The 110,494-nt window shown below is 69.6% G+C and carries 109 protein-coding genes and 3 tRNA genes (2 of these 112 only partly in view); 57 read left to right on the forward strand and 55 right to left on the reverse strand.

All coding sequences use genetic code 11. The features are described 5' to 3' along the window. Together recR and ASG71_RS00770 are read left to right on the forward strand one after the other, a co-directional pair. On the forward strand, positions 1–480 hold the 3' portion of the coding sequence (gene recR / locus ASG71_RS00765; RefSeq protein ID WP_056736130.1) for a recombination mediator RecR. It extends 120 nt beyond the left edge of the window; 480 of the gene's 600 nt are visible here — the last part of the coding sequence; its start codon lies off the left edge, out of view; it ends in the stop codon at positions 478–480. Between the two features lie 172 nt (positions 481–652). After that, positions 653–2,011, forward strand: coding sequence for an aspartate kinase (locus ASG71_RS00770; protein ID WP_056736131.1), 1,359 nt, complete (start codon positions 653–655; stop codon positions 2,009–2,011). A 94-nt stretch (positions 2,012–2,105) separates the two neighbouring features. Here the strand turns inward: ASG71_RS00770 and ASG71_RS00775 are convergent, their stop codons facing one another. Both ASG71_RS00775 and ASG71_RS00780 read right to left on the reverse strand, forming a co-directional pair. Next, positions 2,106–2,339 (reverse strand): hypothetical protein, encoded by a 234-nt coding sequence (locus ASG71_RS00775; RefSeq protein ID WP_056737151.1) that lies wholly within the window; start codon positions 2,337–2,339, stop codon positions 2,106–2,108. Between the two features lie 117 nt (positions 2,340–2,456). Then, positions 2,457–2,681: a hypothetical protein gene (locus tag ASG71_RS00780; RefSeq protein WP_056736132.1), complete on the reverse strand. Its 225-nt coding sequence runs from the start codon at positions 2,679–2,681 to the stop codon at positions 2,457–2,459. Between the two features lie 76 nt (positions 2,682–2,757). Here ASG71_RS00780 and ASG71_RS00785 point away from each other — a divergent pair, with 76 nt between their 5' ends. Genes ASG71_RS00785 through ASG71_RS00800 form a run of 4 tightly spaced genes read left to right on the forward strand, consistent with a single transcriptional unit; the run spans position 2,758 to position 5,157 of the window. Further along, positions 2,758–3,294 (forward strand): MarR family winged helix-turn-helix transcriptional regulator, encoded by a 537-nt coding sequence (locus ASG71_RS00785; protein ID WP_056736134.1) that lies wholly within the window; start codon positions 2,758–2,760, stop codon positions 3,292–3,294. A 27-nt stretch (positions 3,295–3,321) separates the two neighbouring features. Further along, the gene (locus ASG71_RS00790) at positions 3,322–3,834 is read left to right on the forward strand and encodes an SSI family serine proteinase inhibitor (protein ID WP_056736136.1); all 513 of its coding nucleotides are present in this window, start codon (positions 3,322–3,324) and stop codon (positions 3,832–3,834) included. Further along, on the forward strand, positions 3,806–4,786 hold the full coding sequence (locus tag ASG71_RS00795; protein WP_056736139.1) for a hypothetical protein: 981 nt from the start codon (positions 3,806–3,808) through the stop codon (positions 4,784–4,786). The genes ASG71_RS00790 and ASG71_RS00795 overlap by 29 nt, the downstream gene beginning before the upstream one ends. Next, on the forward strand, positions 4,783–5,157 hold the full coding sequence (locus ASG71_RS00800; RefSeq protein WP_056736146.1) for a hypothetical protein: 375 nt from the start codon (positions 4,783–4,785) through the stop codon (positions 5,155–5,157). Before ASG71_RS00795 ends, ASG71_RS00800 begins: the two co-directional genes overlap by 4 nt. A gap of 125 nt (positions 5,158–5,282) precedes the next feature. Here ASG71_RS00800 and ASG71_RS00805 read toward each other — a convergent pair whose 3' ends face one another. Further along, on the reverse strand, positions 5,283–8,423 hold the full coding sequence (locus ASG71_RS00805) for a S8 family serine peptidase (protein WP_414826636.1): 3,141 nt from the start codon (positions 8,421–8,423) through the stop codon (positions 5,283–5,285). A gap of 322 nt (positions 8,424–8,745) precedes the next feature. Next, positions 8,746–8,931, reverse strand: coding sequence for a hypothetical protein (locus tag ASG71_RS00810; protein WP_056736152.1), 186 nt, complete (start codon positions 8,929–8,931; stop codon positions 8,746–8,748). 220 nt (positions 8,932–9,151) lie between these two features. Between ASG71_RS00810 and purS the strand changes: the two genes are divergently transcribed. From purS to purL, 3 genes are read left to right on the forward strand one after another with little or no spacing between them, the layout of a single operon-like run. Continuing rightward, entirely contained in the window at positions 9,152–9,403 is a 252-nt protein-coding gene (gene purS, locus ASG71_RS00815) for a phosphoribosylformylglycinamidine synthase subunit PurS (RefSeq protein WP_056736153.1), read from the forward strand. A gap of 1 nt (position 9,404) precedes the next feature. After that, positions 9,405–10,163, forward strand: coding sequence for a phosphoribosylformylglycinamidine synthase subunit PurQ (gene purQ, locus ASG71_RS00820; protein WP_056736154.1), 759 nt, complete (start codon positions 9,405–9,407; stop codon positions 10,161–10,163). Then, on the forward strand, positions 10,160–12,493 hold the full coding sequence (purL, locus tag ASG71_RS00825) for a phosphoribosylformylglycinamidine synthase subunit PurL (RefSeq protein ID WP_056736155.1): 2,334 nt from the start codon (positions 10,160–10,162) through the stop codon (positions 12,491–12,493). Before purQ ends, purL begins: the two co-directional genes overlap by 4 nt. An 83-nt stretch (positions 12,494–12,576) precedes the next feature. Here the strand turns inward: purL and ASG71_RS00830 are convergent, their stop codons facing one another. The 6 genes from ASG71_RS00830 to ASG71_RS00855 are packed head-to-tail and all read right to left on the reverse strand — an operon-like array spanning position 12,577 to position 15,318. After that, positions 12,577–12,870: a DUF503 domain-containing protein gene (locus ASG71_RS00830; protein WP_056736156.1), complete on the reverse strand. Its 294-nt coding sequence runs from the start codon at positions 12,868–12,870 to the stop codon at positions 12,577–12,579. A gap of 36 nt (positions 12,871–12,906) precedes the next feature. Beyond that, positions 12,907–13,224 carry a putative quinol monooxygenase gene (locus ASG71_RS00835; protein ID WP_056736157.1) on the reverse strand — a complete coding sequence of 106 codons (318 nt, stop codon included), beginning with the start codon at positions 13,222–13,224 and terminating at the stop codon, positions 12,907–12,909. A 55-nt stretch (positions 13,225–13,279) separates the two neighbouring features. After that, positions 13,280–13,882 (reverse strand): hypothetical protein, encoded by a 603-nt coding sequence (locus tag ASG71_RS00840; protein WP_056736158.1) that lies wholly within the window; start codon positions 13,880–13,882, stop codon positions 13,280–13,282. Between the two features lie 18 nt (positions 13,883–13,900). Beyond that, entirely contained in the window at positions 13,901–14,440 is a 540-nt protein-coding gene (locus tag ASG71_RS00845) for a DUF1990 family protein (RefSeq protein WP_056736159.1), read from the reverse strand. After that, on the reverse strand, positions 14,437–14,850 hold the full coding sequence (locus ASG71_RS00850) for an MmcQ/YjbR family DNA-binding protein (protein ID WP_056736160.1): 414 nt from the start codon (positions 14,848–14,850) through the stop codon (positions 14,437–14,439). The genes ASG71_RS00845 and ASG71_RS00850 overlap by 4 nt, the downstream gene beginning before the upstream one ends. Before the next feature lie 42 nt (positions 14,851–14,892). Next, complete coding sequence (locus tag ASG71_RS00855; protein ID WP_056736161.1) at positions 14,893–15,318, reverse strand: CoA-binding protein; 426 nt, start codon at positions 15,316–15,318, stop codon at positions 14,893–14,895. A gap of 339 nt (positions 15,319–15,657) precedes the next feature. Between ASG71_RS00855 and ASG71_RS00860 the strand changes: the two genes are divergently transcribed. The 7 genes from ASG71_RS00860 (at position 15,658) to ASG71_RS00890 (ending at position 23,825) form a co-directional block, all read left to right on the forward strand. Further along, complete coding sequence (locus tag ASG71_RS00860; RefSeq protein ID WP_056736162.1) at positions 15,658–16,521, forward strand: ABC transporter ATP-binding protein; 864 nt, start codon at positions 15,658–15,660, stop codon at positions 16,519–16,521. A 147-nt stretch (positions 16,522–16,668) separates the two neighbouring features. Next, the gene (locus ASG71_RS00865) at positions 16,669–17,730 is read left to right on the forward strand and encodes an aliphatic sulfonate ABC transporter substrate-binding protein (RefSeq protein ID WP_056736164.1); all 1,062 of its coding nucleotides are present in this window, start codon (positions 16,669–16,671) and stop codon (positions 17,728–17,730) included. Then, positions 17,730–18,641, forward strand: coding sequence for an ABC transporter permease (locus ASG71_RS00870; RefSeq protein ID WP_082574725.1), 912 nt, complete (start codon positions 17,730–17,732; stop codon positions 18,639–18,641). The genes ASG71_RS00865 and ASG71_RS00870 overlap by 1 nt, the downstream gene beginning before the upstream one ends. Beyond that, on the forward strand, positions 18,632–20,671 hold the full coding sequence (gene acs, locus ASG71_RS00875) for an acetate--CoA ligase (RefSeq protein WP_056736165.1): 2,040 nt from the start codon (positions 18,632–18,634) through the stop codon (positions 20,669–20,671). Before ASG71_RS00870 ends, acs begins: the two co-directional genes overlap by 10 nt. Before the next feature lie 9 nt (positions 20,672–20,680). Next, a complete protein-coding gene (gene sfnG / locus ASG71_RS00880) occupies positions 20,681–21,874 on the forward strand; it encodes a dimethylsulfone monooxygenase SfnG (RefSeq protein ID WP_056736166.1) in 1,194 nt (397 codons plus the stop codon). Next, positions 21,874–23,331, forward strand: coding sequence for an O-acetylhomoserine aminocarboxypropyltransferase/cysteine synthase family protein (locus tag ASG71_RS00885; protein WP_082574727.1), 1,458 nt, complete (start codon positions 21,874–21,876; stop codon positions 23,329–23,331). The genes sfnG and ASG71_RS00885 overlap by 1 nt, the downstream gene beginning before the upstream one ends. After that, positions 23,331–23,825, forward strand: a complete 495-nt coding sequence (locus ASG71_RS00890; RefSeq protein ID WP_056736167.1) for a CoA-binding protein — start codon at positions 23,331–23,333, stop codon at positions 23,823–23,825. The genes ASG71_RS00885 and ASG71_RS00890 overlap by 1 nt, the downstream gene beginning before the upstream one ends. Positions 23,826–23,917: 92 nt before the next feature. Here ASG71_RS00890 and ASG71_RS17065 read toward each other — a convergent pair whose 3' ends face one another. The 4 genes from ASG71_RS17065 to ASG71_RS00910 all read right to left on the reverse strand — a co-directional run bounded on the left by ASG71_RS17065 (position 23,918) and on the right by ASG71_RS00910 (position 27,419). Then, complete coding sequence (locus ASG71_RS17065; protein ID WP_056736168.1) at positions 23,918–24,622, reverse strand: hypothetical protein; 705 nt, start codon at positions 24,620–24,622, stop codon at positions 23,918–23,920. Next, positions 24,619–25,167 (reverse strand): RNA polymerase sigma factor, encoded by a 549-nt coding sequence (locus ASG71_RS00900; protein WP_056736175.1) that lies wholly within the window; start codon positions 25,165–25,167, stop codon positions 24,619–24,621. The genes ASG71_RS17065 and ASG71_RS00900 overlap by 4 nt, the downstream gene beginning before the upstream one ends. Before the next feature lie 88 nt (positions 25,168–25,255). Continuing rightward, complete coding sequence (locus ASG71_RS00905; protein ID WP_056736177.1) at positions 25,256–25,756, reverse strand: hypothetical protein; 501 nt, start codon at positions 25,754–25,756, stop codon at positions 25,256–25,258. Between the two features lie 373 nt (positions 25,757–26,129). Then, positions 26,130–27,419, reverse strand: coding sequence for an adenylosuccinate synthase (locus ASG71_RS00910; protein ID WP_056736179.1), 1,290 nt, complete (start codon positions 27,417–27,419; stop codon positions 26,130–26,132). Positions 27,420–27,814: 395 nt separating this feature from the next. Between ASG71_RS00910 and ASG71_RS00915 the strand changes: the two genes are divergently transcribed. Next, the gene (locus ASG71_RS00915; protein WP_056736182.1) at positions 27,815–29,023 is read left to right on the forward strand and encodes a cobalamin-independent methionine synthase II family protein; all 1,209 of its coding nucleotides are present in this window, start codon (positions 27,815–27,817) and stop codon (positions 29,021–29,023) included. Between the two features lie 169 nt (positions 29,024–29,192). Then, the gene (locus ASG71_RS00920; RefSeq protein WP_056736184.1) at positions 29,193–29,825 is read left to right on the forward strand and encodes a uracil-DNA glycosylase; all 633 of its coding nucleotides are present in this window, start codon (positions 29,193–29,195) and stop codon (positions 29,823–29,825) included. Positions 29,826–29,918: 93 nt separating this feature from the next. Here the strand turns inward: ASG71_RS00920 and ASG71_RS00925 are convergent, their stop codons facing one another. The 3 genes from ASG71_RS00925 to ASG71_RS00935 form a co-directional block, all read right to left on the reverse strand. Beyond that, a complete protein-coding gene (locus ASG71_RS00925) occupies positions 29,919–30,338 on the reverse strand; it encodes a DUF3151 domain-containing protein (protein WP_056736186.1) in 420 nt (139 codons plus the stop codon). A gap of 1 nt (position 30,339) precedes the next feature. After that, on the reverse strand, positions 30,340–31,359 hold the full coding sequence (gene fbaA, locus ASG71_RS00930; protein WP_056736188.1) for a class II fructose-bisphosphate aldolase: 1,020 nt from the start codon (positions 31,357–31,359) through the stop codon (positions 30,340–30,342). Between the two features lie 197 nt (positions 31,360–31,556). Then, positions 31,557–32,243: a TrmH family RNA methyltransferase gene (locus ASG71_RS00935; protein WP_056736190.1), complete on the reverse strand. Its 687-nt coding sequence runs from the start codon at positions 32,241–32,243 to the stop codon at positions 31,557–31,559. Positions 32,244–32,295: 52 nt separating this feature from the next. Between ASG71_RS00935 and ASG71_RS00940 the strand changes: the two genes are divergently transcribed. Continuing rightward, the gene (locus tag ASG71_RS00940) at positions 32,296–33,162 is read left to right on the forward strand and encodes an HAD-IIA family hydrolase (protein ID WP_056736192.1); all 867 of its coding nucleotides are present in this window, start codon (positions 32,296–32,298) and stop codon (positions 33,160–33,162) included. Here the strand turns inward: ASG71_RS00940 and ASG71_RS00945 are convergent, their stop codons facing one another. The 4 genes from ASG71_RS00945 to pyrE all read right to left on the reverse strand — a co-directional run bounded on the left by ASG71_RS00945 (position 33,163) and on the right by pyrE (position 36,361). Further along, positions 33,163–34,203, reverse strand: a complete 1,041-nt coding sequence (locus tag ASG71_RS00945; protein ID WP_056736194.1) for a thioesterase domain-containing protein — start codon at positions 34,201–34,203, stop codon at positions 33,163–33,165. It lies immediately after the preceding gene. A gap of 52 nt (positions 34,204–34,255) precedes the next feature. After that, positions 34,256–34,819 carry a hypothetical protein gene (locus ASG71_RS00950; protein ID WP_056736198.1) on the reverse strand — a complete coding sequence of 188 codons (564 nt, stop codon included), beginning with the start codon at positions 34,817–34,819 and terminating at the stop codon, positions 34,256–34,258. A 95-nt stretch (positions 34,820–34,914) separates the two neighbouring features. After that, on the reverse strand, positions 34,915–35,682 hold the full coding sequence (locus tag ASG71_RS00955) for a GAF and ANTAR domain-containing protein (protein WP_056736200.1): 768 nt from the start codon (positions 35,680–35,682) through the stop codon (positions 34,915–34,917). Between the two features lie 103 nt (positions 35,683–35,785). After that, positions 35,786–36,361: an orotate phosphoribosyltransferase gene (gene pyrE / locus ASG71_RS00960; protein ID WP_056736202.1), complete on the reverse strand. Its 576-nt coding sequence runs from the start codon at positions 36,359–36,361 to the stop codon at positions 35,786–35,788. Between the two features lie 130 nt (positions 36,362–36,491). On the opposite strand from pyrE, the gene acsA reads away from it, so the two are divergent. The 5 genes from acsA to ASG71_RS00985 are packed head-to-tail and all read left to right on the forward strand — an operon-like array spanning position 36,492 to position 42,105. Next, positions 36,492–38,327 carry an acetate--CoA ligase gene (gene acsA, locus ASG71_RS00965; RefSeq protein WP_056736204.1) on the forward strand — a complete coding sequence of 612 codons (1,836 nt, stop codon included), beginning with the start codon at positions 36,492–36,494 and terminating at the stop codon, positions 38,325–38,327. Beyond that, positions 38,324–39,343: a pyruvate dehydrogenase (acetyl-transferring) E1 component subunit alpha gene (gene pdhA / locus ASG71_RS00970; RefSeq protein ID WP_056736206.1), complete on the forward strand. Its 1,020-nt coding sequence runs from the start codon at positions 38,324–38,326 to the stop codon at positions 39,341–39,343. Before acsA ends, pdhA begins: the two co-directional genes overlap by 4 nt. Beyond that, entirely contained in the window at positions 39,340–40,320 is a 981-nt protein-coding gene (locus tag ASG71_RS00975; RefSeq protein ID WP_056736210.1) for an alpha-ketoacid dehydrogenase subunit beta, read from the forward strand. The genes pdhA and ASG71_RS00975 overlap by 4 nt, the downstream gene beginning before the upstream one ends. Beyond that, positions 40,313–41,815: a 2-oxo acid dehydrogenase subunit E2 gene (locus tag ASG71_RS00980; RefSeq protein WP_056736212.1), complete on the forward strand. Its 1,503-nt coding sequence runs from the start codon at positions 40,313–40,315 to the stop codon at positions 41,813–41,815. The genes ASG71_RS00975 and ASG71_RS00980 overlap by 8 nt, the downstream gene beginning before the upstream one ends. Before the next feature lie 47 nt (positions 41,816–41,862). Further along, positions 41,863–42,105, forward strand: coding sequence for an acyl carrier protein (locus tag ASG71_RS00985; RefSeq protein WP_056737157.1), 243 nt, complete (start codon positions 41,863–41,865; stop codon positions 42,103–42,105). A gap of 78 nt (positions 42,106–42,183) precedes the next feature. Here the strand turns inward: ASG71_RS00985 and ASG71_RS00990 are convergent, their stop codons facing one another. After that, the gene (locus tag ASG71_RS00990; RefSeq protein WP_056736214.1) at positions 42,184–43,437 is read right to left on the reverse strand and encodes an FAD-dependent oxidoreductase; all 1,254 of its coding nucleotides are present in this window, start codon (positions 43,435–43,437) and stop codon (positions 42,184–42,186) included. Positions 43,438–43,755: 318 nt separating this feature from the next. Here ASG71_RS00990 and nadE point away from each other — a divergent pair, with 318 nt between their 5' ends. Continuing rightward, positions 43,756–44,580 (forward strand): ammonia-dependent NAD(+) synthetase, encoded by an 825-nt coding sequence (nadE, locus tag ASG71_RS00995; RefSeq protein WP_056736216.1) that lies wholly within the window; start codon positions 43,756–43,758, stop codon positions 44,578–44,580. An 85-nt stretch (positions 44,581–44,665) separates the two neighbouring features. Here the strand turns inward: nadE and ASG71_RS01000 are convergent, their stop codons facing one another. Beyond that, positions 44,666–45,439, reverse strand: coding sequence for an IclR family transcriptional regulator (locus tag ASG71_RS01000; protein WP_056736218.1), 774 nt, complete (start codon positions 45,437–45,439; stop codon positions 44,666–44,668). Between the two features lie 230 nt (positions 45,440–45,669). Between ASG71_RS01000 and ASG71_RS01005 the strand changes: the two genes are divergently transcribed. From ASG71_RS01005 to ASG71_RS01065, 13 genes are all read left to right on the forward strand, one after another. Continuing rightward, positions 45,670–46,413: a CoA transferase subunit A gene (locus tag ASG71_RS01005; protein WP_056736220.1), complete on the forward strand. Its 744-nt coding sequence runs from the start codon at positions 45,670–45,672 to the stop codon at positions 46,411–46,413. Between the two features lie 43 nt (positions 46,414–46,456). Beyond that, entirely contained in the window at positions 46,457–47,173 is a 717-nt protein-coding gene (locus tag ASG71_RS01010) for a CoA transferase subunit B (RefSeq protein WP_056736222.1), read from the forward strand. Then, positions 47,170–48,354 (forward strand): acetyl-CoA acetyltransferase, encoded by a 1,185-nt coding sequence (locus tag ASG71_RS01015; RefSeq protein ID WP_056736224.1) that lies wholly within the window; start codon positions 47,170–47,172, stop codon positions 48,352–48,354. The genes ASG71_RS01010 and ASG71_RS01015 overlap by 4 nt, the downstream gene beginning before the upstream one ends. Next, positions 48,341–48,577: a hypothetical protein gene (locus ASG71_RS01020; protein ID WP_056736225.1), complete on the forward strand. Its 237-nt coding sequence runs from the start codon at positions 48,341–48,343 to the stop codon at positions 48,575–48,577. The genes ASG71_RS01015 and ASG71_RS01020 overlap by 14 nt, the downstream gene beginning before the upstream one ends. A 16-nt stretch (positions 48,578–48,593) precedes the next feature. Continuing rightward, complete coding sequence (locus ASG71_RS01025) at positions 48,594–49,727, forward strand: PucR family transcriptional regulator (RefSeq protein WP_157366139.1); 1,134 nt, start codon at positions 48,594–48,596, stop codon at positions 49,725–49,727. A 171-nt stretch (positions 49,728–49,898) separates the two neighbouring features. Beyond that, positions 49,899–51,200 carry an MFS transporter gene (locus tag ASG71_RS01030; RefSeq protein WP_056736230.1) on the forward strand — a complete coding sequence of 434 codons (1,302 nt, stop codon included), beginning with the start codon at positions 49,899–49,901 and terminating at the stop codon, positions 51,198–51,200. Further along, a complete protein-coding gene (locus ASG71_RS01035; RefSeq protein ID WP_056736232.1) occupies positions 51,197–52,780 on the forward strand; it encodes a class I adenylate-forming enzyme family protein in 1,584 nt (527 codons plus the stop codon). Before ASG71_RS01030 ends, ASG71_RS01035 begins: the two co-directional genes overlap by 4 nt. Before the next feature lie 10 nt (positions 52,781–52,790). Next, entirely contained in the window at positions 52,791–53,594 is an 804-nt protein-coding gene (locus tag ASG71_RS01040; protein ID WP_056736234.1) for an SDR family NAD(P)-dependent oxidoreductase, read from the forward strand. 69 nt (positions 53,595–53,663) lie between these two features. Next, on the forward strand, positions 53,664–54,719 hold the full coding sequence (locus ASG71_RS01045; protein WP_056736236.1) for a zinc-dependent alcohol dehydrogenase family protein: 1,056 nt from the start codon (positions 53,664–53,666) through the stop codon (positions 54,717–54,719). An 87-nt stretch (positions 54,720–54,806) separates the two neighbouring features. Beyond that, positions 54,807–55,121 (forward strand): hypothetical protein, encoded by a 315-nt coding sequence (locus tag ASG71_RS01050; RefSeq protein ID WP_056736238.1) that lies wholly within the window; start codon positions 54,807–54,809, stop codon positions 55,119–55,121. A 10-nt stretch (positions 55,122–55,131) separates the two neighbouring features. Further along, a complete protein-coding gene (locus ASG71_RS01055; RefSeq protein WP_235563895.1) occupies positions 55,132–57,876 on the forward strand; it encodes a PEP/pyruvate-binding domain-containing protein in 2,745 nt (914 codons plus the stop codon). Positions 57,877–57,903: 27 nt separating this feature from the next. Continuing rightward, positions 57,904–58,908, forward strand: coding sequence for an alpha/beta hydrolase (locus tag ASG71_RS01060; protein ID WP_235563896.1), 1,005 nt, complete (start codon positions 57,904–57,906; stop codon positions 58,906–58,908). Between the two features lie 36 nt (positions 58,909–58,944). Continuing rightward, a complete protein-coding gene (locus tag ASG71_RS01065; RefSeq protein WP_056736240.1) occupies positions 58,945–59,886 on the forward strand; it encodes an alpha/beta fold hydrolase in 942 nt (313 codons plus the stop codon). Here the strand turns inward: ASG71_RS01065 and ASG71_RS01070 are convergent. Further along, positions 59,883–60,638: a glycosyltransferase family 2 protein gene (locus tag ASG71_RS01070; RefSeq protein WP_056736242.1), complete on the reverse strand. Its 756-nt coding sequence runs from the start codon at positions 60,636–60,638 to the stop codon at positions 59,883–59,885. The two genes, ASG71_RS01065 and ASG71_RS01070, sit on opposite strands and share 4 nt — an antisense overlap. Positions 60,639–60,795: 157 nt before the next feature. On the opposite strand from ASG71_RS01070, the gene ASG71_RS01075 reads away from it, so the two are divergent. Beyond that, complete coding sequence (locus tag ASG71_RS01075) at positions 60,796–60,999, forward strand: cold-shock protein (RefSeq protein WP_009357211.1); 204 nt, start codon at positions 60,796–60,798, stop codon at positions 60,997–60,999. A gap of 90 nt (positions 61,000–61,089) precedes the next feature. Here the strand turns inward: ASG71_RS01075 and ASG71_RS01080 are convergent, their stop codons facing one another. Next, positions 61,090–63,066, reverse strand: a complete 1,977-nt coding sequence (locus tag ASG71_RS01080) for a hypothetical protein (RefSeq protein WP_056736244.1) — start codon at positions 63,064–63,066, stop codon at positions 61,090–61,092. Positions 63,067–63,234: 168 nt separating this feature from the next. Here ASG71_RS01080 and ASG71_RS01085 point away from each other — a divergent pair, with 168 nt between their 5' ends. From ASG71_RS01085 to ASG71_RS01095, 3 genes are read left to right on the forward strand one after another with little or no spacing between them, the layout of a single operon-like run. Beyond that, entirely contained in the window at positions 63,235–65,913 is a 2,679-nt protein-coding gene (locus ASG71_RS01085; protein ID WP_056736247.1) for an ATP-binding protein, read from the forward strand. Next, on the forward strand, positions 65,910–66,584 hold the full coding sequence (locus tag ASG71_RS01090; RefSeq protein WP_056736249.1) for a response regulator: 675 nt from the start codon (positions 65,910–65,912) through the stop codon (positions 66,582–66,584). The genes ASG71_RS01085 and ASG71_RS01090 overlap by 4 nt, the downstream gene beginning before the upstream one ends. A 51-nt stretch (positions 66,585–66,635) precedes the next feature. Next, on the forward strand, positions 66,636–68,423 hold the full coding sequence (locus tag ASG71_RS01095) for a diguanylate cyclase (RefSeq protein ID WP_056736251.1): 1,788 nt from the start codon (positions 66,636–66,638) through the stop codon (positions 68,421–68,423). Between the two features lie 15 nt (positions 68,424–68,438). Here the strand turns inward: ASG71_RS01095 and ASG71_RS01100 are convergent, their stop codons facing one another. After that, on the reverse strand, positions 68,439–69,572 hold the full coding sequence (locus ASG71_RS01100) for an acyl-CoA dehydrogenase family protein (protein WP_235563911.1): 1,134 nt from the start codon (positions 69,570–69,572) through the stop codon (positions 68,439–68,441). A gap of 292 nt (positions 69,573–69,864) precedes the next feature. On the opposite strand from ASG71_RS01100, the gene ASG71_RS01105 reads away from it, so the two are divergent. From ASG71_RS01105 to ASG71_RS01115, 3 genes are all read left to right on the forward strand, one after another. Next, positions 69,865–71,592 (forward strand): AMP-binding protein, encoded by a 1,728-nt coding sequence (locus tag ASG71_RS01105; protein ID WP_056736255.1) that lies wholly within the window; start codon positions 69,865–69,867, stop codon positions 71,590–71,592. A gap of 1 nt (position 71,593) precedes the next feature. Next, positions 71,594–72,100 carry a MarR family winged helix-turn-helix transcriptional regulator gene (locus ASG71_RS01110; protein WP_056736258.1) on the forward strand — a complete coding sequence of 169 codons (507 nt, stop codon included), beginning with the start codon at positions 71,594–71,596 and terminating at the stop codon, positions 72,098–72,100. 133 nt (positions 72,101–72,233) lie between these two features. Beyond that, complete coding sequence (locus tag ASG71_RS01115) at positions 72,234–72,866, forward strand: class I SAM-dependent methyltransferase (RefSeq protein WP_056736259.1); 633 nt, start codon at positions 72,234–72,236, stop codon at positions 72,864–72,866. Between the two features lie 187 nt (positions 72,867–73,053). On the opposite strand, the gene ASG71_RS01120 is transcribed toward ASG71_RS01115, so the two are convergent. From ASG71_RS01120 to ASG71_RS01135, 4 genes are read right to left on the reverse strand one after another with little or no spacing between them, the layout of a single operon-like run. Continuing rightward, positions 73,054–73,830: an enoyl-CoA hydratase gene (locus tag ASG71_RS01120; RefSeq protein WP_056736260.1), complete on the reverse strand. Its 777-nt coding sequence runs from the start codon at positions 73,828–73,830 to the stop codon at positions 73,054–73,056. Then, complete coding sequence (mmsB, locus tag ASG71_RS01125) at positions 73,827–74,822, reverse strand: 3-hydroxyisobutyrate dehydrogenase (RefSeq protein ID WP_056736261.1); 996 nt, start codon at positions 74,820–74,822, stop codon at positions 73,827–73,829. Before mmsB ends, ASG71_RS01120 begins: the two co-directional genes overlap by 4 nt. Further along, the gene (locus ASG71_RS01130; protein WP_056736262.1) at positions 74,815–75,885 is read right to left on the reverse strand and encodes an enoyl-CoA hydratase/isomerase family protein; all 1,071 of its coding nucleotides are present in this window, start codon (positions 75,883–75,885) and stop codon (positions 74,815–74,817) included. Before ASG71_RS01130 ends, mmsB begins: the two co-directional genes overlap by 8 nt. After that, on the reverse strand, positions 75,885–77,384 hold the full coding sequence (locus tag ASG71_RS01135) for a CoA-acylating methylmalonate-semialdehyde dehydrogenase (protein WP_056736263.1): 1,500 nt from the start codon (positions 77,382–77,384) through the stop codon (positions 75,885–75,887). The genes ASG71_RS01130 and ASG71_RS01135 overlap by 1 nt, the downstream gene beginning before the upstream one ends. A gap of 166 nt (positions 77,385–77,550) precedes the next feature. Between ASG71_RS01135 and ASG71_RS01140 the strand changes: the two genes are divergently transcribed. Both ASG71_RS01140 and ASG71_RS01145 read left to right on the forward strand, forming a co-directional pair. Continuing rightward, positions 77,551–78,357, forward strand: a complete 807-nt coding sequence (locus ASG71_RS01140) for an exodeoxyribonuclease III (RefSeq protein ID WP_056736264.1) — start codon at positions 77,551–77,553, stop codon at positions 78,355–78,357. A 31-nt stretch (positions 78,358–78,388) separates the two neighbouring features. Next, on the forward strand, positions 78,389–79,294 hold the full coding sequence (locus ASG71_RS01145) for a hypothetical protein (protein ID WP_056736265.1): 906 nt from the start codon (positions 78,389–78,391) through the stop codon (positions 79,292–79,294). A 4-nt stretch (positions 79,295–79,298) separates the two neighbouring features. On the opposite strand, the gene ASG71_RS01150 is transcribed toward ASG71_RS01145, so the two are convergent. The 15 genes from ASG71_RS01150 to ASG71_RS01220 form a co-directional block, all read right to left on the reverse strand. Further along, a complete protein-coding gene (locus ASG71_RS01150) occupies positions 79,299–80,357 on the reverse strand; it encodes a LacI family DNA-binding transcriptional regulator (RefSeq protein ID WP_056736267.1) in 1,059 nt (352 codons plus the stop codon). Positions 80,358–80,441: 84 nt separating this feature from the next. Beyond that, on the reverse strand, positions 80,442–80,690 hold the full coding sequence (locus ASG71_RS01155) for a hypothetical protein (protein ID WP_056736269.1): 249 nt from the start codon (positions 80,688–80,690) through the stop codon (positions 80,442–80,444). Positions 80,691–80,729: 39 nt separating this feature from the next. Further along, positions 80,730–81,617, reverse strand: coding sequence for a carbohydrate ABC transporter permease (locus ASG71_RS01160; protein ID WP_056736271.1), 888 nt, complete (start codon positions 81,615–81,617; stop codon positions 80,730–80,732). Next, on the reverse strand, positions 81,614–82,651 hold the full coding sequence (locus ASG71_RS01165; RefSeq protein ID WP_056736272.1) for a carbohydrate ABC transporter permease: 1,038 nt from the start codon (positions 82,649–82,651) through the stop codon (positions 81,614–81,616). Before ASG71_RS01165 ends, ASG71_RS01160 begins: the two co-directional genes overlap by 4 nt. 7 nt (positions 82,652–82,658) lie before the next feature. Next, positions 82,659–83,948: an ABC transporter substrate-binding protein gene (locus ASG71_RS01170; protein WP_056736274.1), complete on the reverse strand. Its 1,290-nt coding sequence runs from the start codon at positions 83,946–83,948 to the stop codon at positions 82,659–82,661. Between the two features lie 240 nt (positions 83,949–84,188). Then, positions 84,189–84,800 carry a hypothetical protein gene (locus ASG71_RS01175; protein ID WP_056736276.1) on the reverse strand — a complete coding sequence of 204 codons (612 nt, stop codon included), beginning with the start codon at positions 84,798–84,800 and terminating at the stop codon, positions 84,189–84,191. Further along, positions 84,797–85,447 carry a DUF6286 domain-containing protein gene (locus ASG71_RS01180; RefSeq protein ID WP_056736277.1) on the reverse strand — a complete coding sequence of 217 codons (651 nt, stop codon included), beginning with the start codon at positions 85,445–85,447 and terminating at the stop codon, positions 84,797–84,799. The genes ASG71_RS01175 and ASG71_RS01180 overlap by 4 nt, the downstream gene beginning before the upstream one ends. After that, on the reverse strand, positions 85,444–85,812 hold the full coding sequence (locus tag ASG71_RS01185; protein ID WP_056736279.1) for a hypothetical protein: 369 nt from the start codon (positions 85,810–85,812) through the stop codon (positions 85,444–85,446). The genes ASG71_RS01180 and ASG71_RS01185 overlap by 4 nt, the downstream gene beginning before the upstream one ends. Beyond that, positions 85,809–86,000 carry a hypothetical protein gene (locus tag ASG71_RS01190; RefSeq protein WP_056736281.1) on the reverse strand — a complete coding sequence of 64 codons (192 nt, stop codon included), beginning with the start codon at positions 85,998–86,000 and terminating at the stop codon, positions 85,809–85,811. Before ASG71_RS01190 ends, ASG71_RS01185 begins: the two co-directional genes overlap by 4 nt. Further along, complete coding sequence (locus ASG71_RS01195) at positions 85,997–86,473, reverse strand: Asp23/Gls24 family envelope stress response protein (protein WP_056736283.1); 477 nt, start codon at positions 86,471–86,473, stop codon at positions 85,997–85,999. The genes ASG71_RS01190 and ASG71_RS01195 overlap by 4 nt, the downstream gene beginning before the upstream one ends. Before the next feature lie 98 nt (positions 86,474–86,571). Continuing rightward, positions 86,572–87,021, reverse strand: a complete 450-nt coding sequence (locus ASG71_RS01200; RefSeq protein WP_157366141.1) for a hypothetical protein — start codon at positions 87,019–87,021, stop codon at positions 86,572–86,574. A 147-nt stretch (positions 87,022–87,168) separates the two neighbouring features. Further along, positions 87,169–89,919, reverse strand: coding sequence for an ABC transporter transmembrane domain-containing protein (locus tag ASG71_RS01205; RefSeq protein WP_056736286.1), 2,751 nt, complete (start codon positions 89,917–89,919; stop codon positions 87,169–87,171). 325 nt (positions 89,920–90,244) lie between these two features. Further along, a tRNA-Phe gene (locus ASG71_RS01210) sits at positions 90,245–90,320 on the reverse strand. 48 nt (positions 90,321–90,368) lie between these two features. Further along, a tRNA-Asp gene (locus ASG71_RS01215) sits at positions 90,369–90,442 on the reverse strand. Between the two features lie 101 nt (positions 90,443–90,543). Further along, positions 90,544–90,616: transfer RNA gene (locus ASG71_RS01220), tRNA-Glu, on the reverse strand. A 196-nt stretch (positions 90,617–90,812) separates the two neighbouring features. Between ASG71_RS01220 and ASG71_RS01225 the strand changes: the two genes are divergently transcribed. From ASG71_RS01225 to ASG71_RS01240, 4 genes are all read left to right on the forward strand, one after another. Beyond that, positions 90,813–91,859, forward strand: coding sequence for a PHP domain-containing protein (locus ASG71_RS01225; RefSeq protein WP_056736288.1), 1,047 nt, complete (start codon positions 90,813–90,815; stop codon positions 91,857–91,859). Between the two features lie 85 nt (positions 91,860–91,944). Continuing rightward, a complete protein-coding gene (locus ASG71_RS01230; protein WP_235563897.1) occupies positions 91,945–92,958 on the forward strand; it encodes a DMT family transporter in 1,014 nt (337 codons plus the stop codon). 9 nt (positions 92,959–92,967) lie between these two features. Then, complete coding sequence (locus ASG71_RS01235) at positions 92,968–93,423, forward strand: metallopeptidase family protein (protein WP_056736290.1); 456 nt, start codon at positions 92,968–92,970, stop codon at positions 93,421–93,423. Between the two features lie 101 nt (positions 93,424–93,524). Then, entirely contained in the window at positions 93,525–94,445 is a 921-nt protein-coding gene (locus ASG71_RS01240; RefSeq protein ID WP_056736292.1) for a cation diffusion facilitator family transporter, read from the forward strand. A gap of 12 nt (positions 94,446–94,457) precedes the next feature. Here ASG71_RS01240 and ASG71_RS01245 read toward each other — a convergent pair whose 3' ends face one another. From ASG71_RS01245 to ASG71_RS01260, 4 genes are all read right to left on the reverse strand, one after another. Further along, a complete protein-coding gene (locus ASG71_RS01245) occupies positions 94,458–95,315 on the reverse strand; it encodes an ABC transporter permease (protein ID WP_056736294.1) in 858 nt (285 codons plus the stop codon). Continuing rightward, positions 95,305–96,285, reverse strand: a complete 981-nt coding sequence (locus tag ASG71_RS01250) for an ATP-binding cassette domain-containing protein (protein ID WP_056737167.1) — start codon at positions 96,283–96,285, stop codon at positions 95,305–95,307. The genes ASG71_RS01245 and ASG71_RS01250 overlap by 11 nt, the downstream gene beginning before the upstream one ends. Before the next feature lie 71 nt (positions 96,286–96,356). Then, a complete protein-coding gene (locus ASG71_RS01255; protein ID WP_056736296.1) occupies positions 96,357–97,448 on the reverse strand; it encodes a LolA family protein in 1,092 nt (363 codons plus the stop codon). Positions 97,449–97,559: 111 nt separating this feature from the next. Beyond that, positions 97,560–98,594 (reverse strand): universal stress protein, encoded by a 1,035-nt coding sequence (locus ASG71_RS01260; RefSeq protein WP_056736298.1) that lies wholly within the window; start codon positions 98,592–98,594, stop codon positions 97,560–97,562. A 285-nt stretch (positions 98,595–98,879) separates the two neighbouring features. On the opposite strand from ASG71_RS01260, the gene ASG71_RS01265 reads away from it, so the two are divergent. Further along, the gene (locus tag ASG71_RS01265) at positions 98,880–99,533 is read left to right on the forward strand and encodes a hypothetical protein (protein ID WP_056736301.1); all 654 of its coding nucleotides are present in this window, start codon (positions 98,880–98,882) and stop codon (positions 99,531–99,533) included. Between the two features lie 46 nt (positions 99,534–99,579). Here the strand turns inward: ASG71_RS01265 and ASG71_RS01270 are convergent, their stop codons facing one another. After that, positions 99,580–100,254, reverse strand: a complete 675-nt coding sequence (locus ASG71_RS01270) for a copper resistance protein CopC (RefSeq protein ID WP_056736302.1) — start codon at positions 100,252–100,254, stop codon at positions 99,580–99,582. A gap of 113 nt (positions 100,255–100,367) precedes the next feature. Here ASG71_RS01270 and ASG71_RS01275 point away from each other — a divergent pair, with 113 nt between their 5' ends. Both ASG71_RS01275 and hutG read left to right on the forward strand, forming a co-directional pair. Further along, the gene (locus ASG71_RS01275) at positions 100,368–101,810 is read left to right on the forward strand and encodes an NCS2 family permease (RefSeq protein ID WP_056736303.1); all 1,443 of its coding nucleotides are present in this window, start codon (positions 100,368–100,370) and stop codon (positions 101,808–101,810) included. 180 nt (positions 101,811–101,990) lie between these two features. After that, complete coding sequence (hutG, locus tag ASG71_RS01280) at positions 101,991–102,950, forward strand: formimidoylglutamase (RefSeq protein WP_056736304.1); 960 nt, start codon at positions 101,991–101,993, stop codon at positions 102,948–102,950. Positions 102,951–102,987: 37 nt separating this feature from the next. Here the strand turns inward: hutG and ASG71_RS01285 are convergent, their stop codons facing one another. Continuing rightward, positions 102,988–104,292, reverse strand: a complete 1,305-nt coding sequence (locus ASG71_RS01285; RefSeq protein ID WP_056736305.1) for a cation:proton antiporter — start codon at positions 104,290–104,292, stop codon at positions 102,988–102,990. A 190-nt stretch (positions 104,293–104,482) separates the two neighbouring features. Here ASG71_RS01285 and ASG71_RS01290 point away from each other — a divergent pair, with 190 nt between their 5' ends. After that, positions 104,483–104,719: a hypothetical protein gene (locus tag ASG71_RS01290; RefSeq protein WP_200947914.1), complete on the forward strand. Its 237-nt coding sequence runs from the start codon at positions 104,483–104,485 to the stop codon at positions 104,717–104,719. 83 nt (positions 104,720–104,802) lie between these two features. Here the strand turns inward: ASG71_RS01290 and ASG71_RS01295 are convergent, their stop codons facing one another. The 4 genes from ASG71_RS01295 to ASG71_RS01310 form a co-directional block, all read right to left on the reverse strand. Further along, a complete protein-coding gene (locus ASG71_RS01295; RefSeq protein WP_056736307.1) occupies positions 104,803–105,039 on the reverse strand; it encodes a hypothetical protein in 237 nt (78 codons plus the stop codon). A 165-nt stretch (positions 105,040–105,204) separates the two neighbouring features. After that, positions 105,205–106,797, reverse strand: a complete 1,593-nt coding sequence (gene hutH / locus ASG71_RS01300) for a histidine ammonia-lyase (protein WP_056736309.1) — start codon at positions 106,795–106,797, stop codon at positions 105,205–105,207. Between the two features lie 8 nt (positions 106,798–106,805). Then, positions 106,806–108,533 (reverse strand): urocanate hydratase, encoded by a 1,728-nt coding sequence (locus ASG71_RS01305; RefSeq protein ID WP_056736311.1) that lies wholly within the window; start codon positions 108,531–108,533, stop codon positions 106,806–106,808. A gap of 156 nt (positions 108,534–108,689) precedes the next feature. Further along, a complete protein-coding gene (locus tag ASG71_RS01310) occupies positions 108,690–109,568 on the reverse strand; it encodes an IclR family transcriptional regulator (RefSeq protein ID WP_235563898.1) in 879 nt (292 codons plus the stop codon). Between the two features lie 331 nt (positions 109,569–109,899). On the opposite strand from ASG71_RS01310, the gene ASG71_RS16510 reads away from it, so the two are divergent. Both ASG71_RS16510 and ASG71_RS01320 read left to right on the forward strand, forming a co-directional pair. Beyond that, positions 109,900–110,109, forward strand: coding sequence for a hypothetical protein (locus tag ASG71_RS16510; protein ID WP_157366152.1), 210 nt, complete (start codon positions 109,900–109,902; stop codon positions 110,107–110,109). Between the two features lie 5 nt (positions 110,110–110,114). Then, positions 110,115–110,494 carry the 5' portion of a hypothetical protein gene (locus tag ASG71_RS01320; protein WP_235563899.1) on the forward strand. It continues 40 nt past the right edge of the window, so only the first 380 of its 420 coding nucleotides appear in the window; its start codon is at positions 110,115–110,117; its stop codon lies beyond the right edge, outside the window.

Genomic DNA, 110,494 nt, shown 5'->3' on the forward strand with positions numbered 1-110,494 from the left:
CGGCTCGTCGAGGCCATCACCACCGTGAAGGAGCGGGTGAAGTTCTGCACCGTGTGCGGGAACGTGACCGAGCAGGAGCTGTGCAACATCTGCCGGGACCCGCGCCGGGACCCTGCCGTGATCTGCGTCGTGGAGGAGTCCAAGGACGTCCTCGCCGTCGAGCGCACCCGTTCCTTCCGCGGCAGGTACCACGTGCTGGGCGGGGCGATTAATCCGATCGCCGGAATCGGGCCGGAACAGCTCCGGATCCGGGAGCTGCTCACCCGGCTCAACGACGGCGCCATCCAGGAAATCATCATCGCCACCGACCCCAACCTCGAGGGCGAAGCGACGGCGACCTACCTGGCCCGGATGCTGAAGTCGATCGGCATTGCCGTCACCCGGCTGGCGTCCGGGCTGCCCGTCGGCGGCGACCTCGAATACGCCGACGAAGTCACCCTGGGCCGCGCCTTCGAAGGCCGCCGCAACGCGCTGAGCTGACCGGCCGCCGGCGAGGTGCGACTGTTTCCTCCCCGCCGTCTGCTATTCGGTCACAATTCCACGCCGGGCCACCCGCGGCGATAAACTTGGACCAGAAGCCGCCGTCGCGCCGATTGGCCGCGCCGTTTGAATGCTTCGCCCAGAACCCCGATGATCCAGTGAGGGTGCCCGCATGAGTTTGCCCACCACCGAAGTCCACCCCGGACCGCAGCCGCAGGTGCTGCCCGCGGAGCCTGCCGTCACGAAGCACCTGGTTGTGAAGAAGTTCGGCGGATCCTCTGTGGCCGACGCGGAGGGGATTAAGCGGGTCGCCCGGCGGGTCGTGGACGCCCACAACGCCGGCGACGAGGTCGTCGTCGCGGTCTCCGCCATGGGCGACACCACGGACGAGCTGCTCGACCTGGCCGCCCAGGTGACCGACTCCGCACCGGCCCGGGAGATGGACATGCTCCTCTCCGCCGGTGAGCGCATCTCCATGGCGCTACTCGCGATGGCGATCAACAAGTACGGCGCCTCCGCCCAGTCCTTCACCGGGTCGCAGGCCGGGATGATCACCGACGGCATCCACGGCAAGGCCCGGATCATCGACGTCGACCCCCACCGGATCCGCACGGCCCTGGACAAGGGACACATCGCGATTGTGGCCGGTTTCCAGGGCATGAGCCGGACCACCAACGAAATCACCACCTTGGGCCGGGGAGGCTCGGACACGACGGCGGTGGCGTTGGCCGCGGCCCTCAACGCCGACGTCTGCGAGATCTTCACCGACGTCGACGGCATCTACACCGCCGACCCCCGCGTGGTGCCGTCCGCCCGCAAGATCGACAGCATCTCCAGCGAGGAGATGCTCGAACTCGCGGCTTCCGGGGCCAAGATCCTGCACCTGCGCTGCGTGGAGTACGCCCGCCGCTTCGGCGTGCCGCTGCACGTCCGGTCCTCATTCAGCCAGCACGAAGGCACCTGGGTCCTGCCCAGCGCCGACGACAAGATCACGATTCAAGAGGGAGTTGCCTTGGAGCAGCCAATCATCTCCGGCGTTGCACACGACCGTTCCGAAGCCAAGGTCACCGTCGTCGGCGTCCCGGACATTCCCGGCAAGGCCGCGGCGATCTTCCAGGTCATCGCCGATGCCCACTCCAACATCGACATGATCGTCCAGAACGTCTCCACCCACGGCACCGGCCGGACGGACATCTCCTTCACCCTGCCGATCGTCGAGGGCGCCGACGCGCTGGCCGCCCTCCGCGCCGCCCAGGCCGAGATCGGCTTCGAGAGCATCGAGTACAACGAGCAGATCGGTAAGCTCTCGCTGATTGGTGCGGGTATGCGCTCCCACCCGGGTGTTTCGGCGCGCTTCTTCGCGGCGCTGTCCGAGGCCGGGATCAATATCAACATGATCTCCACTTCCGAGATCCGCATCTCCGTGGTGACCCACGCCGACCTGCTGGACGACGCCGTACGCGCCATCCACAAGGCGTTCGATCTCGACAGCGAGGACGAGGCGACGGTTTACGGCGGCACCGGCCGCTAGCGGCGGGCCCGCGGGCGACCCGCGGGCATGCGAAAAGGAAGCGGCAGTTTGCCGCTCCCTTTTCGCGTATCAGAGGGCCTGACTCGCCGGAGCCTCAGACCTGTTCCTTGGGGAGGTCCTCCCGGCGGACGGCGTAGTGGTGCCCTTCCGAATCGGTCTCCACTTCGAACCCGGCGAGATCGGTCTCCGAGGCCTGCTCGAAGTCGTCATGCCGGTGCACGACCGGCGCGGAGTAGTCACCGCGCGAGGCAGGGCCGAAAAGGAACCGCACCCAGGCCGACGGGTGCAGGTGCCGGCGCAGTGCAGCCTTCCTCAGTGCATATGCCATGTTTCCCACCCCCTCTCCTGCTGGCAGGAAAAGCGGAACAGCAGTGGCGCGGGGCGCCAGTCCCCTTATTTTACGCCCGACGCCGGCAAAAGGCGCCGTACGCGGGCGGCCGGCAGCTTAGCGCAGCGACTTGTCCGAGGGGTCCCGTGGAACGACGTAGGTGCTGCCGTCGGGGCGGTGCAGGGTTTCCCACTGCTGGGTTTCGGCCTGCCGCTGGGCCAGCAGTTCACGGTTCTGCGCCGTCATCTCGTGGCCGATCGAGGTGCGGCTGGCGGGGCCGAAAATGGCTCGAAGCTTACCGGTCCTCCGCATGAACCTTTCGGTGGCGCTTTCCCTGGCCATGGCTACCCTCTCCTCGTATCGGATGCACCATCAGTGTACGCTAATAATTAGTGCACTAACTATTTGAAGGAAGCCTGTGACCGAGACTGTTGCACCACCCGTATCCGCGGACGAGGACCTCCTGCTCGAACGGCAGCTCTGCTTCGCGCTGACGGTGGCCTCCCGCAGCGTGGTCGGCGCCTATAAACCGGTCCTCGACACGATGGGCCTTACCCATCCGCAGTACCTCGTCATGTTGTGCCTGTGGGAGTCCAGCCCGCGTTCCGTGCGCGATATCAGTGAGGCCCTGGCCCAGGAACCGGCCACCATCTCGCCCCTGCTGCGCCGGCTCGAGGCGGCGGGCTACATCACCAGGGAGCGGGCCGCTGGCAATGAGCGCAGCCTCGCGGTCGGGCTGACGCCCGAAGGGGCCGCCCTGCGGCAGCAGGCGACGGCGGTCCCGGGCACCATGATGGCCCTGCTCGGCCTTGACCGCGAACAGGTCGCGGAACTTCACGGAACCATGATGCGGCTGATCGCCGCCACCCGGTCCCCCGGCGCGGCACCCGGCGCGGCACCCGAGGCCGGTCACCAGGCCGGCAGCCCCGGGTCCCCGGAGGCCGTCCAGCGCTAGAATGGGGCTGATACCGAGGAGGCGTCCATGCGCAAAAACCTGATCCCCGCCGCGCTCGTCCTGATGCTGGCTGCCGGGCTCGCTGCCTGCGCGCCGGGCGGTGGTTCCGGCCCCGGATCCCCGACCGCGGCCACTTCCTCCGCCACCGCTTCCAGCGGCCCCGCGTCTCCCGGGGGTTCCCCGACGGCCGTCCCGGGGCAGGGTGATGCCGAGCTCGCGGTACTGTTCAAGGCCTCAGCGGAGGCGAAGGCGGTCAGCTATACCCTTCGGTGCCGCGGCGGCGAGGCCGCGGCCGGGAGCAAGCACCCAACGGCCGCCGCGGCGTGCGCCGCGCTGAAACAGGATCCGGCGATCCTGACTCCCGGACCCCGCCCCACGGACCGGGCCTGCACGCAGCAGTACGGCGGCCCGCAGACGGCCACGGTCACGGGAACGGTGGACGGCAAGACCGTGAAATCGGAGTTCAGCCGGACCGACGGCTGCGAGATTGAGTTCTGGAACGCGGCCAAGGATGTCCTGGGATCCAGCGGTGGAGCCTAAGCTGCAGCATCTTCCCCAGGACAGCTGGCAGGCCCGTGAAGCCGCGCACCAGCAACGCGTCCGGACCTACGCCGACCCCTACCTTGCCCGCAGGTCGGCCGGCCAGAAGCACCCGGTGGAAGACTTCCTCTTCACCTACTACACCCAGAAGCCCGGCCAGCTGCTCCGGTGGCATCCCGGCGTCGGCACCGTCCTGTCGGGGCCGGCGGCCGCGGAGCGGGCCGGCTGGAAGTACTACCGGACCGCCGACGCCGGCGAACGGGACGCGGCGGGGCTGGCGCCGGACACCGCGGCGGTGACAGTCGACGTCGAACGCTTCGTCACCGAGCGGCGCGACGCCGTGCAGTTTGCCGGCATCATCCTGGCCGGAACCGCCGCCCGGCCGGCGCAGTTCGGCTGTTTCGGCCTGCACGAGTGGGCCATGGTCTACCGGCAGGACAAGTTCGAGCTGCGGCACGAATACCTCACCCTGCGGCTCGGCGCCGAGCAGACGGACCGGGTGGTCGAGGACAACCGGATCCGCTGCTCGCACTTCGACGCCTTCCGGTTCTACACCCCGGACGCGGCACCGCTGAACGCCCTGCAGCCCAGCCGGGAAAACCAGCGGGCAATGGAACAGCCCGGGTGCCTGCACGCCAACATGGACCTGTACAAATGGGCGTACAAGCTCGCGCCGGCACTGCCCAGCGAGCTGGTGATGGACTGCTTCGAGCTCTCCTGGCGGATCCGTGCCATGGACATGCAGGCGTCCCCCTACGAGCTGAACGAGTGGGGCTATCCGCCGATCCGGATCGAGACGCCGGACGGCAAGGCCGAATATGTCGAACAGCAGCGGACCTTCGCGGCCGCTGCCCAGGAACTCCGCCACCGGCTGTTGAAGCAGCTTTCGCCGCTGCTGGACGCCGCCGCCGGCGTCCTCCCGCTGACCGCCGCCCAGGAAGGAAGCCCATGACCGACGCCACCGGGACCGCGCACGACGTTGACCTCACCATCCGCCTGACGGAAGCCCCCGGGGCCCCCGAATACAGCTTCCGGCTGGTCGCCGACGGCGGGATGCCCGCGGAGGCGTCCACGCTGCCGGATCCCGCCGCCGCGCTGGCGGCGCTCCGGGAGCACGGCGAGGAGGTGTTCTTTCCGCAGCCGGGGCCGCCCCGCTTGTGCACGCAGCAGTACGGCGGCCCGCAGGTGGCGGTGGTCACCGGACGTTATCTGGGCCGTTCCGTGCACTGCGAGTTCAGCCGCACCGACGGCTGCGAAATCGCCCGCTGGCGCGCCATGGCCCCGCTGCTGGGCGGCACGGCCGGAGGGACCGGGGCCAGCTGAGCCCTGCCGGGGACGGCGGACGCACGCCGCACGCCGCAGCAGGCGGAAAACGTAGCAGGCGCACGAAACGGCAATGGCCGGCGGGATGAACCGCCGGCCATTGCCGTTTTCGAATGCGCTACCGCCTAGCTGGCGTTGCTGCGCGCCTGGCCCGTGTCCCGGCTCACCGCCGGAGCGCCCGCTGCGGGGGCCACCGTGGCGGTGCCGGCCGGCGTCACGGAGACGCTGACGAAGGTCGGTTCGCTGGCACCGGCGAAGGTCACCCGGCCGATGTAGGAACCGGCCTCAAGTCCGGTCCACGACAGCGTGACCTTGCCGGCCTTGCCGTTGGTCAGCTTGAGCGGGTTCGGCGAGAGCGTCGCGTTGCCCACGTTCGCGCCGAGGATCGCCGCGTCAACCGAGGCCTTGCGGGCCTTGCCGTCCGGGCTGGAGTACAGGTTCGCGTAGATCGTGTACTTGCCCGCGGCCGGGTTGGGGATCGAGAGCGACTCGCTCGAGGAGGAGGTCGCAACCTGCTCGACGCCGCGCGGGGTCACAACCCACATGTCGAAGTCCGAATCCGGATCCGAGGACAGGACGGAGAACTTCGCCAGCGGCACGCCGGCCGGGACCTGGACGGACTTGACGAACGTCGAGGCGTCGGCGCGGCCCGTGAACGGACCGGGTACCAGTTCGACGGCGGAGGAGTCCGCCTTCGAGAGGCCGTCGAGGGTCATGTCGACGGGGCTGTTGGTGCCGGAGACGACGTCGATGTCACCGGAGCCGGTGCCCGACGTGGTGCTGAAGAAAACATCCTTCGAGGCAACCACGGACTGCGGACGGACCGAGATCGGCGAACTAACAGTCTTGCCGGCACCGGTCCAGCTCAGCTGGCCCATGGCGAACTTGCCGAGCGCGGCACCCTGGTTCTCAAAGGTGACCTTGAAGGTGCGCTTCTCGCCTGCGGCCTTGAAGTTCAGCGCTGCCGGGGCGACGCTGACCTTGATGCCCGGGACATTGACGCTGGCCTTGTAAACACCGGGGGTCAGTGCGGTCACCGTGCGGGTGACCTCGATCCGGCCGGTCAGGTTGCCCAGGGCGAAGGACGCGACGTTCATGTCCCGCGGCTTGGTGCTGGACGGCAGGCCCAGGTCCACGCCGGTGCCCTGGATGAACTTCAGGTAGTCCTCGACGTCGGCGTCGTAGACCAGTCCCGGGTCCACCATGCGGGCCGGGTCCACCTCGCCCGCGCCGGTGGCGTGGACGTCGGTGTCCTTGGACCCGTCGGCGAGCTTGACCTCGGAGGCGGTGGTCATCATGGCGGACTTCACCGTGGCAGGCGACCAGCCGGGGTTCTTGCCCAGGAGCAGGGCGCCGAAACCGGCGACGTGTGGGGAGGCCATGGAGGTGCCGGACATGAAGCCGAACTTGGCTCCGCCTTCACCGATCGGGGAAACGCCGGCCAGCACTGCCACGCCCGGTGCTGCGACGTCGGGCTTGAGCAGGTCCGAATCCGTGGCCAGCAGCGGTCCGCGGGAGGAGAATCCGGCGATCTGCGGCTGGGCCTCGAGCGGAAGCCCGGTGGTGTCCTTGTTGACCAGCGAGACCTTGATCGCCGGGTTGGCGGTGACCTTGGCCTTGATCGCCTCGGTGGCCGGCGGGTTCACGTGCACGGTCGGGACCGAGTGCTGGTCAGCGTCCAGCGAGGAGGCGCTCAGGTTCACGAGGATCATGCCGACGCCGCCGCCGCGCTTGACCTCGGCGCTCTTGGCGACGCGGTCGAAGACGCCGCGGTCACAGACGACGACCTTGCCGGCGACCTTCGCCGGGTCGAGGGTGTCCGGGCCACACAGGGCCGCGTTGGCGTCCCCGGCCTTGGCCGCCGCGTTGGCGGACAGCACGACGCCGGCGTCCTTGACTTCGCCGTTCATGATGCTGGCGCCGCGGAACTTGGTGCCGTCGGCGAACTCCACCGTGCCCTGGAGCTCCTGGGAGAAGGTGCTGGCAGCGACCGTGGTGACCCACGGTGCACCGTGGTTGACGGTGCTGGCGGTCGGGCCGGAGTTGCCGGCGGAGGCCGCGACGAAGATGCCGGTGGCGGCGGCGTTCAGGAACGCCACCGAGACCGGGTCGATCACGGAGGTCGCGGAACCGGAGATGGAGTAGTTCAGGACGTCGACGCCGTCCTCGATGGCCTGCTCCACGGCCGCGACCGAGGAGGAGCTGTAGCAGCCGCCGGTGTTGGGGTCGGTGTCTTCCCAGCAGACCTTGTAGACGGACAGCTTGGCGGCCGGGGCGATGCCGCTGGTCAGGCCGAAGCTGCGGCCGTCAACAAAGGTTTCCACGTTGGCGTTGCCGGCTGCGGTGCTGGCGGTGTGGGTGCCGTGGCTGGCCACGTCGACCGGGGAGAGCTGCTCGAGCGGGGAGCGGTCGCCGGCCGGGACGTAGCGCAGGAAGTCGTCGGCGAAGTAGTGCGCGCTCAGGACTTTGGAGTTGCAGGCGGAGCCGTCGAAGGACGCGCCGGTGCCGGTGCCCTTCTGGCACTCGCCGATGAACGTCTCGCCGTCGGCCTTGAGCATGGCGATCTTGCCGTCCGCCGTGCGGTAGGGCACGCCGACGACGGGAGCGCCGACCAGCGGCTTGACCTCGGAGCCGGCGAAGAAGGCGCTGTCGGGGGTGTAGCCGGTGTCGATGACACCGACGACGACGCCCTTGCCGGCGCCGTCCTGGCCGCCGAACTTGGTGTTCCAGGTGCCGTTGGGGCCGCTGAGCTTCAGGAAGTCAGTGCTGGAGTAGTCGGGCGCGTTCTCCGTGTCCGGGGCGACGGTCAGGACGTTGGGGTCCTTGGCGAGCTTGATGGCCTGGGCGGTGGTCAGTTCGGCGCTGAAGCCGTTGACAGCTGCCGTGAACTGGCGCTGGATCTTGACGTCCTGCTTGCCCGCCACCGCTGACTGCTTCTGCTCCAGGTGCGCGCGGTACTTCTTGACTTCGGCCTTGTTGGCGTCGAGCTTCTTGCCCTTGGCGGGCTTGGTGGCCGGCAGCCCGGCCGTCGTGCCCTCGTAGGTCGCCGCGGGCTTCTCGGCGAGGAGGACGATGTAGCGGCCGTCCGGGTAGCTGGCCGGGTCAAGGCTCTTCTGTGCGGCTTCCGCGACGGCGGAGCCCTGGGCCGGCGCCGCGGTGGCGGGCGCGATGGCGACTGTTGAAAGGAGAACCGGCAAGCCCAGGGTCAGTGCCGCGGCCCTCCGGAGTCCCCCGCTTCGAAGGAAGCTCTTTCCTGGTGATTTCACGAGTGTTTTGAACCTTTCAGAAGGAACGGTCCCGGCGCCTTTGCCGGGGACGGCGGTCTGGATCAGGTACGGGATCAGGAGTCGTCTCTCGCGCCCGGCGGATACCAGCCGATTCATACAGTACAGACTGAGAGACGAATATGACATAGACCACTGTGCCCAAATCAAAAGTGGTCATATTCCGCGACAAATCCCGTCACTGCGGGCATGGCAAAGCCGGGGCGGCTGGTCCCGCCCCGGCTTGGCTGCCGTCTGTACGGTCCGCGCGGGCGCGGCCCGTTACCGGTCGTGTTGTCGCCCGCCGGCCGGCCGGGCGTCCCGCCTATTGGCGGGGAGTCCGGACCACCTCGCTGATCCAGGCTTTCGTCTTTTCATCCAGGGGTCCGGCCACCTTCGTGGACCTGGCTGCCCGGTCCGCCCGGATCTTCTGGAACACCATCCGGCCCAGCCCGGCGAACACCGCGGCGGCCATGACGGGAAGCAGTACTGATTTCGGTTTCTCAGCCATGCGCACATCCTACTGAGCGCACCGGGCCGAGGCCATAGCCGGCTTTGGCCCGGTGCGGAAGGCCCCGGGGTCACGAAGACGGCAGGAACCACCGCGCCCGGTAGAATGGGCTTGCAAGCTCGCGGAGCGCCCGCATCACGCTGTCCACCACAGCGGATCGGCGTGAGACGGCACCACTCCGCTGCGCCCTTACCCAATGCTCACGCACAGGAGTTGCCGGATGCCCCGGATCGTTGTCGACGTCATGCCCAAGCCCGAGATTCTCGACCCGCAGGGGAAGGCCATCGTGGGTGCGCTGCCCCGCCTGGGCTTCACCGCTTTCAGCTCTGTCCGCCAGGGCAAGCGCTTCGAACTGACCGTCGACGGCGAGGTGACCGAGGAGATCCTGGCCCAGGCCCGTGATGCCGCGGCGACCCTGCTGTCGAACCCGGTGATCGAGGATGTCGTCAACGTCGAGGTCGTCGAGGCCTGAGATGACTGAACTCCCCCTGATCGGCGAGGCGGTCGCCGTCGCCGCCCACCCGCAACTCGCGGGCGCCAAAATCGGTGTCGTGACCTTCCCCGGCACCCTCGATGACCGCGACGCCGCCCGCGCCGTGCGCCTGGCCGGGGCCACCCCGGTGGCGCTCTGGCACGCGGACACCACCCTGGGCGACGTTGACGCCGTCATCATCCCCGGCGGGTTCTCCTACGGCGACTACCTCCGCGCCGGCGCCATCTCCCGCTTCGCACCGCTGATGGCCAAGGTCATTGATGCCGCCAACTCGGAGGCCAAACTGCCGGTCCTCGGCATTTGCAACGGCTTCCAGATCCTCACCGAGTCGCACCTCCTGCCCGGCTCGATGATCAAGAACGACCACCTGAAGTTCCTCTGCCGTGACCAGGTCCTGCGGGTCGAGAACAACACGACCGACTGGACCGGCGACTACGCCGTCGGGCAGGAAATCACCGTGCCGCTGAAGAACCAGGACGGCCAGTACATCGCGGACGAGAAGACCTTGGACGCCCTGGAGGCGGAGGGCCGGGTCGTGTTCCGCTACGTCGGCTGGAACCCGAACGGATCCCGCCGCGACATCGCCGGCATCTCCAACGCCGCCGGGAACGTCGTCGGCCTCATGCCGCACCCCGAGCACGCCGTCGAGGCCGGGTTCGGCCCCCAGGCAGGCTCCGGCACCGAGGGCCTCGGCTTCTTCACCTCTGTCCTGAACAAGATCGTGGGAGACAACAAATGACGGAGACACCGGCAGTGGCGAGGCCCGCGGAGACCGCCAAGAAGTTCAACATCGACACCGTGGAGCATGCGGCCAAGACCCCCGACACCGAACTGCCCTGGGCCGAGCTGGGCCTGAAGCAGAACGAGTTCGACGAGGTCGTCAGGGTCCTGGGCCGGCGCCCGACCGGCGCCGAGCTGGCCATGTACTCGGTGATGTGGAGCGAGCACTGCTCCTACAAGTCCTCGAAGAACCACCTGCGCCAGTTCGGCGAAAAGGTGACCGAGGAAATGAAGAAGGACATGCTCGTGGGCATCGGCGAGAACGCCGGCGTCACCAACCTGGGCGACGGCTGGGCCGTGACGTTCAAGATCGAGTCCCACAACTCGCCGTCGTTCGTGGAGCCCTACCAGGGTGCCGCGACCGGCATCGGCGGGATCGTCCGCGACATCATTTCGATGGGCGCCCGGCCGGTAGCGGTCATGGATCCGCTCCGTTTCGGCGAGATCGACCACCCCGACACTGCCCGCGTCATGCACGGCGCGGTGGCGGGCATCGGCGGCTACGGCAACTCGCTGGGCCTGCCGAACATCGGCGGCGAGATGGTCTTCGACTCCGTCTACCAGGGCAACCCGCTGGTCAACGCCCTCGCCGTCGGCGTCATGCGCCACGAGGACATCCGCCTCGCCAACGCGTCAGGCAAGGGCAACAAGGTCGTGCTGTTCGGTGCCCGGACCGGCGGCGACGGCATCGGCGGCGCCTCCGTGCTGGCCTCCGAGTCCTTCGACAGCACCAAGCCTTCCAAGCGCCCCGCCGTCCAGGTGGGCGACCCCTTCGCCGAGAAGGTCTTGATCGAGTGCTGCCTGGAGCTCTTCAAGGGCTCCCTGGTCGAGGGCATCCAGGACCTCGGCGCCGCGGGCATCTCCTGCGCCACCTCCGAACTGGCCTCCAACGGCGACGGCGGGATGCAGGTGGAGCTGACCTCCGTGCTGCTGCGCGACCCGACCCTGACCCCGGGCGAGATCCTGATGTCCGAGTCGCAGGAACGCATGATGGCCGTGGTCACCCCGGAGAACATCGCCGCGTTCGAGGCGGTCATGGACAAGTGGGCCGTGGAGTACTCCTGGCTGGGTGAGGTCACCGACACGGGCCGCCTCATCATCACCTGGGACGGCGAAGTGATTGTCGACGTCGACCCGCGCACCGTCGCCCACGACGGCCCCGTGTACGACCGCCCGTACGCCCGGCCGGAGTGGCAGGACGCCGTCCAGGCTGACGCCTTCACCGGCTCCGTCCAGGACGCCGGCCGTCCCGCGGCCCCGGCGGAACTGGCCGCCGCGGTCACCGAGCTCGTCGCCTCGCCGAACATGTGCTCCAAGTCCTGGATCACCGACCAGTACGACAGGTACGTCGGCGGCAACACCGCCATGGCGTTCCCGGACGACGCCGGCGTGGTCCGCGTGGATGAGGAAACCGGCCTGGGCGTGGCCCTGGCTACCGACGCCAACGGCCGCTACACCTACCTGGACCCGTACCACGGCGCGCAGCTGGCCCTGGCCGAGGCGTACCGCAACGTCGCCACCGCCGGCGCCGTGCCGATGGCCGTCAGCGACTGCCTGAACTTCGGCTCGCCGGAGGACCCGGACGTCATGTGGCAGCTCGCCGAGGCCATCCGCGGCCTGTCCGACGCCTGCATGGAACTCGGCATCCCGGTCACCGGCGGCAACGTCTCGCTTTACAACCAGACCGGCAGCACGCCGATCCACCCCTCTCCCGTGGTGGCGGTGCTGGGCAAGCTGGACGACGTCGCACGCCGCACGCCCTCGGGCTGGCGCGAGGACGGCCAGGCGATCTACCTGCTGGGCACGACGGCGGCGGAACTGGACGGCTCCGAGTGGTCCAAGCTGCGCGGACACCTCGGCGGCCTGCCGCCCACGGTTGACCTCGCCGCCGAACGCGAGCTCGGCGAAATCCTGATCAACGCCTCCCGCGACGGCATGGTGGACTCCGCGCACGACCTGTCCGAGGGCGGCCTCGCGGCGGCCCTGGTGGAGTCGGCCCTGCGCTACGGCGTGGGCGCCCGGATCTCGCTGCAGGACGTCCTGGACCGCGACGGCGTGGACCTGTTCACCGCGCTCTTCTCCGAGTCCCAGGCCCGCGCCATCGTGGCCGTGCCCCGCTCCGAGGAGATCCGGTTCAAGGACATGTGCACCGCCCGCGGCTTCGCGCACGTCCGGATCGGCGTCGTCGACGCCGAGAGCGGGGTGCTGGAGATCAACGGCGTCGAGACCCTGAGCCTGGACGCACTCCGCGAAGCCCACGAGGGGACGCTGCCGAAGTACTTCGGCTAGCCCACCCCGGCGGTTTAAGCGCGAACGGACACTTGAGGCCCTTTGAGAAGGGCTCCAAGTGTCCGTTCGCGCTTTAAGGCGGGTCAGTCGTCACTGCGGAGTTCGCGCTGGCGGGCGCTGAGCAGTTCGAGTTCTGGGCGCGCGGCCACGAAACGTTCGACGGCGGACAGCACCTCCACCAGGTGCGCCCGGTCCGCCGCGACCATCCCGGCGCCGATCACTGTGCGGCGGTACTGGTCGTGGTATTCCGCCTCGGTGACGGACACCTCGAAGCGCCGTTTGAGCTCGGCCAGCACCGGGCGGACCACGGAGCGCTTCTCCTTCAGGCTGTGCACGTCGCCGAGGAGGACATCGAATTCAATCCAGCCGATCCACATGACTGAATCTTCCCACCGATCGGTGCGGCGGGCGGCCTAGATCGTGAGCTCGCCCATCCGGTCCCAGCCTTCGCCGTCGAGCTGGCGGCTGATGATCCGCGGGGTTTCCGCCAGCGCCTGCGGCATGTCGGCCATGGCCTGCTTGAAGTGGGCGCTGTTGACGTGGTCCCCGGCGGCGTCGTCCTTGAAGGCCTCGACCAGCACGAACTCATTGGGGTCCTCGACGCTGCGGGACCAGTCGAACCACAGGTTGCCCGGCTCCTGCCGGGTGGCCTGCGTGAAGTTCTCGACCAGGCCGAGCCAGCGCTCGGACCAGTCGGGCTTGACCTTGAATTTAACGACGATGAAGATCACGGCTGTGCCTTTCGGTTCGGGTGAGGTCTTCCATTCTTGCAGTCGGCGGCGGCGCTCAGCAGGCCGCGATGGCCGCCCGGGCCCGCTCCTGCTGCTGCGGGGTGCCCACCCGCTCGGCCCACTGCTCGGCGAGCTGGAACTCCACCATGGCTTCGGCGCAGCGGCCCGCCTCGTGGAGGGTCCAGCCCAGGTTGTTGTGCAGGGCGACCATCCACCGCCGGGTCCGGGCGTCGTGGACCGTGGAGGCGTATTCCAGGGCGCTGCGCGTCCAGGGCTCCGTGTGGGCGGTGTCGGCGATCGCGAGCATGTGCAGGGCGTCCACGGCCAGGAACTCCTCGCCCAGATGGTCGGCGAGTTCGGCGGCCTGCTCAAAGAGCGGGACCGCCATCTCGGCGTGGCCGCCGGAATTCAGCACCCGGCCGCGTTCCAGCAGGACCCGGACGGCCACCGTGGGCTCGTCGGCGTCAATACCGTCCAGCAGCGCATCGGCTTCCTCGTGGCGGCCCTGGAGCCCGATGGCCCGGCCCAGCTGGGTGGCCAGCTCGGCCCGTTCGTCGTCGTCGTAGCCCGGGTCCGCGAGCGCCGCGCGGAAGCGGGACTCCGAAAGGGCGGGATCATCGAAGTTCCACAAACGGTCAAGGGTCTCTTGGTTCAGCATTCACCTGCTCCTGCTCAGTTAACCTGCGGTCAGTTCCCGTGCACTCCTAAGGTATCGGGAAGTGATGTACCTTTGGGCCGCCCTGGCCACGGCTCCGCCGGCCGCGTAAAACCAGTTGGCGTGGCGGCTGAAGGCGGTAATGGTAAAGCTCACGGCACCGGCGGCGTCGATCGAAACTTCAAAGGCTTCCTCGCCGCGCTCCGGGTGCCCCGGCAGCGTCCCGTAGCCGAACCCGGCCGACTGCGGGGCGTTCCCGGGCAGCGGCCGGCGGACCCACACGACTTCGCAGGGCGCATTGATGCGGAAGGGCCCGACGCCGAACCCGCTGATGATCCGCGTCCCGGGCAGCACAGAATCGGTCTCGGTCCGGACCCGGAGCCCGGACCTGCGCTGGATCTGCCAGCTGAGGACACCCTCGGCGACGCGGCGGTAGGTTTCGATGCCGTCGCCCAGGTGGGCGCGGACCTGGATCCGTTGGAAGCCTGACGGCCACAGGCCGTGCTCCGTGGCGCCAATTCCGGGATAGTTCAGTTCGCCGCCGGCGATCCGGGACGTCACGGCCGCGGCTCCGGGCGGGCCAGCCGCGCCCAGCCCAGCTGCACCTGCTGGCGGCGGGTCAGGGTGGCGACAACGAGGTCGTAGGAGTCCTCCACGAGGTCGCGGATCATCGCGTCCGGGAGCTCACCGTCCAGCCGCACGCCGTTCCAGTGCTTCTTGTTCAGGTGCCAGGCGCCCGTGATCTCGGGATGGGCCGCACGCAGTTGCTCGGCGAGGGCCGGTTCGCATTTCAGGCTGACCGAAAAGTCCTGGGCGTCCATGGCCGACAGCGCGAACATCTTCGCGTCGTGCCGGGAGCCGCCGGGCACCGCGGCACGCACTTTGAAGACCGCGGTTTCGGGACCGAACGGGTAGTCCTCGTAGGCCCCCGGAAAGGCCAGGCATAGCCCGCGGAGCGCTGCTGGATCCATGCTCCCAGCCTAGCCGGACGGCCGGCGACGCACTGCGGCGGTTCAGAGCCCGAGCCGCGGCGCTTCCTGGGCGGGGCAGGCGTTCATGACCACGTCCAGTCCGGCAGCCTTGGCCCGCGCGGCGGCGGCCTCGTCGATCACGCCCAGCTGAAGCCAGACGGCTTTCGCGCCGGCGGCGATGGCCTGGTCCACCACCGGGCCGACCTTGTGGGAATTCACGAAGCAGTCGACGACGTCGAGCGGTTGCTTGGACGCCGGAATGTCCGCCAGTTTCGTGTACCCGGCCTCGCCGTGGACGGTGTCCCCGGGCAGGTTGACCGGGATGATGTCCATGCCGAGCCGGTCGCGGATGTAGAGGGACGTGTCGTAGGCGGCGCGCCATTCATTGGTAGTCAGGCCGACGACGGCCCACCGTCCCTTGGTGCGCAGGAGCCGCTCAATGACTTCGGGATCGTTGACGTGCGTCATGTGCACAGCCTACGTGCCGCCGTCGCGCGCCCGGACCCCGGCGGGAGGCGGAACCCTGCCCCGTCGAACATTCGGATGGCCGACCGCGCGACGGGGCGACGTGTCCGAATATTACGCGTCAGATTTGGGCGAATCCGGCCTTTCGGTTTTAGTGGTTAATGACCATCCCGAGCGGCTGAGAGACCTGGATCGATGAAGCCGCAGCAACCCTGGTCGTCGGATCTCCTCCCGGGAGACCGACGATAGCAAGGTAGCGAGCCACGGGAACGGCCGGATTGACCACCCGGACCGGAGGCTCGTTCCGTAGGGTGCTACTGCCAGGACCGATGGAGTAACCCTATGACTGCTGTCCTGTCCAAAGCCCCCCGGGCCACGACGGATTCATCCGCCGCCCACACCTCCGCCCTGCCGGTGTCCTTCCGCGGCCTGCGCCGCACGTTCGGCGCCGGAGCCGAAGCCCACACCGTGCTGCGCGACGTGAGCTTCGACGTCCGCGCCGGCGAAGTCCTGGCCATCCTCGGCGCCTCCGGCTGCGGCAAATCCACCCTGCTCCGGGCCGCCGCGGGCCTGGACGCGCCCAGCGCCGGAAACGTCCAGATCGACGGAACCGACGTCCGGGGCGTGGACCCGCGCTGCGCCTTCGCCTTTCAGGAACCGCGTCTGCTGCCGTGGCACACCCTGCAGGCCAACATCGCCATCGGGCTGCCGCCGGGGCTCAGCGCCCGCGACGGCAAAGCCAAGGTAGCCCGGCTCCTGGACCTCGTCGGCCTGCAGGACTTCGCCAAGCACCGGCCGCGCGAGGTCTCCGGCGGCATGGCCCAGCGCGCTTCCCTGGCCCGCGCCTTGGCCCGCAACCCCGGCGTGCTGCTGCTCGACGAGCCGTTCGGGGCACTCGATGCCCTGACCCGGGTCAAGATGCAGGACCTGCTGCTGGAGGTCCACCGGGCGGAGCCGACCACAGTGCTGCTCGTGACCCACGACGTCGACGAGGCGCTCCAGCTGGCCGACCGCATCATCGTCCTCGGCAAAGAATCCGCCCCGGAGGTCGGCGGCCCGGGCGCTGCAACCGAAGCAGAAGCCGCGGGTGCCACGATTGTGCGCAGTGTCGTCGTCCCCGGCGAACGTCCCCGCGACCGGGCCTCGGCCGAGCTGGCCCGAATGCGGGCCTCGCTGCTGGCCAGCCTCGGCGTCGACGGCCACTAGCCCCTCCCCGGCTCACCTCCGGACCCGCCGGGCTCTGCACACGCCGCTGCCCGGTCGGCACCCGCCGCCCGGCCCGGCCGCTGCATCCCGGACACCCCGTTCTTCCTGATCATCCGCACCGTTCGCACGTTTCCCTAAGGACCCACCATGCCTTTCGCCCGCACCGCTACCCGCACCACCACCCGCCGCTCCCTGCTCACGGCCGCCGCCGTTTCCGCCGCCCTGGTCCTCACGGGCTGCGTCGCCGGTGAGGGATCGGGCAAGCCCGCCGCAGCCGGCACCGCCGGCGCCGCGGGCGGTGCCACGCTGAACATCGACTTCGCCACGTACAACCCGCTGAGCCTCGTGATCAAGAAGAAGGGCTGGCTGGAGACGGCGCTGAAGGACCAGGGCGTCACCGTCAACTGGGTCCAGTCCGCCGGGTCCAACAAGGCCAACGAAGCGCTCCGTTCCGGCGCCGTCGACGTCGGATCCACCGCCGGTTCCGCCGCGCTGCTGGCCAAGGCCAACGGCTCGCCGATCAAGACCATCGATATCTTCTCCCAGCCCGAGTGGGCCGCCCTGGTCACCAAGCCGGACTCCGGCATCACCAAAGTGGCGGACCTGAAGGGCAAGTCCGTGGCCGCCACCAAGGGCACCGACCCGTACTTCTTCCTGCTGCAGTCCCTGTCCGAGGCCGGCCTCTCCGCAAAGGACGTCACGGTCCAGAATCTGCAGCACGCCGACGGCCGCACCGCGCTGGAAAACGGTTCCGTGGACGCGTGGTCCGGTCTGGACCCGATCATGGCCGGGGCGGAGCAGAAGGGCGCCAAGCTGTTCTACCGCAACCTCTCCTTCAACACCTACGGCTTCCTCAACGCGACCGAGTCGTTCCTGAAGGACAAGCCGGCGCAGGCCCAGGCCGTCGTCAATGCCTACGAGAAGGCCCGCGCCTGGGCCGCCGCGAACCCGGACGAGACCGCCCGGATCCTGGCCGATGCCGCCGGGCTGGACCTGGCCGTCGCCAAGACCGTGGTGCTGCAGCGCAGCAACCTCGACGTCGACCCGGCACCGGGCGAAGCCCAGCGCAAGGTCCTCGCCAAGATCGGTCCGAGCTTTGTGGAGACCGGGGATGTGGCGAGCCAGAAGCAGATCGACGACGCCGTCGCTTCCCTTCTCGATGACTCGCTGGTGAAGAAGGCGGACGCCTCCGCCATCAAGGATTCCTGATGCCCCGCCTCGGAAATACCTTGCCCACCGGCACCAGTGTTGCGGACGGACGCGCTGCAGCCGTCCCCGCAACTCCAGCAGGCGCCGCCCGGCCGGACTCGCCCGTTACGGGCGGGCCCGGAACCCCGGCGAACGGATGGTCCCCCGCCGGGATCCTGTCCCACGGCTGGGCGCGCCTGCTCCTTGGACTGATCCTGCCCGCTGCCGTGCTGGCAGCCTGGCAGCTGTCCACCGCTGCCGGACTGTTCAGCGTGGTCCAGCTCCCGCCCCCGGCGATGGTGCTGGACGCCGGACTCGATCTGATCCAGCGCGGCCAGCTTGGCCAGCACATCGCCATCTCCACCCAGCGCGTGCTGATCGGCTTCGCGGCCGGTGCCGCCCTGGGCCTGGTGCTCGGGTCACTGGTAGGGCTGTCCCGGGTGGCCGACGCGCTGCTGGCGCCGACGATCGGTGCCCTGCGCGCCGTCCCGTCCCTGGCCTGGGTGCCGCTGCTGATCCTCTGGATGAAGATCGGCGAGGACTCCAAGGTCACCCTGATCCTGATCGGTGCGTTCTTCCCGGTCTTCACCACGGTCTCCCTGGCCCTGCGCCATGTGGACCGGAACCTGGTCGAGGCCGCCCGCGCCTTCGGCCTCAAGGGCGTGAAACTGCTGACCACGGTCCAGCTCCCGGCCGTCGTGCCTGCGGTCTTCTCCGGGCTCCGGCTGGCCCTGGCCCAGGCGTGGCTGTTCCTGGTGGCCGCGGAACTGATCGCCTCCTCGATGGGCCTGGGCTTCCTGCTCACGGACTCGCAGAACAACGGCCGCACGGACCGGCTCCTGCTCGCCATCGTGCTGCTCGCCGTGATCGGCAAAATCACCGATGCCCTGCTGGGCCTGGCGGAAAAGTGGGCGGTGAAACGATGGGCGTGACACTGCCTGAGACCGTGACGCCGGCCCCGCTGAAGAATGCCCCGGATACAGACGCCGAACGCATCGCGTTCTGGGAAGAGGCCGCCCTGCGGCTGGACTGGCAGGACCCGCCGGGCGGATCGTCCGGCGCCCGCAAACCCTGGCGCACCGCACACCGCCTCGTTCCGGCGGATCCGCAGGCCGGCACGGGACCGGAGATCAGCTGGTTCGACGGCGGAAAGCTCAACGTCGCCTACAACTGCGTCGACCGCCATGTAGCGGCGGGACGCGGGGACAAGGTGGCGCTGCACTTCGAGGGCGAACCGGGCGACCGCCGCACCATCACCTACGCGCAGCTGCAGCGAGAGGTCGCAAAGGCCGCCAATGCCCTGCTGGACCTCGGCATCGGCAAGGGCGACCGGGTGGTCATCTACCTGCCCGTGATCCCCGAAACCGTGGTCATCACCCTCGCCGTGGCGCGGATCGGCGCGGTCCACTCGCTTGTGTTCGGCGGGTTCTCCGCCGAGGCGCTGAAGTTCCGGGTCGAGGACACCGGCGCCAAGCTGCTGGTGACCACCGACGGGCAGTTCCGCCGCGGCACCGCGGTCCCGGTGAAGGCCAACGCCGACGCCGCCGTCGCCGGGGACAACGCGGTCGAGCACGTGCTTGTGGTCAACCGCACCACCGCGCCCGAAGACCTGGACAGCGTCCCGATGGCGCCGGGCCGCGACGTGTGGTGGCACGACGCCGTCGGGCGGGCCTCCGACGTCCACGACGCCGAGGCGTTCGACGCCGAGACGCCGCTGTTCATCATGTACACCTCCGGAACCACCGGGAAGCCCAAGGGCCTGGTCCACACCTCCGGCGGCTACCTGACGCAGGCGTCCTGGAGCTTCGAGCATCTCTTCAGCCACCCGGACCCGGACCTGCGCGAGCACGACGTCCACTGGTGCACCGCGGACCTGGCCTGGGTCACCGCCCACACCTACGAGCTCTACGGACCGCTCTCCAACGGCGCCACCCAGGTGATCTTCGAGGGCACGCCGAACACCCCGCATCCGGGCCGGCACTTCGAAATCATCGAACGCTACCGGGTCACGCAGTACTACACCGCGCCCACCTTGGTCCGGTCGCTGATGGGCTGGTTCCCGGACGGCGTCCCCGCCGACTACGACCTGTCGTCCATCCGCCTGCTCGGCACCGTCGGCGAGGCCGTCAATCCCGAGGCCTGGCGCTGGCTCCGGGACAACGTGGGCGGCGGCACCGCCCCGGTGGTGGACACCTGGTGGCAGTCCGAGACCGGCGCCACGATCCTCTCCCCCGCCCCGACCGACACCGCGTTCAAGCCCGGCTGCGCCGCCCGGCCGCTGCCCGGCGTCGGCGCCCGGATCGTGGACGAGGCCGGCGCCCCGGTTCCGCCCGGCGTGCAGGGTTTCATCGTGGTGGACGCTCCGGGCCCGGCGATCGCCCGGACGGTTTGGGGCAACCCGCAGCGCTACTACGACTCGTACTGGCGCCAGTACGCGGAGCAGGGCTGGTTCCTTGCCGGCGACGGCGCCAAGTACGACGACGACGGCGACATCTGGATCCTGGGGCGGGTCGACGACACCCTCAACGTCTCCGGGCACCTGCTCTCGACGATCGAGATCGAATCCGCCCTCGTCTCGCACCCGGACGTGGTGGAGGCCGGCGTCTGCCCGGTCGCCGACCCGAAGACCGGCCACGCGATCGTCGCGTTCGTGGTTCCCACCCGCCCCCTACCCTCGCAAGCTCGGGCAGGGAACCCTGCGGGCGTGGGCCCAAACTCATTTGCTGAGGAACTGCGGAACCACGTCGCGAAGGCGATAGGGCCGATCGCGAAGCCGCGCGACGTCGTCGTCGTTCCTGATGTGCCGAAGACCCGCAGCGGCAAGATCATGCGACGGCTGCTGACGCAGCTGTTCGAGGGCAGCGACCTCGGCGACACCACCTCCCTGCAGAACGAGCCCTCCATCGCCGGCATCCAAACCGTCCTGCGTGAACGCAACACCACCGAAACACCCCAGAAGTAAGGAACCCCCATGACTGACATCAGCAGCGTCGCCCGTCTTTCCGAACCGCTCAAGTTCGCCTACTGGGTCCCCAACGTCTCCGGCGGCCTCGTGGTCTCCACCATCGAACAGCGCACCGGCTGGGACTTCGACTACAACAAGAAGCTGGCCCGGATCGCGGAGGACTCCGGCTTCGAGTACGCCCTGACCCAGACCCGCTACGCGGCCTCCTACGGCGCGGACAAGCAGCACGAGGCCACCTCGTTCAGCCTCGGCCTGCTGGCCGCGACCGAGCGGCTGAAGGTCATCGCCGCCGTCCACCCCGGCATGTGGCACCCCGGCGTGCTGGCGAAGTACCTGATCACCGCGGACCACATCTCCAACGGCCGCGCCGCCGTAAACATCGTCTCCGGCTGGCTCAAGGCAGAGTTCGAAAACTTCGGCCTCGAATGGCTCGAACACGACGAGCGGTACGTCCGCACCGAGGAGTTCATCCGGGTGCTCCGCGGCCTGCTGACCGAGAAGAACTTCAGCCAGTCCGGCAAGTACTACAACATCAACGACTTCACCCTGCAGCCGGCCCCCGTGGACGTTCCGGGCCGGGCGCACCCGGAGATCTTCTTTGGCGGGAACTCCACCGCCGCGCAGGCCACGGCCGGCCGGGTCGCGGACTGGTACTTCTCCAACGGCAAGGACCTTGACGGCTTCAAGGAGAACATCGCCGGCGTCGTGGCCTCCGCATCCGAGGCCGGACGCGGCACCGGTGGCGCGCTGGCGTCGCCCCGATTCGGCCTGAACGGCTTCGTCATCGCCCGGGACTCCGAGAAGGAGGCCCGCGAGACCCTCCGCGAGATCGTCGCGAAGGCCCACAAACCCGCCGTCGAAGGCTTCCGCGACGCCGTCCAGGAGGCCGGCGCGTCCACCAAGGACGGCAAGGGCATGTGGGCCGACTCCAGTTTCGAGGACCTGATCCAGTACAACGACGGCTTCAAGACCCAGCTCATCGGCACCCCGGAGCAGATCGCGGAACGGATCGTCGAATACAAGAAGATCGGCGTGAACCTGCTCCTGACCTGCTACCTGCACTTCCAGGAGGAGGTGGCAGCGTTCGGCAAGGACGTCCTGCCGATCGTGCGCGAACTCGAGGCCGACCTCGCCCGCAAGCACGGCACCGAACTGGACCTGTCCGCCACCCCTGCCACCAAGATTGAGGTAAACGCATAATGGCCGACCGTACCTTCGGGTTCCGCACCCGCGCCCTGCATGCCGGGGGCACCCCCGACGCCGAGCACGGCGCCCGTGCGGTGCCGATCTACCAAACCACCTCGTTCGTGTTCAAGGACACCCAGGACGCGGCCAATCTCTTCGCCCTGCAGAAGTACGGCAACATCTACTCCCGGATCGGCAACCCCACGGTCGCCGCGTTCGAGGAGCGCGTCGCGTCCCTCGACGGCGGCATCGGCGCGGTCGCCGCCTCCTCCGGCATGGCCGCGGAGTTCGTCACCTTCGCCGCGCTCACCCAGGCCGGCGACCACCTCGTGGCCTCCTCCCAGCTGTACGGCGGCACCGTGACCCAGCTGGACGTCACGCTGCGCCGCTTCGGGGTGGACACAACCTTCGTGCCCGGCACCGACCCGGCGGACTACGCCGCCGCCATCCGCGAGAACACCAAGGCGATCTTCGTCGAGGTGGTGGCCAACCCCTCCTCCGAGGTCCAGGACCTCGCCGGGCTGGCGAAGGTGGCGCACGAAGCCGGCATCCCGCTCGTCGTCGACGCCACCCTGAGCACCCCGTACCTGGTGCGGCCGATCGAGCACGGCGCGGACATCGTGATCCACTCCGCCACCAAGTTCCTGGGCGGGCACGGCACCACCCTCGGCGGCGTCGTCGTCGAAAGCGGGCGCTTCAACTGGGGCAACGGCAAGTTCCCCACCATGACCGAACCGGTGGCCTCCTACGGCAACGTCTCCTGGTGGGGGAACTTCGGCGAGTACGGTTTCCTCACCAAGCTGCGCTGCGAGCAGCTGCGCGACATCGGGCCGGCGCTCTCGCCGCAGTCCGCGTTCCAGCTGCTGCAGGGCGTCGAGACGCTCCCGCAGCGGCTCGACGAGCACCTAAAGAACGCCCAGGCCGTGGCCGAGTGGCTCGAAGCCGACGAGCGGGTGGCGTACGTGAACTACTCGGGCCTGCCCTCGCACCCGCATTTCGAGCGGGCCCGCAGGTACCTGCCGCTGGGACCGGGCTCGGTGTTCTCCTTCGGCGTGAAGGGCGGCCGGGCCGCGGGCCAGAAGTTCATTGAGTCCCTGCAGCTGGCCTCACACCTGGCCAACGTCGGCGACTCCCGGACCCTGGTGATCCACCCCGGCTCAACCACGCACCAGCAGCTGAGCCCCGAACAGCTCGAATCCGCGGGAGTGCCCGAAGACCTGGTCCGGATCTCGGTGGGCCTCGAGGACATCGAGGACATCCTCTGGGACCTGGACCAGGCCCTGGACGCGGCATCGGACATGACGGCCGACGGTGTATCCGCGGAAGCGGCGCATCGCGCCGCCGAGGAACGAGGCGGTGCAGTGACCGGCTCGGGGTCCCCGGAGGAGCTTGCGAGTCCGGGGGAAGCCGGGAACGCTAAGCCGCGTGCGGATGCATTGTCGGCCGCAGCGTGCACGATTGGAGCGAACTGATGACTGTAGATACCCGCACCTGGACCGGACCGTCCGCGCCGGAACGCCTGAACCTGTTGCGCCAGGCCAGGTCGATCGCCATCGTGGGTGCCTCGGACAAGCCGTCCCGGGCCAGCTACTTCGTGGCCACCTACCTGCAGTCCTCCACCCGCTACAAGGTGTACTTCGTGAACCCGGTGGTGAAGGAAATCCTGGGCGAACCCACGTACGCCTCGCTTGCCGACCTGCCGGAGAGCCCGGACATCGTCGATGTCTTCCGCAAACATGACGACCTGCCCGGGGTACTCGACGAGGCCATCGCCGCCGGCGCCAAGACCCTCTGGCTGCAGCTGGGTTCGTGGCACGAGGACGTCGCGAAGGAAGCCGAGGCGGCCGGGCTCGACGTCGTGATGGACCGCTGCGTCAAGATTGAGCATGCCCGTTTCCACGGCGGACTGCACCTGGCCGGCTTCGACACCGGAGTCATCTCCTCGAAACGGCAGGTCCTCGCCTAGGCGCCTTGGCGGAAGCCAGCCAGCCCGCACTTCGTTGCCGTTCGAAGTTTCACAACGGCAATGAACTGCGGGCTGGCTGGGTTAAACCGGCCTTAGGAGCCTGACGACGTCTTCGGAAGTTCCGGGATCGCGGGAACCGTAGGGAGCGGGCTGGTCGGGATGGCGCGGCCGTTCTGGCCCGGCAGGCCGGGGACCACGGGGCGCTTGTCCGGCGTCGGGAGCACCCCTCCGCGCCCGCCGGCCGGAGGCGTGACGGCCGGGGCGTGCTGCCGCGGCGCCGGGACGGTGGCCAGGGGCGACGGCGACGCCGGGACGGCCGCGGCGGGGGCAGTCGTCGAGGTTCCGGCCGGCACGGGCACCGGGGCGGCGGGAATGTCGGCGGGCGCGGTCCCGGCGGGTGCCGCGGGCGCCGGGGCAGGCTTTGCCGGCGTGAAGAGCACGGTGAAGGTGTGGCCCACGTTCTCGCGGAAGTCCGGGCTGGAGGCGGCCACGGCGCCGGCACCCAGGCTCATGGCACCGACGACGGCGCCGCCGATCAGGGCCATCCGGCGTTTGTGGCCGCGGCGGCGGTCGGCAAGGCTGGTGACATTGGCGGCAGCGGCCGGCGTTCCGGAGGCGGCCGGTGCGCCGGAGGCCAGCAGCGCGGCGAGGTCGGCCCGGGGCGCGGGCGCCTCGTCCGGGACGAGCGCCTGGAGGCCTTCCAGGGTGCTGCGCAGCTCGGTGGCTGCTTCGAGGCCGGAGTCACGGAGCATCGCCTGGATGCTGCCATCCTGCTGGGTGTTGCGCGTGCCGGTCATGATGCTGCGTGGTCCTTTTCGGTTACCAGTTCGCGCAGGGCAGTGAGCCCGCGCCGCTGAAGCTGTTTGATGGCACCCGGGGTCTTACCCATGATGCCGGCCACCTGTTCGATGGAGAGGTCCGCGACGATCCGCAGAACCAGGACTTCCCGTTGCTCCTCGTTGAGCAGGGACAGTGTGTGGGAGAGGCCGCCGAGCGAGCCGAGCGCCTCATCCTCGGCCGAGGCCGAATGCCGGGCGTCGTTCAGCGGGTCGTACTCAGCCAGGTGCGGCGTCCGTTCGGAGCGCCGGTGGTGGTCGACCAGCCTGGCGTGGGCGACTGAAAAAATGAAGGTCCGTAACCCCTTGTGGCCACCGGTGACGCCTGCCAGTTTCGGCAGTACATCGACGAAGACGTCCTGCGTCAGCGCCTCGGCGTCGTCAACGCCCTTGGCCCGGAAGTAGCCAAGTACCGCAGGGGAAATCACCGTGTAGACAGCGCTGAAACCGGAGGGGTCGCCAGCCAGGGCGGCTGACAACTCGTCATCGCTCAGCTGGTCTGCCAAGAGGCGTTCCTTCCGTTACTGCTAGGGGTGCGGCCCCCGATAGTCTAGCGGCCGCACCCCGTCACCTCCGAAGGGAGGCGTTTAGTGCTTACTTGTCGAGCTTCGGCAGCTCAACCGACGGGTCGGCCGGAACGGCGGGGACCGCCGGGGTGGCCGGAACGCCCTTGGCGGCCGGGACGGCCGGGGTCGCGACGGTTACGCCGGCGTGGGCCTTGGCTTCGGCAGCGCCCTTGGCGTTGGCGGCACCTTCGACGGAGGCGTCAACAGCGGCACCGTCCTTGTCGGCGGAGACGGAGCCCTCGGCGGTGCCTTCGGCGTCCTCGGTGGCTTCGACGTCGGCGTCGGCGTCGCCCTTGGCAGCGCCGTCAACGCTCGGGGCGGCCGGAACGGCCGGGGTGGCGGGAACAGCGGGCAGCTCCGTGGCCGGAACGGCGGGAACGGCCGGGGTGGCGGGCGTAGCCTGGTTCACTTCAGCCTGCTGGGTGCTGGAAACCTGGGCCGCGTTGGCCAGGCCGATGCCGGAGAAGCCTCCGACCGCCAGAATAGCGGCGCCGACAGCAATCTTGGTGGTCTTGCTAACACTCTTCATGAAAAACGTACATCCTTTGGTTGGTTGAAGGCTGGCCGGCGCCTGATGGGGGCAGGCGCCAGCCTGCACTTACATTCGGGTTCCAGTCGGCACCTGATGGGGGCAGGTGCCCGTCGGATCCTTCTTTCGAAGCGCGGGGCCTGATGGGGCAGGCACCCGACGGATCTTTCCCTGTAAGGCCGTCCGTCCGTGGTGGGGGGACCAGGCTCCGGGCGGCGCTTACAAAGGAGTAATCGCCGGGACGTCCCGAAAGGTTACGCGTCCGCTGAAAATTCTTTTTTCTTTTTTCGGCGGCGTTAAATGCGACAGCGGCGGCCCCTTTCCGGGGGCCGCCGCTGTCGTGAGTCCGGGACCGCGCGCTAGCGCGATACCGCTAGTCGTTGATCAGGTCGTTGACCACAATCGTCTGGTCCCGGTCCGGGCCGACGCCGATCGCGGAGAAGCGGGTGCCGGAAAGCTTCTCCAGGGCCAGCACGTAGTTCCGGGCATTCTCCGGGAGGTCGTCCAGGGTGCGGGCGCCGGTGATGTCCTCGGTCCAGCCCTCGAAGTACTCGAAGATCGGCTTCGCGTGGTGGAACTCGGTCTGGGTCATCGGCATTTCGTCGTGCCGGACGCCGTCGACGTCGTAGGCCACGCAGACCGGGATCTGTTCGATGCCGGTGAGCACGTCCAGCTTGGTGACGAAGTAGTCGGTGAAGCCGTTCACGCGGGAGGCGTGGCGCGCCAGCACCGCGTCGTACCAGCCGCAACGGCGCGGCCGGCCGGTGTTGACGCCGAACTCCCCGCCGGTCTTCTGCAGGTAGACGCCCATGTCATCGAACAGTTCCGTCGGGAACGGCCCGGCACCGACGCGGGTGGTGTAGGCCTTGATAATGCCGATCGACCGGGAAATCCGGGTGGGGCCGATGCCCGAGCCGACGGAGGCGCCGCCGGCCGTCGGGTTGGACGAGGTGACGAACGGGTAGGTGCCGTGGTCGACGTCGAGGAACGTGGCCTGGCCGCCCTCCATGAGCACCACCTTGCCATCGTCCAGCGCCTTGTTCAGCACGAAGGTGCTGTCGATGACCAGCGGGCGGAGGCGTTCTGCGAAGGACAGGAAGTAGTCGACGATCTCGTCCACCTCGATGTCGCGGCGGTTGTATACCTTGACCAGCAGCTCGTTCTTCTGCCGCAGCGAGCCCTCGACCTTCTGGCGAAGGATGGAAGCGTCGAAGACGTCCTGCACGCGGATGCCGAGGCGGGCCACCTTGTCCATGTAGGCCGGACCGATGCCGCGGCCGGTGGTGCCGATGGCGCGGCTGCCGAGGAACCGTTCGGTGACCTTGTCCAGCACCTGGTGGTAGGGGGCCACGAGGTGGGCGTTGGCGGAGACGCGCAGCCGGGAGGTGTCCGCACCGCGGGCTTCGAGGCCGTCGATCTCCTGGAACAGGGCCTCAAGGTTCACCACGCAGCCGTTGCCGATCACCGGGACCGCGTTCGGGCTCAGGATGCCGGCCGGAAGGAGCTTCAGCTCATACTTCTCACCGCCCACGACGACGGTGTGGCCGGCGTTGTTGCCGCCGTTCGGCTTGACGACGTAGTCGACGCGGCCGCCGAGCAGGTCGGTGGCCTTACCTTTGCCTTCGTCGCCCCACTGGGCTCCGACGATCACGATTGCTGGCATGGGATCCTCCCCCATTCGTTCGGGCCGCACTCCGACTGAGTCACCGGACGTGGTCCGCCGGGTGGTCAACGCAGCACAGCGCCGTTCATGAGAATGCCCCGAATCTACCGCTGCTGCTCTTGCCATCAACGCCAGGGTCCGGGGCTCTTACCACCCAAGTTTAGCCGAAAACGCCGGACCGCACCGTTTTTGGCGCCGGTCCGCGGGCCTCCGACACATAGCGGGCACGACTTGCGGGCCGGGGCCGCGTGGAATTAGCTGGGAGTGACCATCCCGAGCGGCCGAGGGACCTGGACCGTTGACGCCGCAGCAACCCCGCCGTTCCGGCCCGCTTTCCGCGGACCCCGTGGCCGGCACCGGTGCTACCGCCAGGACCGATGGAAAGGAACCCCGCCATGTCCCAAAACACAGACCATATCCGCGTCACCCACGCCGGCTCGTTGCCCCGCACCCCGGAGCTGATCGCGGCGAACGAGGCGAAGGAAGCCGACGGCATCACCCCCGAGTTCCTGGACCTGCTGGAGACCTCCGTGATCGACGTCGTCCAGCGCCAGAAGGACCTGGGCATCGACATCCCCAACGACGGCGAATACGGGCACACGATGTCCAGTTCGGTCGACTACGGCGCTTGGTGGAACTACTCCTTCTCGCGGCTCGGCGGCCTGGAACCGACCGACGTCGACCGCTGGGCCGACGCGCAGGTGCACCGGTCCTCCCCCGGCCACATCGTCCTGACCTCGTTCCCGGACCGCCGCGACCGGCAGAAGTTCAACGACGCCTACAACGACCCCTCCTCCGGGATCCTGGCCCACCGCAAGGCCGTCACCCAGCCGAAGATTGCCGGGCCGCTGACCTACACCGGGCAGGCGCTCGTGGGCTCGGACGTGGCCAACCTCAAGACCGGCCTCGCCGCGGCAGGCCTGGCGGAAGGCTTCGTCGCGTCCCTCTCCCCCGGCTCCTGCGCCCGGGTGGCCAACGAGTACTACAAGAGCGATGAGGAGCTCCTCTACGCCTGCGCCGATGCCATGCGCGAGGAGTACAAAGCCATCATCGACGCCGGCCTGACCGTCCAGCTGGACGACCCGTCGCTGGCCGAGAGCTGGGACCAGATCAACCCGGAACCGAGCCTCGAGGACTACCTGAAGTTCATCCAGCTCCGGGTCGAGGCCACCAACTGGGCCCTGCGCGACCTTCCGCAGGAGCAGATCCGGCTGCACGTCTGCTGGGGTTCCTGGCACGGCCCGCACACCACGGACATTCCCTTCGCGGACATCATCGACTCGGTGCTGCAGGTCAACGCCGGCGCGTACTCCTTCGAAGCGGCCAACGTCCGGCACGAACACGAGTGGCGCGTCTGGGAAGACACCAAGCTCCCCGAGGGCAAGTCGATCATTCCCGGAGTCGTCTCGCACGCAACGAACGTCGTCGAGCACCCCGACCTGGTGGCGGACCGGATTGTGCGCTTCGCCGAACTGGTGGGCCGCGAGAACGTGATCGCCTCCACGGACTGCGGTCTCGGCGGCCGCGTCCACCCGCAGATCGCCTTCGCCAAGCTCGAAGCGCTCGGCGAGGGCGCACGGCGGGCCAGCGCCCGGCTCTGGTAGCCGCCGCCGCGACACGCCGGGCACGCGGCGGGGCTTGGTAGACTGGTTATGACCGGGCAGGAACCGGTCCACCCACATTTCCAAACCATACCGGCCGTCGCGGGCCCGTCTTTCGTCGTGCCCGCGGCCGGTATGGCGCTTTGCCAATCCGCAGGAGACCCCGCAAGACATGACAGCCCTGGCCACAGAAAATTTCCGCGAACAGCTCCTGAGCCGGCGTTATGACGCCAACGTCGCCCCGGTCAACGAACTCTGCGACACCCTGCAGGCCGCCAAAGCTGGCACCACCGTCCCCTACGTGGATCCCGCACACGACATCGACGAGTGCCGCATCATCAGCCTGTACTCCAACATCGGAACCGCGGACCCGTCCGGGTTCATCACCGCCGGCGACGAGGAAGCCGCCACCCGCATGCTCGGCATCCAGTGGAAGCTCGGGTTGCGCCCCGAATACGTCATGCCCTGGAACGTCCACCCCTGGCACGTGGCCGGCGAGCCCAACGGCAAGTTCACCCCGGACCAAATCTCGGCGGGCCTGAAGCCGCTGCTGAAGTTCCTCGCCCTGGTGCCGCGGGCGTCCGTGATCGTGGCGCACGGCACCGAGGCCAACCGGCTGGCCAACCTGCTGCTCAAGACCGAGGTGCCGATGATCTGGCGCCGCGGGCTGAAGACGTACAAGGTGCGTTCGCTCAGCGGCCGTGCCTTCGCCGGCACCCCGGCCCGCCAGGAGCAGTACCTCGAAGAGATGCGCGTGGCCTACGCCGACGCGATGGCGCGCACCGGGCTGGCCAAAGCCAGCTAACCGGCCTCACGCCGAGGGCCCAAGGCCTTAAACGACGACGGCGGGCGTCCACCTTTCGGTGGGCGCCCGCCGTCGCATGTTCCCCTGCCGGTCCTAGGCTTCGATGGCTGCCTTGGCGGTGGGGTCTGATTCGTTCAGGAACTTCGCGATCCGCTCCGGTTCCTCCGCCTCGCCGATCGCCGCCGACGCGCGGCCGAGCGAGTAGAGGGCGCGCAGGAAGCCGCGGTTGGGCTCGTGCTCCCATGGGATCGGCCCGGCCCCGCGCCAGCCGTTGCGGCGCAGCGCGTCCAGTCCGCGGTGGTATCCCACCCGGGCGTAGGCGTAGGAATCGATGGTCCGGCCTTCCTTCCACGCTTCCTCGGCCAGCACGGCCCAGAGCAGCGAGGACGTCGGGTGCTTCTCCACCAGGTCCAGCGCCTCGTGGCCTGCTTCCAGGCCCGCGGTGACCTCGGTCTCGGCGGGCAGGAGCGTGGGTTCGGGGCCCAGCAGGTTCTTGCGGAACTCGTCCGACATGCTAGAACGTCTTGCCGGTGGAGCCGAGCTGCTGGGCAGCCTCCACGACGCGGGCGGCCAGGCCGGCTTCGGCCGAGGCGCCCCAGACGCGCGGATCGTACATCTTCTTGTTGCCGACCTCGCCGTCGACCTTCAGGACGCCGTCGTAGTTGCGGAACATGTGGTCCGCGACCGGGCGGGTGTAGGCGTACTGGGTGTCGGTGTCGATGTTCATCTTGATCACGCCGTAGGAGACCGCGTCCGCGATTTCCTGCTCGGAGGAGCCGGAGCCGCCGTGGAAGACCAGGTCGAACGGGCTGGTCTTGCCGATCTTGCCGCCCACCTGCTCCTGGATGTCCTTGAGGATTTCCGGGCGCAGCTTGACCCCGCCGGGCTTGTAGACGCCGTGCACGTTGCCGAAGGTCAGGGCCGTGATGTAGCGGCCGTTCTCGCCGGAGCCGAGGGCGTCGATGGTGGCCAGGGCATCCTCAACCGTGGTGTACAGCTTGTCGTTGATGGCGTTCTCGACGCCGTCTTCCTCGCCGCCGACGGTGCCGATCTCGACCTCAAGGATCATCTTGGCGGCCGCAGTGCGCTGGAGCAGGTCACGGGCGATGCGCAGGTTCTCCTGCAGCGTCTCGGCCGACCCGTCCCACATGTGGGAGTTGAACAGCGGGTTGCGGCCGGCCTTGACCTCGGCCTCGGAGGCGGCCAGCAGCGGCAGGACGAAGCCGTCCAGCTTGTCCTTGGGGCAGTGGTCGGTGTGCAGGGCGATGTTGACGCCGTAGTTCTTGGCGACCTCGCGGGCGAACGCGGCGAAGCCCAGCGAGCCGGCCACCATGTCCTTGGTGGAGGCGCCGGACCAGTAGGCGGCACCGCCGGTGGAGACCTGGACGATGCCGTCGGACTCGGCCTCGGCGAAGCCGCGCAGGGCGGCGTTCAAGGTCTGGGAGGAGGTGACGTTGACGGCGGGGAACGCGAAGCCGCCCGTCTTTGCGCGGTCGATCATCTCGGAGTAGATCTCTGGGGTTGCAATGGGCATGCTGACTCCTCATGTGAATTTCGTCTGCGGGCTGGGTTGACCCTGGAGTGAACCTCGTCGGCTACGCACCATCCTAGCCATTCCTCTGCTGCGGCAGTGTTTCCGGTCACGCAGCCCCTGTAACAGTCGCCCCGCCGCTCCCTCCGCCGAGGCGGCAGTTCACGCCCTGGCCCGGTGCGGGCACGCGGCGGGCGGCGTTACCCCGGCAGCTGGTTGAAGACGTGCCGGCGGATCCAGGCGTGCATCGCGATCGCGGCGGCGGACGCGGCGTTGATTGAGCGGGTGGAGCCGAACTGTTCGATCGAGAGGGTCGCAACGGCGGCGGCGTGGACCTCCGGGCTCAGGCCCGGACCCTCCTGGCCGAAGACCAGCACGCAGTCCCGCGGCAGGTCGTAGGTCTCCAGCGGAACGGAGTCGGGGAAGATGTCGATTCCGATGACGGCCAGGCCCTCGGCCTGCGCCCAGGCCGCGAACTCCTCCACCGTGGCGTGGTGCCGGACGTGCTGGTAGCGGTCGGTGACCATCGCTCCGCGCCGGTTCCAGCGGCGTCGTCCGATAATGTGCACTTCTTTGGCCAGGAAGGCGTTGGCGCTGCGCACCACCGTGCCGATGTTCATGTCGTGCTGCCAATTCTCAATGGCGATGTGGAAGTTGTGGCGCCGGGAGTCCAGCTCGGCCACGATCGCCTCGTGCTTCCAGTACCGGTACTTATCCAGCACGTTCCGGCGGTCACCGTCGGCGAGCAGGTCCGGGTCCCAGTGTTCGCCCTCCGGCCAGTCGCCCGGCCAGGGGCCGACGCCGACCTCCGCCTTCGGCTCCGCCCCGCCGTCGGAGGCGGCCGACTGGTCGGATGCGGGTTCGCGGAGAGTCTCGGGTTCAGTCACGCATCAACATTAGACTGGGACCGGAAGCGGAACACTATCGGCGGAGGGCACCATGGCGGACCAGCACGAAGAGCACGGGACAGCGGAGCGTCCGGACGCGGACGATGTGCGTTCATCCGCTTCGGTGTACCGCAGCGGGCAGGAGATCGAGTGCTGGCTGACGGACATGGACGGCGTCCTGGTCCATGAAAACCAGCCCATCCCGGGCGCCTCCGAGCTGATCCAGCGCTGGGTGGACACCTCCAAGCGGTTCCTGGTCCTGACGAACAACTCCATCTTCACGCCCCGGGACCTGGCCGCCCGGCTGAAGAGCTCCGGGCTGGAGATCCCGGAGGAGAACATCTGGACCTCGGCGCTCGCCACGGCGCAGTTCCTCAAGGACCAGGTGCGCGGCTCCGCCTCGGGCAACCGCGCCTACACGATCGGTGAGGCAGGGCTGACGACGGCGCTGCACGAGGCCGGTTTCATCCTCACCGACCAGGATCCTGACTTCGTGGTCCTCGGCGAAACCCGCACCTACTCGTTCGAGGCCATCACCATGGCCATCCGGCTGATCCTCGGCGGCGCCCGCTTCATCGCCACCAACCCGGACGCGACCGGCCCGTCCAAGGAGGGGCCGATGCCCGCCACGGGCGCGATCGCCGCCCTGATCACCAAGGCGACCGGCCGGGAACCCTACATCGTGGGCAAGCCGAACCCGATGATGTTCCGCTCGGCCATGAACCAGATCGACGCGCATTCGGAGACCACCGCCATGATCGGGGACCGGATGGACACCGACATCATTGCCGGTATGGAGGCCGGGCTGCACACCGTGCTGGTGCTCAGCGGCATCACCCACAAGGACGACATCGCGGCGTACCCGTTCCGGCCCAACCAGGTGCTGAACTCCGTCGCGGACCTGAAGAACCAGATCTGATCAGAACGCGGTTTTCCGCCCTCCGCCGCCGGGCAGCGCCAGGAACTCGTCCTGGAGCTGTTCGATCAGCGGCCGGTAAACCGAAGGGTTCCACTGCGGGCTGGCGTGCGCCGGCCTGGCTCCGTCGGTCCGTAGCGAGTCCGACACCATGTTGGCCCCGAACCGAAGCATCCAGGTGTCCCGGGCGGTTTCGTAGCTCACGGTCCCGTCCCTGGGATTGCCGATGAACGCCATCTTGGCGCTGCCCAGCTTGCCGACGAAGCGGTTCAGGTCGAAGTGGTAAATGTAGGCCGATTCGGTCTGGATCAGGACACTGGACGGGGCGATCGGCGAGAGCTGCTCCAGAGTCTGGTCCAGGATCTGGCCCCAGCTGCGCTCATGTTTGTTGAGCACCCGTTCGCCGAGTTCGTAGCCGCCGCGCAGGACGGTGGGGAACCGAAAGCCGCTTTCGTAAAGGAACACGACGCCTTCGAACCAGCTCTGGTCCAGCACGTCGTAGCGGCTGGAGGGGCTGGAGTCGAGCAGGATGAATGACACCTGGACGCCGTGCAGTTCCAGCAGCCGCGCCGCGACCTGCACGGCCACCATCCCGCCGAAGCTGTGGCCATAGAAGTACACCGTGTCCAGCTGGTGCGCGCGGATGTGCTCGATCACCGCGATCACGATCTTGTCGATCTCGAGGCCGACGTTCGAATAGCCGACGGCGGCCAGCTGGCCGCGTTTGGTCAGCGCCCCGCGCAGCGAGTTCAGGATCCACTGCGCCTCTTCCCAGCTGGTCTTGTAGCCCGGGAAGAGGAACCAGCTGGCCCGCGGGAAGTAGAGTTCGGCGACGTCGTCGGGCACCGGCAGGATTTTGTTCACGCGCCGTTCGGACTGGACGCGGCGGGTGAACAGCATGTCCGCTGCCAGGGCGGACGCGGCAATGGTTCCGGTGAGGAAGTTCCGCCGCGAGAACCGCTCCAGCTCGGCGGCGTGCCGGAGCACGCGGGCCTCGGCGTCGCGCGGCCCGCGCCCGTCGTTCGCTTCGGTGTTCCGCGGCACATCTCTACCGTAGTCACCGGCAGGCGCGCAACAGAATCGGGCAGGCGGGGGCCTAGACCGGCTCGGGCTCGCGGCCGTGTTCGCGCCGGTTCAGCTCCAGGCTGATGTCGTCATAGCGGGCCAGCAGTTCGGACTTGGCGCCGCCCCGCGGGTCGTCCAGCTTGCCGAAGACGCAGTCGCTCGCAGCCAGCAATTCGTCGTCGGAATAGCGGGTCAACGGACCGGTTCCGGACGAATCGATAGAGGCCACGAAATCCCCGGCGAGGTCCACCGGTTCGAAAACCCGCCCGAAGTCGTCGCCGTACGCCATCAATTCGAGCGAGACCCCGGCCGCGACCGGCTGCGTTGCGCGGCTGACCGCGTGGAACTGCACGTCCAGGGCGGAAAGGTCGACCGAATTCAGGTCGTGGCGCAGTCCCGCCAGGGCGGACGACTCGATGTATTCGGCGTTGGCAAGGTCCACCCGGATGTGGGACGTCATGCCCATGCGGCGGGCACGCTGAATGAGCTGCACGAGGGCGGGACGGGTTTGTTGGCTGAGGCTGCCCCGGACGTCGATCCGGATTACATCGGAACTGACATCGAGCTTGGCCTGGGCATTAAGAGATTGCTCCACAGATACTCCTTAGAAAGGATCCATGGCCGACGGCTCAACCGCACTCAGCCTAACTGCCCATCGGGGTGGGCACAAGCCACCCGCTTGCGGGCACCCTAACCGGTGGCCTGCCGTCCCGGTTCCTGGAAATGGGTGCGGGTGGCCGAACCGCCCACGGATTCCACCAGCGAGGTGGCGATGTCGCGCAGCTTGACGTTGCCGTGGCTCGAGGCATCCGTCAGGATCCGCACCGCTGTTTCCTGGCTGCAGCGGTTCTGCGCCATGACGATGCCGATTGCCATGTCGATCACCGTGCGGGATTCCAACGTGGCGCGCAGGTTCGTGGCGCTGTCCGTATGCAGCGAAAAGCGCACGGCCATGCGCAGCGCCTGGGAAATCTCCCGGGTGAAGTCCCGGGCCCGCGCCGCAACCTCGCCGTCGAACTTGCGCGGTGCGGTCGAGTAGAGGTTCAGCGCCGCCTGGGCTTCGCCCTGCAGGTGGAACGGCAACGAGAGCACCGAGCGCAGTCCGTGGGCGGCCACGGCCTCGGCGTAGTCGGGGCCCCAGCGGTCCTCGTCGAACAGGTCGGGAACGTAGACTTCACGTTCCTCGAGGGCCGCCGTCAGGCACGGTCCCTGGGCCAGGCGGTACTGGATCTCATCGACTTTCCGGGCGGACTCGCTGCTCCAGCCGATGGTCGCCGCTTTGCGGTCCCGCAGCAGGGTGATCCCGCACAGCACTTCGTCGCCGTCGCCGGCCAGCTGCTGCGCCGAAAAACGGGCCAGCTCGTTGAGGAACTCCTCGAAGTCAGCGCTGTCGAGGATGAGGTTCTGGATCTGGTCCACGGAACTGGCGGAATCCGGGTAGTCCTGGGGCGGGAGCATGTCGCTTTTCTCCTCCGGTGCGGGGACACCGGCTGGGGGTGTCAAAAAAATAATAAGTCACCCCAAAAGCACCGTCCACACGGTTCCGCCCCCGGTGAACTGCCTAGCTCAGGCCGAGTTCATCCTTGCCGAAGGCGAAGAGGTACGGGACGCCGGCTTCGGCTTCGATCTTTTCCTTGGCCCCGGTGTCCCGGTCCACGATCACGGCGACGGCCACCACGTTGCCGCCGGCCTTGCGGACGCCCTCGACGGCGGCGAGCGCGGACCCGCCGGTCGTGGAGGTGTCTTCGAGGACGAGGACCCGGCGGCCTTCGACCGAAGGGCCCTCCACCTGCCGGCCCATGCCGTAGGACTTCTGCGCCTTGCGGACGACGAACGCATCCACCGGGCGGCCGGCGTCGACGGCGGCGTGCATGACGGCGGTACCTACCGGGTCCGCGCCCATTGTCAGCCCGCCGGCGCACTCGAAGTCGATCCCGGCGTCGTCCATCAGCGAGAGCATGACCTGACCCACCAGCTTGGAGGCCTCGTGGTGCAGGGTGATTCGGCGCAGGTCGATGTAGTAGTCGGCTTCGGCGCCGCTGGAGAGGATGACCTTGCCGCGCACGACGGCCAGTTCCTTGATCAGGTCCAGGAGGCGGGCGCGGGCGGCAGCGGCTGAGGCGGGGGTGGCAGTCATGCGACCCAGTTTAGTGGTTGGGCGGGCCACGATCCGCGAGCGCGCTCAGGATGACAACCGCGGCCCTGCGCCCTCCCGCACGGGACTTCCGGCACTGGGCAGCCGGCGCGGCCGGGCGTCCGATGGAACCATGACGGCAGGAACCGAACCTTCCACACGCTGGCCGGTCATCCGCAAGGATCCGGGCAGCTTCCGGGTCCGGCCCAACCTGGTGGACTACGAGGCGGCACGCGCCGCCTTTTCGTGGGAGGACGCCCGCCGCGAACTCACCGGCCTTCCGTCCGGCCGGGGTCTGAACATCGGCTATGAGGCTGCCGATCGGCACGTCGCCGCGGGGCACGGCGGCCGCGAAGCGCTGCGCTTCGTCCGGGCCGACGGGACCACGCATGCGCTGAGCTACGCCCAGCTGGCGGAGCAGAGCAGCCGGTTCGCCGCCGTGCTGCGCAGCCTAGGTGTCGGCCGCGGTGACCGCGTGTTTTCCCTCGCGGGCCGCAGCCCGGCCCTGTACCTCGCGATGCTCGGAACATTCAAGAACGCGAGCGTCTTCTGCCCCCTGTTCTCAGCATTCGGGCCGGAGCCGGTCCGGCAGCGCCTGCAGCTCGGAACGGGCCGAGCGCTGGTCACCACCCGGGCGCTCTACCGGCGGAAAGTCGCCCCGCTCCGTGGCTCGCTCCCCGAGCTCCGGCACGTGCTGCTGACCGACGCCGACGGCGACCCGGAGCCGGGAACCCTGGACCTCGCCGCCCTCCTGCGCGCGGCGCCGCCGGATTCGGAGATCGCCGCGACGCAGCCCTCGGACATGGCCCTGCTGCACTTCACGTCCGGGACCACCGGGACACCCAAGGGCGCCATCCACGTGCACGACGCCATCACCGCCCACCACGCGACCGGAACGTTCGCGCTGGACCTGCATCCGGAGGACATCTACTGGTGCACCGCCGACCCGGGCTGGGTGACCGGAACCTCGTACGGCGTGCTCGCCCCGCTCAGCCACGGCGTGACCAGCATCGTGGATGAGGAGGAGATGGACGCGGACCGCTGGTACCGGATCCTCGCCGGGCAGCGCGTCAGCGTCTGGTACACCGCGCCCACCGCCCTGCGGATGCTGATGAAGGCCGGGGCGGAGCGGGCCGCGGGCCACGACCTGTCCGCCCTGCGCTTCGTCGCCAGCGTGGGCGAACCGCTCAACCCGGAGGTGGTGGTGTGGGGCCAGGAGGCCTTTGGCCAGCCGGTGCATGACAACTGGTGGCAGACCGAAACCGGCGGCATCATGGTCTCCAACTTCGCCGCCACCGAGATCCGGCCCGGTTCCATGGGCCGGCCGCTGCCCGGCATCGACGCCGCCCTGGTGGCCCGCGACGAGCAGGACAAACCCGTGGTCCGGGACGGGCAGGCAGTGCTGGTCACCGCGCCGGACACCATGGGCGAGCTCGCGCTGCGGCCGGGCTGGCCCTCGATGTTCCGCGGCTACCTGCACGAGGAGGAGCGCTACCGCAAGTGCTTCGCCGGCGGCTGGTACCTCACCGGCGACCTCGCCAAGCGCGACGCCGACGGCTATTACTGGTTCGTCGGCCGGGGCGACGACGTCATCAAATCCTCGGGGCACCTGATCGGCCCGTTCGAGGTGGAGAGCTCGCTGATGGAGCACGAGGCAGTGGCGGAGGCCGGGGTGATCGGTGTCCCGGACCCGGTAGCCGGCGAGGTGGTCAAGGCGTTCGTGGAGCTGCGGCCGGGCTGGGAGCCGTCCGAGGAACTGCAGCTGGACATCATCGGGTTCGCCCGCAAACGGCTGGGGCCCGCGGTGGCGCCGCGGCTGCTGGACTTCACCACGGCACTGCCCAAGACCCGGAGCGGGAAAATCCTGCGGCGGCTGCTGAAGGCCCGGGAACTGGGCCTTCCGGAAGGCGACACCTCCACCATCGAGTCCCCGCCGGGCACGGCGCCCCAGCCTGGGACGCCGGAATGAGCGGCCCGCTGGCCCCACCGCCGCAACCGCTGGACCCTGCGCACGGACGGCACCTGCTGCTGCAGATGCTGCGCGTGCGCCGGCTCGAGGAAAAATGCGTCGAGCTCTACAGCGCCGCCAAGATCCGCGGCTTCCTGCACGTCTACATCGGTGAGGAGGCCGTGGCCGCCGGGGTACTGGGGACGCTCGGCCCGGACGACGCCGTCGTCGCCACCTACCGGGAGCACGGCCACGCGCTGCTCCGCGGCGTGTCCGCCGGGGCGATCCTGGCCGAAATGTACGGCCTCGTGGAAGGCTGCTGCCGCGGCAGGGGCGGATCCATGCACCTCTTCGACGCCGCCACCCGTTTCTTCGGCGGGAACGCCATCGTCGCCGGAGGCCTGCCGCTCGCCGTCGGCATGGCGCTGGCGGACAAGATGGCCGGCCGCAACCGCGTCACCGCCTGTTTCTTCGGCGAGGGGGCAGTCGCCGAAGGCGAGTTCCACGAGAGCCTCAACCTCGCCGCCCTGTGGCAGCTGCCGGTGCTGTTCTGCTGCGAGAACAACCTCTACGCGATGGGCACCGCGCTGGGCCGGTCCGAATCGCAGACGGACATCGCGTTGAAGGCCGCCGGCTACGAGATCTCGGCCTGGGCCGTGGACGGGATGGACGTGCTGGCCGTCGAGGAGGCTGCCCGCCGGGCGGTGGACGCGGTCCGGTCCGGCGGCGGACCGCACTTCCTGGAACTGCGCACCTACCGGTTCCGCGCGCACTCGATGTTCGACCCGGAGCGGTACCGGGAAAAGGAAGAGGTGGCGCGCTGGCTGGAGCGCGATCCCATCACCCTGCTGCGGACCGCCCTTGAGTCCGCGGGCCACCTGCCGGAGCCGGAATGGCGCCGGCTGCAGTCCGACGCCGATGCCGAGGTCGCGGCCGGCGTCGATTTCGCGGAGGCCGGCACGCCCGAACCGCTCGCGGACCTGACGCGGTTCGTCTACAGCGAGCCGGGCTCGCACGACGGCGGGTCCCGGCCATGAAATCCAGCTACCGGGAAGCGCTGCGGGCAGGGATCCGCGACGCGCTGCAGCGCGACGACCGGGTCTTCCTGATGGGCGAGGACGTCGGCGCCTACGGCGGTTCCTTTGCGGTCAGCCTGGGCCTGCTTGAGGAGTTCGGCCCGGAACGTATCAGGGACACGCCGCTGTCCGAGTCCGGGTTCGTGGGCGCCGGAATCGGTGCCGCGCTCGGCGGGATGCGCCCGATCGTGGAAATCATGACCGTGAACTTCAGCCTGCTGGCCCTCGACCAGCTCGTGAACAACGCCGCGTCGCTGCTGCACATGTCCGGCGGCCAGTTCCACGTGCCGCTCGTGGTCCGGACGACCACCGGAGCCGGCCGCCAGCTCGGCGCCCAACATTCGCACAGCCTGGAGGGCTGGTACGCGCACATCCCGGGGCTGCGGATCCTGGCCCCCGCCACCCTCGAGGATGCACGAGGGATGCTGTGGACGGCCCTGGAGGACCCGGACCCGGTCCTGATCTTCGAACACGGCTCGCTCTACAACGTCCCGGGAGAGCTGGCCGAGGACGCCGGCGCGGTGGACATCACCAGCGCCGCCATCCGCCGGCCCGGCACGGCCGTCACGCTGATCACCTACGGCGGGACGCTCCCACTCACCCTCGAGGCCGCCGAACAGCTCGCCGGCGAGGGCATCGACGCCGAGGTGCTGGACCTGCGCAGCCTGCGGCCGCTCGACGACGCAACCATCCTCGCGTCGGTGGCCAAAACGCACCGTGCCGTGGTGGTCGACGAGGGCTGGCGCAGCGGCAGCATTTCCGCCGAAATCAGCGCCCGGATCAGCGAACGGCTGTTCTTCGAGCTGGACGCACCGGTGGGCCGGGTCTGCAGCGCCGAGGTGCCGATCCCGTACTCCAAGCACCTCGAACTGGCCGCGCTCCCCTCCGCCGCCCGGGTGGTCGAGGCGGCCCGGGAGGCGGTCGGAGCGGGTGGGTGATTTCCTGATGCCCTCCCTGGGCGCGGACATGGAACACGGGAAGATCGTCGAGTGGCTGGTCAAACCTGGCGACTACGTCCGCCGCGGAGACCTCGTGGCCGTCGTGGACACAGACAAGACCGTGATGGACGTCGAGTCCTTCCAGGAAGGCGTGGTGGCGGACCTGCTGGTGGACATCGGCGAGACGGTACCGGTGGGGACGCCGCTGGCCCGGATCACCGCGACCCCGGCCGAGGTGGGGGCCCCGGGAGAAGCGCCCCTGCCGCGGCCAGCCACTCCGGCAGCGTTGGGTGAGGCACCCGCTCCGGCCGCGGAGAAGCCGGCTGCGGGCCCGGCCACGGTAGCCGGGGCGCCTGCTTCGGAGGCCCGAGAGGCGGCGCCGGAAGCCCCTCCACCCAGCGCGTCTGCGGCAGCTCCCCCCGTCGCGCCGCCGGTCCGGCACCTTGCGCACCGCCTCGGCGTCGACACCGGGCGGATCCACGGCACCGGCCGGGGCGGCGCGGTGACCCGCGCCGACGTGGAGCATGCCGCTGCTGCCCGGCCGGTGGCGCGGGTGCGCTCATCCCCCCGGGCCAGGCGGCTCGCCGCGGACCTTGGCATCGAACTTTCCGCGCTCTCCGGCACGGGGCCGGAGGGCGCGGTGACCGTGACGGATGTGCAGCAGGCCGCAGCCCGGCAGGCGGAGGCCACTCCCCCGGCAAGCGCCCGGCGGGAAGTCCCACCCCCGGCGGAAGCGGCCGGCCCTGCTGCGGTCCCGTTTCCTGCCGAGGCGGCTGCACCCTCCCCCTCGCCCGCGGAGACGGCGGGGACGCCGCCGGAAGCCGCCGGCCGCGTCGCCAGCTTGCGCCGCGCCATCGGGTCACTGATGTCCCGTTCGAAAAAGACCATCCCGCACTATTACCTCAGCACTACCCTGGATCTGCGCGCGGCCGTCGGCTGGATGCAGTCGGTCAACGCCCAGCGGCCGGTGGCGGCCCGGCTGGTCCCGTCGGCGCTCCTGCTCAAGGCCACGGCCCTCGCGGCCATGGACGTCCCCGAAATCAACGGTTTCTACGAGGACGGCGCGCACCGGCCCAGCGCAACGGTCCACCTCGGCGTCGCCGTGGCTCTGCGTCGGGGCGGGCTGGTCGCCCCAGCGCTCCACAACGCCCAGACACTGCCCGTTGATGAGCTGATGGAGCAGCTGCGCGACCTGGTCGGCCGGGCGCGGGCGGGACGGCTGCAGCGCGCGGAGATGGCGGACCCCACCCTGACCGTGACGAACCTCGGCGACCTGGGCGTGGACAGTGTCTTCGGGGTGATCTACCCGCCGCAGGTGGCGATGGTCGGCTTCGGCCGCGTGCTGGACCAGCCCTGGGCGGAGAACGGCATGCTGGGCGTCCGGCCCGCCGTCGTCGCCACGCTCTCCGCCGACCACCGGGTCAGCGACGGCCTGCGCGGCGCCCGCTTCCTGGCACGGATTGACGAGCTGCTGCAAAAACCCGAAGACCTGTGACGACCAGCCGGGCTGCGGAACCGGCCGACCCGAAGGACGGAGACACCATGAACGAACAGGACGCCCGCGCGGCGGTCCGGGCCGCGCTCGGCAAGGTCGCCCCGGATGTGGACCTGGACGATGTCGACGGCGGGGCCCGGCTCCGCCAGGATCTGGAACTCGACTCGCTGGACTTCCTGCGACTGGTGCAGACCATCGACACCGCCACCGGGGTAGACATACCGGAGCGGGACTACCCGGCCGTGGCCACCGTGGACGGACTGGTCAACTACCTCGCCGCCCACGGCTGAGCCGCATTCCTGCTCCATAACTGCCGTTATCGGGGTCCAGCAGGACCGTCTCGGGCAACCGCCGGGTCAGTGCCGCGCTCAGGGTTGCGGCTGCGGCCTGGGCTCGGCGCGGCGGGCGAAGGCCGGGGCGTGCTCGGGCCGCGGGCCGAAGGCGATGAACCGCGGGATGATGCTGCGGACCGCCGGCACGTTCCGGGCCAGGAAGAGCGCTGCGGCGGGAAACCTGGAGCGTTTGCCGGCCATGATCGGGCCGAAGACGGCCCGGTGCATCAGCCGCTGGCCCGTCTGCACGACGACGGTGGGAAACCGCCGGCGTCGTTCGACGCGGCGCAGGTCCGCCGGGGCGACCCGGCCCCGGAGCAGGGCGGGGGCCAGGATGGCCGCCGTCGCCGCCGCGTCCTGGATGGCGAGGTTGATGCCGACGCCGCCCGCCGGGGACATCGCGTGAGCGGCGTCGCCGATGCACAGCAGGCCGTTAATGTGCCACGACAGAAGCCGATCCAGCCGGACGTCGAGCCAGTGCAGGTCCTCGAGGGAACCGATGGCGTCCATCCGGTCGGCGAGATCGGGGCGGAGCGCCGCGATCCGGCGCCGGAATCCCTCGACGCCCTCAGCCCTGATCCTCGCGCCGGCGTTCTTCGGGGCGAGATAGCCCATCTGGTAGTAGTCTGTGCGGCTCAGGGCGACCAGCGCTTCCCCGGGACCGAACGCCGGAATCAGCCCGGCCACCGGACCGGTTTCGGCCTGGTGCCGGGGCAGCCGGAACCACCAGGTGTCGAACGGCACCGGGTACTCCTTGGGCGCCAGCCCGGCCGCGTCACGAAGTAAGGAATGGCGGCCGTCCGTGGCCACCACCAGGTCAGCCTCCAGTGCGTCCTCGCTGCCGTCAGGGGTTCGGAAGCGGATCCCCCGGACCCGGCCGCCGTCGCGGACCAGCCCGGTGACCGTGTGGCTCATCAAGAGGGTGAATCCCGGTTCCTCTGCGGCAGCGGCGGCCAGGAAGTTCAGGAAATCCCACTGCGGCATCATGGCGATGTAGTTGTAGGGCGGACGCAGCGCGTCGAAGTCGCCCATGGTGACCGGACGGCCGCCGGGAACCGGAAAGACGACGCTTTGCAGCCGGCTCTGCGGCAGCCGCCGGAACTCCTGCCCGAGGCCGAGTTCGTCAATGAGCCGGATGGTCGACGGGTGGACCGTGTCGCCGCGGAAGTCGCGCAGGAAGTCTGCGTGCTTCTCCAGCACGGTCACCTGAACCCCGGCCCGGGCCAGCAAGAGGCCCAGCATCAGCCCGGCCGGGCCGCCGCCCACCACCACGCATCCGGTCTTCTCCATGGCCTAACGCTACGCCTGCCGGCCATGCCGCGGGAGGGGTTTGCGCGGCCGTTCCGGACGTGGGCTGCCGGTTAGGACAGGCGCCGCTCCGGACAGGCGCACCCGTTCCGGACAAAGGCTGCCGGTGCGGACTGGCGCACCCCGGGCCCGGGCCGCGCCTGTCCGGAACGGCAGCGTAGATCCGTTAGCGCCGCGCAATCCGACTCCGGAGCCGCGCTGAAGCCGAAGCCGAAGCCGAAGCCGATCACCGGCCGAGCCCACCGGGCAAGGGGGGGCAACAGTTGAGCCTGATTGACACCGCTGGCTAGGCTTTGAGGCATGCGTGAACTCCAGGCGAAGATCATTGACGAAATGGGCGTCCAGCCCCGGATCGATCCTGCCGAGGAGGTGCGCAAACGCGTCACGTTCCTGAAGGACTACCTGAAGGCCAGCCACACCAAGGGTTTCGTCCTGGGGATCTCCGGCGGCCTCGATTCCTCGCTGGCCGGGCGGCTGGCCCAGCTGGCTGTCGAGGAGCTCGACGCCGAGGGCATTGAGGCGAATTTCGTGGCGGTGCGGCTGCCGTACGGCGTGCAGCACGACGAGGCCGACGCCCAGGCCGCGCTGGACTTCATCCGCGCCAAGACCGAATGGACCTTCAACATCTCCGCCGCCGTGGACGGTTTCGAGGACGAATTCGAGAAGACGGTCGGCAACGGAATCTCCGATTTCCACAAGGGCAACACCAAGGCCCGGACCCGCATGATCGCCCAGTACGCCCTGGCCGGCGAGCACAACTACCTGGTCATCGGCACCGATCACGGAGCCGAGTCCGTCACCGGGTTCTTCACCAAGTACGGCGACGGCGGCGCGGACATCCTGCCGCTGTTTGGCCTGAACAAGCGCCAGAACCGGGCCCTGCTTGCCGAGCTCGGCGCGCCGGCCCGGGTTTGGGAGAAGGTGCCGACGGCGGACCTGCTCGACGGCCAGCCCGGCCGCACCGACGAGGACGAACTCGGCCTGAGCTACGACACGATCGACGACTACCTTGAGGGCCGCGAAATCCCCGAGGCCGCGGCCGAGTCGATCGAGCAGAAGTACCTGCGGACCCGGCACAAGCGCACGGTCCCGGTCACCATTTTCGACACCTGGTGGAAGCAGTAACCCGCCCCTAGTGGTCGGACGGCCCGGCGGCTGCAAACGAGATGCCGGCGGACGGCCGGGTCGGCTGCCCGGCCGCCCTGACGGCTCAGGCGCCCTGCAGCTGCAGGGAGATCCGGTGCGCTTCTTCCATCAGCAGCCGGCCCAGGGTATCCCGGCGGTCTGCGCGGAAACGGGGTTCAATGCCGGTCAGGGACAGTGCCCAGGCGGGCCGGCCGCGCTGGTCGAACACGGCGGCACCCATCCCCCAACTGCCTTCGAGCACCAGCCCGGGGTTGACCGAGTAGCCTGCCTGCCGGGTCGCTTCGAGGTTGGCGCGGACCACGTCCGCGGTGTGCGCGGCGGCGAAAGTGCCGGCGTGGGCGGCCCAGCCCGCGAGCAGTTCCTCCTGTTCGGCGTCGGGCAGGAAAGCCATGATGGCGGTACCGGCTGAGGCCACGCCGAGGGGAAAGCGGACCCCCTCATGCAGCACGAAGGACCGCACCGGGAAACTGCCCTCCTCGCGGAGCAGGCACACCGTCTCGGCGCCGCGGCGGATGGAGAAGAAGGCGCTCTCGCCGGTCTCCTCCGCAAGGCGGCGCAGGCTGGGCCGGGCGATGTCCTCAAGCGGGAAGCGCGCCGAGGCTACCGATCCCATCAGCAGGATTTCCGGGCCCAGGACCCAGTTGCCGCTTCCGGGATCCTGGTCGAGCAGTCCTTCGGCAGCCAGGGAGGTCAACAGCCGGTGCGCGGTGGGCCGGGTGAGGCCGGATTCGCGGACCAGCTCCACCAGCGGGGAGCCTTCCGGCTTGCGCCCGACGATCCTCAGCAGGGCCGCCGCCCGGCTCACCACCTGGGCTCCCTGAACCGGGGCAGACGTCATCTGGGCTCCTATCGGACGGCTAAATCAATCGTTGTATCCACATTATGGACGGTATGACGTGTCACGTCCACACTGTAAAAACAGCCCGGATATCCATTGATTTCCGCGTTGACAGTGCTCCACGCCACACCATAGGCTCCTTCTTCAGGCAGACAGTCCACAAAGTGGATGCCGGCACCGCGGCCAGGCCGCACCTGCCGGAGACTTCACGGCTCAATGAGGAGATCCATATGTCAAAGGTGAAATCCGGCGCGACAGCTGCGCTGCAGGACGTGTTGCGGGACGGTATGACGCTCGCGGTGGGCGGGTTCGGCCTCAGCGGCATCCCCGCGGACCTGATCGAGGCCGTGCGGGACTCCGGCGTCAAGGACCTGACCGTCGTTTCCAACAACATGGGCGTGGACGGCAAGGGCCTTGGCGTACTGATCGAGGCGGGCCAGGTCCGCAAGGTCATTGCATCCTATGTGGGCGAAAACAAGCTCTTCGCCGAGCAGTACCTCGCCGGCAAGCTCGAGGTCGAGTTCACCCCGCAGGGCACCCTCGCCGAGCGGCTGCGCGCCGGCGGCGCCGGTATCCCGGCGTTCTACACCAAGACCGGCGTCGGCACCCTCGTCGCCGAAGGCAAGCCGCTGGCGGAGTTCGACGGCGAAACGTACGTCCAGGAGCGCGCCATCAAGGCCGACGTCGCGCTGGTCCACGCGCACACCGCCGACACCGACGGCAACCTCATCTACCGCTACACCGCACAGAACTTCAACCCGGTGGTAGCCACGGCCGGGGCCGTCACGGTTGCCGAAGCCGAAGTGATCGTCGAACCCGGGGACCTGGACCCGAACCACATCGTCACCCCCGGCGTCTTCGTCCAGCGGCTGGTCCAGGCCAGCGACCGGGTCAAGGACATCGAACAGCGCACCGTCCGGCCCCGCGCCGAAGCATCCGAGGCGTCCGAAACAGCCGCCGCCGTCGCCGTCTGACCAGGCCTGAGCGCCACCACCCTTACTTTTCAGGAGAATCATCATGGCTTGGACCCGCAATGAAATGGCCGCCATCGCGGCCGAAGAACTCAACGACGGCGACTACGTCAACCTCGGCATCGGCATCCCGACGCTCGTCGCCAACAACCTGCGCGAGGGCGTGCGCGTGGTGCTGCAGAGCGAGAACGGCCTGCTCGGCATGGGCCCCTTCCCCTATGAGGGCGAGGAGGACGCGGACCTGATCAACGCCGGCAAGCAGACCGTCACGGTCCTGCCCGGCGGCAGCATCTTCGACTCCGCCACCTCCTTCGGCATGATCCGCGGCGGCCACGTCAAGGTCGCGATCCTCGGCGCCATGCAGGTCTCCGGCGCCGGCGACCTGGCCAACTGGACCATCCCGGGCAAGATGGTCAAGGGCATGGGCGGCGCCATGGACCTCGTGGCCGGCACCCCGCGCGTCGTGGTCCTCACCGAACACAACGCCAAGGACGGCACCGCGAAGATCGTCAAGGAATGCAGCCTGCCGCTGACCGGTCTGAGCTGCGTGGACCGCATCATCAGCGACCTGGCGGTGTTCGACCTCGTGAAACCCGAGGACGGAACGGGCCACCGGCGGCTCACGCTCACCCGGCTCGCCCCCGGCGTCACCGTGGCGGAAATCCGCGAAAAGACGGAGGCGGAGTTCGACGTCGACCCCTCCCTCGAAGCAACCGGCACCGCAGACTCGCAGTCCGACAGCCTGGAAGGAGCCACGGCATGAGCCTCAAGGACCAGTTCGGCAAGGACGTCCTGCTCACCGGCTGGGGCCACAGCCGGTTCGGCAAGCTCACGGACGAGACCCTGGAGTCCCTGATCGTGCAGGTCGCCACCGAGGCGATCGGCAACGCCGGGATCGAACCCGGCCAAATCGACGAAATCTACGTCGGCCAGTTCAACTCCGGCATGATGCCGCTGGCGTTCCCGTCCTCGCTGGCGCTGCAGGTCTCCGAGCAGCTCGCCAACGTGCCCTCGACCCGGGTCGAGAACGCGTGCGCCTCCGGCTCCGCCGCCTTCCAGCAGGGCACCAAGTCGCTGCTGGCCGGTACGGCCAAGACCGTCCTGGTGATCGGCGCCGAAAAGATGACCCAGGCCGGGGCCGACGTCGTGGGCGCGGCCCTGCTCGGCGCCGACTACGACATGGCCGGCAAGCCCTCCAGCACCGGCTTCACCGGCCTCTTCGCCGAGGTGGCCAAGCACTACGAGAAGCGCTACGGCCCTGTCTCGGACGTGCTCGGCACGATCGCGGCGAAGAACCACCGGAACGGTGTGGACAACCCCTACGCCCAGCTCCGCAAGGACCTCGGCGAAGAGTTCTGCCAGACGGTCTCGGACAAGAACCCGATGGTCGCCGACCCGCTGCGGCGCACCGACTGCTCCCCGGTCTCCGACGGCGCCGCCGCCGTCGTGCTGTCCGTCGCGCCCACCGACGGCGCCACCGCCCCGGTCCGCCTGGCCGGGTTCGGCCAGGCGAACGACTTCTTCCCGACCCACCGCCGCGACCCCACCGCCTTCGCCGCGACCCGCGCGTCCTGGCAGCGGGCTTTGGGCATGGCCGGCGTCGGGCTGGAGGACCTGGACTTCGCCGAGGTCCACGACTGCTTCACGATCGCAGAACTGCTGATGTATGAGGCGATCGGCCTGACCGAACCGGGGCAGGGCGCCCGGGCGGTCAAGGAGGGCTGGGTCTTCAAGGACGGCAAGCTGCCGATCAACGCCTCCGGCGGGCTCAAGGCCAAGGGCCACCCGGTCGGCGCCACCGGAGTTTCGCAGCACGTCATCGCCGCGATGCAGCTCACCGGCACCGCCGGGGACATGCAGCTCGCGGCCCCGCGGCGCGCCGCGGTGCAGAACATGGGCGGCGTCGGCATTGCGAACTATGTCAGCGTGCTTGAAGCCGTCTGAGTCCGAGCCCGCCGAACTGGTCTGGGCCACCAACTGGCTCGGCCTGCCCGCCGGTGCACCCGTCACGGTGCGCCGGCCGGGCCGCGCCCCGGTCGGCGCCACCGTGGAACTCGCCACACCGGACGGGAAGATTCTCTGGGTGCGGTACCGGGCCACGTCCGAGCGCGTCATGCTGCACAAGGCCGACGGAACCCAGGTCTGGTGTGACGCGCCCCGTGCCTGAGTCCAGCATCGAACACGTGGCTGATCTGCTGTTCCGGGACCTGCAGTACCTGAAAGCCCGCAGCGTGGAGCGCTGCGTCACCGAGGTGGCCGGATACCGCAGCGTGGCGGAGGCAGACATCAGCTCCTCCGTCGAACAAAACCTGCGGATGGCGATCCAGGCCGTGAAATCCGGAATCGTGCCGGAGTCCTCACAGCTCACGCTGGAGGCGAGGGTGGCGCAGGTCCGGTTCCACCAGGGCATGCGGATCGAGGATGTGATGCGCGGCTACCGCCTGTCGATGGCGGTGATCCAAGACCGCTTCATCGACGTCGCCCAGGAGCTGCGGCTCGGCGACCGCGAGGTCCTTGCAGCCCACCGTGTGCTCTGGGGCGTCAGCGACTCCTACACCGCCGCACTGGTCGACTCCTACCGGGAAATCAGTGTCCAGCGAGCGGTGCGGGACCATGAGCTGCGCCAGGGATATCTGCGCGCGGTGCTGGCCGGAACACTGACCGGTGCGGAACTGGTGTCCCGTTCCGCCGACTTCGGGATCGATCCGTGCCGGGAGTTCCGAGCCCTGCGGGCCCGCCCGCACGGCGGGACCTCCCCGGATGAGCTGCTCAGCGCGCTGGTGGCGCCGCTGCCCGGCGGCGACGGCGTGCTCACCGTCATCGCCGGCGACGTCGTCGGCTTCGTGACGGCCAAACCCCGCGGCGACGGCCTGGCCGCGACGGTCGCCGTGGGGCCGGAGCGCACGTTGGCGGAGCTGGCTCGGTCCGACGCCGTCGCGGACCGGATCTTCGCTGCTGCCTGGCGGCGTCCGCACGGCGGCTCGTTCAGCCTTGAAGATCTGACCTGGCGGACGGCGGCCGGCGACCCGGACGTCACCGAGGTCCTGCACCGGCGCTATCTTGCGCCATTCGCCGACGACGCCGAGTTCGGCCTGATCGTGCTGGACTCCGTCCGCCACTACCTCGCCAACGACCGCCGGATCTCAGCCGCCGCCAAGGCCCTGTCCGTCCACGAGAACACGCTGCGTTACCGGCTGCAGAAGTTTGAGCAGCTCACCGGCGCGCGGCTCGACGCCACAGAGACCCTCGTGGAGCTGTGCTGGGCCTTCGAAGGCTGTCAGGACCGGGCCGCCGCCGCAGGCGGCACCCTGTTGTAGAAATCCACAACGGCCCATCGAATCCCTTTGAGCTGGCTCCATGTTCGGGGCCGGGGCGCCTCCGTAACGTGGTCTGCATCACAGCCGGACGAACTGCTGATTCCTGCGCCCCGTCGGGCCCGGACGATGCGGCACCCCTCGTCCGGACCCATCGGATCTGGGAGTCACCGGATGAGCGTTATCACCGCAGCACCGCCCGTCAGCAGGACCCGCCAACTCGCGGCCGCCACGGTCGGCAACATCGTCGAATGGTTCGACTGGTACGTCTATTCCATGCTGGCGCTGTACTTCTCCAGCCAGTTCTTCCCCAAGACCGGCGATCCCGTCGTCCCGCTGCTCAGCGCCATGGCAATCTTCGCCGTCGGCTTCTTCATGCGGCCGCTCGGCGGCCTGCTCGGCGGCATGGTGGCAGACCGCCTCGGCCGAAAGAAGGCGCTGACCGCGACCGTCATGCTGATGGGCGTGGGCAGCCTGCTGGTCGCCGTCGCCCCGACATACGATCAGGTCGGAGTGCTGTCCCCGGTCCTGCTGGTGCTGGCCCGGCTCCTGCAGGGCCTGTCCACCGGCGGCGAATTTGCCGCCTCCTCCACCTTCCTGGTGGAGTCGGCCCCGGAAGGTCGCCGCGGCTTCTTCTCGAGCTTCCTTTACATCGGCGCAACGCTCGGGAACGTGGTGGCGATCGCTTCCGTGGCGTTGCTCGTCGCGGTGCTGCCGGACGCGGCGATGCACGAGTGGGGCTGGCGGATCCCGTTCGCCATCGGGACGCTCGGAGCGGTGGCCGGGCTGTTCATCCGGCGCTTCGCCGAAGAGACTCTCACGGTCCCGGACGACGGCGACCCGTCGACGCCGGCGAGCGCCAAGGCCGCGCGGCCTTCGGCGTTTGAGTTCATCCGCACGCACCCGAAGGAATGCCTGCTGGTGTTTGCCATCAACGCCGCACCGACACTGTTCTTCTACGTCTTCTCCTCCTACCTGCCCACCTACGCGCACCTCACCGTCGGCTTTGACATGAAGAACGCGCTCTTCGTCGGCCTGATTTCGCTGACGTACTTCGCCATCCTGCAGCCGCTGATGGGCATCCTCTCGGACCGGATCGGCCGCAAGCCGCTGCTGCTGGCGTTTGGCGGCGGCTTCACGCTGCTGACCATTCCCCTGCTCAACGCACTGCAGAACAGCTTCCTGTCGCTGCTGCTGGTCCAGATGGCCGCGCTGACGCTGCTGGCCTGCTACACGTCCATCACCTCGGCCGTGATGTGCGAGCTCTTTCCCGCACGCATCCGAGCGGCCGGCATCGGGCTGCCCTACGCCCTGGGCGTGGCGCTGGTTGGCGGCACCGGCCCGTACGTGGCGACCTGGCTGGCCGACGCCAAGATGATCGACGCCTTCGGCTGGTACCTGACCATCCTCGCCGCGATCACCACGGTGGTCTTCCTGCGGATCAAGGAAAGCTACAAGACGGGGCTGCCCCAGTGAGCGCGATTGGATTCTTCGACCGCGGCTGGAACTGCCACCCGGACGGGGTGGCCTATGTCCAGGAGAACACCACCTACACCTTCACCGAAGCCGGTGAACTCTCCTGCCGGATCGCCAATGCGCTGCTGGACGCGGGACTCTCGCCCGAGGCCAAAGTCGCTGTGCTCTCACCGAACGACCCCCTTGCCTGGATCTGCGTGCTCGGAATCTGGCGCTCCGGGCTTACCTGGATCCCGGCCAACCCGGCGAGCCCAGCAGGCGAAACGGCGCAGCTGCTGGCCGGCTTCGACGCCGAACTGGTGATCTTCCACGCCGGCCTCGACGACGCCGTGCTGAAGCTGCAGGACCGGCTGCCGGCTGTCCGGCAGTGGGTCCGCTTCGGCGAGGGCCCCGGAGCCGACGCAGGTGCCGCTCCGGTGTCCGGAGCGGTTCCCTTCAGCGAGTGGGTTGCCGCCCAGCCGGCGACAAAACCCGCCGTCGAGAATTTCCCGGACGACGTGGTCTCGCTGGCCCCGACCGGCGGCACCACGGGCTTGCCCAAAGGCGTAATGAACACGAACCGCAGCCTGTCAGCCTTCGTGACGCACCTGATGATGGCGGCCCATTACGGCTCCGAAGACGCGGTGGTGAATCTTGCCGCGGCACCCATGACCCACACAGCGGGTCTGCTGAGCCTCGCCGCGACGGCGCGCGGCGGGACGGTGGTAGTGCTTCCCAGGGCCCACCCGCACGCCGTCCTCGACGCCATCGAGAAGTATGCGGTGACCGACCTGTTCCTGCCCCCCACGGTGATCTACCGGCTCCTGGAAGTACTGAAGGAGCAACCGAGGGACCTCTCCTCGCTGCACTACCTGATTTACGGCGCGGCACCCATGTCGGTCGAGAAGCTGCGCCAGGCGCTGACCGCGATCGGACCGGTGATGATGGAACTCTACGGACAGATGGAGGCGCCCGCCTCGGTGACGTTCCTGCGCCCGGACGAGCACTTCGTCGCGGGTGAAATCGCCCCCGATTCCCGGCTCTCCTCCTGCGGGCGGCCGTACCCGCTGGTCCAGGTGGAGATCCGCGACGACGACGGCCGCGCCCTTCCCGCCGGAACGCCCGGCGAGATCTGCGTCCGCGGCGACCTGGTCATGAAGGGGTACTACAAGAATCCGGCACAGACTGCCCAGGCCCTGCAGGACGGCTGGCTGCACACCGGCGACATCGGTTTTTTCGACCAGGAGGGCTACCTGCACCTCACCGACCGGCGGCGGGACCTGATCATCTCCGGCGGCTTCAACGTCTACCCCAGCGAAGTCGAGCAGGTCATCTGGGGCCACCCGGCGGTGCGCGACTGCGCCGTGGTCGGCTCCCCGCACCCCGACTGGGGCGAAGCGGTCACCGCCGTCGTCGAACTCAATGAGGGCTGCGCCGTCACGGAGGCGGAAATCATTGCCCTGTGCAAGCAGGAACTTGGCAGCGTCAGGGCGCCAAAGACCGTGCAGCTGGTGCCGGCCCTGCCGCGCAGCGTCAACGGGAAGGTCCTGAAAAAGAACATCCGCGAAACCTTTTGGCGCAACGAAACATCAAGAATCTAGGAGAACAGCAATGACGAATCGACTGCAGGGAAAGATCGCCCTCGTGGTGGGGGCCGGCTCCAGCGCCCCGGGCATGGGCAACGGCAAGGCAACGGCCATCGCCTTCGCCCGCGAAGGAGCCACCGTCGTGTGCACCGACGTCAACGAGGCCGCAGCCAAGGAGACCGAAAACCTGATCACGGCCGAGGGCGGCCAGGCCCGGCATCTGGCCTTCGACGTCACGGACTCCGCCGCCGTCGGCCGCGCCGTGGCGTCCGTCATCGAGGAATTCGGCCGGATCGATATCCTCGACAACAACGTCGGCATCGCCAAGGTGGGCGGCGTGGTGGAACTGGACGAGGCCGAGTGGGACAGGGTCCACGCCATCAACCTCAAAGGTCCCTTCCTCACCATGAAGCACGTCATCCCGCACATGGTCGCCCAGGGCGGCGGTTCCATCATCAACATCTCGTCGCTGGCGGGCATCCGCTGGACCGGAGTGCCCTACTCCACCTACTACTCCTCCAAGGCGGCGCTGAACCACCTCACCCGCACGACGGCGGCGGAGTACGCGGCGAAGCACGTCCGGATCAACGCCATCCTCCCGGGCCTGATGGAAACACCGTTTGTCACCGAATCCGCCGAGCTGGCCGGCGCCTACGCGGCCGGACAACGTGAGGAAATGCTGAAGAAGCGGCACGCGCAGGTGCCCATGGGGCACATGGGCACGGCCTGGGACGTAGCGAACGCGGCGGTCTTCCTCGCCAGCGAGGAATCCGCCTACATCACCGGTATCGAGCTGCGGGTCGACGGCGGCATTTCGCTGGGCTTCTAAACCAACGCGGGGTCAGCGCCCGGGACTAGACTCGATTCCATTCCATTCAGCATCAGGCGAGGAGTCCCCATGCGCGCCACCATCATCCACGGCCCCGGCGATATCCGGGTCGAAGACCGCGACTATCCCACCGTGCAGCAGCCCACCGACGCCGTCGTAAAGGTCACGGCCGCCTGCGTCTGCGGCTCGGACCTGTGGCCCTACCGCGGCGTGCGGCCCACGCACGAGCCGCGCGCCATCGGCCACGAGTTCATCGGCATTGTCGAGAGCATCGGCGAGGCCGTCACCGGACTGGCCGTGGGCGACCTGGTGATCGCACCGTTCGTGGTCAGCTGCGGCGAGTGCCCGCAGTGCCGCAACGGCGTCACCGTCGCCTGCGACCGCCTGGCCGGCTGGGGCGGCAAGGACGACGCCGGGCTGCCGATCGACGGGGCCCAGGGGCAGGCGGTGCGGGTGCCGCTCGCCGACGCGACCCTGGTCAAGGTTCCGGGCGTCACCGAGCCCGACGACGCGCTGCGCGCCAGCCTGCTGACCCTTTCCGATGTCATGGCCACCGGCCACCACGCCGCGCTGGCCGCGAAGGTCGGTCCAGGCCGGAGCGTCGTCGTGGTGGGCGACGGCGCCGTGGGCCTGTGCGGGGTCCTGGCGGCTCGTCGGCTCGGCGCGGAACGGATCATCGCCATGTCCCGGCACGCGGACCGCCAGTCGATCGCCCGGGAATTCGGTGCCACGGACATCGTCGAGGAGCGCGGCGAGGACGGCGTCGCCAAGGTCCGCGAGCTCCTCGGCGGGGTGCTGGCAGACTCCGTGCTTGAATGCGTCGGCACTGCCGAGTCGATGGAGCAGGCGCTGCACAGCGTCCGGCCCGGCGGCGCGCTCGGGTTCGTCGGCGTCCCCACCGGCGGCGGCGGCGTCCCGCTGCGCTACCTCTTTGACACCAACATCTCGGTGGGCGGCGGGATGGCCCCGGCCCGCACGTACATCCCCGAACTGCTCGCCGACGTGCTCGACGGCAGCATCAATCCCGGCCGGGTCTTCGACGTCGTCATGCCGCTGGAGGATGCCGCCGAAGCCTACCGGGCCATGGACGAACGGCGCGCCATCAAGGTGCTGCTGACGCCCTGACCGGCAGGGCCGGTGTGCCCTTGCACTGCCGGACCGGGCGGGTCTAGCGTGAGCCGCATCAGCACCCGCAGCCGTCAAGGAGCCGTCATGGCCAGGTTTGTGCAGATCATCGAATTCCAGTCCTCCCGCATCGAGGAGATCGAGGCGCTCGGCAGGCCGTCGCGGACCGACGGGGACACCGCCCCGACCTTCCGCCGGATCCTCGCCACGGCCGACCGTGACCGGCCCGGCAGCTATTACACCATCGTGGAGTTCGACTCCTACGAGTCCGCCATGGAGAACTCCGGCCGGCCGGAAACCTCCGAGTTCGCGGCCCGCATGGCAGCGCTCTGCGATGCTCCGCCGGTGTTCCGCAACCTCGACGTCCTCTGGGAGGACGCCGGCGACGGTCCGGCCGCCTAGGCTCCGGACCGTGCGCACCGAGCCGGACGGCCCGCCGCCGGACCCCGCTGCCACCGCACCCCTCCTGCTGGAACTGGACGGGCGCCGCACGACGCCGCTGGGGCTGGTGGGCGGCAAGGCCCTGAACCTGGGCCGGCTCACCGCGGCCGGCTTCCCGGTCCCCCGCGGCTTCTGCCTCACCACCGCCGCCTACTTGCTGGCGGTCCCGCCGGGCCTGGCCGAGCTGGCCGCCCGGCTCGACGGGGCGGAAAGCCCTGAGCGACCGGAGCAGCTGGCCGAGCGCGCCCGCCAGCTGATCCTGGCCGCGCCGGTTCCCGCCGCCGTCGAGGATGCGGTGCGCGTTGCCTGCACCGCCCTGGGCCGGGAGGCCGCCGTCGCGGTGCGCTCCTCGGCCACCGCGGAGGACCTGCCCTTCGCCAGCTTCGCCGGACAGCAGGACTCGTTCCTGGACGTCGCCGGCGCCGACGCGGTCCTCGACGCCGTCCGCCGCTGCTGGGCGTCGCTGTGGAGCGACCGCGCGGTGGCCTACCGCTCCGCCAACGGCATCAGCCACCGCAGCGTCACCCTCGCCGTCGTCATCCAGCGTATGGTCGACGCCGCCAGCGCCGGCGTACTCTTCACCGCCAACCCGCTGACCGGCACCCGGACCCAGACGGTGATCAACGCCAGCCGCGGGGCCGGGCAGGCAGTCGTCTCCGGTGCGGTGAACCCCGACCAGTTCACGCTTGACACCGCCACGGCCCGGATCCTGCACCGGGAGCGGGGATCTGCCGGCCCCGGGGCGGACTGGAGCATTTCCGTCCGTGAGCTGGCGGACCTGACCGTGCTGGGCAGCGCCGTGCAGCAGCTTTTCGGGACCCCGCAGGACATCGAGTGGGCCATTGACGCCGCGGGCAAGGCGTGGCTGACGCAGTCCCGGCCCATCACCACGCTGTATCCGCTGGAGGACCCGCTCTCGGCCGACCCGTCCGCGCTCAACCCGGACCCCGACGCCGGTCCCCGGGTGTACATGTGCGGGACGCTGTTCCAGGGCCTCACCCGGCCAATCACGCCGATCGGGCTGGCCGCGATGGGTGTGATGCGGAACCGCAGGGGGCCCTGGAGCTACGTCAATCCCGGCTTGCGGATGTATGTGGACGTGACCGCCATCCTGCGCAGCACGTGGGGACGCCGGTACCTGATCCGCGTGCTCCCGCTGGCGGACGGCCGGTCCGCCGCCGTGTTCCCGGAACTGCTGGCCGATCCGCGCTTTGCCGCTCCCCGGGGCGCCCGGGGCGCCCGGGGGCCGGGGCGGAAGCCGGCCCGCAAACCATCCCCTGCGTCCCGGCAGGCGCGCAGCGCCCGCGGCAGCGAAACCGGCGCCAGCGTGGCCATGATGCTGGGCCTGCTGCCCGGACTGGTAGCCGCGGCACTGCGCCCCGCGGCCGAGCTCCGCCGGGCGGAGAGCTACGGAAAACGCCTCGACGCGCAGCTGCGCCTGCCCGAGCCCGCCACCGCGCAGCAACGCCTGGAGTTCGTCGAGCGGGTCGTGGACCGGAACATCGACGCCCTGATCCGGGCCACCCTGGCCGGGCCGTCCGTCGGCTACATCATGCTGGCCGTCGCCCGGAGGCTGTTGCGGGGCATCGCCGCGCCCCGGGAACTGGAGGCGGTGCTCCGCGGGCTGCCGCACAACGTGACCACCGAGATGGACCTGGAGCTCTGGCGGCTGGCAGTCGAGATCGGCTCGGAGCCCGCCGCACGGGAGGCGTTCCTGTCCCGGGAGCCCGCGGCCCTCGCCGCCGCCTACCGTGACGGGACGCTGCCGGAACCGGCGCAGGCCGGAGTCCGGCGGTTCCTCGCCCGGTACGGCCACCGCGCCGTGGCCGAGATCGACCTCGGCATGCCCCGCTGGTCCGAGGAGCCGGACCACATCCTCGGAATGATCTCCAACTACCTGCGGGTGGAAGACCCCGAGCAGGCCCCGGACCGGCAGTTCCGCCGCGCCGCCGAGCACGCGGAGGAACGGATTCGCAGCCTGGTGCAGCGTGCGGCCGCCCGCGGGAAATGGCGCGCGCGGCTCCTGGAACGCTCCCTCCGGCAGGTCCGGGAGCTGTCCGGGATGCGGGAGCTGCCCAAGTTTTACATCGTGAAGATCCTGGGCGAAATGCACCGCCAGCTCCTGCTGATCGGCGCCGACCTGGAGCGCACCGGCGTCATCGCCGCCGCCGGCGACGTGTTCTTCCTGGACTTCGCGGAACTCCGGATCGGCCTGCGCGGAGCGTCGCTGCGGCCGCTCGTCGCCGAACGCCGCGGACTCTACGACGTCGAACTGCGGCGGCGGCGGATCCCGCGCCTGCTGCTCTCCGACGGAACCGACGTCGAAGCCGCCGCGATGGCGAAGGCGCCGCCGTCGGACGCCTTGGCCGGCACCCCTGCCTCGGCCGGGACCGCGACCGGGACCGTCCGGGTGGTCCTTGACCCGGTAGGGGCCCGGCTGGAGCCCGGCGAGATCCTCGTGGCCCCGTCGACGGACCCTGGCTGGACCCCGTTGTTCATGACCGCCGGAGCGCTGGTCATGGAGATGGGCGGCGTCATCTCCCACGGCGCCGTTGTCGCCCGCGAGTACGGCATCCCGGCGGTGGTGGGTCTGCCGGAAGCCACGTTGCGGCTCCGCACCGGGCAACGGGTCACCGTGGACGGGGCCGCCGGGACCGTCAGGGTGTTGCCCGACGAGGCGCCAGCAGGGCAGGGCAGGCTGCCCTCACCGAAATAGCACGGCCGTGCCAGATAGAATGGCGGTATGACCCAGGCGCTCCAGCCCTCCTCCCGACCCTCCTTCGCGTTCGGCCTGGCGCGCCGGGCGCGCGGGGTCCTGCGCCGGGTTCCGGTCTGGGCCTGGCGGGCCCTGATGCGTGCGTTGGGTCCCGGCGAGGAGGCCCGCTTCAACGCCGACCCCGTCACCGGCGTCGACTACTTCCACGACATCGACTTTGTCGGCGACGGGATCCGGGCGCACCGCCTGGACGTGATCGCGCCGGCCGGTGCGGCGGAGAGCGGCGGGGCCCTGCCGGTTTACGTCTACTTCCACGGCGGCGGCTGGACCTCCGGGGACAAGGCACCGCTGACCAAGTACTGCGCCAGCCAGGCCCTTGGCGGAATGGTGGCGGTCAATGTGAACTACCGCAGGGCACCGCGTTTCCACATGGGCCATGTGCTGCAGGACGCCGACGCGGCCCTGGCTTGGGTCCGGGACAACATCGCCGGCTACGGCGGGGACCCCGGCCGCATCGTCCTGGGCGGCGACTCGGCCGGCGGGCAGATCGCGGCGCTGCTGGCCGCCGCCAGCTTCCATCCCGAGCTCTCCGGCCACCACGGGCTGGTCCCGGCAACCCCGGCCGCCAGCCTGCGCGGGCTGGTGCAGCACTGCAGCGTCACGGATTTCTCGGTGTTTTTCGAGAAAGGTTTCGTCCTGAGCCTGAACTTCGTCCGGATGCTGCTGCCCACGGCCGGCCGGTCCCGGGCCGCGCAGCTGCGCGCGGCCGCGGCGTACCTGTCCCCGATTGAGTGGCTCGATTCCCGCTTCCCGCCGGTCTTCGTGTCCACCTCGGAACGCGACTTTTTCTACACCGCGAACCTGAACTTCATCGAACGCCTGCGGCGGCACAGGGTGCACGTCGACACCCTGATCTACGGCTGGGACGCACCCAACACGGAACACACCTGGCAGCAGGACTCCCGCCACCCGGAATCCCAGGAGGTCTACCGCCGGCTGCAGGCCTTCGTCCGCCGCGTCGCCGGAGCCTAGGGCCCGCACCGCCGCGCCGGCGGCTATCTTTAGTCCATGGCGTCAACAGGCCGCCGTCTTCCAGGCGCACCGGAGCCCGACCCCGAGGTCTTCGGGTCGGGGCTCATCGACGAGGCTGCCCGGCTGGACGCCGCCCTCGACGACGTCGACTGGTTCGCCCCGCCGCCCGGCGCGGTCCGCGGCGAATTCCAGGCCCCCAGCGGCACCCTCGCGACGCTGTCCATGGGCGACCCGGCCCATCCCCGGGTACTGCTCATTCCGGGCGCCACCGGTTCCAAGGAGGATTTCTCGCTGATGCTGCCGCAGCTCGCCGCGGCCGGTTACTTCGTGCTCAGCTGCGACATCGCCGGCCAGTACGAATCCTCCGGGGCCGGGCCCGAACACCTCCACCCGCCGCGGAAACACTACGACTACCCGCTCTTCACGGCCGACCTCATCGCCCTGCTGGAGGCCGGGGGCGGCGCGGCGCACGTCGTCGGCTATTCCTTCGCGGCCATCGTGGCCCAGCTCGGGTTCGCGCAGCGGCCGGAACTGTTCCGCAGCCTGACGCTGCTCAGCTGCCCGCCCGAGCCCGGGAACAGTTTCCGCGGTGTCCAGCGGATCGGACGGTTCAGCGGCTGGGCCAGCCCCCGGGTCGGCGCCGCGCTGATGATCCTTGGCATCCGCAGCAACGTGGTCCGGGTCGCGCCCAACCGGATGCGCTTCGTCCGCCACCGCTTCGGCTTCACCCGCCGGTCCTCGGTGAGCGATATCTTCGGGCTCATGCAGCACGCCCCGGACCTCAGGCCGGTCCTCGCCGCGGCATCCCTGCCGAAGTTCGTCGCCGTCGGCGAACACGACCTGTGGCCGCTGGCCCTGCACCGGCGTTTCGCACAGGCGATCGGCGCCAGGATCGCGGTCTACCGGGGCGGCCACAGCCCGAGCGAAACGTCGCCGCACCAGATGAGCCGGGACCTGATCGCGCTGTACGCCGGTTAGGCGCCCGGCCCGCGCCGCTGGCGGCGCTCCCACTGCCGGCGCCGGCGGCGGCGCCGCAGCGGCGGGTCCGCGGCGAACTCGACGCCGAACGTCGTCCACGCCATGGAGAGCCGGCGGCCGACGTCGTGCCGGGTCGCGAAGGGCCGCGCCGAGACGCCGACCCGCAGCGTGGGGTCGTAGACCACAGTCACCTCCGGCGGGAGCTGGTAGGAGATGTCCAGGTCGTCGTGCACCGGGGGCAGGCCGCGGTGCACCCGGCCCCTGATCCGTTCCCAGACTCCGGCCCGCAGGGCGAAATTCGAACCGAACAACGGTTTGTGCCCCAGCAGCAGCCCGATCGCCCAGAAGTAGCCGGCGATGTACACGCGGCGGCCCACCCACCGGGCCGCCCGGGTCCCGCCGTAGAAGTCCCCGGGCCCGGTCACTGCCGCCAGCGGACCGGCCCCGGCGAGGATCGACTCGACCCGTTCCAGCCAGTCCGGAGGCGGGACGGAGTCGGTGTCGAGGCGGGCGATGACCTCCGAAGCCGCAGCGTCGAAACCGCAGGCGGTGGCGGCGGCAATGCCGGGCAGGTCGACGGGAATCCGCCGCACCCCGGCGGCGGCGCAAACCGCGGCGGTGGAGTCCGTGCTGCCGTTGTCCACCACGATCACTTCATCGGCACGGCGGCTCTGCCGGGCCAGGGCCTCGAGGCATCCCGCCAGCAGCCCGGCATCATTCCGGGTCGGAATTACCACCGAAATTGTCGACATGGTGAGCCGACTATAGCCCCTGACCGGGCGTAACTCCCGTGCTTTGGCTCTTGCACGCGGGCCCGGCGACCCGTACGTTGGGGACAGCGGACGAATGTCTCCGCAGCCGTTGGCCTCGCGTGGCCGCCGGAGAGCAGCGTTTCAGAAGGATAAAGGCATGGCTACAGGCACAGTTAAATGGTTCAACGCCGAAAAGGGTTTTGGCTTCATTGCCCCGGATGACGGGTCGGCCGACGTTTTCGCCCACTACTCGGCAATCGCCACCAGCGGCTACCGCTCGCTGGACGAGAACCAGAAGGTCGAGTTCGACGTCACCCAGGGCCCGAAGGGCCCGCAGGCTGAGAACATCCGCCCGCTCTAAGCTCCCAGGAAAGCCCGGCCTGCCGGAACACTTCTCCTAGAAGACCACGCAACCCCTCCGGAAGAATCCTTCCGGAGGGGTTGCGCGTGTTCAGCCCACGTGGACCCACGGCCGGCGGGTCACGTCCGGCTCGGCTTCGCGCAACACCTCCCGCGTGACCGGCGCGATCTCGCCTTCGCCGAACGCGAGGAAGCGCAGCAGGTTGGTCAGCGGATTTCCCTCGGTCCAGCGGAAGTAGATGTGCGGCATCAGCCCGGTCACATCCCGGATGTGCAGCAGGACCGAGGCGATCGTGTTGGGCACCACGGGCCCGTGCACTTCCAGGATCCGGTAGCCGTGCCGTGTGATGCCCCGAACTTCGAGTTCGGTTTCGAAGTCCGAGGAGTCGTCCACGACGACCTCAAGAAACAGCGCCCGGTAGTCCAGCGGCAGATGGCTGACCGCGATCGCCGACTCGAGCTTCTGCCGGTAGGCCTCCGGGCTCAGGCGCAGCGGCTCGTGCGCGACAAGCCGCAGCGGCCCGTCCAGTTCATCGGACATGAACTCGAGCGCCTGTCGGTCCAGGTGGACATGGGTGGCATGCAGTTCGAAGGAGCGCCGGGCGCGGGAGAGCAGGGAGATCACGATGATCCCGAGGATGAAGATCGACGCAATCCGGATGCCCTCGGGGCGTTCGATGATGTTGGCGATGGTGGTGTAAATGAACACGACCGCGATGACGCCGAAGCCGATGGTGCGCTTGCCCTGCCGTTTGCGGCGGGCCGACAAGGTCACCGCCACGGCGGCGGAGGTCATCAGCACCAGCACGCCGGTGGCGTACGCGCCGCCCTGGGCGTCGACGTCGGCCTCGAAGAGCCAGGTGATCAGGAACCCGATCAGGGTGAAGACCAGCACGAGCGGCCGCACGGCCCGGGCCCAGCCGGGGGCCATGCCGTAGCGGGGCAGGTAGCGCGGCACAAGGTTGAGCAGCCCGGCCATCGCGGAAGCGCCGGCAAACCACAGGATCGCGATGGTGGAGATGTCGTAGACCGTGCCGAACCCGACCCCGAGGTATTCATGGGCCAGGAAGGCCAGGGCGCGGCCGTTGGCCTGGCCGCCCGGCTGGAACTCCGCCTCCGGGATGAGCACGACGGTGCTGAAGCTGCTCAGGAGCAGGAAACTGCTCATGATCAGGGCGGCGGTGGTCAACAGCTTGCGCGCGCCCTGGATGCGGCCGGCGGGATAGTCCTCGGTGTCGCCCGCCTGTCCGCGGATTTGGGGCATGACGGCGACGCCGGTCTCGAAGCCGGAGAGGCCCAGGGCGAGCTTGGGGAAGACCAGCAGGGCGAAGCCGACCGCCAGCAGCGGGTTTCCGTGTGAAGTGGAAATGGCCTGCCACCAGTTGCCCACGGCCAGCGGCTGGTTCAGCACCTCCCACAGCGACGCGGCCACCACCACGACGTTCAGGCCCAGGTAGAGCCCCACGATCACGACGGCGACGCCGATCGCCTCCTTGAACCCGCGCAGGAACACGGCCCCGAGCAGGGCCAGGAGCAGCAGGGTGAGGGGGACGGTCTGGCCCTGCAGCCACGACGGCGCTACCGGGTTCTGCACCAGGTGCGCCGTGGCGTCGGCGGCGGAGAGCGTCATGGTGATCATGAAGTCGGTCGCGGCGAAGCCGAGCAGCACCAGGACCAGCAGCTTCCCGCCCCAGCGCGGCATCAGGCGTTCCAGCATGGCGATGGAGCCCTCACCGCGGTGGCTTTCACCGGCGACGCGGCGGTACACCGGCAGGGCGCCGAGCAGGGTGATGGCCACCAGCACCAGGGTCGCCAGTGGCGAGATCACCCCGGCGGCGAGCGCGGCAATGGCCGGCTGGTAGCCCAGGGTGGAGAAGTAGTCGACGCCGGTCAAGCACATAACCTGCCACCAGCTGTGCTTCTTTTCGTGGGCCGTGGGCACGCCGCCCGGGCCTTGGTGGGCGCCCTTGCTGTCCTGGAGCCCAACCAGCAGCCAGTCCCGCAGCGTGGCCCGCCGTCGGGTCTTCAGCGCTGACGGATCGGCCGGCGGCCTGCTCAGGGTGGTCATGTGTTTCCTTTCCTCGCGGCGCCTCCCGGGCGGGCGGACGCCGGGCATCGCCCTCAATTGCGAAGCTAGCAGCGCGCATCGCGACCGGCGCAGCCCGGGAACGGATCTTGACGATTCCTTGATGCCGCGCCCTCCGGCCGGGGCGGCCCGGAATGGAACAATGGCACCATGGCACGTGGAACGCTGCGGATCTTCCTGGGCGCAGCCCCCGGGGTGGGCAAGACCTACGCGATGCTGCGGGAAGGGCACCGGCTCCATGACGCCGGCGAGGACGTCGTCGTCGCCTTCGCCCGCGACCGCGGCCGCCGCGACACCCGGGAACTGCTCGCTGGCCTGGACGCCGTCGCGCCGCGGCGCGTGCCGGTGCGCGGGGTGGACGTCGAAGAACTGGACCTGGACTCCGTCCTGCGCCGGGCGCCGGCCACCGCGCTCGTTGACGAGTACGCGCACACGAATGTTCCCGGCAGCCGGAACGGGCACCGCTGGCAGGACATTGAAGAACTGCTGGCGGCCGGGACCAACGTCCTGTCAACCCTCGACATCCACCAGCTGGCCTCGCTGTCCGACGTCGTCAGCGCCGTCACGCGCGGACGTCCCGCCGAGACCGTTCCGGACGGAATTGTGCGGCGGGCCGATCAGCTGCAGCTCGTCGACCTTTCCCCCGAGCTGCTGCGGCAGCGGCTGGCGGCCGGCAAGATCGTGCCGCCGGACCGGATTGACGCTGCCATGTCGGGCTATTTCCGCCCGGGAAATCTGGCGGCGCTGCGCGAACTGGCGCTGCTGTGGCTGGCGGACCGGGTGGACGAGGGCCTGGCCGCCGGCCCCCAGCGCCCCCTGACGGACGCCACCGGGCCCGCCAGGGAGCGGATCGTGGTCGGACTGGGCGGTGGCAGCGACGGGGCGGCGTTGATCCGCCGCGGCGCCCGGCTGCTGAACCGGGTCAGTGGAAGCGACCTGCAGGCCGTCCACGTGCGGGACCCGGACGGTTCCGCCGACGAGTCGCCGCAGGCCCTCGAAGCGCAGCGGCAGCTGGTGCAGGACCTCGGCGGCAGCTACCACGTTGTCACCGGCGGAGACCCCGCAGCGGCCCTGCTGGATTTCGCCCGCAGCGTCAACGCCACCCAGGTGGTGCTCGGGGCCTCCCGCCGGGGGCCCGCTGCCCGGTTGAAGGCAGCGCTGCGCGGCGGCACCACGGCGCGGATGCTCCGCGATTCCGGCGGCATCGACGTCCATCTGGTGCCGCAGGAGGGGCCGGCGCCCGAGGGACGCCGGACCCGCCGCGGGGACTTGGGCCGGCGCCGGGTCGCCGTCGGTTTTGTCCTGGCCGCCGTGGTGCCCGCCCTGCTCCAGCTCGTGCTGGAACTCAGCCCGGAGAAGAGCCTGGCGGCCTTCATGCTGGTGCAGCTCACCGGATCGGTCGCGGTGGCGCTCGTCGGTGGCCTGTGGCCGGCGGTCCTCGCGGCGTTGTGGAGCAGCCTGCTGGTTAACTACTTCTCCACCCCGCCGGTGGGAAACCTGGCCATCAGCGACGCGCAAAACGTCCTTGCCCTGCTGGTGTTCGTGGGCGTCTCCGCCGCGGTGGCCGTCGTCGTGGATGTCTCCGCCCGGCGCTCCAAGGAAGCCGCGCGGGCCAGGACCGAGGCCGCAACCCTCGCCGAACTCTCACGCGGCACCGCCGGCGCCGAAGACCCGGTGACAGGCCTGCTGGAGCAGGCCCTGGACATCTTCCAGGCCAGCGGCGCCGCGGTGTACACAGCGGCGCCCGACAGCTCGCCGGCACCCGGCGGCGCGGGCCCGTGGCGCCTTCTCGCCGGTGTCGGGGCAGCAGCGACCGCCGACGCCGACGGCGGAGCGGTGAGCTCTGCCGCGGAGTCACGGGGAGGGAACGTCGAACAGATCAATCCCACCACGCGGCTGGTGCTCACCGGCCGCGTGCTGCCCGCCAGCGACCGCCGCCTCCTGGCGGCTTTCGGCGCCCACCTCTCGGCCCAGCTGGAGAACCGGCAACTGCTGGACCGCCAGCAGCAGCTGCGGCGGCTGGCTGAAAACAACACCGTGCGGGCCTCGTTGCTGCGCGCCGTTTCGCACGACCTCCGCACGCCGCTCGCCGGGATCAAGCTGGCGGTGGGTGGATTGCGCCAGCCGGGCGTCCGCTACACCAAGGAGGAAGAGCACGAGCTACTGCAGACCATCGAGGAGTGCTCCGACCGGCTCGACACCCTCGTGGGCAACCTGTTGGATATGTCCCGGATCAGTTCCGACACTGCCACGCCGCTGCTTCGGCCCGTGCGCTGGTACGAGGCGGTCAGCGGCGGCCTGCGCGGGATCGCAACGGGCCGGGTCCGGGTGGAGTTGCCGGCCAACATGCCCGAGGTGCAGGCGGATCCGGTCATGCTGGAACGCGTCATTGCGAACGTCGTCGAGAACGCGCTGAAATACGCCCCGGATTCCGACGTCGTGCTCACCGGGGCCGCGGGCGGCTTTGCCCTCTCCGCCGTGGACGGCCGGCCGGCCGGGGAACTGCGGATCATCGACCATGGAACGGGGGTCCCGGCGTCGCAGGTCCTCGAGATGTTCCGCCCGTTCCAGCGGCTGGGCGACGCCGGCGCAGGCGGCGGCGTCGGACTCGGCCTGGCCGTGGCCAAGGGGTTCACCGAGGCGATGGGCGGGCGGCTGAGCGCGGAAGCCACGCCCGGAGGCGGCCTGACCATGGTGATCAGCCTGCCGCTCGCCGTAGGCATTCCATTCCAGGGGCGCCTCGGCCAGGCGCCGCTGGAAGCCCCGTCCGCGATGGCCAGCCGGCACCACGCCCCGCCGCTCCTGTCCTCGCCCACGGACCAGCCATGACCGCGGTGCTGGTGGTCGACGACGACCGTTACCTGCTGCGGGCCCTGCGCATCACGCTGCGCGCCCACGGCTACGAAGTCGCGGAGGCCGAGGACGGGCGCTCGGCGCTGCAGGCGGCCGCCGGCACACCGCCCGAGCTGGTCATCCTCGACCTGGGGCTCCCCGACATGGACGGGACAGCGGTCCTGGCCAAGCTCCGGGACTTCAGCCAGGCCCCGGTCCTGGTGCTCTCGGCCCGGCATGGTTCCGAGGACAAGGTCCAGGCGCTCGACGCCGGCGCCGATGACTACCTCACCAAGCCGTTCGGCCTGGACGAACTGCTGGCCCGGCTCCGGGCCCTCCTGCGCCGCAGCAGCGACAACGCCGCGCCGCAGGTGATCACCACGGAGGCTTTCACCGTGGACCTGGGCAAGCGCCGGGTCACCCGCGGCGGCGAGGACATCCGGCTGACCCCGACCGAATGGAAGATGCTGGCGGTGCTGGTCCGGAACCCGGAAAAGCTCGTCACCCAGCAGCACCTGCTCTCGGAAGTGTGGGGCCCGGCCTACGCCAAGGAAACCAACTACCTGCGCGTGTACATGGCCCAGCTGCGCCGGAAGCTGGAGCCCGACGCGGCCGCACCGCGCCACCTGATCACCGAGGCAGGCATCGGCTACCGCTTCCTGCCCTGACCGCCGCTGCCCGGTTTTTCGCGCAGGCGCACAGCGATGGATACTGGGGCAATGAACTTTTCCAGCGCTCCCGCCCGGGGGAACGCACCGCAGCCGCCGCTGCCCGAGGTTCCGGCCCAGCTGCGGGCCGTCCTCAACGGCATCCCCGCCATGGTCGGCTACTGGGACACCGGGCTGCGCAACCGGCTGGCCAACGACGCCTACCGGGAGTGGTTCGGCGTCACGCCGGAGCAGCTGCACGGCATGCACATCCAGGACCTGCTGAGCGAAGAAGTGTTCCAGGCCAACTACCCGTACATGGCCAAGGTGCTCGAGGGCGAGCCGCAACTTTTCAAGCGCACCCTCACCGACGCAGCCGGCGCCACCCGGTTCGCCGAGGTCTCCTACATGCCGGACGTGCGCGACGGCGGCAGCAGTGACGACGACGACGGCGGCGCCGCGGTCCAGGGCTTCTTCGTGATGGTCACGGACATCACCGAGCGGATCCTCGCCGAGCGCCGGCAACAGCGCGACACGGACCGGTACCGGGCCCTGGCGCGCAGCGTTCCCGGCGTCTTCGTCCTGCTGTTCGATTCGGACCTGCGCTACCTGATCGCCGAAGGCCAGGAACTGGAGTCCTTCGGCTACCGCTCCGCCGAGCTGGAGGGCCGGCGCATCCACGAGGTCCTCGACGGCAACCTGGCCGACGAACTCGAACCCCGCTACCGGGCGGCACTGTCCGGACAGGAAGTGTCCTGGAGCCGTAGGATCGGGCCGCGGACGTACCGGCTCAATGCTGGCCCCGCGCAGTCCGACGACGGCGCCACCACCGGCATGGTGGTAGCTGTGGACGTCACCGACCGGCTCCAGCAGGAAGAGACCTGGGCCGCCCTCCATGAGATCGCCACGGCCGTCGCCCGCAACGCCGCTCCGGCGGACATCTCGGAGCGGGTCGCCTTCATCCTGCGGGACCTCTTCGCCGTGGATTCAGCCGCCGTCGTCCGCTTCACCGGCGCCCTGTCAGCGGAAATCGTGGCCATGGCGCCGGCCCTGCCGCCCACCCTGGACCGCACCCAGGTCTTCTCGCTGTCGGACACCTCTGCCACCGTCCGCGTCGCCGCCACCGGCAAACCGGCCATCGTCGTCTACTCCCCGGAGGGCGGACCGGCCGCCGAGCAGATGCAGGCAGGGGGCTTCCGGTCCGCAGCGGCCGCCCCGATCCGGGTCCACGGAAGCCTGTGGGGCGTGGTGTCCCTGACCTCCAAGTCCGCCACCGGGGTGACCGGGGCGATGCTGGACCGCCTGGCGCAGTTCTCGGAACTGGTGGAGATCGCCATCGGCAACGCCGAGGCCCGCACCAGCCTGGAACTGCAGGCCACCACCGACCAGCTCAGCGGGCTGCCCAACCGCCGGGCCCTGGAGCAGCACCTGGCCCACGAGATCGAACTGGCCGCATCCCGCGGCACCAGCCTCAGCGCCGTCGTCCTGGACATCGACCACTTCAAGCGGGTCAACGACACCTTCGGCCACCTCATGGGCGACGAGGTGCTCGCCGACGTCGCTGCCCGGCTCCGCGGAGTCGCACGCCAGGACGAAATCGTGGCCCGCTTCGGCGGGGAGGAGTTCGTCTGGCTGCTGCCGGGCACCGACGGCGCGGAGGCCCTGCGCGCGGCGGAACGGGCCCGCGCGGCCATCGAGGCGGAGCCGTTCGGCGACGTCGGCCGGATCACGGTCTCCGCCGGCGTCTGCGAACTCCGCGACGCCGGCAGCCACAGCCTGCTGGCATGCGCGGACCGGGCGCTCTACGCGGCTAAGCACGCCGGCCGGAACCGCAGCGAACGCTACGGCGCCGGCAGCTAAAGGGACGCCACCGGCCTAGACAAATGCCGACTTGCCGGTGACGGCCCTGGCCACGATCAGCGAGTTGATCTCATAGCTGCCCTCATAGGTGTAGAGGATTTCGGCGTCGCCGAAGAGCTTGCCCATCTCAAAGTCGCTGCTGATCCCGTTGCCACCCAGCAGGGAGCGGCCCATCGCGACGGACGCCCGGGCCAGCCGGGTGGTGGTGGATTTGGCCATGGCCGCCTGCACCATGTCCAGCTTCCCGTCCTGCTGGATACGGGCCAGCTGGGCCATCAGGGCCAGGGACACGGTGGCGTTGCCGAGGATTTCGGCCAGCTGCTGCTGGACCAGCTGGAAGCGGGCCAGCTCCTTGCCGAACTGCTTGCGCTCGAGGGCGTAGGCCCGGGCGACGTCGAAGGCGGCCAGCTGGATGCCGGCGCCCTGCCAGCCCACCCAGGCTCGCGAGTCGCGCAGCAGTTCGTTGGCGCGGGAAAAATCGGTGGCCCCGGGCAGCAGGTTGGTTTCGGGGATCCGGACCTCGTCCAGGACGATGTCCGCGTTCTGCATGATCCGCAGCCCGATCTTGTTCGCGATCTTGGTGGCCTTGTAGCCGGGCCGGTCGGTCTCGACGATGAAGCCCTTGATCTGCTGGTCCGCGACGTCGCGGGCCCAGACCAGGGCGAAATCGGCGATCGTGCCGGCGCCGATCCAGCGCTTCGCGCCGTTGATCACCCACTCGCCGCCCTCCCGCCGCGCCGTCGTGGCCAGTCCCCCGGCGATATCCGACCCATGGTCCGGCTCGGTCAGAGCGAAGGCGCCCAGCTGGGTGAACGCGGTCAGGCCAGGCAGCCAGCGGGCCTTCTGCTCCTCGGAGCCGAGCTCGTCGATCATGCCCACGATCAGCTCGTTATGGATGCCCACCAGGGCCGAAAGCGAGACGTCGGCGCGCGCCACCTCCACGTACATCAGACCCTTGAAGAGCTTGGAGGTCCCGTCGGTCTGCAGGCCGCCCAGGCCGTACTTGCCCAGCTCCGCAACCAGGCCGAAAGGGAACTCCTCGCGGTTCCAGTAGTCGATCGAGGCGGCCCGGATGCGGCTCTGCAGGAACCCCCGGACCTCCTCGTACCGGGCCCGCTCATCCGCCGGCAGCAGGTCCGCGATGTACATCAGGTCGGCGTCCGCAAAGGGCGGCGCCGCCTCGGCCGCGGACCTGTTGCCGACCTCCGCGGCGCTGTTGCCGGCGTTCTGTCCGGTGGCGTCTCCGGCGGCACTTCGTTGTGTCTGCACGGGTGATTATCCCTTCGTAATGTGCCGCCCGGGGCGGCAACATCGGCTCTTCCAAACCCTTGGATGTCCTAGTATATTGCACAGTGATGTTGATCACTAGGGATGTGGATCACGAGGCCAGCGGCGGCCGGCACCCGGCCGCCCGGCTGCGACCGGCTGCGAAAGGTGCACCATGACCGTCACTGAGGAATTCCGTGCTGCGAGGGACAGGCTGCTGGCGCTCCGCGAAGACTACGACGCCGCGCGGCAGGAGTTCGCCTGGCCCCGCTTCGAGGAGTTCAACTTCGCCCTGGACTGGTTCGACCAGCTCGCCGCCGATCCGGCCAAGGCGGACAAGCCGGCCCTCGTGATCGTGGAGCAGGACGGTTCCGCCACGCGGCGCAGCTTCGCGGATCTCTCGGCCGCCTCGTCGCGCGCCGCCAACTGGCTCCGGAGCCAGGGCGTCCGGCGCGGGGACCGGATGATCATCATGCTCGGGAACCAGGTGGAGCTGTGGGAGCTGATGCTCGCCGGAATCAAGCTCGGCATCGTGATGATTCCCACCACCACCCTGATGGGCCCCGCGGACCTGCAGGACCGGGTGGAACGCGGCGGCGCTAACTGGGCCGCCGTCGGGAGCGCCAACATCGCCAAGTTCGCCGGCGTGCCGGGCGACTACACGCTGATTGAGGTCGGCGCGGACGCCGACGGCGAGGCCTCAGCCCTGCGCTACGCCGACGCGGAAGGTGCCTCCGCGGACTTCACCCCGGACGCACCCACCAAGGCCGACGAAACCCTGCTGCTGTATTTCACCTCCGGGACCACCTCGAAGGCCAAGCTCGTGGAGCACACCCACACCTCGTACCCGGTGGGCCACCTGTCCACCATGTTCTGGATCGGGATGGAGCCGGGCGACGTGCACCTGAACGTGGCCTCACCGGGCTGGGCGAAGCACGCCTGGTCCAACGTGTTCACGCCCTGGATCGCCGAGGCCTGCGTCTTCATCTACAACTACGAGCGCTTCGACGCGAAGGCGCTGATGGAGCAGATGGACCGCGAGCGGGTCACGAGCTTCTGCGCCCCGCCCACGGTCTGGCGGATGCTGATCCAGGCCGACCTGACGCTGTTGAAGAACCCGCCGCGCAAGGTCGTCTCCGCCGGGGAGCCGCTGAACGCCGAGGTGATCGACCAGGTGAACCGGGCCTGGGGCCAGACCATCCGGGACGGCTTCGGCCAGACCGAGTCGACCGTGCAGATCGCCAACACCCCCGGCCAGCCGATCAAGATCGGCGCCATGGGCAAGCCGCTGCCGGGCTACGACGTCGTGCTGGTTGATCCGGCGACCGGCGAGGAGGGGGACGACGGCGAGCTCTGCCTGCGCCTGGACCCGCGGCCGGTCGGCCTGATGAAGGCCTACTACGGCGACCCGGAGAAGACGGCCGAGGCCTTCCGCGACGGCTACTACCACACCGGGGATATGGCCAGCCGGGACGAACGCGGCATCATCACCTATGTCGGCCGCGGCGATGACGTCTTCAAATCCTCCGATTACCGGCTCTCACCGTTCGAGCTGGAGAGTGTCCTGATCGAGCACCCGGCGGTGGCCGAGGCCGCCGTCGTCCCCTCCCCCGACCCGCTCAAGCTGTCCGTGCCCAAGGCCTTCGTGGTCCTGGCCGCCGGCCACGAGCCCGGCCCGAAGCTGGCCGAGGACATCCTGCGCTACTGCCGGGACCACCTCGCACCCTTCAAGCGGATCCGCCGGCTGGAGTTCGCCGAACTGCCCAAGACCATTTCCGGCAAGATCCGGCGGGTGGAACTGCGGCACAGCGAAGAGCTGCGGCACGGCACCGGCCGGGTCCCCGAGGGCCTGGGCACCGAGTACTCCGAGGCGGACTTTCCCGGGCTGAAGGGCCAGGGCTAGCGTGGGCGCTCCGCTGCCGCGGGATCCGATCGCCGACGCCCAGCGGAACTGGGAGCGGCACGGCTGGGCCGACGTCGCCGCCCCGATGGCTGCCATCACGGCGATCATGCGCACCCAGCAGATCCTGCTGGCCCGGATCGAAACCGTGTTGAAACCGTTCGGGCTGACCTTCGCCCGCTACGAACTGCTGGCGCTGCTCAGCTTCGCCCGCAGCGGGGCGTTACCCATGAACAAGGCGAGCGCGCTGCTGCAGGTCCACCCCACCTCGGTGACCAACGCCGTGGACCGGTTGCAGGAGGCCGGGCTGGTACTGCGGTCCCCGCACCCGACCGACGGGCGGACCACGCTGATCGAACTGACCTCCGCAGGGCGGACGCTGGCCAAACGGGCGACGGCGGCGCTCAACGCCGAGGTGTTCGCCCAGTCCGGTTTCGAAGCCTCCGATGTGGAGCAGCTGGTCCGGATCCTGGGCGACTTCCGGCGCAATGCCGGGGACTTCGACGGCTGAGCCGTCAGCGTCGTGGGCGGGCCTCCGGCGCCGGGGCCCAGCGGCCGCCGGACGGCGTACGCGCCGGCGCGTGCTTAAACTGGATTGGCGGCCAGGACCCCTGCCGTGACGACCCGCCCGCGAGGAGAGCCGCATGGATTTCGACGAATCGTTCTGGGATGAGCGGTACCGCCAGCACGGCGAGCACGGTGCTGTGTGGAGCGGGCAGCCGAACGCCCAGCTGGTCGCCGAAGCCACCGGACTCGCGCCGGGTTCCGCGCTCGACGTCGGCGCCGGCGAAGGCGCCGACGCCGCTTGGCTGGCCCGGCGCGGCTGGCGGGTCACGGCGGTGGACATCTCCTCGGTGGCCCTCGCACGCGCGGCGGCCGCCGTCGCCGATGATCCGGACACCGCCGCGCGGATCGTCTGGCAGCACCAGGACCTGACGGCCTCGCCGCCGCCGGCCGGAACGTTCGACCTGGTCACCGCCCAGTACCTGCACCTGCCCGCGCCGCAGCGTGGCGGAGTCTACAGCCGGCTCGCCGCGTCGGTGGCGCCCGGCGGGACGCTGCTGATCGTGGGCCACCATCCCTCGGACCTGGAGACCACCGTGCGGCGCCCCTCGGTACCCGGGCTGTTGTTCACGGCCGAACAGATCGCCGCGGAGCTGGACCCGGACGAGTGGGAGATCATCACCTGCGCGTCCCGGCCACGGGAGACCACCGATTCCGACGGCGCCCCAGCGACCGTCCACGATTCCGTGCTCCGCGCCCACCGCAGGGCCTGACGCGGGCTGCATCACCGGCCGGCGCGCACCCTTTCGCACAATCCCGGCTGCACTGGTGCGCTCCGCCGCCGGTCGTTCCCGCTAGGCCTCCGGATCTCCGCGCCTGTTCCGGACGGCCGCACCCCGGGCCCGGGCAGCGTCTGTCCGGAACCGCCGCCCAAAACCGAAACCTGCGCGGAAACGCCGTCTAGCGGTGGGTGAAGTCCGGCTGCCGCTTTTCGCTGAAGGCGGCCATGCCCTCTTTCTGGTCCTCGGTGGCGAACAGCGAGTGGAACACCCGGCGTTCAAACAGCACGCCCTGCGCCAGCCCGGTCTCGAACGCGGCGTTGACCGCCTCCTTGGCCACCATGGCCACCGGCTTGGACTTGGAGGCAATCACCTCGGCGGCCTTGACGGCTTCCTCGACGACGTCGGCGGCCGGGACCACGCGGGAGACCAGCCCGGAACGCTCGGCTTCATCGGCGTCCATGAAGCGGCCGGTGAGGATCATGTCCATGGCCTTGGCCTTGCCCACCGCACGGGTCAGGCGCTGGGAGCCGCCCATGCCGGGGAGGACGCCGAGGTTGATTTCCGGCTGGCCGAACTTGGCGTTGTCGCCGGCGATGATGAAGTCGCACATCATCGCCAGTTCGCAGCCGCCGCCCAGGGCAAAGCCGGAGACCGCGGCGATGACCGGGATGCGCAGCCGGGTGAAGTCCTCCCAGCCGCGGAACCAGTCGGAGGAGTACATGTCCATGTAGCCCTTGGACTGCATTTCCTTGATATCGGCGCCGGCGGCGAACGCCTTGGCCGAACCCGTCAGCACCACGGCGCCGACCTCCGGGTCGGTGTCCATCGCGGTCACGGCGGCAACGACGTCGTCCATGGTCGCCTTGTTCAGGGCGTTCAGCGCCTCGGGCCGGTTCAGCGTCACCAGGCCCACACGGCCGCGGCGCTCCACCAGAATGTTTGCGTACTCGGTCATGCCTGTCCCTTCGGCTGGTCGGATTTGTCCCGGATGTCGGTGATGATGCCGGAGAAGTCCCGGCCGGCTCCGCCCTCCGCGGCAAAGGTATCGTAAATTTCGGAGGCCAGCGGCCCCAGCCGGGCGGCGACGCCGGTGCTCTCGAGCGCGTTCAGGGCCAGCTTCAGGTCCTTGGCCATCAGCGCTCCGGCGAAGCCCGGCTGGTAGTCGCGGTTGGCCGGGCTCGTTGGCACCGGACCGGGCACCGGGCAGTTGGTGGTCAGCGCCCAGCACTGACCGGACGCGGCGGAGGCGACGTCGTACAGCGCCTGGTGGGTCAGCCCGAGCTTCTCACCGAGCACGAAAGCCTCGCTGACCGCGATCATCGAAACGCCCAGGATCATGTTGTTGCAGATCTTGGCGGCCTGGCCCGCACCGTGGCCGCCGCAGTGGACCACGCGCTTGCCCATCACCTCGAGCATCGGTTTGACGGTCTCGAAGTCCTCGTCGGTTGCGCCGACCATGAAGGTCAGGGTCCCTGCTTCGGCCCCGACGACGCCGCCGGAGACCGGAGCGTCGACGGCCCGGTGTCCGGCCGCGACGGCCAGCGCCGAGGCCTCCCGGGCTTCGTCCACGTTGATGGTCGAGCAGTCCAGGAACATGGTTCCCGGCGCCGCGACGGCCAGCAGCCCGTCCTGCCCCGGTTGTCCTTGCCCCTCCGGAGTGCCGCGGTAGGCGTCCAGCAGGTGCCGGCCGCTGGGCAGCATGGTCAGCACGACGGCGGCTCCCTCGACAGCTGCCGCCGCGGTCTCCGCGGTGGTGATCCCGTGGGCGCGGGCGGCCTCCAGCGCCGCGGGAACGACGTCGTAGCCGGTGACGGCGTAGCCGGCCTTGACCAGGTTGACGGCCATCGGGCCGCCCATGTGGCCCAGGCCGAGGAAGGCGATGGGGCCGATGGGCGCGCCGGACCCGGACGGCACGGTCGATGCTTCAGACGTCGATGCTTCAGACATTGTCGCGCTCCTTCGTAAGTTTCAGTTCCCGCTCCCCCAGCGGCGCGAAGTAGGCGTCGACGTCGTCGCGGCTGACCTCCGCCAGGCTGGCGGGCTGCCAGTGCGGGGTGCGGTCCTTGTCCACGACCTGGGCGCGGATGCCCTCGCGGAAATCCGGGCCGTCCAGGAAGCGCAGGCCCACCCGGTACTCCTGTTCCAGGGCCTCGGCCAGGCCCAGCCCCTGCGCGCGGCGCAACGAGGCGAGGGCCACCTTCACGGCGGTCGGGGACTTGGCCGCGATCGTCTCGGCGACGTCCACGGCCTCGCCGCCCACGGTCCGCAGGCGGTCCACGATCTCCTCGGCGTCGTCGGTCGAGTAGCAGGCGTCAATCCACTCCTGCTGCGCGGCGAGGACGGACTGCGGGGCAGGTTCGGTGAAGCGCGCGACGGCGGCGTCCACCGGTTCGGTTTCCAGCGCCTCCGCCAGCGCTGCGAGCTGCCCGGAGGGAACGAAGGTGTCCGCGAGGCCAAGGAACAGCGCGTCGGCGCCGCTCAGGTGCGCCCCGGTCAGGGCCGCGTGGGTGCCGGTTTCGCCGGGCGAGCGGGAGAGCAGGAGCGTCCCGCCGACGTCGGGCACGAAACCGATGGTGGTTTCGGGCATGCCCATCCTGGTGCGCTCGGTGACGATCCGGACCGAGCCGTGCGCGGAGATTCCGACGCCGCCGCCCAGCACGAGGCCGTCCATGAACGCGACGTAGGGCTTGGGGTATTCGGAGATCAGAAGGTTCAGCCGGTACTCGACCGCCCAGAAGTCCGCGGTGGCGTCGCCGCCGTCGAGCATGTCCCGGTAGATGGCGACGATGTCGCCGCCGGCGCACAGCCCGCGGTCGCCGGCGCCGCGGACCAGCACCGCGGCGACGTCGTCGTCCTCCGCCCAGAGCGTCAGCTGCTCCAGCATCGCGGCGGCCATGCCGGCGGTCAGCGCGTTGACGGCCCGGGGCCGGTTCAGGGTGACGACGCCGAGCCGGCCGCGGCGCTCGAACAGCACCTCGGCGGCCTGCTCTGCGGGCCGCTGCTCCGCCATCAGCTGCCTTCCGGCATCACGAAGCTGGCGCCGGTGCGGATGCCGGAGGGCCAGCGGGTGGTGACCGTCTTGGTCTTGGTGTAGAAGCGGAACGCGTCGGCGCCGTGCTGGTTGAGGTCGCCGAAGCCGGAGGCCTTCCAGCCGCCGAAGGTGTAGTACGCGATCGGTACCGGGATCGGGACGTTGATGCCCACCATGCCGACCTGGACGCGGCTGGCGAAGTCGCGGGCTGCGTCGCCGTCGCGGGTGAAGATGGCCACGCCGTTGCCGAACTCGTGCTCGCTGCACAGGCGCAGCGCCTCGTCGTAGTCCTCGGCGCGGAGCACGCTGAGCACCGGGCCGAAGATCTCTTCCTTGTAGATCGTCATGTCCTTGGTGACGTTGTCGAAGAGGGTCGGGCCCACCCAGAAGCCGCCGTCGTAGCCCTCGACCGTGAGGCCGCGGCCGTCGGCGAGCAGGCTGGCGCCCTCCTCGACGCCGGCGGCGATGTAGCCTTCGATCCGTTCCTTGGCGGAGGCGGCAACGACCGGGCCGAAGTCCGAGTCCTTGGCGAGGCTGTGCCCCACCTTGAGGTCGGCGATCCGTTCCTGCAACTTGGCCACTAGCGCGTCGCCGGTGGCCTTGCCGACCGGGACGGCCACGGAGATCGCCATGCAGCGTTCCCCGGCCGAACCGAAGCCGGCGCCGATGAGGGCGTCCGCGGCCATGTCTAGGTCCGCGTCGGGCATGATCACCATGTGGTTCTTGGCGCCGCCGAAGCACTGTGCGCGTTTGCCGTGCGCGGCGGCGGTGGCGTAGATATACTGCGCGATCGGGGTGGAGCCGACGAATCCGATGGCCTGGACCCGGGGGTCTTCCAGCAGAGCGTCGACCGCTTCCTTGTCACCGTTGACGACGTTGAACACCCCGTCGGGAAGGCCCGCCTCGGTGAACAGTTCGGCCAGCCGCAGCGGCACCGAGGGGTCCCGTTCGGAGGGCTTGAGGATGAAGGAGTTGCCCGCGGCGAGCGCCGGGCCGGACTTCCACAGCGGGATCATGGCCGGGAAGTTGAACGGCGTGATGCCGGCGACGACGCCGAGCGGCTGCCGCATTGAGTGGACGTCGATGCCGGTGCCGGCGCTGTCGGAGAATTCGCCCTTGAGCAAATGCGGGGCGCCGGCGGCGAATTCGACGACCTCGATGCCGCGCTGGATGTCGCCCTTGGCGTCCAGGAAGGTCTTGCCGTGCTCGGAGGAGAGCAGGGTGGCGAGTTCGTCCATGTTCTGGTTGACCAGGTCCACGAACTTCAGGAGGATCCGGCCGCGGCGCTGCGGGTTCATGGCGGCCCATTCGGCCTGGCCCTTTTCCGCGTTGGCGATGACATTGCGGACCTCCTCGGCGCTGGCCAGCGGGAGCCGGGCCTGGACCTCGCCGGTGCAGGGATCGTAGACGTCGCTGAAGCGCCCGGAGGTGCCCTCCACGTGCTGTCCGCCGACGTAATGGGAAAGCTCACGAACCATGATGGAATGCTCCTTTGCATGTGACCTAGATCATCTCTGCACTGAATATACTCGGACTTCCTACTAATCTCCAGAGCCGCGGCCCGCAGCCAGGCCCCGCCCCCCGGTCCGACGGTCCCGCGCCGGCCTCCCCCGGGCGGAGTCCAAGTTCGGTAAGTTAGGAACCGTGAAGATTGCTACTTGGAATGTGAACTCGCTCCGTGCCCGTGCCGACCGCGTTGAGGCCTGGCTCCAGCGCACCGACTGCGATGTCCTGGCCATCCAGGAAACCAAGTGCAAGGACGAGAACTTCCCCTGGGACCTGTTCGAGAAGATGGGCTACGAGGTGGCCCACTTCGGCCTGAACCAGTGGAACGGGGTGGCGATCGCCTCCCGCGTGGGGCTCGACGACGTCGAACGCACCTTCCTGAACCAGCCCGTCTTCGGCAAGGGCGGCCTCGACGAGGTGCAGGAGGCCCGCGCGATCGGCGCCACCTGCGGCGGGATCCGGGTCTGGAGCCTCTACGTGCCCAACGGCCGGGCGCTCGACGATGAGCACATGCCCTACAAGCTCAGCTGGCTGGACACGCTCCGCAGCCACGCCGAAGGCTGGATCCAGGCCGACCCCGAGGCGCAGATCGCCCTGATGGGTGACTGGAACATCGCCCCGCGCGACGAGGACGTCTGGGACATCGACTACTTCCGGGCCAACGCCCTGACGCACGTCAGCGACCCCGAACGCGCCGCCTTCCACGCCTTCGAGGAGGCCGGCTTCACCGACGTCGTCCGCCCGCACACCCCCGGCCCCGGCGTATACACCTACTGGGACTACACCCAGCTGCGCTTCCCGAAGAAGGAAGGCATGCGCATCGACTTCGTCCTCGCATCCCCGGCCCTGGCCGCGCGCGTCACGGGCGCCTCGATCGACCGCGAAGAGCGCAAGGGCAAGGGCGCCTCCGACCACGCTCCGGTGATCGTGGAGCTTGCGGGCTGATGACCGCCCACCGGGGAAGCGCAGGACCGCAATGACTGGCAGCCTCTACCGCGGCCAGGCCGGCCTGCCGTTTTCCTCGACCCTGCGGGCCTATGAGCCGCTAGAGGCTTTTCCGGCCGGGCAGCAGGAGACCCTGCGCGAGGCCGGGGCCCGGTCCGAGTCCCGCGCCGCCGTCGAAAACGCCGAGTTGCTCGCCTCGCTGGGCCGCATCACCCGGCCGGGCGGCGACCCTTTCCCCACCGGGCACACAGACCTGGTCCGGGTGCTGGCGGTCAGCACCTCCGGCAGCGACGGCAGCGGCGACGGCGGCGGGAGCCGCGGCGACGGCGGCAGCCGCCCCGCGCGGCTGCTGTACTGCCCGAGCCAGCTGGTGCTGCGCGCCGGCCTGGCCGCCAACGCCCTGTTGGAGGGGATCCACGGCCCGCTCGCCCAACTTCTCATCCCCGAGGAGCAACGGGACCGGCACCAGGAACGGATCGACCAGGTAAAAGCCCGGGAGGGCGCCGCCCGGGTGCACACCCGCGCCTCGACCTGGGGCATTCCGTTCAGCTGGTTCTGCCTGTTCCAGGAATCGGACCCGACGGACGTGGTGGAGGCGGGTGGCCGGATCGTCACGGTCCGGATTCGGACGACCCTCGCTGCCGCGCTGGAGCGCGTCCGGCACGCCGTCGCGCATCTGGCCCTCGCGGCTCCGGAGCTGGACATGCTCGAGGACCTGACCCAGCTCACCGAATGGCTGGAGCTTTTCCACCCGGACTCAGTGGTGGAACTCGACTACGGCGCGGTGGCGGACAAGGTCTACCCGGACGATTCGCCGCTGGACGTTCGGCTCGGGATCGAATGCCTCGCCGAGGGCGATATGACGGGCGCCGCAGCCGCGTACCGCCGGCTCGCGTCCCGCTGGATTCCGATCCGCCAGCTGGCCCGCGCCTCCTGAGCCGTTAGCCGACCGGCCGCGGGGCCGCCGTCGAGTCCCGGACGATCAGCTGGTGCGGGGCCACCGTGGATCGCACGGACCCGGCCAGCCCGTCGAGTTCATCCAGCAGCATCTTGGTGCCGAGTTCGGCCTGCTCGTCGGGCCGCTGGCCGACGGTGGTGAGCCCGACGGCGGCGGAAAATTCGTGGTCGTCGATGCCGACGACGGAGAGGTCCTCCGGGATCCGCAGCCCCGCCCGCCGGGCCTCGAAGATGACGCCCATGGCCATCTCGTCGGAGGCGCAGAAGATCGCCGTGGGCTTGGACCCGGGCCGGTCCCACAGCCGCCGGAACGCTTCCTGGCCGCTGCGGACGGTGAAGTCCCCCCACTCGTCCCACTCCGGCCGGACCGCCAGCGCGGACTGGGCCATGACGTCCTGGAAGGCCTTGATTCGCACCCGCGGAACGTCGAAGTTCAAGTCCGTTTCGTCGTCGCCGTGCAGCAGCGCGATGTCCGTGTGGCCGAGCCCGATCAGGTGGCGCACCGCGGTGGAGGCCGCCTTGTAGTCGTCGATCCCGATGTAGGCGCAGCCTTCGACGTGCCCGCCAACCACCACGAGCGGGATGTCGATCTTCTGCAGGTGTTCCAGTTCCTCCCGGGTCAGGGCCATGCAGAGGACCAGGAGCGCGTCGATCTGTTTGTAGACCATGGTCTTGCTGAAGAGCCGCTCGCGGTGGCTGCCGTGGCCGCCAAGGTTGAACAGCGAGAGGTTGTACTGGCGGCCGTGCAGCTCGCGGTCCGCCCCTTCGATGGCCTTGGAGAAGAACCAGCGGCTCACGAATGGGGCCAGCACCCCGATGGTGCGGGTGCGGCCGGTGGCCAGGCCCGACGCCGAGGATGACGCCACGTAGCCCAGGGCTGCCGCGATGTCGAGGATCTTCTCCCGGGTGGCGGGAGATACCCTCGGCAGCCCGCGGACGGCCCGGGAGACCGTGGCGGTGGACACGCCCGCGGCGGCCGCGACGTCCTCGATGCTGACGCCGGTGTGGCCGCCGCGCTGCGCCCTGTCAGTTGTCCGTGCCACCGTGTCCCCTTGTCGGCCGGCCGCTCCCGCGCGACCGGCGTGCCGCCCCCACGGCGCCGTCTCTGTCCTATCCTTCGGCCGTCCTCAGCGGCGGCGGGTCCCGGTCCGTCCGGGCAGCCGCCGTCGAAGCCGGATCATGCCGTACAGTGCCAGCAGCGTCACCAGCAGTCCGAGGGCCCAGCCGAGGGCCGGCTGAGCGGTCACCTCCATCCAGACGGTGACCGCCAGCAGGACCACGGCCCAGAAGCCAAGGAAACCGATGATGATGTCGAAGTCCTCGCCCGAGCGCACCCGGCGCTGCGTGCTGCCGACCTCGCCCTGGTTCTCCGCCATCACGTCCCTGCCATCGTCCGACACCTCATCGGCGGGCCGTCACTTGACGGCGCCCGCCGTGAGGCCGGCGACGATCTTGCGCTGGAAGACCAGCACCAGGATCACCAGCGGGATGGTCACGATGGTGCCGGCCGCCATGATCGCCGTGTAGGGGATCTGGTTGGGCTGGGCGCCGGCGAAGCTCGCGATCGCGACGGTGACCGGCTGGGTCGCGTCGGACGAGAGCTGGCTGGCGATCAGGAACTCATTCCAGGAGGAGATGAAGGCCAGGATCGCCGTCGTGAAGATGGCCGGAGCCGCGAGCGGCATGATCACCTTACGGAAGGCTTGGCCCTGCGTGCAGCCGTCCACCCGCGCCGATTCCTCGAGCTCCCACGGCATTTCGCGGAAGAAGGAGGTCATCGTGTAGACGGTCAGCGGCAACACGAACGAGATGTTCGGGATGATCAGGGCCTGGTAGGTGCCCATCCAGCCGATGTTGGTGAACAGCTGGAACAGCGGGGTGATCAGGGCGACGCCCGGGAACATCGAGGCGCCCAGGATGAATCCCAGCACCAGGAACTTGAACCGGAAATTCAGCCGGGCGAGCGCGTAGGCGGCGAACACGCCGATCAGCAGCGACACCACGGTCACCACGACGCCGATGAAGACACTGTTCAGCAGCGCCTGCCCGAAGCGGTTTCCAAACGATGTGTCGAACGCGGTCTTGAAGTTATCCAGCGTGACATGACTCGGCAGGATGGAGGTGTCGTAGGTGAACCCGACGTCGCGGAAGGCGGTCACCACCATCCAGTAGGCGGGGGCGAGGCACCAGATGAGGATCACCAGGGCACTGATGTAGGTCCGGCCCTGGGCCCACTTTTCCCGGTTCTGGGCGACCTTCCGCCCCCGGTCCTGCTGCGCGCGCAGCTCGGTCGCGGCGGTCATTTCTTCCCCTTACTAGCGCCGGTCTGCTGCTCCACCACATTCGCGCCAAGGAAGCGCACGAAGATGAAGGCGACAAGGAAAATGATGATGAACGTGATGGTCGATAGCGCCGCCGCCACGTTGAAGCCCTGTCTGATCTGGTTGATCACCAGGATCGAGAGCGTCGTGGTGTTGTTCGCACCGCCGGTCAGGATGTACGGCAGGTCGAACATGCGCAGCGCGTCCAGGGTGCGGAACAGGATGGCCACCATAAGGGCCGGTTTCACCAGCGGCAGGGTGATCATCCGGAACCGCTGCCACGCCGTGGCGCCGTCGACCTTAGCGGCCTCGTACACCTCGGCGGGGATCATCTGCAGGCCGGCCAGGATCAGCAGCGCCATGAACGGCGTCGTTTTCCAGACGTCGGCGATGATGACCGCCCACTTGGCCGGCCATTCGCTGCCGGTCCACAGAATGGTGGTGTTGAAGAGCTTGTTGGCGATGCCTTCGAAGGCGAAGATGAACAGCCACAGCTTGGCGGTGACGGCGGTGGGGATGGCCCACGGCACCAGCACGGCGGCGCGGACCAGGCTGCGTCCCTTGAAGGTGCGCGCCATGATCATGGCCATCCAGAAGCCGAGCACCGTTTCCAGCGCGACGGTGACAACGGTGAAGAAGAACGTCGTTGCCGTCGCGGACCAGAACTGGGAGCCGAGGGTTCCCGGCGGGCAGGCCACGGTGCCGCCCGCGGGTGAGGCGCATTGCTGGGCGATCCAGTTGATGTAGTTCGTAAAGCCGGCCGGGCCGCCTTCGGTGAAGAACCCGGTTTCCGGATCGACTCCGGCGTCGGCCTGGAAGGACATGACGATCGCGCTGATGATCGGGTAAACGATCACCACGGCCAACGCAATGATGGTGGGGGCCAGCAGCCACGACGCCCACTTGCCCTGCCTGGCGATCACGTTGTCCTCCCCCACCCCCTTGGGTGCGTGGTGGAGCCCGTTCCCGCCCGACGCCGGCTTCTTCACCGGCGTCGGGCCCAATTCGGTTGCCATCGTGGGACTACTTGGACTGGGTCTCGATGGACTTCTGCATGTCGGACAGCGCGGCGTCCACAGGCTTCTCGCCCTTGATCGCCGGGTACGCGTTGTCCTGGATGGCCTTGGTGACGGCCGGGTAGAACGGGGTCACCGGGCGCGGCACGGCGTTCTCGATCGAGGTCTTCAGCACAGGCAGGTACGGCAGCTTGGCGACCAGTTCCTTATCGTCGTAGAGCTTGGTCAGCACCGGAGCAAGCGAGCCCTGGGTGGCGAAGAACTTCTGGGTCTCTTCGGTGGTGAGGAACTTCAGGAAGTCCAGCGCGGTGGCCTTGTTCTTGGAGTAGACGCTCATGCCGGCGCTGTGGCCGCCGAGCGAGGAGGCACCGGGGCCGTCCTTGCCGGGAAGCGGGGCCATGCCGAGGACGTCCTTGACCTTGGACGAGCCTTCAGTGGTGGCCAGGTTGTAGACGTACGGCCAGTTGCGCAGGAACAGGAGTTTGCCGTCCTGGAACGCCTGCCGGGATTCCTCTTCCTTGTAGGTGATGGCTTCCTTGGGGATGTTGCCGTCAGCGTAGGCCTTGACCAGGTTGTTCAGGCCGGCCTTGGCTTCTTCGGTGTTCAGGCTCGGCTTGCCGTCCTTGTCCAGCACCGAACCGCCAAAGGAGTTGATCGCCTCGGAGGCGTTGACCGTGAGGCCCTCATACTTCGAGAACTGGCCGGCGTAGCAGCCGATGTTCTTGGCCTTGGCGATGGAGCACATGCCCATCATTTCGTCCCAGGTCTTGGGGGCCGTGGGGACCAGGTCCTTGCGGTAGTACAGGATGCCGCCGTCGGAGGATTCCGGCGCTGCGTAGAGGGTGCCCTTGTAGGATGCGGCTTCGATCGTCGGCTCCAGCATGCCGGAGGTGTCCAACGCCATCTTGTCCTTGAGCGGCTGCAGCCAGCCCTTGGCGGCGAATTCCGCGGTCCAGACGACGTCGACGCTGACGACGTCGTAGTTGGCGTTCTTGGCCTGGAAGTTCTGGACCAGGTCATCGTGCTGCTGGTCGGCCTGGTCGGTCTGCTCCTTGAACGTGACCTTTTCGTCGGGGTGCGCCTTGTTCCACTTTTCGATCAGCGGCCGGACCACGTTGCTGTTGTCCTTGCCCTGCACGTAGGTGATGGGACCCCGGCCGTCGAGGTTGGCTGCCGCGTCGCCGCCGCCGGCCGCCCCGCCGCCGCCCGAGCTGCTCCCGCCGCCTCCGCACGCTGTGAGGGAGAGGGCCAGGACACCGGCCGCGGCCGCAGGAAGTAGGTACTTACGGTTTTTCATACAGGTGCTCCTCGCTGAGTACCGGCGTGGACCGGTGGTGCAGTTTCTGTGGTGCCAATCACAGTAGCGACACCACCACAGCGAATGCAAGCGTTTACATCACAGCTTTACCCAACGGAGACCCGTCAGCGCCGCCGCGGCGCCCCCGGCGGTCCGCCTGAGGGGCGGCTGCAGACGGGGCGGGACAGGGGATACGCAGGGGGCGGGTGTTTCGGAAAATGTCACCGGGCCGGCGCCGGGTCAGCGGACGCGTTCGGCGCGGCGGAACCTTGACCGCGCCCCGGATCCGAGGTGCAGCAACACCGGCGTGCGCTTGCCCACGACGGCGTCCAGGGCCTCCACAAGGGCCGTCAGTTCCGCGGCGAGGGTGTGCGGAGCGACGCCCTGGCGCGGCTGGATCCGGATCCGCAGGGCCGGTTCGCCCTCGAATTCGTAGGTGGCCACCGTCGCCCCGGCGAGGTCCGGCCGGTCGGCCAGTGCCGCGCGGAGGGCCTGCTCGGCCACCCCGCCGCCGATCCGGACATTTCCGGTCACGGGACCGGCGTCGTCCTCGGCGACCAGGAGGTTGGCCCGGCCCTTCCCCTGCTGCGCCAGCCAGGCCACCATCAGGCCGATGACGAGCAGCAGCAGGACCACCATCACCATCCAGAGCCAGCTCACCGGCTGGCCGGGAATCCGGGTCCGGTCGAACAGGCCGCGCAGGCCGCCCCACAAGTCCGCGGACCAGCCCTGCCACCACCGTCCGACGGCGGGGACGGTGGCCAGCAGGACCAGCAGCGCCCCGATCAGCAGGAGCTTGGCGCCGAGGATGCCAAGCAGGATGCGGTTGAGGATCCGCGGGGTGCCGTTCACGCCCCGATCACCCCCGCGGACGCCAGGTTGACCCGGACCACGGGCAGGGGCGAGGGGGCCATGTCCCGCAGTTCGTCCTCGACGGCCGCCTGGATGTCCGCCGCCTGAAGCGGCACCCCCGAGGTGGGGCGGACGTTCACCTGCACCTCACGCCGGGACACCACGACCATGACCTGCTCCTGGGTGACGTTGGCCGCAAGCCGGGCCCGGCGGGCCAGCGCCGAGGCGATCACCTCGTCGTCGACGACGACGGCGGCGCGCGGGTTCGCGAGCACATGCCGGGCCCGCCGGCCGGGCAGGACGGCGTTGAGGAAGAAGAAGAGCCCGGCGACGAAGACCACGGCGCCGGCGGCGCCGAGCAGGAGCGGCGGCACACCGGCGGGCAGCGCGGTGATCCGCTCCGCGGCGGTCTGCGGATCGATCAGCCACGGCGGCTGGCCGACGGCCCGGACCGCGGTTTCCAGCAGCGCATAGCCGCACAGCCCAATGACCAGGACCGCTGCGATCACGGAGGCGGCCGCGCGGGAGGAGGTGGTTTCCCTGGCCAGGATCCGGTCCAGGCCTGCCCCGCCGGGCCGGCCCGGTGGGGGCGACCCGGCGCCGCCGGCCGGCGTTGCCGTGCCGCTGCGCTCAGCAGTCCGGCTCATCGGACCCTCCCGCCGTCAGTGACGCTGGCCCCGCTGATCCGGATGTCCACCCGGCTCAGCTGCGCGCCGCTCAGTTCCGTCACCCGGCGCAGGATCTGAGCCTTCGCGGCCACGGCACGGTCCCAGATGGGGCCGCCGAGGGCGGCCACCCGGTGCGGATCCCGCAGCACCGAGGTCAGCGAGGGTACGGCGATGGGGGTGACCAGCGACAACGCCAGCAGGCCGCCGTCATCGTTCCAGTCGGCGCGCACGTCCTGCGCGGCCACACCGAGGGCCTCGGCCGCGGCCGCGCGGGCCACGCTGGTGAGAGCCTGGGTGCTGATCCGGTTGTGTCCGGCCAAGGGCCGGACCGCGGGCAGGCTCATGAGGAGGAACGCCGGCCCGTGATGGCGTCCACGACGCTGCGCAGGTCCAGTTTCCCTTCCGCCGCGCGGCCGAGCAGAGCGCCGAGGGCCATGAAGAGCAGGGAGCCCAGGAAGCCCCAGACCCCGAAGGCGAAGGACATAAAGGCCAGGAAAGCGCCGGCGGCCAGGCCGACAACGGTCAGGTTCACTGCAGTGCCTCCCTTGCAGGCCGCGCCTCGACGGCAGCCGCCGGTTTCGGCGGCCCGGGCACGAAGACGTCGTGGATTTCGATGTTGACTTCAATCACCTGCAGGCCAACCAGTTCCTCGACGGCGGCGTAGACGGCGGCCCGGATCTGGTCGGCCAGCGGGTGCAGCGGCGTGCCGTAGAGGGCGACGAGGTCGATGTCCACTGCCACCTGCGTCTCGCCGACCTCGGCGCGCACGCCGGCCGCGTGGTCGGCGCTGCCGACGGCGTCCCGGATTGCTCCCAGGGCCCGGGACGGTCCGGTCCCCAGGGAATAGACACCCGGGACCGCGCGGGCGGCGATGCCGGCGACTTTGGCCACCGCGGCTTCGGAGATGACGGTGCGGCCCGTGGCGGTGCGGCCGGTGGCGGCGCGGGCCACGGGCGGCGGCACCGCCTCCGGTACCGCTGCGGGCTGAGAATCCTGGTACTCCATCTGGCACTCCCCCTTCTCTTTGACTCCACCCTAGTCCCAGGGACCGACGGGGGCGCCAGCCCCGCCGGGAATTCGGCGCGGCCCGAGGCGGGAGCGGCTTACTTGCAGTTCGCTGCAATCCAGCCGGTCACGGGGGCCATAGCCTCCTGGAACTTGCCGCTGGAGTAGACGGTCTGGTCGCTCAGGCCCGCGACGGCAACCCGGTTCAGCTCGGCGAAGTCGGCCTTGATGCTCTCCGGTGCCCGCTCTGCCGTGCGGCTGAGTTCGGCCTTGAGCTGCTCCAGTTCGGCGGTCTTGCCCTGCGCCGCCGACAGCGGCAGCAGGGAGGCGCCGGTGGCCTGCTCCGCAATGGTCTTGCAGGCCTCGGCCGCCGAGGGGAAGCCGCCGTAGGGGCCGGTGGAAGCGGTGGGGGCGGCTTCCGGGGTGGCGGCTGCCGCCGGGGCCGACGACGACGGCAGGGCGGGCGGGGCCGTGGTCCCGGGCGCAGAGCACCCGGCAAGGGCCAGGGCGGCAAGGAGTGCGGTTACGGTCGGTGCTGCGGTCTTCACAATTACTCTTCTGGTCGGGCAGTGCGCCCCGGACCGGCTCAGGGCGGTCCGCGGCAATGGCTTTTTCCCCAGCGTGCGAGTCTAGCCGTGCCTGTCGGCGTGTCCCCAACCCGGCCCCGGAGGGATTGGGGGTGGGGGGAGCGGGAGTCAGTTGATGGCAGCGCACTGTCCGGGCAGCGGGACGGCCTGGGGCATGGGGAGGTAATACGCACAGGTGTAGCGTGACGCGTCCCCGGTCAGGGCCCAGACCGAACCACGGCGGCGGCCGGCGCGGCTGTCGAGGGCGGTCCCGTCGCGGGCGGCCAGGCGGTCGAGGACCGAGGAGATGACATCCTCATGCGTGCAGAGCACGGTCCCGGTGCCACGGGCATCGTCAACGAGCCCCATCGCCCGTTCGAACCGGCCGTCGGACAGATCGCCGGCCACTTCCACCGAGAGGGACGCACGGCGTGCCAGCGGTCCTACGGTGTCGATGCACCGGGCCGCGGGCGCGGAGAGCACCCGGTCTATTTCAAAGAACGACCCCAGGCCTTCAAGGGAGCGGGCCGTCGTCTGTCCTTCATGGGCCAGCGGCCGGGTAATTTCGGAGTGGTCCCACAGGTGCCGCGGCGTGGCAGTGGCCCCGCGGACGAGCAACAGCATCCTGTCCCGGGCCGGCACCGCGCGGATCCCGAGTTCCCGCTCGAGCACCACGCCCAGGGCGAGGATCACGGGTCGTTCGCGTGGTTCGCTCAGGGTCCGCAGGGCCGCCGGGAGACTGAACCAGCGGGCATCGTCCACTTCCGCGTTGGCCGAGAAGGTTCCGCCCTGGGCCTCGGCGGCCCAGTAGCGGACTGTCTTGAGGCGCCGGCGGCGGTCCAGATAGGTCACCTGCGGCAGCTCGGACCCGGCCCGGCAGACGAGGCCCGTCTCCTCGCCCACTTCCCGCAGCGCACACTCCAGGTCCGTCTCGCCCGGTTCGGCCTTTCCCTTGGGAATGGACCAGTCCTGGTGGTTGCGCCGGTGCACCAGCAGGACCTCCAGGGCCCCGTCCCTTCCCACCCGCCAGGGAAGGGCTCCGGAGGTCCGGGGCGTGGCCGGCGCCGTCTCACGGATCACGCCGGGGACAGCCGGCGGCAGGACCGGCCGCCCCGGGGTGCCCTGCAGTCCGTCGAGTCTGCTGTAGAGACCGCCGGCGGCGAGGAGCTGGGAATGGTGGCCGCTTTCGACGATCCGTCCCTTGTCCAGCACGTAGATCCGGTCCGCGCGCCGGAGCGTCGAGAGACGGTGGGCGATGACGATGACCGTCCGCCCGGCCATGAGCCGGTCCATGCCTTCCATCACGTACTGTTCGGAGATGGCGTCCAGGCCGGAGGTGGGTTCATCCAGAATGACGATTGGTGTGTCGCGGACCAGGGCCCGGGCGATCGCGATGCGCTGGCGTTGTCCGCCGGAAAGACTGACTCCCCGCTCGGCGACCGGCGTGTCGTAGCCCAGAGGCAGCCGGTCAACGAACTCATCGACGTGCGCGGCGTGGGCTGCGGCGTAAACCTGTTCCGGGGTGGCGGCATCCGATCCGTAGGCGATGTTGTCGTAGATGGTGCCGTGGAACAGGATGGATTCCTGCAGCACCATCGAGATTTGCCGGCGCACGGTGGCCAGCTGGAGGTCGCGGACGTCCATGCCGTCCAGGAGGACGGCGCCGCCCGTCACGTCGTAGAGCCGCGGGATGAGGCTGACCACCGTCGACTTGCCCGCCCCTGTGGGCCCGGTCAGTGCGATCATCCGGCCCGGCTCCACCCGCAGGTTGATCTTGTGCAGCACCTCGGCGTCGTCGTAGTGGAAGTCGACGTCCCGCAGCTCAACCGCGCCCGCCAGCTGGGGAGCCGGCGGCGCACCGGGGGGATCCGTTATCGCCGGTGCGGTGTTGAGGACGTCCTGGAGCCGCTCGGCGCTGACCTGGCCCCGGCTCATGACCGTCGTCAGCTTGGAGAGTTCCTTCATCGGATCGTAAAGGGCCTTGAGGTAGGCCAGGAAAACCAGCAGCAGGCCCAAGGTCATCGACCCGTCCAGCACCCGCTGGACCCCGGCCCACAGCACCACGACGGTACCGAGTGTGACGATGACATCCACGAGCGGGGACAGGGCGGCCTGGAGCCGGACCAGCCGCAGGCCCGCCGTCATCCGCGCAGCGTTGCGGTCCTGGAAGTCGGCTTCGTGGCGCGCCTCGCTGGAGGAGGACTGCATGACCCGCACCGAGGAGAAGGTCTCGGTCATCGTGGAGGCAATATCGCTGTCCTTTTTGCGCGCGGCCCGGGACGCGGCCTTGATGCGGGGGCGGTACAGCAGCACGGTGGCGAACAGCACCGGTGAGACGGCCAGGGCAATCAGGGCGAAGCCCGGGTCGACGACGATGCAGATCGTCGTGATGAACGCCAGGATGAGGATGTTCGGCACCAGGACCGCCAGCATAGAGATGATCATGGCCCGGACGTAGTCGATGTCCGTCGTCGCCCGCGTTACCAGGTCACCGAGCCTCTGCTTGTCGTGGAAGGACAGCGACAGGCGCTGGAGGTGGGTGAACACCTCGGAGCGGATGGAGGCCATGACCCGCTCGCCGACGCCGTTGAGGAGCCGGGCCCCGAAGTAGTGGGCTGCCGCGTTGGCCACTGTCAGCGCCAACAGGCACGCTATGGCCACCCACAGCAACTGCTGCCGCTCCAGCCCGGCCGCACCGATGGCCCGCAGGAACTCGTTCTGGCCCGCACCGCCCGGGTTCTTGAGCACATCATCGACAATGATCTTCAGCGGCCACGGCAGGGCCACCTGCAAGGCAGCCGCGAGGACCACCAGGGCAGCCCCGGCAGCCAGCGCGACGGCGCGCGGTTTCAGGGCTCGGCGGAACCGCCAAAAAGTCACAAACATCCGGCGCCCCGCCCCGGGACGCCCCCGCGCACAGGGGTGTTCATCTCGAGCAGATCAACGATGTCGGCGATCTCCACAGAGCGTCCTCCCCCTCTACGCAACGGGTCCGCTCAATGTCTACCCCGTGCGCCGTCGCCTGTCTAGGACACTGCGGCCCGTTCATCGCCAGCAACTGAAAGGTATGTCCACCTGCCGGCGCCGGCCCGCCGTTCGACGAGGTGCCGGTGCAGCTGAGAGGGCTTCGCTGAGCAGGGACGGGTTTAAAACGAAAAACCCCGCCGTTCCCGTGTAAAAACTGGGAACTGCGGGGTTTTCTAGCTGGTGGCTCCGACCGGCGTCGATCCGGTGACCTTTCGATTTTCAGTCGAACGCTCTACCAACTGAGCTACAGAGCCTAGGTGACATGTCACCATGACGGCCGGAATTTCTTCTGGCAATCAGAGCGACCCTGACGGGACTTGAACCCGCGACCTCCGCCGTGACAGGGCGGCGCGCTAACCAACTGCGCTACAGGGCCTTGCTTGTACTGCTTTCTTGCTTCCGCAGTATCGCTACCGCGTTTTTTCAAGGTCTTTAGCCTACCAGACTTTTTTAGCCGGTTTGACCAGTTTCCTTGCGTACCCCCAACGGGATTCGAACCCGTGCCGCCGCCGTGAAAGGGCGGTGTCCTAGGCCGCTAGACGATGGGGGCCAGGACTCCGTCCGGTAAAACCACTGCAGCAAGGGCAAAAATTTCGGGCCTAAGCCTTCCGTTTCAGCGCCCTTCGGGTTCCTCCGAACTGGACCTATAAAACTATAGGGCCAAGTTCCGGAATCTCCAAAATTGGTGCCCCGACCCGGGAATAAGCTCTGGACAGCACCCGCCCGGATAGGCCAATGATGGTCGGATGGATGCCACAGCTGCGCTGAATGAGATCGCCTTCTGGCTTGAACGAGATCGCGCCACCACCTTCAAGGTCCAGGCGTTCCGCAAGGCGGCCGCCGTTATTGCGGACCTGCCGGCCGAGGAACTGGCCGCGCGTGTGGCGGACGGCCGGCTCAAGCGGACCAAGGGCATCGGGGACCGGACCTTCGAGGTGATATCGCAGGCGGTCGACGGCGGCGTGCCCGACTATCTGGCCGCGCTGCGGGAACGCGGCGCTGCCCCGCTGGCCGAGGGCGGCGGGGAACTGCTGGCGCAGCTGCGCGGCGATCTGCACACCCACAGCGATTGGTCCGACGGCGGCTCGCCGATCGAGGCCATGCTCGAAGCGGCCGCGCTGCTGGGCCGCGAATACCTCGCCCTGACCGACCACTCCCCCACCCTGCGGATCGCAAACGGGCTCAGCGCCGAACGGCTCACCAAACAGCTGGACGTCATTGCCGGGCTCGGCACCGACGGCGGCAAGGGCGCGGGCAACGGTGAAGCCGGGGCGGCGGGGGTCCGGCTGCTCGCCGGCATCGAGGTGGACATCCTGGAGGACGGCACCCTGGACCAGGCCCCGGAGCTGCTGGACCGCCTGGACTTGGTGGTGGCAAGCGTGCACTCGAAGCTCCGCTCGGACAGCCGCACCATGACCCGTCGCATGCTGGCCGGGATCGCCGATCCGCACACGCGGGTGCTGGGCCATTGCACCGGCCGGCTGCTGAACGGCTCGCGCGGCACCCGCCCGCCGTCGGACTTTGACGCCAAGCGCGTCTTCGCGGCGTGCGCGGAACATGACGTGGCGGTCGAGATCAACGCCAGGCCGGAGCGGCAGGACCCGCCGGACGAACTGATCCAGCAGGCCCTGGACGCCGGCTGCCTGTTCAGCATCGACAGCGACGCCCATGCCCCGGGGCAGCTGGACTTCCTGCAATACGGCGCGGAACGTGCTGCGCGGAACGGCGTCCCAGCGGAGCGGATCATCACCACCTGGCCGGTGGACCGGCTGCTCGACTGGGCGCGCCGCTGACGCCCGCGGAATTTTGGCGGGAAACCGACGAGACGTGACCGATTTCCGCCAGCCGCAGCGCCCCGGTACCGGCTAGATTGACTGCATGGCAACATCCACCGGCACTCCCCGGCCCGACAGCATCACCCCCGCCGCCCCGGCGCCCGAGCCCGGCGCCGCGGCCCCCGCCGCCCACCCTTCCCGCCAGGCGGACCTGCCGTCCGGGCAGATCAGCAGGCTCGGGATCGCCGCCGTCGTCGTGACCGTGGTGCTCTGGGCCTCGGCGTTCGTGGGCATCCGCGCCGTCGGGCCGCGCTTCTCGCCCGGTGCGCTCACCCTGGGACGTCTCGCCGTGGCCGCCGTCGTGCTGGGCCTGGTGGTGCTCCCGACCTTCCGGAAGGCGGCCACGCTGCCCCGCGGGCGGGAATGGTGGCCGATCCTGGCGTACGGCGTGATGTGGTTTGGCGGCTACAACGTCGCGCTCAATGCCGCCGAACACCTGCTCGACGCCGGCACCGCGGCGCTGCTGATCAATGTCAACCCCATTCTGGTCGCCGTCATGGCCGGCATCATCCTGAAGGAGGGCTTCCCGCGCTGGCTGATCATCGGCAGCCTGGTGGCTTTCGGCGGCGTGGCGGTGATCGCCCTCGGCTCCGGCCAGCGGTCGACGGCGGATGTGGCCGGAGTGCTCCTCTGCCTGCTCGCCGCGGCCCTGGCGGCGGTCAGCGTGATCGTGCAAAAGCCGGTCCTGCGGAAGCTTCCCGCGGCCCAGGCCACCTGGTACGGCATCCTGATCGGCGCGTTGTGCTGCCTGCCCTTCAGCGGCCAGCTCGTCGCCGAGGTGCAAGCCGCTCCTCTGCCGGCCACGCTGGGCCTGGTCTACCTTGGCGTTTTCCCCACGGCGATCGCGTTCACCACGTGGGCCTACGCCCTGTCCCTGATCGACGCCGGGCGGCTCGCCGCCACGACCTACCTCGTGCCCGGCACCACCATCCTGATCTCCTGGCTGGTCCTTGGCGAGATTCCCACCGTCTGGGGCCTGGTGGGCGGGGCGATCTGCCTGGTCGGCGTCGCCCTGACCCGTCGCCGCCCGCGCCGCCGCACCCCGGCCGGGGCGTAGGATTCCGGCATGCCAGTTTCCCTGCCGCCCGGGCTGCCGATCCTGCCGTCCGGAGGCGACGACGGCGGACCCGGCCCGCAGCTGCCCGCCGGCGCGCCGTTCCCCATGTCGGAGGACGACTTCGAGGCGGCGGTCAGCGATGCCCTGGCCCGGATCCCGGCGGAGCTGGCCAGGACCATGGACAACGTCGCCGTCTTCATCGAAGACGATTACGTCCCGCAGCCAGGCGAAGACCCGGACACGGTGCTCCTGGGCCTCTACGAAGGGGTACCGCTGACCGAGCGGGATTCCTGGTGGGACGCGGGCTCGCTGCCGGACCGGATCATCATCTACCGCCAGCCGATCCTGGAGCTGTGTGCGTCCCGCGAGGACGTGGTCGAGGAAGTGACCGTCACCGTGGTCCATGAGGTCGCGCACCACTTCGGCATCAGCGACGAGCGGCTGCACGAACTGGGCTGGGGGTAGCCGGGCCGGACCGGCCTCCCGGCAGCTGCGTGGCAACCGTCCTGCCCGGCCGCCAGGGCCCGGATGCGCCCCGGCCTGCGCGGGCGGCTAGCCTTTAACCCATGGGACACGACCACAGCCATTCGCACGGCATCACGGCCACCGGGAAGCACCGGAAGCGCCTGGTCGCCGTCCTGGGCATCACGCTGTCCGTGGTCCTGATCCAGGTCGCGGGGGCCGTGTTTTCCGGGTCCCTGGCGCTGCTGGCCGACGCAGGGCACATGCTCTCCGACGCCGCCGGGGTTTTCATCGCGCTGCTGGCCGCCTGGATCGCCGCCCGGCCCGCGAGCGACCAGCGGACCTACGGCTACCAGCGGGCCGAGGTCCTGGCTGCCCTGGCCAACGCGCTGGTGCTGATCGTCATCTCCGTCGTCATCTTCACGGAAGCCCTGCGGCGGCTTGGCTCGGCCCCCGAGGTGCACACCGACGTCATGCTGTTCGCCGCCGTGCTGGGCGCGGTGGCCAACCTGGTCTCGCTGCTGATCCTCCGCGGCGCCCAGAAGGAAAGCCTCAATGTCCGCGGCGCCTACCTTGAGGTGCTCGGTGACCTGCTGGGTTCCTTCGCCGTGATCGCCGCTGCCGTCGTCATCATGGTGACCGGTTACCAGGCCGCGGACACCATCGCCTCGATCCTAATCGCGCTGATGATCCTGCCCCGCGCCTGGCACCTGCTGCGCGACGTCGTGGACGTGCTCCTCGAGGCCACTCCCAAGGGTGTGGACGTCCAGATGATCCGCGAGCACATCATGTCCGTGGACGGCGTCGTATCCGTCCACGACATCCACATCTGGACCATCACCTCCGGCGTCCCGGTTTTCTCTGCCCACGTCGTCGTGGAGGACGAGGCGCTGGGCGCGCGCGGGGCGGACCGCGTGCTGGACAAGCTGGTGACCTGCCTGGGCTCGCATTTCGATACCGAGCACTGCACCTTCCAGCTCGAACCGGCCACGCATGCGGAGCACGAGGCCCACCAGCACGCCTAAGGCCGGACCGCTTTAGGACAGGATGTCTTTGGTCGCGAGCCGGGCGTAGGCCAGCGCGCCGAACACCGCCACGTAGCCGGCCTGCAGCAGGGCATTGGCAGCAAACGAATCCCAGACCACGGGCTGGCGCAGCAGATCGGCGAAGTCCAGCCAGCGGTGGCTGAAGAGCCACGGATGCAGCCAGTCCAGCTGCGGCAGCGCGTCCGCGACCTGGGTGACGACCGCCAGGACCACCGTGGCCGCCATTGCGCCGACGGGCACGTCGGTGAGGGTGGACATGAACAGTCCGACGGCGGCCAGGCCCACGAGCGATACGGCCAGGTACGCGGCGATCAGCAGCAGTCGTCCCACCGCCTCGGCGGGTCCGATCGAGTCCCCGGACAGCAGGGTCACCGGTCCCACCGGGAAGAGCACGGCTCCGATGCCGGCCCCGACGAGGGCGATCGTGAACGGTGCCGCGACGGCGAAGAGCACGGCGCCGGCGTACTTGACCAGCAGCAGCCGGCCCCGGCCGGCGGGGCCTGCGAGAAGGTAGCGGAGGGTGCCCAGACTGGCCTCGCCCGCCACCGTGTCTCCGGCCACCACGCCGATCGTGAGCGGCAGGAAGAGCGGGACAGCGACGAGCATGGCGGTGATGCCGACGAAGAGCCCGTTCTGGCTGATCTGGTCCAGGAAGGCAGGGCCCCGTCCGGGCGGGACCGCCGAGGAGAGCCGCACCGCGACGGCGATCAGCACCGGGACGGCGGCGAGCGCGAGAAGCATGGCCCAGGTCCGGCGGCGCCGGAACAGCACGCCGAGCTCGGAGCCGAGCAGCCGCAGCCCGGGCAGGGATGTCGGTCCGGAACCAGCCGGCCTCCGGTCACTGGGCAACGTCGAACCCCTCCCCCGTCAGTTCAACGAAGCGGTCCTCGAGGCTGCCCTGCTCCACGGTGAAGCCCCGGACCCGGACTCCCTCCGCCACCAGCGCCGCGACGAGGGTTTCCGGCGCCGGGGTGTCCGGCCCGGCCGGCAATCGGGCGCGCAGCACCGCCCCGTCCGACGCATTGCCGGGCGCACCGCCGGGCGTGCCGCTCCCGGGGGCGCCGCCGTCGTGCGTCAACCCGAAGCGGGCCAGCACCGCCGCGGCAGCACCGGGATCCGGGGTCACCAGCCGCACCCCCGGCTGGCCGGCCTGCCGCAGCTCCGCCAGGGCACCCTGCGCCACGAGCCGCCCGGCGCTCATGATCGCCGCGTGGGTGCAGATCTGCTCCACCTCCGCGAGCAGGTGGCTGGAGACAAACACGGTGGCCCCGTCCGCTGCCAGTGACCGGACCAGGTGCCGCACCTCCCGGGTGCCCTGCGGGTCCAGCCCGTTCGTCGGTTCGTCCAGGACCAGCAGCTCGCGGGGTGCCAGCAGGGCGTTGGCGATCCCCAGCCGCTGCTTCATCCCGAGCGAATAGGCCCGCACCTTCTTGTCCGCGGCGTGCGCCAGGCCGACCCGTTCCAGGGCGGTGCGCACCCGCGCCTGCCGCGTCCGGGCCGGAGCGTCCGGATCCGCGGCATCGAAGCGCTGCAGGTTCGCGGCCCCGGAGAGGAACGGGTAAAACGCCGGCCCCTCGACCAGGGCACCGACCCGGGGCAGCACGGTGCGCAGCTGCCGAGGCATCTCCCGGCCGAGGACCCGGACCGACCCGCCGGAGGCTGCGGCCAGCCCCAGGAGGATCCGGATGGTGGTGGTCTTGCCGGAGCCGTTGGGGCCCAGAAACCCGAACACCGAGCCCCGGGGCACGGCCAGGTCGATCCCGTCGACCGCCAGTTGCCGGCCGAAGCGCTTGCTCAGGCCCCGTGTCTCGATGCTCAGTTCGGCGGGGGGCGCGTCAGGAACCGCGGCCCCCGCGGCGGTGGCCGTCGGCGCGGCGGGGCCGACGCCGGTCACCGGCCGGCGGCCACGGCCTGGAGCCGCTCCAGCGGGACGGAGCCAGCCAGGACGCGCCCGTCGTCGAGGATCAACACGTTCAGCAAGGCGGTGGAAAGCAGCTTGCCGCCGGGAACGGGGACTGCGGTCTTCGCCAGCAGCGCGGCGGCGTCGCCGTTGCCGCCCTGCTGGCGGGCTGCGTCGGCGGCAAACGCCCCGGCAGGCAGCTCGACGACCGACTCCCAACCTGTGCCGCTGACCTTCGCCTCGCCCTTCGGATGTACCTTGCCGTGCGCGTTAGGGCCGGGCCGCTTCGTGTCTCCGGCCCTGTGGTCCGGCACCGGCAACTCCTTGACGGCGGCGCCCGGTGGCGGGCTGAACCGGAAGACAGAGGCATCGGGGGCCTCGAGGGAGAGTTTGCTGAACGCGACGCTGAACGCCGGCTCCGATTGTCCCCGGGCTTTCACCTGCACGCCCAGCGGCATGCCGTTGCGGCCATCGACCGAAATCTCCACGGCAGCCAGCAGGCTGGTGGAGGACCGCGGTGTCAGCACCAGCCGGTACGCCGCGCGGCCGGCAACCTCGGCTTCGGGCCCGACGGTGACATCACCGCTGCGCCCGAGCCGGGCCAGCAGCGCCTCGGCCAGCCGGTCCGGCTGGGGAACGGCATCCTGGCGCGGTTCCGGGCGGGTACCGGCCGGCAGCTTCGCATGCGCCGCGGTGTTGTCCTTGGAGTTGTAGAACCAGAGATCCTGCCCGTTCCGGACCACGTTCCGCTCGGCAAACCGGTCCAGAACCTGGATCCGGGCCTGCTCCGGCCCGCCCCGGTAGACCCGGGCGGTGTGCGGCCCGGTCAGGAGCTCCAGCCAGGCGGTATCGCCCCCGGCGCTTGCCGGCGGCAGTTCCGGCAGGCCCAGGCTGGAAGTTTGCTCCACGGTTCCGGAGAAGGCCGCGTCCCGGTGCCCGGCGACCAGGGCCAGCACCTGCGCAGGTGACTTGTCGGGCAGCGGGTCCCCGGCGTTGGCCGGCAGTGAACCCGCCAGCACCCCGGCGGCAATTACAGCGGGAACGGTTGCGGCTGGCAGCCAGCGCAACCACTTGCGGGTCATTACGACCGCGCTCCGTCATGGCAGCTCATACCTCAAGGTTACGCCTGTCCCGGGCCGGGATCACGGGACGCCGTCATTGGCAGTGCCGGTCCCGCGGCTGTGTCTGGCCGGTCAGGAGCCGAGCATCGGGCCGAAGCTGGGCCGGTCGGCCAGCCGCGGGTCCTCCCGGTCCGGGACGACCATGACGGGCCCCTTGGCATGGTGCAGGATGCCGTCGGAGGTGGATCCAAGCAGCATCCCGGCGAAGCCGCCCCGGCCCCGGGTGCCCACCACCACGAGTTCAACGTGCCGGCTGGCGTCCACGAGGATGTCCACCGGGGAGCCGTCCACCAGCTCGGTCTGGACCTCCAGCCGGGGGAAGTGGCTCTTGAGCCATGCGACCCCGGCGTCGAGCTGGACCCGGATATCGGCGAACAGGGCCTCGCGGTCCATCGGGGCCGGCACCCAGGCGAGCGATCCGCTGTACTGCGGTACGGCGCAGACCAGGCGCAGGGGCGCGGAGAGGCGCTCGGCCTGGGCTGCGGCTTCGAGCACCGCCACCCGGGCCTGGTCCGAGCCGTCCACGCCGACGACGACGACGTTTTCCACCGGCTGGTTGCCTGCCTTCTCCCGCTCGGCCCGGACGTGCTTGTCGTCGGTGGTTTCGCCCAGCCGGTCGCCGCAGACCAGCGGCACCGTGACGGTGGGGCACTTGGCGTGCGCGGGAAGCGCGCTGCTGACCGAACCGAGGAGGCGGCCCACGAAGCCGCCGCGGCCGCGGGTGCCGAACACCAGCAGTTCCGCGCTCTCTGACAGCTCCAGCAACACCCCGGAGGCGTCGCCGTTCTCCACCGAAGCGTCGACGTCGATGCTGTACCGCGCCACCTTGTCCAGCGCCTGCTTCAGGATGGCCTCGGCCCCTTCGCGGATCACGGAGTCATCGACCGTGGCGTAGCCGCCGTCCAGGCCGGATGCGGCGAAGACCGGCACCGAGTAGGCAGTGACGATGTGGAGCGGACGACCCCGCCGCTGCGCCTCGCGGGCGGCCCAGACGAGGGCGCAATGGCTGTGGTCGGAACCATCCACGCCGACGACGATGCCCCCGGGCGCCGGACGCGCGCCAGCGGAGTCTCCGGCCGAATCCGGGTGCACCTGTTCTCGGGCCATGGGGTCCGCCTCCTCGCGTCTCGTGGCTGTGTTGCGGCTATTCTGCCAGAAGTGCCGCGGCGCGGCGCGCAGGGCGCCGGGAGCCGGAAAACGGGGAAGTAACCGGTCCCGGAGCAACCCTGTTCAGGGCGCAGAATCTTGGGTATCCTCTGAGGCGTTACTAAACCGAGACTCGTCTTTCAGATCGCCGCTTCCGGGTGAAGCGCGGCCGGGCGGCCGGGGAAGGACGTTCCGGGAATGGCCCGGAACCGGCGTTATTCGAGGAAGGACTCCGCAGTGTCGAGCATGCCTGTTTGCGGCGGAATCGAGCGGACCAGCGCCGTGGTGATCGGCACCGGCCTGTCCGGGCTGGCGGTAGCCAGCGAGCTGCAGCGCCGCGGGGTGGAAGCCATCGTGGTGGACGGACTCGACCTGCTGGGCGCCGGTAATCCGGCCAACACCTCGTCACTGCAGCGGTGCGACGCGGCGGACGCCGCCACCCTCCGGGAGCGCAACGAAATCCTCCGCCACCTGCGGAACTACGCTGCCAGCCACAACCTTGATGTCCGGAACAACGTCCGCGCCCTGCAGCTGGACCACCTCGACGCCGACGGCCCGCTGGCCGGCGGACACGAGCTGCCCGTCCCGGGGAATACCGCCCAGCACTGGGCAGTCAGCACCCCGGGCGGCATCCTCTACGCGGACCACCTGGTGCTGACCCGGTGCGCGCACAGCCAGCTGCGGCGGATGCTGGCCGAGCTTGGCGTGGCAGCCGGCCAGAACCTCATGGCCGCCATGCACGCCATCGGGATGTACCTGGTCGGCGTGGGCGAGCTGATCACCCCGACGCCGAAGGAAGTGCTGCGCCAGGCGAAGCTCGTCGGGCAGGCAATTTCCGCGAAGGTCAACTCCGACGGCGTTCCCGCCCTGCTTCCGGGCGGGCTGGCACTGCCCGCTTAGGCCCGGAAGCCCGGCCGGGTGCAGCCCGCGGGCTGCAGTCTCCCGGTTAGTCCCGCTGCCCCTCGCCCGGGGCGCTGCCGGCGCGCGCGCCGTCGTCGCCGTCCCGATCATCGAGGCGCCGTTTGGCCATCAGGGCCAGTGCCACGAGGAAGCCCACGGCCACCGCGACGAAGATCACAATGCTCCACGGGAAGGGCTGCGAGGCGTCCGGCGCCGGCGTGGGCGCCACGGTGGTCCCCGGCTGGGCGGTTCCCAGCGTGGGGACACTGCCGGCCGCGGGGGCCGTCCCGGCCGCCGGCGACGTGGCCGACGTCGTGCTTCCACTTGCCGGCGCGGCCGCGGTGAACGTGAAGGTGCCCTCGACCGGGTGCCCGTCGGAGCTGGAAACCCGCCACTGCACGGTGAACGCCCCGGCCGACGCGCCCTCCTTCAGCTTCTGGGACACCACGTTGCCCTTGATCTCGACCGCACCCTCGGCCCAGTTGGTGCCGGCGCCGTCGTTGACCTTGACCTGGGTGCCGAGGGCCAGGGGCTGTTCACTCATGGTCAGCTGCACCTGCTGCGGCGGGACCGGCACGGACGCACCGTCGGCCGGGCTGGTCGAGGCGACGGCGTCATGCGCCGACGCCGGCGCCGCCCCGAGCAGCACCGCGGACAGGAGGACGGCGGCTGCGAGGATGGCCTTGAGCACGGCGTGGGGAAACTGGCGGATGCTGGGCATGGCGAAGGCACTCCTTGGTGTTGGCTTCCTTACAGACTAGGCGAGATTGGCGGGAGGGTGCGCCCGGGCCTAATAGGATTTAGGCGACACCCTTTTTCCCTCCCGGAGGACCAATGCTTAAGCAGGGCTCTGCACTCGACCGGTATTTCAAGATTTCCGAGCGGGGGTCGAACTTCTCCCGCGAAATCCGCGGCGGGTTCGCCACCTTCTTCGCCATGAGCTACATCGTGGTGCTCAATCCGCTGATCCTCTCCGGCGCCGACTCCTCCGGCGGCACGCTCGGCTTCCCGGCGGTGGCAGCCGTCACCGCCTTCGCGGCCGGCATCCTGACTATCCTGATGGGCGCCTGGGCCAAGCATCCCTTCGCCCTGGCCACCGGGCTGGGCGTCAACGCCTTCGTCGCGGTCACGGTCGCGACCAACCCGGGCCTGACCTGGCCGGACATGATGGGCCTGGTGGTCCTCTCCGGCGTCACCATGCTGATCCTGGTGCTCACGGGCTTCCGAACCGCGGTCTTCAAGGCCGTTCCGGAGGGGCTGAAGACGGCGATCGTGGTCGGCATCGGCCTGTTCATCGCCCTGATCGGCCTGGTCAACGCCGGCTTCGTCCGCCGCATCCCCGACGTCGCCGGCACCACCGTCCCGGTCGGCCTCGGCTTCGACGGCAAGCTCCTGGGCTGGCCCACGCTGGTGTTCGTCGTCGGGCTGGTCCTCACCATCGCCCTCGTGGTGCGCAAGGTCAAGGGCGCCATCCTGATCGGCATCGTCACCTCCACCATCCTCTCCGTGATCCTGGAATTCACCCTGCACATCGGGCCCAGCTTCGACGGCAAGAACTACAACCCGCAGGGCTGGTCCCTGGTGGCCCCGAAGTTCACCGAGTGGGCTGCACCGGACCTGTCCCTGATCGGCAAGGCCAACCCGTTCGGCGCCTTCGAACACCTCGGTTTCGTCGCCGCGACCCTGCTGGCCTTCGTGATCCTGCTGAGCATCTTCTTCGACGCCATGGGCACCATGGTGGGCCTAGCCACCGAGGCCGGCACCATCGACAAGGACGGCAACATCCCGAACGTGGACCGTGTGCTGCAGATCGATGCCCTCGGCGCGATCGTCGGCGGCGGCGCGTCCGTCTCCTCCAACCAGATCTACGTTGAATCCGGCGCCGGCATCGGCGAAGGTGCCCGCACCGGCCTCGCCTCGATCGTCACCGGCCTGCTGTTCCTGGTCGCCATGTTCTTCACCCCGCTGATCAACCTCGTCCCGTTCGAGGCGGTGGCACCGGCGCTCGTCGTCGTCGGCTTCATGATGGTCTCGCAGGTCGGCAAGATCGACTGGCAGGACTGGGGCATCGCGATCCCCGCCTTCCTGACCTTCACCCTCATGCCGTTCACCTACTCGATCGCCAACGGCCTCGGCGCAGGCTTCATCTCCTTCGTGCTGATCCGCCTCTTCCAGGGCCGCGCCCGCGAAGTCCACCCGCTGATGTGGGCCGTGGCCGCGGCGTTCCTGCTGTTCTTCGGCATCGGCCCGATCGAGGCGGCGCTCGGCATCCACTAGGGTTTCCGCACCGTCCCCTCCGCCGAGGTGGCAGTTCGCGGCAGTGTTTCTCGAAAACATTGCCGTGAACTGCCACCTCGGCGGCGTTTAAGCGGCGTTTCCACCGGGGTTTCCGGGATTCCGGACACTCCGACGGCGGCGCTGCTGGTTTTCCGGGCCGGGCTGCGGTGAGCTTGGAGCATGCTTTCTCCCGCCCTCACCGTTGATGTTCCGCCGCAGCCCTGGACCGGACGGTTCGACGGCGACGGCGCCGACCACCGCCGCTGGTGGCAGGCCGTGGCGCCCTACGCGGCACACCCGCTGCCCGCCGCGCCCGTCGGCGCGCGGCCCGCCGTCATCCTCGGTTTCGGCAGCGACGCCGGCGTGCGGCGCAACAAGGGCCGGGTAGGGGCGGCGGCGGCCCCGGCGGCACTCCGGGCGGCACTGTCCCCGCTCGCCTTCCACCTCGACCGCGAAGTCCACGACGCCGGCGACGTCACCGTGGCCGGCGACGCGCTGGAGGCCGGCCAGGCGCGGGCCGGGCTCGCCATCACGGCGCTGCTCGACGCCGGCGCCCTCCCCGTGGTTCTCGGCGGCGGCCATGAGACCGCCTTCGCGAGCTATCTGGGCGTGGCCGGCTCCGCTGCGGTCCGCGATGGCCTGCGGGTGGGCGTGCTGAACCTCGATGCCCACTTCGACCTCCGGGACGAGCCGGCGCCGAGTTCCGGCACCCCGTTCCTGCAGATGGCCCGCGCCGAGGCCGCCGCGGGCCGGGAGCTGAGGTACGCCGTCGTCGGGATCTCCGAGCCGAACAACACGGCCGCGCTGTTCCGGACCACCGGGGAACTGGGCGTGGACTACCTGCTGGACGAGGACTGCTCCGCTGAGGCCGCGGCGGAGTTCGTCTCCGCCTTCCTGGCCGGGGTGGATGCCGTGTACCTGACGATCGACCTGGACGTGCTGCCGGCGTCCGTGGCGCCGGGGGTCAGCGCGCCGGCGGCCTACGGCGTCCCGCTGCCGGTGATCAGCGCCGTCTGCCGCCAGGTCGCCGCGAGCGGGAAGCTGCTGCACCTGGACGTCGCGGAACTGAACCCGGAATTCGACGTCGACGGCCGCACCGCGAAGGTGGCCGCGCGGCTGATCAACACGCTGCTGCGGTAGCCGGCGGGCCGCCGCCCCGCGCCGCCGGAAGGGCCGCTCAGATGGCCGTATGCGGGGCCTGGCCCTCGTCGCCGTGCTTTTCCACCGCGCGGCGCTCACGCAGCCGGTCGAGCCGGTTCATCACCGGCGCGGTGGTGGCCCCGTGCAGCACGATGGACATCGCCACCACGAGGGCCACGAAGGCCCAGAGCTCCTGGGCCTCGGCGCCGAAGTTCCCGTGGCCCAGGGCGAAGGCAAGGTAGTAGAGGGAGCCGATGCCGCGGATCCCGAAGAAGGCGATGGCGATCCGTTCCCGCGGCCCGGTCTTGCCCCGGGCCAGTCCGATCCAGCCGGCCAGCGGGCGCACCAGCAACAGGAAGGCCAGCGCCACCAGCACCTCGGTCCACCCGATTCCGGCCAGCAGGCCGCGGGCGATCGCCCCGCCCAGCAGGACCAGGATCACCACGGTCATGAGCCGCTCGAGCTGCTCCACGTAGGAGTGCATGACCCGGTGGAACCCGTGGGTGCGTTCGGCGGCACGGATGGTGACGGCGCAGACGAAGACGGCGACAAAGCCGTACCCCTCGGCGAGCTCCGTCACACCGTAGGCCAGGAACGTCGCCGCCAGCGCCACGAACCCCTCGGAGTGGTTGGACAGCCGGATGCTCTCGTGCCGGGCGGAGAAGAACAGCCGGCCCAGGAGCTTGCCGGTGCCAATGCCCAGCAGGACGCCGATCACCATCCGCCAGAGCACGTCCACGGCCAGCCAGTTCCCCAACCAGCCCGACGGCGCGGCGCCGACAAAGCTGATGGCGATGGCCAGGTAGACGAACGGGAAGGCGAGCCCGTCGTTCAGCCCGGCTTCGGAGGTCAGTCCGAAGCGGATCTCATCCTCGCGCTCGGTTGCCTCATCCTCGTCGGCCGGTTCCCCCACCTGGACCTCGGAGGCCAGCACGGGGTCGGTCGGGGCCAGCGCGGCCGCGACGAGGAGCGCGGCGCCGAGGCCGAGGCCCAGGAACCAGAGGCCCAGCAAGGTCAGCCCGATGATGCACAGCGGCATGGCCAGGCCCAGCATCCGCCAGGTCGTCGACCAGCGGCGGAGGCCCACGGGCCGGTCCAGCGCCAGCCCGGCGCCCATGAGCGAGATGATGACGCAGACCTCGGTCAGGTGCGTGACGAACTCCCCGTGCTGCAGGGGGTCCGGGTTGGGCAGGCCGGGCATCAGGGTGAATGCCAGCATGCCCGCGCCCAGGAACACCATGGGCATCGAGAGCGGCATGTTGCGCAGCAGCTTGGGCAGCACGGCTGCGACGAAAACGGCGATTCCCGCCGCCACGAACGCGACGCTGGGTCCTTCAAACATGGGAACGCCCTCCTGCCGCGACCGGGAGCGTCCCCGGAATGGGTCGGGGCGCCGTTCCAGACAGAACGGCGCCCCTCACTCCCCAAGATATACCGCTGACTGCACACTATCCGCCCAAGGCTGGGACGCCACGCCGCAGCCATTAGAATAGAGGGTGGCCAACCGGCCTGATTCTAGGAAAGACCAGTTAATGAACACACACACCATGCGGACCGAGGCCTCCGAGGCCACGTCCATCAAGCTCTCGTTCGCCAGCGCCCACGAGGTCCACCATGGCCTCGAAAACGCCGTCAACACGCTGATCGCCTCGGCCGCCCGGGACCGCCGCTGCGGGATCACGGTCACCAGGCACGAGCCGGGTGCGTACACCGTGGCGCTCGACGAGACGGTTCCCTTCGGCGAAACCCGCGAGGCTGCCGCCGCGTAGTTCCACCGGTCCCAACTGGGACAGACGAGGCAGGGGCCGGCGGGGATCGTTCCCCGCCGGCCCCTGCCTCTTGTTGTTGCCGGCTAGCTCCGCCGCACCTGGACGCCGTCGGACTTGAGGAACAACTGGGCCTCCGACGGCGCCTCGGGCACCAGCCAGAGCACGTTGCCGCTGGAGGACACTTCCTCCACGTCCCCGGCCGCCAGAACCTGCGCGTGTTTGACGATCTCCACCCGGTCCCCGGCCCGCAGGCTCTTCCAGTCGGTTACCGTGGCGGCGAACGCCGTGCGCCTGTACAGAACCGTCCCGCGTGCTTTCATGAACTTCTACCCCTTTGTAGGTTCCTGTTTGTGGTTTTGTGCCACAACGTCATTGGTGTGGTCTTGGTCATATTCCTACTACATTTCTTCCTGCGCTGCCCGCCGTGTTGCCGAACATTTCCGCCCGGACCGGAAATGCCGTTCCGCCGCGTATTTTCTTTGTTGTCAGGCCAGATTTCCGACGGCGGATTCGGCGGCTGCGCGGACCGCGCCGGAACCGACGAGCCGGTCCGCGGCTTCCAGCTCGGGCGAGAGGAACCGGTCGGTGCCCGGGCCCTCGACGACGTCGCGGAGTGCCGCGATGACGGCGGACCCGGCCGGGCCCGGCGTGAGTTCGCCGTCGGAGAGCTGGGTGCGGATATCCAGGGCCCGGGCGGAGGTCACCAGCTCGATCGCCAGGATCCGCCGCAGGTTCTCCACCGCGCGGCGGAGTTTGCGGGCAGCGTGCCAGCCCATCGAGACGTGGTCCTCCTGCATCGCCGAGCTCGGGATCGAGTCCACCGACGCCGGGACGGCCAGCCGCTTATTGTCCGAGACCAGCCCGGCCTGGGTGTACTGGGCGATCATCAGGCCCGAGTCGACGCCGGGGTCGGCGGCCAGGAAGGCCGGCAGGCCGTGCGAGCGGGCAGGGTCCAGCATCCGGTCGGTGCGGCGCTCGGCGATGGAGCCCAGGTCGGCGACGGCGACGGCAAGGAAGTCCAGCACGTAGGCCACCGGGGCGCCGTGGAAGTTGCCGTTGGAGCTGACCCGACCGTCCGGCAGCACGACCGGGTTGTCGATCGCGGCGGCCAGTTCGCGGGAGGCCACCAGGGCGGCGTGGTCGACGGTGTCGCGGACCGCTCCGGCCACCTGGGGGGCGCAGCGCAGCGAGTAGGCGTCCTGGACCCGGGTGTCGTTGACCCGGTGCGAGGCCACGATCGGGGAGTTGGCGAGCACCCGCAGCATGTTGTCCGCGGACGCGGCCTGCCCCGGGTGCGGGCGGAGCGCGGCGTGCAGCTCGGGCAGGAACACCTGGTCGGTGCCGAGCAGCGCCTCGACGCTGAGCGCGGCGGTGATGTCCGCCGTCGTGAGCAGCTGGCGGAGGTCCGCGATGGCCATCAGCAGCATGCCCAGCATTCCTTCGGTGCCGTTGACCAGCGCCAGGCCTTCCTTCTCGGCCAGGGTGACGGGTTCAATCCCGTGCGCCGCGAGGAGTTCCGAGACCGGGCGGGTGCCGGCGGCGCCGTACAGTTCGCCGTCGGGGCCGGTGGCTTCGCCTTCGCCCATCAGCACGAGGGCCACATGGGAGAGCGGGGCGAGATCGCCCGAGCAGCCGAGCGACCCGAACTCGCGGACCACCGGGGTGATGCCGGCGTTCAGGACATCGACCATGGTCTGCAGCACCACGGGCCGGACGCCGGTGCGGCCGGAGGCGAGGGTCTTGGCGCGCAGGAACATGATGCCGCGGGCCACCTCGCGTTCCACCGCGGGGCCCATGCCTGCGGCGTGGCTGCGGATCAGCGACTTCTGCAGCTGGGTGCGCAGCTCGGTCGGGATGTGCCGGTTGGCCAGGGCGCCGAAGCCGGTGGAGATCCCGTAGGCCGGGACCTCGCTGTGGGCGAGGTCGTCAATGTGCGCGCGGACCTTCGCGACGGCGTCGAGGGCGTCCTGGGCAATGGTCACGTGCGCGCCGTGGCGGGCGACAGCGACGACGTCCTCGGGGGTGACGCCGCTGGAGCCAAGGGTGACGGTGAGCGGTTCGTGGGTGGTGATGGTCATTGGGTTTCCTACTTCTTTGCTTCTGCGGAGTCTGCAGAGTCCTTGGACTCGGTCATCGGGATGCGGACGCCGCGTTCTTTGGCGACTTCGACGGCGCGGTCGTAACCGGCGTCGGCGTGGCGGATGACGCCCATGCCGGGGTCGTTGGTGAGGAGGCGTTCGAGCTTCTGCGCGGCGAGGTCGGTGCCGTCCGCGACGGAGACCTGGCCGGCGTGGATCGAGCGGCCGATCCCGACGCCGCCGCCGTGGTGCAGGGAGACCCAGGTGGCGCCGGAGGCGGTGTTGAGCAGGGCGTTGAGCAGCGGCCAGTCGGCGATCGCGTCGGAGCCGTCGGCCATCGCTTCGGTTTCGCGGTACGGGGAGGCGACGGAGCCGGAGTCGAGGTGGTCGCGGCCGATCACGATGGGCGCCTTGACCTTGCCGTCCTTGACGAGCTGGTTGAACAGCAGGCCGGCCTTGGCGCGTTCGCCGTAGCCGAGCCAGCAGATCCGCGCCGGCAGGCCCTCGAATTCGACGCGCTCGGCCGCGGCGTCGATCCAGCGGTGCAGGTGCTTGTTCTCCGGGAAGAGCTCCTTGATCGCCGCGTCCGTGACCGCGATGTCCTCGGGGTCCCCGGAAAGGGCGACCCAGCGGAACGGGCCCAGGCCTTCGCAGAACAGCGGACGGATGTAGGCCGGGACGAATCCGGGGAACTCGAAGGCGCGGGTGTAGCCACCCTTGCGGGCCTCGTCGCGGATGGAGTTGCCGTAGTCGAAGACCTCGGCGCCGGCGTCCTGGAACTCGACCATGGCCTGGACGTGCCTGGCCATCGACGCCTGGGCCTTCTTGGTGAAGCCATCCGGGTCGGCGGCGGCTTCGCGGTGCCACTCCTCCACCGTGATGCCCTCGGGCAGGTAGCTCAGCGGGTCATGGGCCGAGGTCTGGTCCGTGACGATGTCCACGGTGAGCTCGCCGGCGTTGTGCCGGCGCAGGAGCTCCGGGAAGACCTCGGCGGCGTTGCCGACATAGCCTACGGACCAGCCGCGGCGCTCCTCCTTGGCCTTCAGGACCTTGGCGATGGCGGCGTCGAGGTCGGTTTCGACCTCGTCGAGATAGCGCTTGCCGGCGCGGCGGCGCAGCCGGGTCTCGTCGACGTCGACGATCAGGCAGGCGCCTTCGTTGAGGGTCACGGCGAGCGGCTGGGCGCCGCCCATGCCGCCGCACCCGCCGGTGAGGGTCAGCGTGCCGGCGAGGGTGCCGTTCTCGTCGCCGGTGAGCTTGCGGGCGATCGCGGCGAAGGTCTCGAAGGTGCCCTGCAGGATGCCCTGGGTGCCGATGTAGATCCAGGACCCGGCGGTCATCTGGCCGTACATCATCAGGCCCTCGGCCTCGAGCCGGCGGAATTCGGGCCAAGTGGCCCAGTCGCCGACGAGGTTGGAGTTGGCCAGCAGCACCCGCGGGGCCCATTCGTTGGTGCGGAAAACGCCGACCGGCTTGCCGGACTGGACCAGCAGGGTCTCGTCCTTCCCCATCGTCTCCAGGGTGCGGGTGATTGCGTCGAACGCGGCCCAGGACCGGACGGCACGGCCGGTGCCGCCGTAAACCACCAGGTCGTCCGGGCGTTCGGCGACCTCGGGGTCCAGGTTGTTCATCAGCATCCGCAGCGGGGCTTCAGTCTGCCAGCTCTTGGCGGTGAGCTCGGTGCCGCGGGCGGCTTTGACCGGGCGGGCACCGGTGGTGAAATCGGCGGGTGCCATGGGGGCTCCTTCGTGTCTCGTGTGGTTCCGGGGAGAGGTTCTGTATCAACTAAAGCCTGTCCGGAACCCCGCAAACAGAGGGTTTCGGACGGCCCTGTCCGGGATACCAGACCCGCCGGGTGCGGCTGGATGCGCTTCGGCGGCCGCGCGCCGGAGCTACTGCGGGCCAGCCGGACTGGGGCGCCCGTGGATCCTGAGCGAGAGCTCGTCCGCGACCTTCTTGATCCGCGCGGCCAGCACCGGCCACTGGTCCGCGGGCAGCTTGTCCTCCAGAAACGTCACGGCGACGGCGGCCGTCGGCCAGCCGGTGTGGTCCGTGACGGCGGCCGCGATCGAGCCGAACCCCGGGGTGATCTCGCCGTGTTCGGTGGCGTAGCCGCGCTGCCGGACCCGGTCCAGGTGGGAGGACAGCGCGGAGTACTTAGTGATGGGTGATTCCGTCTCGTGCCGGGTGCTGAACGCCGCGGCGTTCGGGTACAGCGCCCGGACCTGCGACTTCGGCAGCACCGCAAGGATCGCCCGGCCGCTCGCGGTCAGGTGGCTGGGCAGCCGGACGCCGACGTCGGTCACTAGCGAGGGGCGGTTTTTCGCCCGTTCCTCGACGATATAGAGCACGTCCCGGCCGTGCAGGACGGCCAGGTGGGCGCTCTCGCCGATCATGTCTACGAGCGAGGCGAGCATGGGCCGGCCGAGCCTGGAGAGCGGCTCCTGGCGGGAGTAGGCGGAGCTGAGTTCGAAGGCGCTGATGCCGAGGCCGTAGCGTTGCTCTTCGTGCAGGTGCAGCACAAAGCCGTTCGCCTCCATCACGCCGAGCAGGTGGTAGACGCTGGAGCGCGGCAGCCCCAGGGAGGTGGCGATGTTCGACGCCGCCATCGGCCCGCGCTTGGAAGCCAGCAGTTTCAGGATGCGCAGGGTGTTCTCTGCCGCCGGCACCTTGGACGCCGGCCTGACGGCCGTTCGAGCGGCGGCCTTGGGCGCAGCGGCCGGCGCGGGCGCGGTGCCGGCCGTTTCACGGGGCGGGGTGGCTGCAGTCATGTGATCCTCTTCGGCGTCGAATGGTGTCCGGTATCCCGTACTTAAGCATGCGGCCCTCTTTCGCCATTAGAACTCGCGCCACGGCTCGGAGTGTCTGCAATATCAGACAACGGCAGCTCCGGTGCGCGGACTTCCGGCCCTTGTCCGACCCCGCCCGCGGTGCTTCGCTGAACGAATCCACCCGGACATCAGGAGGACCGCCGTGCGCTGGATCGCAGGATTGTTTCTGATCGCCCACGGCCTGGTACACCTCGCGATCTGGCTGCCGCGGCCGGAGGCAAAGGCCCCGTTACACGTTTGCCGGTCCCCGTTCGCCGGGGAAGTCCGCCGGTTGGCTGTTGCACTGGCCCTCGCCGCCGGGGCGGTGCTAGGGCTGGGCGGCCTGGGCCTACTGGTGGCCGCACCGTGGTGCATCCCGGTCACCGTGGCCGGTGCCGGAATTTCTGCCGCCCTGCTGGTGCTCACCTTCAATCGGTGGTGGCTGATCGGGCTGGGCATCAACGCCGCCATCATCGTCCTTGCCCTGCAGCAGACCGGGTGACGGCCGTGGATATTTCGCGCCCGGGGCTGCAGGAGGCGGAGCTGAAAGCCGTCAAGGCTGTCCACACCCTGGCCTGGTTCACGATCGAAGCGGCGATTGTCTACGTCCTCTACGCCGGAATCCGGGGGCGTTCGGACCGGAGGGCGGCCGTCGCCGGGACCGTGGTCTTCGCCGAAACCGCAGTCTTTGCGGGCAACGGCTTCCACTGCCCGCTCACGGCTGTGGCGCAACGGCTCGGCGACAGCCACGGGTCCGTCACGGACATCTATTTGCCGAAGTGGTTTGCCCACAACCTCCCGGCGATCCACGTCCCGCTTATCGTGCTGGCGGTGGCCATCCACTGGCGGAATCTGCGACGCCAGTTCCGGTCCGGGTCGGCAGGCAC

The sequence above is a fragment of the Arthrobacter sp. Soil763 genome, from assembly GCF_001428365.1.
In the GTDB taxonomy this organism is placed as follows: domain Bacteria; phylum Actinomycetota; class Actinomycetes; order Actinomycetales; family Micrococcaceae; genus Arthrobacter.

Excerpts from the sequence above, each read along its gene's own strand:
- ASG71_RS00770 (WP_056736131.1), top strand. The coding sequence starts at position 653 with ATGAGTTTGCCCACCACCGAAGTCCACCCCGGACCGCAGCCGCAGGTG.
- ASG71_RS00775 (WP_056737151.1), bottom strand. The coding sequence starts at position 2,339 with ATGGCATATGCACTGAGGAAGGCTGCACTGCGCCGGCACCTGCACCCG.
- ASG71_RS00780 (WP_056736132.1), bottom strand. The coding sequence starts at position 2,681 with ATGGCCAGGGAAAGCGCCACCGAAAGGTTCATGCGGAGGACCGGTAAG.
- ASG71_RS00790 (WP_056736136.1), top strand. The coding sequence starts at position 3,322 with ATGCGCAAAAACCTGATCCCCGCCGCGCTCGTCCTGATGCTGGCTGCC.
- ASG71_RS00795 (WP_056736139.1), top strand. The coding sequence starts at position 3,806 with ATGTCCTGGGATCCAGCGGTGGAGCCTAAGCTGCAGCATCTTCCCCAG.
- ASG71_RS00800 (WP_056736146.1), top strand. The coding sequence starts at position 4,783 with ATGACCGACGCCACCGGGACCGCGCACGACGTTGACCTCACCATCCGC.
- ASG71_RS00810 (WP_056736152.1), bottom strand. The coding sequence starts at position 8,931 with ATGGCTGAGAAACCGAAATCAGTACTGCTTCCCGTCATGGCCGCCGCG.
- purS (WP_056736153.1), top strand. The coding sequence starts at position 9,152 with ATGCCCCGGATCGTTGTCGACGTCATGCCCAAGCCCGAGATTCTCGAC.
- purQ (WP_056736154.1), top strand. The coding sequence starts at position 9,405 with ATGACTGAACTCCCCCTGATCGGCGAGGCGGTCGCCGTCGCCGCCCAC.
- purL (WP_056736155.1), top strand. The coding sequence starts at position 10,160 with ATGACGGAGACACCGGCAGTGGCGAGGCCCGCGGAGACCGCCAAGAAG.
- ASG71_RS00830 (WP_056736156.1), bottom strand. The coding sequence starts at position 12,870 with ATGTGGATCGGCTGGATTGAATTCGATGTCCTCCTCGGCGACGTGCAC.
- ASG71_RS00840 (WP_056736158.1), bottom strand. The coding sequence starts at position 13,882 with ATGCTGAACCAAGAGACCCTTGACCGTTTGTGGAACTTCGATGATCCC.
- ASG71_RS00850 (WP_056736160.1), bottom strand. The coding sequence starts at position 14,850 with ATGGATCCAGCAGCGCTCCGCGGGCTATGCCTGGCCTTTCCGGGGGCC.
- ASG71_RS00855 (WP_056736161.1), bottom strand. The coding sequence starts at position 15,318 with ATGACGCACGTCAACGATCCCGAAGTCATTGAGCGGCTCCTGCGCACC.
- ASG71_RS00860 (WP_056736162.1), top strand. The coding sequence starts at position 15,658 with ATGACTGCTGTCCTGTCCAAAGCCCCCCGGGCCACGACGGATTCATCC.
- ASG71_RS00865 (WP_056736164.1), top strand. The coding sequence starts at position 16,669 with ATGCCTTTCGCCCGCACCGCTACCCGCACCACCACCCGCCGCTCCCTG.
- ASG71_RS00870 (WP_082574725.1), top strand. The coding sequence starts at position 17,730 with ATGCCCCGCCTCGGAAATACCTTGCCCACCGGCACCAGTGTTGCGGAC.
- acs (WP_056736165.1), top strand. The coding sequence starts at position 18,632 with ATGGGCGTGACACTGCCTGAGACCGTGACGCCGGCCCCGCTGAAGAAT.
- sfnG (WP_056736166.1), top strand. The coding sequence starts at position 20,681 with ATGACTGACATCAGCAGCGTCGCCCGTCTTTCCGAACCGCTCAAGTTC.
- ASG71_RS00885 (WP_082574727.1), top strand. The coding sequence starts at position 21,874 with ATGGCCGACCGTACCTTCGGGTTCCGCACCCGCGCCCTGCATGCCGGG.
- ASG71_RS00890 (WP_056736167.1), top strand. The coding sequence starts at position 23,331 with ATGACTGTAGATACCCGCACCTGGACCGGACCGTCCGCGCCGGAACGC.
- ASG71_RS17065 (WP_056736168.1), bottom strand. The coding sequence starts at position 24,622 with ATGACCGGCACGCGCAACACCCAGCAGGATGGCAGCATCCAGGCGATG.
- ASG71_RS00905 (WP_056736177.1), bottom strand. The coding sequence starts at position 25,756 with ATGAAGAGTGTTAGCAAGACCACCAAGATTGCTGTCGGCGCCGCTATT.
- ASG71_RS00910 (WP_056736179.1), bottom strand. The coding sequence starts at position 27,419 with ATGCCAGCAATCGTGATCGTCGGAGCCCAGTGGGGCGACGAAGGCAAA.
- ASG71_RS00915 (WP_056736182.1), top strand. The coding sequence starts at position 27,815 with ATGTCCCAAAACACAGACCATATCCGCGTCACCCACGCCGGCTCGTTG.
- ASG71_RS00920 (WP_056736184.1), top strand. The coding sequence starts at position 29,193 with ATGACAGCCCTGGCCACAGAAAATTTCCGCGAACAGCTCCTGAGCCGG.
- ASG71_RS00925 (WP_056736186.1), bottom strand. The coding sequence starts at position 30,338 with ATGTCGGACGAGTTCCGCAAGAACCTGCTGGGCCCCGAACCCACGCTC.
- fbaA (WP_056736188.1), bottom strand. The coding sequence starts at position 31,359 with ATGCCCATTGCAACCCCAGAGATCTACTCCGAGATGATCGACCGCGCA.
- ASG71_RS00940 (WP_056736192.1), top strand. The coding sequence starts at position 32,296 with ATGGCGGACCAGCACGAAGAGCACGGGACAGCGGAGCGTCCGGACGCG.
- ASG71_RS00955 (WP_056736200.1), bottom strand. The coding sequence starts at position 35,682 with ATGCTCCCGCCCCAGGACTACCCGGATTCCGCCAGTTCCGTGGACCAG.
- pyrE (WP_056736202.1), bottom strand. The coding sequence starts at position 36,361 with ATGACTGCCACCCCCGCCTCAGCCGCTGCCGCCCGCGCCCGCCTCCTG.
- acsA (WP_056736204.1), top strand. The coding sequence starts at position 36,492 with ATGACGGCAGGAACCGAACCTTCCACACGCTGGCCGGTCATCCGCAAG.
- pdhA (WP_056736206.1), top strand. The coding sequence starts at position 38,324 with ATGAGCGGCCCGCTGGCCCCACCGCCGCAACCGCTGGACCCTGCGCAC.
- ASG71_RS00975 (WP_056736210.1), top strand. The coding sequence starts at position 39,340 with ATGAAATCCAGCTACCGGGAAGCGCTGCGGGCAGGGATCCGCGACGCG.
- ASG71_RS00985 (WP_056737157.1), top strand. The coding sequence starts at position 41,863 with ATGAACGAACAGGACGCCCGCGCGGCGGTCCGGGCCGCGCTCGGCAAG.
- ASG71_RS00990 (WP_056736214.1), bottom strand. The coding sequence starts at position 43,437 with ATGGAGAAGACCGGATGCGTGGTGGTGGGCGGCGGCCCGGCCGGGCTG.
- nadE (WP_056736216.1), top strand. The coding sequence starts at position 43,756 with ATGCGTGAACTCCAGGCGAAGATCATTGACGAAATGGGCGTCCAGCCC.
- ASG71_RS01000 (WP_056736218.1), bottom strand. The coding sequence starts at position 45,439 with ATGACGTCTGCCCCGGTTCAGGGAGCCCAGGTGGTGAGCCGGGCGGCG.
- ASG71_RS01005 (WP_056736220.1), top strand. The coding sequence starts at position 45,670 with ATGTCAAAGGTGAAATCCGGCGCGACAGCTGCGCTGCAGGACGTGTTG.
- ASG71_RS01010 (WP_056736222.1), top strand. The coding sequence starts at position 46,457 with ATGGCTTGGACCCGCAATGAAATGGCCGCCATCGCGGCCGAAGAACTC.
- ASG71_RS01015 (WP_056736224.1), top strand. The coding sequence starts at position 47,170 with ATGAGCCTCAAGGACCAGTTCGGCAAGGACGTCCTGCTCACCGGCTGG.
- ASG71_RS01030 (WP_056736230.1), top strand. The coding sequence starts at position 49,899 with ATGAGCGTTATCACCGCAGCACCGCCCGTCAGCAGGACCCGCCAACTC.
- ASG71_RS01040 (WP_056736234.1), top strand. The coding sequence starts at position 52,791 with ATGACGAATCGACTGCAGGGAAAGATCGCCCTCGTGGTGGGGGCCGGC.
- ASG71_RS01045 (WP_056736236.1), top strand. The coding sequence starts at position 53,664 with ATGCGCGCCACCATCATCCACGGCCCCGGCGATATCCGGGTCGAAGAC.
- ASG71_RS01050 (WP_056736238.1), top strand. The coding sequence starts at position 54,807 with ATGGCCAGGTTTGTGCAGATCATCGAATTCCAGTCCTCCCGCATCGAG.
- ASG71_RS01060 (WP_235563896.1), top strand. The coding sequence starts at position 57,904 with ATGACCCAGGCGCTCCAGCCCTCCTCCCGACCCTCCTTCGCGTTCGGC.
- ASG71_RS01065 (WP_056736240.1), top strand. The coding sequence starts at position 58,945 with ATGGCGTCAACAGGCCGCCGTCTTCCAGGCGCACCGGAGCCCGACCCC.
- ASG71_RS01070 (WP_056736242.1), bottom strand. The coding sequence starts at position 60,638 with ATGTCGACAATTTCGGTGGTAATTCCGACCCGGAATGATGCCGGGCTG.
- ASG71_RS01075 (WP_009357211.1), top strand. The coding sequence starts at position 60,796 with ATGGCTACAGGCACAGTTAAATGGTTCAACGCCGAAAAGGGTTTTGGC.
- ASG71_RS01080 (WP_056736244.1), bottom strand. The coding sequence starts at position 63,066 with ATGACCACCCTGAGCAGGCCGCCGGCCGATCCGTCAGCGCTGAAGACC.
- ASG71_RS01085 (WP_056736247.1), top strand. The coding sequence starts at position 63,235 with ATGGCACGTGGAACGCTGCGGATCTTCCTGGGCGCAGCCCCCGGGGTG.
- ASG71_RS01090 (WP_056736249.1), top strand. The coding sequence starts at position 65,910 with ATGACCGCGGTGCTGGTGGTCGACGACGACCGTTACCTGCTGCGGGCC.
- ASG71_RS01095 (WP_056736251.1), top strand. The coding sequence starts at position 66,636 with ATGAACTTTTCCAGCGCTCCCGCCCGGGGGAACGCACCGCAGCCGCCG.
- ASG71_RS01100 (WP_235563911.1), bottom strand. The coding sequence starts at position 69,572 with ATGTACATCGCGGACCTGCTGCCGGCGGATGAGCGGGCCCGGTACGAG.
- ASG71_RS01105 (WP_056736255.1), top strand. The coding sequence starts at position 69,865 with ATGACCGTCACTGAGGAATTCCGTGCTGCGAGGGACAGGCTGCTGGCG.
- ASG71_RS01115 (WP_056736259.1), top strand. The coding sequence starts at position 72,234 with ATGGATTTCGACGAATCGTTCTGGGATGAGCGGTACCGCCAGCACGGC.
- ASG71_RS01120 (WP_056736260.1), bottom strand. The coding sequence starts at position 73,830 with ATGACCGAGTACGCAAACATTCTGGTGGAGCGCCGCGGCCGTGTGGGC.
- mmsB (WP_056736261.1), bottom strand. The coding sequence starts at position 74,822 with ATGTCTGAAGCATCGACGTCTGAAGCATCGACCGTGCCGTCCGGGTCC.
- ASG71_RS01130 (WP_056736262.1), bottom strand. The coding sequence starts at position 75,885 with ATGGCGGAGCAGCGGCCCGCAGAGCAGGCCGCCGAGGTGCTGTTCGAG.
- ASG71_RS01135 (WP_056736263.1), bottom strand. The coding sequence starts at position 77,384 with ATGGTTCGTGAGCTTTCCCATTACGTCGGCGGACAGCACGTGGAGGGC.
- ASG71_RS01145 (WP_056736265.1), top strand. The coding sequence starts at position 78,389 with ATGACTGGCAGCCTCTACCGCGGCCAGGCCGGCCTGCCGTTTTCCTCG.
- ASG71_RS01155 (WP_056736269.1), bottom strand. The coding sequence starts at position 80,690 with ATGGCGGAGAACCAGGGCGAGGTCGGCAGCACGCAGCGCCGGGTGCGC.
- ASG71_RS01160 (WP_056736271.1), bottom strand. The coding sequence starts at position 81,617 with ATGACCGCCGCGACCGAGCTGCGCGCGCAGCAGGACCGGGGGCGGAAG.
- ASG71_RS01165 (WP_056736272.1), bottom strand. The coding sequence starts at position 82,651 with ATGGCAACCGAATTGGGCCCGACGCCGGTGAAGAAGCCGGCGTCGGGC.
- ASG71_RS01170 (WP_056736274.1), bottom strand. The coding sequence starts at position 83,948 with ATGAAAAACCGTAAGTACCTACTTCCTGCGGCCGCGGCCGGTGTCCTG.
- ASG71_RS01180 (WP_056736277.1), bottom strand. The coding sequence starts at position 85,447 with ATGAGCCGGACTGCTGAGCGCAGCGGCACGGCAACGCCGGCCGGCGGC.
- ASG71_RS01185 (WP_056736279.1), bottom strand. The coding sequence starts at position 85,812 with ATGAGCCTGCCCGCGGTCCGGCCCTTGGCCGGACACAACCGGATCAGC.
- ASG71_RS01195 (WP_056736283.1), bottom strand. The coding sequence starts at position 86,473 with ATGGAGTACCAGGATTCTCAGCCCGCAGCGGTACCGGAGGCGGTGCCG.
- ASG71_RS01225 (WP_056736288.1), top strand. The coding sequence starts at position 90,813 with ATGGATGCCACAGCTGCGCTGAATGAGATCGCCTTCTGGCTTGAACGA.
- ASG71_RS01230 (WP_235563897.1), top strand. The coding sequence starts at position 91,945 with ATGGCAACATCCACCGGCACTCCCCGGCCCGACAGCATCACCCCCGCC.
- ASG71_RS01235 (WP_056736290.1), top strand. The coding sequence starts at position 92,968 with ATGCCAGTTTCCCTGCCGCCCGGGCTGCCGATCCTGCCGTCCGGAGGC.
- ASG71_RS01240 (WP_056736292.1), top strand. The coding sequence starts at position 93,525 with ATGGGACACGACCACAGCCATTCGCACGGCATCACGGCCACCGGGAAG.
- ASG71_RS01255 (WP_056736296.1), bottom strand. The coding sequence starts at position 97,448 with ATGACCCGCAAGTGGTTGCGCTGGCTGCCAGCCGCAACCGTTCCCGCT.
- ASG71_RS01260 (WP_056736298.1), bottom strand. The coding sequence starts at position 98,594 with ATGGCCCGAGAACAGGTGCACCCGGATTCGGCCGGAGACTCCGCTGGC.
- ASG71_RS01265 (WP_056736301.1), top strand. The coding sequence starts at position 98,880 with ATGCCTGTTTGCGGCGGAATCGAGCGGACCAGCGCCGTGGTGATCGGC.
- ASG71_RS01270 (WP_056736302.1), bottom strand. The coding sequence starts at position 100,254 with ATGCCCAGCATCCGCCAGTTTCCCCACGCCGTGCTCAAGGCCATCCTC.
- ASG71_RS01275 (WP_056736303.1), top strand. The coding sequence starts at position 100,368 with ATGCTTAAGCAGGGCTCTGCACTCGACCGGTATTTCAAGATTTCCGAG.
- hutG (WP_056736304.1), top strand. The coding sequence starts at position 101,991 with ATGCTTTCTCCCGCCCTCACCGTTGATGTTCCGCCGCAGCCCTGGACC.
- ASG71_RS01285 (WP_056736305.1), bottom strand. The coding sequence starts at position 104,292 with ATGTTTGAAGGACCCAGCGTCGCGTTCGTGGCGGCGGGAATCGCCGTT.
- ASG71_RS01290 (WP_200947914.1), top strand. The coding sequence starts at position 104,483 with ATGAACACACACACCATGCGGACCGAGGCCTCCGAGGCCACGTCCATC.
- ASG71_RS01295 (WP_056736307.1), bottom strand. The coding sequence starts at position 105,039 with ATGAAAGCACGCGGGACGGTTCTGTACAGGCGCACGGCGTTCGCCGCC.
- hutH (WP_056736309.1), bottom strand. The coding sequence starts at position 106,797 with ATGACCATCACCACCCACGAACCGCTCACCGTCACCCTTGGCTCCAGC.
- ASG71_RS01305 (WP_056736311.1), bottom strand. The coding sequence starts at position 108,533 with ATGGCACCCGCCGATTTCACCACCGGTGCCCGCCCGGTCAAAGCCGCC.
- ASG71_RS01310 (WP_235563898.1), bottom strand. The coding sequence starts at position 109,568 with ATGACTGCAGCCACCCCGCCCCGTGAAACGGCCGGCACCGCGCCCGCG.